Genomic DNA, 110,663 nt, shown 5'->3' with positions numbered 1-110,663 from the left:
GCGAAGACGGCGGACGTCGGGATGTTCCCGCTGACCGTCGGATCGGGGGCGCCCAGGGTGTCGAGCGTGGTGATCCAGTGGTACGTGTGCGCCTTGGACTCTCCCTGCTCCGGGGTGTAGCCCGCGTTGCCCGCGTCCCACTTGGCCTTGGCCGCGGCCGGATCGGCCAGCGACTCGAACTGCCACAGCAGGTCGCGCCACTCGACGGCCGGTCCGCCGTTCTCGCGCTCCATCTCGGCGATGTTGCGCTTGATGGCGGCCTTCTCGCGGGCCAGGTGCAGCGAACCTCCGGTGACGGGGAGGACGTTGATGCCGTGGATCTCCTCCGGGTTCGCGGTCCACCAGGTGGAGTACGCGCCGCCGCTGCCCCAGACCATCCCGACCGTGTCGTGGCCGAAGGAACCGGGGAAGACCTGCTGGTCGGCGTCGAACCAGTACTGCGTGATCGCTTCCGACTCGGTGGTCAGCAGGTAGCTGCCGAGGTCGCGCAGCCCGGTGTCACCCGTCGCCGCACCCCAGAGGACGAGGCCCGCGCTGAGGTTGATGGACTCCGACGAGGACTCCTGGTTGTTGCCCGCCGCGAAGCCCTGGTGGCCGGAGGCCCAGCTGTGGCCCGCGTACACGTCGAAGCCGCGCAGGAACGGGAACGCGGAGTCCGTGCGGCTGGGGTTGGCGGTGTCCCGGACCAGGGTCTTGACCATGGTGCCCCACGCGGAGTCGGCGGCCCATGCCTGGTCGTACTGGGCGACGATCGCCGCCGCGTACACGTAGTAGCTGTAGTGGAAGTGGTGGTCGTTGAGCTCGGTGTCGCTGCCGTACGAGGCCGGGTAGCCGGTGAGGGTCTTCCAGTCCTTGTCGTAGCTGAACTCACTGGCCCCGCCCGCCGTGAACCACTCCTGGAGGCGGCCCTTCATCAGGCCGAGCAGCTTGTCCCGGATGCCCGTCTGGCCGATCTGGTCGGCGACGGGCACCAGCTGGGCGAGACGGCCGAGCGCCTTGCCGGTCCAGTACGTGTCACTGGCCCCCGAGAACGGGTCGGACGCGTTCGCCACCTCGTTCAGGTATCCGGTGAGCCGGGCCTTGTCGACCCCGCTGGACGCGGGCAGGGCGGGCAGCACGCCCTGGTTCGTCTGGCTGGTGGTGAAGGAGGCGGACTCCCGCACCTTCATGGTGCCGCGCGGGGAGACGTACGTGTACGGCGTGAGCGCGTCGGTGGTGTGCAGCCACTGGTGGCGGTACAGCGCCTGGAGCGTGCCGCGTTCGGTGCCCTCCTTGGCCTCCGTGGTCAGGCTGTAGGTCGCCTTGACCGTGCCGCCGGTGGACTGCCAGGCCACCGTGGAGCCGGTGACGAAGCTGAAGGCGTACTTCCGGTAGGTCGCGAGCGCGTCCGTGGACGGCAGCACGGCGAGCGAGAAGTAGTCCTTGCCGCCGAGCCCGGCGGTGATCGCCGTGCCGGAGACGTTCCAGTCGCTGCCGGTCGGGGCGAACAGCGCGTAGTGGTGGCCGGCCACCGTGATGCCGAGGACGTTGCCGTTGTCCGCGAACACGGTGGGGGTGCCGGCCGTGGTGATCCGGGCGTCGCCGCCGGAGCCCTTGGCGTACACGAAGGGCATGCCGTGCCCGATGGTCGTGCGCAGGGTGCGGGTGCCGTCCGACCAGTAGGGGGTGACGGTCCAGTCGGACCAGTCGTCGGCCTTGGTGTCCGGGGAGTTGAGGCCGTTGAGCCCGACGGTGAGGTCGGCCTTGTGGGCGTACTCGTACTGGCGGCCTTCTCCGACGACGGCGGGGGCGGTCGGGTAGCCGACCTCCAGACCGCCGGAGGTGGCCTGGTAGGTGAGCGGGTGGCCGTACATCGGGGTGGAGTACGGATTGTCGCCGTAGCGCTGGTAGGCGAGAGAGGACCACCAGTCGTTCGTGGGGACCGGCTTGTTCTTCGCCGCCGCGGTGACCTTGGGCGTGGTGGGGGCGCCGGTGTTGGTGGTGGGTCCGGAGGTACCGGCAGGGCGGCTGTCGGTGTAGCTGCCGGAGCCGGCGGGGACGGTGGCGGCTACCGCCGGGGAAGCGGCAGGACCCAGAGCCACGGCGGCCAGGGCGAGGGACAGGACCGTCGCCGCGGCGGATCTGGAGAGGTTGGCTTGCATGGGCAGCACCTCGGAGTCATGGGGGGCGGGAGCGTTTTCGAGAGCGCTCTCAAGTGCCAAGGAACGTAAAACTTCTGAAACGTAAGTGTCAAGAGAACTGACACGGGCGGTAGTTGGGCGTATCCGCAGCCGTTATGCGTTCGAGTCTTGACGGCGGGGGAACCCTGCGGGACGCTCCAGACGCAGTTTTTGAGAGCGCTCTCAAGCGCTCGGTTCATCCCGAAGCCAAGGGAGACTTCCCATGCCCATCACCCGAGCCGCCAAGAGAGCCACCGTCCGCCTCGGCGCGGTCGTCCTCGCCGGAACGCTCCTCGCCGCCTGTGGATCCGGCACCTCGGACTCCTCCGACAGCGCGAACGGCAAGGTCACACTGACCGTCGACCTCTTCGGGTCGTTCGGCTACAAGGAGGCCGGGCTGTACGCGGAGTACGAGAAGCTCAACCCCGGCGTGACCATCAAGCAGACGGACACCGAGGACGAGGTCGACTACTGGAAGTCGCTGCAGACCCGGCTGGCCGGCGGCGGCGGGCTCGCCGACGTACAGGGCATCGAGGTGGGCAGGATCGCGTCGGTCACCCAGCAGCAGTCCGACAAGTTCCAGGACCTGAAGGAGTACGGCGCCGACAAGCTCGAGGACCAGTTCGCCGACGCGAAATGGTCGGCGGCGACCACCGAGGACGGCAAGATCCTCGGCCTCGGCACCGACGTCGGGCCCGAGGCGATGTGCTACCGGACCGACCTGTTCGAACAGGCCGGACTGCCCACCGACCGCGAGGAACTCGCCCAGAAGTGGTCGACCTGGGACGGCTACCTGGAGCTCGGCGAGCAGTACAGGAAGAAGGCCCCTGACAAGAGCGCCTGGCTGGACAGCATCGGCAGCCTCTACCAGGTCGTGATCGGCCAGGAGAAGGAGCGGTACTACGACGCCTCCGGCAAGCTGATCTACGAGGAGAACCCGGCGGTCAAGGCGGCCTGGGACACCGCGGTCAAGGCGTCCGACGCCGGACTGAGCGCCAAGCTCGACCAGTGGTCGCCGCAGTGGAACCAGGCGTTCGCCGCCGGATCCTTCGCCACCATCCCGTGCCCCGCCTGGATGCTCGGCTACATCAAGGGCCAGGCCGGTGACGCGGGCAAGGGCAAGTGGGACATCGCCAAGCTGCCCGGCGGCGCGGGCAACTGGGGCGGCTCCTACCTCTCGGTCCCGCGTGCGGCCGAGCACAAGAAGGAGGCGTACGAGCTGATCAAGTGGCTCACCGCCCCCGAGCAGCAGGCCAAGCTCTTCAACAAGCAGGGCAACTTCCCGTCCTCGACGGGTGCGATCGAGAAGGTCGCCACCGCCGAGGACGCGTACTTCTCGAACGCGCCGATCGGCCGGATCTTCGGCGACGCGGCCAAGGCGTCCCCCGTCCAGGTGCTGGGTGTGCACGACCAGAACGTGGTCCAGCAGCTGACCAACGCGCTGGGCGAGGTCGAGCGCAAGGGCACCTCGTCGGACAAGGCGTGGGAGACCGCGAAGAAGGGCGTGGCGAACGTGATCGGCTGACCCCCGTCACCGTCCGACCGCGCCACTGACGCCCCGTCACCACGCGCCGGGGCCGGTCCTCCTCCGCAGCACGGTGGACCGGCCCCCGCCCCCGACTCCCCCGCCCGCACCTCCCCGAAGGGCCGCACCGTGACCCTCACCGCCACCGCGAAGGCCACGCCCCGGGCGCCCGGACCCGGATCCGGCGACGGCCGGGCCGGAACCCTCCGGCGCACCTGGCACACGCTCTCTCCGTACGCCTACATCGCCCCCTTCCTCACCCTCTTCGCCGCCTTCGGGCTCTTCCCGCTGCTCTACACGGCGTTCGTCTCCCTCTACCGGGTCGAACTCCAGACGAGCGGCGACATGGAGTGGCGCGGCGTCGCCAACTACACGGCGCTGTTCACCGACGCGTACTTCTGGACCTCACTGCGCAACACGTTCACCATCGGCGTGCTGTCCACCGTCCCGCAGCTCGCGATGGCCCTGGGCCTCGCGCACCTGCTCAACTACAAGCTGCGCGGGCGCACCTTCATCAGGACCGCGATCCTGCTCCCGTACGCCACCTCGGTGGCGGCCGCGACGCTGGTGTTCGCCCAGCTCTTCGGCCGTGACTTCGGGCTGATCAACTACGCGCTGGGGCTGGCCGGCCTCGACCCCGTGGACTGGCAGACCGGCACGGTCGCCTCGCAGATCGCCGTCTCCACCATCGTCGTCTGGCGCTGGACCGGATACAACGCGCTCATCTACCTGGCCGGCATGCAGTCCATCCCGGGCGAGCTGTACGAGGCCGCGGAGATGGACGGGGCGTCGCGCTGGCGGCAGTTCATCCATGTCACGCTGCCCGGCCTGCGGCCCACGATCGTCTTCACGGTGATCGTGTCGACGATCGGCGCCACCCAGCTGTTCGGGGAGCCGCTGCTCTTCGAGGGGTCCATCTCCGGCGGCATCTCGCACCAGTACCAGACCCTCGGCCTGTACATGTACGAACAGGGCTGGGGCTTCTTCCACCTGGGCCGGGCCGCCGCCATCGCCTGGGTGATGTTCGTCCTGATCGTGGTGCTCGTCGGGGTCAACGCCCTCGTCGTGCGCCGCCGTGCCCGTAAGGAGGCCGGCCGATGACCACGCTCGCCGCACAGCCGACCACGCCCGGGACCGTACCGGCCACGACTGCGCCCGGCGGGCGCAGGAAGCCGCGCGGTCCGCGGGGCATGCAGGGCGGCTGGCTCTCCTACCTGATCCTCGGCGTCGCGCTGCTGATCTCGGCGTTCCCGTTCTACTGGACGATCGTCGCGGCCAGCCGGTCCAACGCGGACCTCGCGAAGGTCCCGCCCAGCCTGCTGCCCGGCCCGAACCTCATCAAGAACTTCGACGCGGTGCTGGAGGAGGCCGCGATCGGCAAGGCGCTGCTGAACTCCTTCATCGTGTCCGGCTCCATCACGGTCGGCACCGTGCTGTGCTGCACCCTGGCCGGATTCGCCTTCGCCAAGCTGCGCTTCAGGGGCCGCGGCGCCCTGCTCACCCTCACCATCGGCACGATGATGATCCCGCCGCAGCTCGGCGTCATACCGCTGTTCATGCTGATCGCGGAACTCCAGTGGGTGAACCAGCTCCAGGCCGTGATCCTGCCCGGACTGGTGTCGGCCTTCGGGGTCTTCTTCATGCGTCAGTACCTGGTGCAGTCGCTGCCCGACGAACTGATCGAGGCGGCCCGCGTCGACGGCGCGTCGACCGCGCGCATCTTCTGGTCGATCGTCGTCCCGGTCGCCCGGCCCGGCATGGCCGTGCTCGGCATGCTCACGTTCATGACCGCGTGGAACGACTTCTTCTGGCCGATCATCGCGCTGTCCTCGCAGGAGCCGACCGTGCAGGTCGCCCTGCGGCAGCTCGGCGGCGGCTACGTCCACGACCAGTCGGTGATCATGGCCGGCACCCTGCTCGGCACCCTCCCCGTGCTGCTGGTCTTCGGCCTGCTCGGCCGGCAGATCGTCGGCGGGATCATGCAGGGAGCCGTCAAGGGCTGAGCCGTCCCCCCACCACCCCACCTCACCTCCTGGAGTGCTTGTCTCATGACCGCTGTCGATGCCCGCCCCGACACCCTGGCGGGGCTGCGGTTCCCCACCGGATTCCGCTGGGGGACGGCCACCGCCGCCTATCAGATCGAGGGAGCGGCCACCGAGGACGGTCGCACCGAGTCCATCTGGGACACCTTCAGCAGAATCCCCGGCAAGGTCCGCAACGGCGACACCGGTGACATCGCCGCCGACCACTTCCACCGGATGCCGGACGACGTGGCACTCATGAAGGAACTCGGCGTCACCGACTACCGTTTCTCGGTGTCCTGGTCCCGGGTCCAGCCGACCGGCCGCGGCCCCGCCGTCGAGCGCGGACTCGACTTCTACCGGCGGCTCGTCGACGAATTGCTGGGCGCCGGCATCCGGCCCGTCGCGACGCTCTACCACTGGGACCTGCCGCAGGAGCTGGAGGACGCGGGCGGCTGGCCGGAGCGCGACACGGCGCACCGGTTCACGGAGTACGCCGAGCTCGTGGCGCAGGCGCTCGGCGACCGGGTGGCCACCTGGACGACGCTCAACGAGCCCTGGTGCGCGGCCTTCCTCGGCTACGGCAACGGGGTCCACGCCCCCGGCCGCACCAGCCACCTCGCGGCCCTGCGCGCGGCCCACCACCTCAACCTGGCCCACGGCAGCGCGACCCGCGTCCTGCGGAACCTGCTGCCGTCATCCGCCGAGGTGTCGCTGACCCTGAACCTGCACGCCCTGCGGCCGCTGACGGACACCCCGGCGGACGAGGAGGCCGTGCGGCGGATCGACGCCGTCGCCAACCGGATCTTCCTGGAACCGGTCTTCCACGGGCGGCTGCCGCAGGACCTGGTGCGGGACACGGCGTCGGTCACCGACTGGTCCTTCGTCCGGGCAGGGGACCTGGAGGTCGTCTCCGCGCCGCTGGACTCCCTCGGCATCAACTACTACTCCCCCAGCGTCGTTTCCGCCGGTACGTCGGAGTCCCCGTCCCCGTGGGCGGGCGCCGAGAAGCAGGTGGCGTTCACCCCCGCGGACGGACCCCGCACCGCGATGGACTGGCCCGTGGACGCGAACGGGCTGCACGAACTCCTCACCCGGCTCGGCGCGGAACTGCCCGGCCTGCCGCTGATGGTCACCGAGAACGGGGCCGCGTACGACGACTACGCCGACCCCTCGGGCCAGGTCCACGACCCGGAGCGGGTGGCGTACCTGGACGCCCATCTGTCGGCCGTGCACCGGGCGATCGAGGACGGCGTGGACGTGCGCGGGTACTTCCTGTGGTCGCTGCTGGACAACTTCGAGTGGGCGTACGGCTACAGCAAGCGGTTCGGCATCGTCCACGTCGACTTCGCGAGCCAGCGCCGCACGGTGAAGGACAGCGCCCGCTGGTACGCGGACGTCATCGCGCGCGGCGGTCTCCACCGCCCCTGACCGGCCGGCCCACGCGGTGCGCCGCCGTCGGACACGACGGCGGCGCGAGCCGGTGGCGTCAAGCGGTCACCAGGGAGCCGGCGCGGGCGGTGCCACGACCGGCGGGCGGTCGTCGCAGGTGAGCGTGTTCGGCAGCAGCCACGGCGCGAGCCAGTCGCCCGCGGTGCCGCCGCCGTCGTTGCCGCCGAGGTCCGTCAGGGTGAACTCGGAACCGGCCGGGGTGAAGTGGAAGGACCCGCAGTTGTTGACGCCGACCGCGCCCACGTTGCGTGCGTCCACGTTCTCGAAGGTCGCCGAGCCCGCCGCGCGGGCGCTGACCACCGACGTACCCGTGCCGTCGACCCTGACGTCCTTGAAGTGGACGCCCCGGATGCTGTACGTGTCCTTCACCGGCCAGTCCGTGACCAGCATGATCGCGTTGTAGGTGCTGTCGAGGAAGGTGTTCCCCGTGACCCGGATGTCGGCGTCGATGTCCCGGTCCAGGGCGTAGAACCAGATGGCCCCGAGCCCGATGTTCCAGTTCAGTTCGTACGTACCGGAGCGGACCGTCGTGTTGTCGGTGAGGTCCAGCCGGCCCCGGAATGCCTCCGCTCCGAAGCGGGCGCCGACGTGCAGGGCGCTGCCTTCGCGCACGGGGTCGGAGACGAGGTTGCCGGACACCGTGTTGTCCGTACCGCCGTAGATCGCGATGCCGTTGGCGAGGACCGGGCTCTGGACGGTGTTGCGGGTGAAGGTGTTGCCGGTGTTGGCGTTCTTCTCCGCCCACATCGCGAGGCCGTCGTCGCCGGAGTTGCGTACGAAGGTGTGGGCGACCGTCGAGTCCTTCACCCCGCCGTGGAAGTTGATGGCGTCCGCGATCTGGTCGACGATGACGTTGTTCGTGATCCTCAGGTTCGACATCGGGCCGTCGAACCACATGCCGACCTTGGTGTGGCGGATGTGCAGCCCGTCGATGGTGGAGTCGCTCATCGCGCCGCCGATGCCGTTCACCTGGTCGGTGTCGATGCGCTCACGCACATCGCCCTCGATGGCGAAGCCCGACAGATGGACGTCGCGGCTGCCGCCGTCGGCAGCGTCCTTGCCGTAGAAGCCGACGCCCGTGTGGACGGAGCCGTCGGCGGCCGGGGTGTCGAGGGCGATCTCGCGGCCCTTGATCTTCGTGTACCAGCTGCCGGCCCCCTTGATCGTGACGTCGTCGACGATGATGTGGCGGTTGACCTGGTAGGTGCCCGGCGGGATGTACACCGGGAGGTTCTTGCGCTTGGCATGGGCGATGGCCCGTTCGACGGCGGCCGCGGAGTCCCGCCGCCCGGACGGGTCGGCCCCGAAGGCCAGCACGTTCGCGGCCCGGAGCTCGACGTGCGGGAGGCCCACGAGTTCGGAGTCGAGCACGTCGATGACGGTCCACGCCGCACGGCTGCCGGCCGGGACCGTGAGCCGTACGGTGTCGCCCGCGCGGTACTTCTTGCCCAGCATCAGGCGCTGCTCGTCGTAGAAGTGGCTCGGGCGGAACGGCGTGGTGATCGTCGGGGCGGGTGTCGTCCCGCTGGGGACACACGCGCACTCGGTGATCCACCAGTCCGGATGGAGCGGCCCGGCATCGGGGTCGTTGGTGAACGGGTACTGGTTGTAGAGCCAGGCGTACTGCGAGGTCAGCGTCATCGTCGAGCGCTTCATGCCGTTCACGGAGACATCGAGCGGTGCGGTGATGCCGCCCCCGCCCGGCGCGTCCGGAATGCTGTAGCGCACGGTGATCGCGTCGGCGGCGCCGGGCAGCGTGAACTCGACGTGCTCGCCCGGAGTCAGCCTGACCGCCTTACGGCCCGAGGCCTCCGCGGGCAGCGTGTAGGCGGTGCGGTCGGGGCCGATGACCGTGCCGTTCGTCGTGGCGTTCTCCGCCTCCTGCTCGGCGAAGGGGACCTCGGCACCGCGGCCGGAGACCAGCGCCGGATCGAGAGCGGCACGCGTCACCGCGGGTGCGGGGGCCCTCTGTCCCTCCGCCCCCGTGGCCGCGGGGGCGCCGGTCAGGGCGCCCAGTCCGACAACGGCGGCGGTCAGCGCGGCGACCGTGATGTTCCGTGACATCGCATGCCCGTTTCTCTCGGAAGGTGGGGCGACAGTAAGGCGCGCCGAAGCACCACCACAAGAGCCCTGCGAGTGCTTTTCAGAGCGATGTCGAGCGTGTGCACATCCACATCATGTTTTTGCGTTCATACGCTGGACCCGTGCTCAGGCACCGACGGTGCCGTCGACGCCCTCGCGCAGGAAGTCCGCGTGCCCGTTGTGGCGGGCGTACTCCAGGAGCACGTGCACCATCACCATCCGCAGCGACACCTCCTTCTCCCAGCGCGGCTGGAAGCCCGTCAGATCCAGGGCCCCGGCGGCCCGTTCGATGCGGCGCGAGTTCTCCACCTCGGCCTCCCAGGCACCGAACGCCTCTTCCCTGGTCGAGGCGCTCGCGTCGTACGCCGCCTGGAAGTCGATCCGGTCGGACCAGACCATGGGCGCCTCGTTGTCCTCGAACACGCGGCGGAACCAGGCCCGTTCCACCTCGGCCATGTGCCGCACCAGTCCGAGCAGCGAGAGGGTGGACGGGGGCATCGACCGCGTCCGCAGCTCCTCGTCGTCCAGCCCCTCGCACTTCATGGCCAGGGTGGCCCGGTGGTAGTCGAGACAGGCGCGCAGAGTCTCGCGCTCGTCACCGGAAACCGGCGGTCCGGTCCGGGAGTCGGTGGTCATCCGGATGCTCTCCTCGTGGACGGGTGCGGGGCCCTCAGTATCCGGCACCGGCGGGAGGGCACGACGACGCCGGCCCCCGGGAGGAGTCCCGGGGGCCGGCGTCGTACAGGTACTGCGAGGAGCTGCTGATCCCGAGGGATCAGAAGTCCATGTCACCGCCCGGCATGCCGCCCGGAGCGGCCGCGGAGGCCTTCTCCGGCTTGTCGGCGATGACGGCCTCGGTGGTGAGGAAGAGCGCGGCGATGGACGCGGCGTTCTGCAGGGCGGAGCGCGTGACCTTCGCCGGGTCGAGAATGCCCTCGGCGATCATGTCGACGTACTCGCCGGTCGCGGCGTTGAGGCCGTGACCGATCGGCAGGTTGCGCACCTTCTCGACGACGACTCCACCCTCGAGACCACCGTTGACGGCGATCTGCTTGAGCGGGGCCTCCAGCGCGAGCTTGACGGCGTTGGCACCGGTGGCCTCGTCGCCCGTCAGGTCGAGCTTCTCGAAGACGGCCGAGGCCTGGAGCAGAGCCACGCCACCACCGGCGACGATGCCCTCCTCGACGGCGGCCTTGGCGTTGCGCACCGCGTCCTCGATGCGGTGCTTGCGCTCCTTGAGCTCCACCTCGGTGGCGGCGCCGGCCTTGATGACGGCCACGCCGCCGGCCAGCTTCGCGAGGCGCTCCTGGAGCTTCTCGCGGTCGTAGTCCGAGTCGGAGTTCTCGATCTCGGCACGGATCTGGTTGACGCGGCCCTGAACCTGCTCGCTGTCACCCGCCCCGTCCACGATCGTGGTCTCGTCCTTGGTGATGACGACCTTGCGGGCGCTGCCGAGCAGGTCCAGGCCGGCGTTCTCCAGCTTGAGACCGACCTCCTCGGAGATGACGGTGCCACCGGTGAGGATGGCGATGTCGCCGAGCATGGCCTTGCGGCGGTCACCGAAGCCCGGAGCCTTGACGGCGACGGACTTGAAGGTGCCACGGATCTTGTTGACGACCAGCGTCGACAGGGCCTCGCCCTCGACGTCCTCCGCGATGATCAGCAGCGGCTTGCCCGACTGCATGACCTTCTCCAGCAGCGGAAGGAGGTCCTTCACGTTGGAGATCTTGGAGTTGACGATCAGGATGTACGGGTCGTCGAAGGACGTCTCCATACGCTCCATGTCGGTCGCGAAGTACGCCGAGATGTAGCCCTTGTCGAAGCGCATACCCTCGGTGAGCTCCAGCTCCAGACCGAAGGTCTGGGACTCCTCGACGGTGATGACGCCTTCCTTGCCGACCTTGTCCATCGCCTCGGCGATCTTGGCGCCGATCTCGGTGTCGGCAGCGGAGATGGAGGCCGTCGAAGCGATCTGCTCCTTGGTCTCCACGTCCTTCGCCTGCTCCAGCAGGGCGGCGGAGACGGCCTCGACGGCCTTCTCGATGCCACGCTTCAGAGCCATCGGGTTGGCACCCGCGGCGACGTTGCGCAGGCCCTCGCGGACGAGCGCCTGGGCGAGAACGGTGGCGGTGGTCGTACCGTCGCCGGCGACGTCGTCCGTCTTCTTGGCGACCTCCTTGACCAGCTCCGCACCGATCTTCTCGTACGGGTCCTCGAGCTCGATCTCCTTGGCGATGGAAACACCATCGTTGGTGATCGTGGGCGCGCCCCACTTCTTCTCGAGGACGACGTTACGGCCCTTGGGGCCGAGGGTGACCTTGACGGCGTCGGCGAGCTGGTTCATCCCGCGCTCGAGACCGCGCCGTGCCTCCTCGTCGAACGCGATGATCTTGGCCATGTGAAGTGGTCCTCCCGGACAGGGGTGGATTTCTCCGGACCGGGAGGCGCCCGCGACGGACGGCCAGCGTGCTCGCCGGTTCCTTGCCCCGACAAGCGTGCGGGCCTCACCGGCCCGGTCCTAAGTTCTGTCACTCTCACCTGGAGAGTGCTAACGCCAATGATTAGCACTCGACCCCTTCGAGTGCAAGCGTCCTCCCCCGGATGTGGACAACCACGGGGCCCCGGCCGGGGACGCACGAGGGGCCCGTCCCCCCGGTGGGAGGTACGGGCCCCGCGTGTGTGAGTGGTGTCGTTGGCCGACCGCGCCGAGCTCAGCCGACGGCGAGCTTGACCATGTCCGCCTGCGGCCCCTTCTGGCCCTGCGAGATCTCGAATTCAACTCGCTGACCCTCTTCGAGGGTGCGGTACCCGTCCATCTGGATCGCGCTGTAGTGGACGAAAACATCCGCACCACCGTCGACCGCGATGAAGCCGTACCCCTTCTCCGCGTTGAACCACTTGACGGTGCCCTGAGCCATGCCTAACTCCCCTATTACTGGCCCTTGCACGAGCACCGCACTTCGCGGGCCCGGGTCAGAACTCACCCTCCGACAGGAGAGGGTGGCGTGCGCCGGAACGCGTCGACCGCGGCCGAATGTATCTGCCCAACTGCCCTCTGCAACAGGTCAATCGGACGAGAATTCTGGGCACACATGAACGCCCGGAAGGGATGAATTCGTGAGCATCCTGGGCAAGTCGGGCCTGACAAAGGCCACTTATGGCGCAAGGAGTTCACGTACTTTGGCTGCTTCTTGTCGTGGCCGGGCGCATTCTCATATGCGGGCGGCACGGGCAGCGGCGGGGACTTCCCCAACTGTACCGTGCTCAACCATGCAGAATGGCCCCCTCCGCTTCTCTCGCGGAGGGGGCCATTCTGCTCACGCTGTGCAGTCGGGCGGCCGGGCCGGCCCGTGAGGGACGATCAGCCTCCGGCGACGGCCGGGATGATCGAGACGCCGGCACCGTCCGGGGTGACCGCGTCCAGGCCGCCCTCGAAGCGCACGTCGTCGTCGTTGACGTACACGTTCACGAAGCGGCGCAGCTTGCCCTGGTCGTCCAGGACGCGGGCACCGATGCCCGGGTGGTTCTGCTCCAGGGACGCGATGACCTCGGAGAGGGTCGCACCCTCGGCCGCGACCTCGGCCTGACCGCCCGTGTAGGTGCGGAGGATGGTGGGGATTCGGACCTTGACGCTCATGTGGGTGCCTTCCTTCGGTCTCGGGTGGTCAGCCGGCGGCGGCGAGGCCGGCGTCGCGGAACGCGTCCAGGCTGGGCCGGATCGTCGCCGACAGGCCGGTCGTCGGGGCGACCGCGTCGAGCGTCTTCAGGCCGTCACCGGTGTTCAGGACGACGGTGGTCAGCGCCGGGTCGAGCACACCGGCGTCGATCAGCTTCTTCGTCACGCCGACCGTCACCCCGCCCGCGGTCTCGGCGAAGATGCCCTCGGTCCGGGCCAGCAGCTTGATCGCGTCGACGACCTGCTCGTCGTTGACGTCCTCCACGGCACCGCCGGTGCGCCGGGCGATGTCCAGGACGTACGGGCCGTCGGCCGGGTTGCCGATCGCCAGGGACTTGGCGATGGTGTTCGGCTTCTGGGGCCGCACCACGTCGTGACCGGCCTTGAAGGCGGTGGAGACAGGGGAGCAGCCCTCGGCCTGGGCACCGAAGATCTTGTACGGCTTGTCCTCGACGAGGCCGAGCTTGATCAGCTCCTGGAGACCCTTGTCGATCTTCGTGAGCTGCGAGCCGGACGCGATCGGGATGACGATCTGGTCGGGCAGCTGCCAGCCGAGCTGCTCGCAGATCTCGTACGCCAGGGTCTTGGAGCCCTCGCCGTAGTACGGCCGGAGGTTGACGTTGACGAAGCCCCAGCCCTCGCCGAGCGGGTCGCCGATGAGCTCCGAGCAGAAGCGGTTGACGTCGTCGTAATTGCCCTCGATGCCGACCAGTTCGCCGCCGTACACCGCGGCCATGACGACCTTGCCCTGCTCCAGGTCGTGCGGGATGAACACGCAGGAGCGGAAGCCGGCGCGGGCCGCGGCGGCACCCACCGCACCGGCGAGGTTGCCGGTGGAGGAGCAGGAGAGCGTGGTGAAACCGAAGGCGCGGGCGGCCTCGACGGCGATGGCGACGACACGGTCCTTGAAGGAGTGCGTCGGGTTGCCGGAGTCGTCCTTGACGTACAGACCGCCGGTCACGCCCAGCTCGCGGGCGAGGTTGTCGGCCTTGACCAGCTTCGTGAAGCCGGGGTTGATGTTGGGCTTGTCCGCGACATCGGAGGGGACGGGCAGCAGCGGCGCGTAGCGCCAGATGTTGTCCGGGCCTTCGGCGATGCGCTTCTTCAGCTCTTCGGGGGAGCCGCTCGGCAGGTCGTACGCCACTTCGAGCGGCCCGAAACAGGACACGCAGGCGAAAATGGGGCCGAGCTCGAAACGCTCACCGCATTCGCGGCAGGAAAGCGCGACGGCGGGACCGAGATCCACGGCGGACGTATTGGTGTCGGCGGCAACTGTCTGCACGGCCATGATGGCGGAGGCCCTTTCTCCTCATCTTCCTTGCGACGTATTTCGCCACAAGACGGAATTGGCACCTTCCCCACCGTGACCTCGCGGTCGGCAGGAGGGTTGCCGGGACTTCAACGGGCCGTTCCCTCAGTCCCTCTGGATGAGCGCTATGGCACCGGACCATGGATCCGGGCGTTTTTTCGCGGACCGACCCCGACATGCGAGGGTCATCCGCGTTGTTCAAGACTGTAACCGAAGCACCGGACGATTGAGATAGTCGTCCGTACCGCGAGATGGATCACATACAGGGAGTATCGACCGTGCTGGAAGAGGTGGAACGCTGGCTGACCAGGCGTTCCTGGTCGGCCGCCGACCGCCCGCTCGACCGTCTCACGGCCGCCCGGGAGAGCAGTCCCCACCGCTCCCGCGTCAGCGTCGTCCTGCCCGCGCTGAACGAGGAGGCGACCGTCGGCGCGATCGTCGCGGAGATCCGGCGCGAGCTGATGGAGAAGGTCCAGCTCGTCGACGAACTGGTGGTGATCGACTCCGGTTCCACCGACGGCACCGCCCATGCCGCGCGGCGGGCCGGAGCCCGGGTCGTGCACCGGGACGCGATCCTGCCCCGGATACCCGCGGTCCCCGGCAAGGGCGAGGTGCTGTGGCGGTCACTGCTGGTGACCAGCGGGGACATCGTCTGCTTCGTCGACGCCGACCTCAAGGACTTCTCGGCGGACTTCGTCTCCGGCATCGTCGGCCCGCTGCTGACCGACCCCACGGTGCAGTTCGTCAAGGCGATGTACGACCGCCCGCTCGGCGAAGCCGCAGGCCAGGGCGGTCGCGTCACCGAGCTCGTGGCACGCCCCCTGCTCAATCTGCACTGGCCGAGCCTCGCCGGCTTCGTCCAGCCCCTCGGCGGCGAGTACGCCGTACGGCGCTCCCTGCTCGAACGGCTGCCCTTCCCCGTCGGCTACGGAGTGGAGCTGGGCCTGCTCGTCGACGCCCTGCACACGGTCGGCCTGGACGCGCTGGCCCAGGTCGACGTCGGCGTTCGCAAACACCGCCACCAGGACGGCCAGGCTCTCGGCAGGATGGCCGCCACGATCTACCGCACCGCGCAGCTGCGGCTCTCCCGGGGCTCGCTCGTACGCCCCGAGATCACCCAGTTCGAGCGGGGGCCCGACGGCTTCGTCCCACGCACCCATGCGGTGGACACGGAGGAGAGGCCGCCGATGCGGGAGATCGCCGAGTACGCCGCGCGTCACGCGGCGTAACGGTTCTTCTCGCTCAGCCGCACACTCACTTCACGTTTGGCGGCTTCCCGAACGGGCTAGGTTCGGGTACATGGTCTCCGAGCACGCCGCCCAGGTCCTCGTCGCGTCCAACCGCGGCCCTGTGTCGTACGCACTGCGGGAGGACGGCACGCTCAACTCGAAACGCGGAGGGGGCGGGCTCGTCTCCGGCCTCAGCGCCGTCGACGACAAGCTGTGGGTCTGCGCCGCCCTCGGCGACGGCGACCGCGAGGCGGTCCGTCGCGGGGTGTCCGAACCGGGCGTCCGGATGCTCGACATCGACGCCGGGGTCCACGCCGACGCGTACAACGGCATCGCGAACTCCGTGCTCTGGTTCGTCCACCACATGATCTACGAGACGCCGGTGGAGCCCGTCTTCGACGCGGAGTTCCGCCGGCAGTGGGCCTCCTACGAGACGTACAACCGCGCCTTCGCCGAGGCGCTCGCCGAGGAGGCGGGCGAGGGCGCCGCCGTCCTGGTGCAGGACTACCACCTCTCGCTGGTCCCCGGCATACTGCGCGAGCTCCGCCCCGACCTGCGCATCGGGCACTTCTCGCACACCCCCTGGGCGCCCGTCGACTACTTCCGGCTGCTGCCCGACGACATCGGCGAGCAGCTGCTCAAGGGCATCCTGGGGGCCGACCGCGCCGCGTTCCTGACCCGCCGCTGGGCGGACGCCTTCATCGGCTGCTGCACGGAGATCCTCGGCGGCACCGGCCGCACCCGGATCGGGGTGCACGGGCTGGGCGCCGACGCCGACTTCCTGCGCCGCCGCTCCCACGAGGCGGACGTGGACGACCGCATGGAGATCCTGCGGGAGCAGGTGGGCGCGGACCGGCGCACGATCGTGCGCGTGGACCGCACCGAGCTCTCCAAGAACATCGTCCGCGGGCTGCACGCCTACCGCGCGCTCCTGGAGGAGCGCCCCGAATGGCGCGAACGCGTGGTCCACATCGCCTTCGCCTACCCCTCGCGACAGGACCTCGCGGTCTACCGCGACTACACCGCGGAGGTCCAGCGGGTCGCGGACGCGATCAACGCGGAGTACGGCACGGCGGACTGGACCCCGGTCCTGCTCCACGTCGACGACGACTTCGCCCGCTCCCTCGCGGCCTACCGACTGGCGGACGTGGCCCTGGTCAACCCGATCCGCGACGGCATGAACCTCGTCGCCAAGGAGGTCCCGGTCGTCTCCGACGACGGCTGCGCGCTGGTGCTGTCGCGCGAGGCGGGGGCCTACGAGGAGCTGGGCGAGGACGCGATCGTGGTCAACCCGTACGACGTCTCGGCCACGGCGACGGCGCTGCACGAGGCGCTGACGATGGACCGGGACGAGCGGGGCGCCCGTACGAAGCGCCTCGCCGCCGCGTCGACCGCGCTGCCCCCGCAGCAGTGGTTCCTGGACCAGCTGGAGGCGCTGCGGGGCTGAGGGCCGTCCCGCAGGGCGCTCGTCCTCAGGGGGCCAGCTGTCCGGCCAGATCCCCGAGCAGGTCCGCCACCGCCGCCGGGTCCGGGAGCAACAGGTCCGCGCGCTCGGCGAGTTCGGGCACCGCGGTGCCGCTGCAGACCAGCACGCCCGGGATGCCCCGGGCGCGGAGCTTCTCCACGGCGGCGTACGCGGCGAGGTCGCCCAGGTCGTCACCGGCGTACAGCACCGACTCCGCGCCCGTCGCCTTCACGTACTCCTCCAGCGCCACGCCCTTGTCCATGCCCGGCGGGCGCAACTCCAGGACCAGGCGGCCCGGTTCGACGATGAGACCGTGGCGGGCGGCGAGACCGGCCAGCGGGGTGCGCAGGGCCTCGAAGGCCGCCTGGGGGTCGTCGGCGCGGCGGGTGTGCACGGCGACCGCCCGGCCGCCCTTCTCCTCGATCCAGATGCCGCTGTCCGTGGGCCTGCCCGCCTCTTCCAGCACCGCCGGAAGCTCCGCCCGGACGGCTTCCACCCCGGGGTCGGGGTCGGGAGCGCTCACGGTGGCGGTGGCGGCGTCCCAGCGTTCGGCGCCGTAGTGGCCGAGGACGACGAGGTGGTCGAGGCCCGGCGCCCCGGCGAAGCCGCCGTACCGCACGGCGGTGTCGGCGGGGCGGCCCGTGATCACGGCGACGGCGGCGACCCGCGGGGCGAGCGCGGAGAGGGCCGGGACGACGCGGGGGTGGGCGCGGGACTGCTCCGGGTCCGGGACGATGTCGGCGAGCGTGCCGTCGAAGTCGAGCGCGACGAGCGCGCGGTCCGGGCGGGCGAGGAGTGCGGCGAGGCCTTCGCGGCCGGCCTGGGTGGACGGGGTCGGGAGGGGGTGTGCCGGATTACCCATGGCCCGAGCGTACCGGTGGCCGGGCCGGGGGGCGGGTCCGCGCCGCACCCGCGACGGGCCTGTTCCGCGAAGGTCACCCCGAGGCCAGCTGCTCCGCTATCTCCGCGATCCAACCGGCGCTCCTGGACGGGTCGTTGAGGGTCTCGGACCACGCTTCCGGCTCCAGCTTGTGCTGGGCGGGACCGGATTTGAGAGCGACGAGCAGGGCCCTGGCGGACTCCCGCATCTCGGCCGTCGTCCTGTCGCTCCCGGAGATGCCGGGCCCCGCCGCCAGGGCGTAGATCTCACGCGCCATGGCCTGGCGTTCGCCCTTGGACACCTTCTTCCAGAACGCCAGGGCGTGCTTCAGCGACTCCTTGCGGGACTCGGCCTCCGCCGGGGTCTCGCCCCGTGGTGCCCAGCGGTCGGGATGGCGGACCTCTTCGTAGCGCTTCGTGGCGGCGCGCAGCGCCTTGTACAGGGTGACGCCGAGGACGAGGCCGGCCCCGGCCCCGGCGAGGCCCCATCCGACCGGGTTGCTCGCCAGCCCGGCCGTTCCCGCCGCGACCGCCGTCACGACGCCGGCCGCGGCCTTGGTGGACTCGCCCACCGCGCCGCCGACCGCCTCCTTGCCGATCTTGGTGAGCTGCTTCTTCTTCGCGTACCCCTGCACCGTGCCCAGCTTCTCCACGTCCTTCTCGGCGTGCTGGAGACTCTCGGAGGCATCACGGGCTTCACCCATCACGTTCCAGATCACGTCGATGGCATCGGAAACGGCCTCCAGCCGTTCCGGGCCCTCATGGGCCCAGTACATCCCCAGCGCGACGTTGGCCTCCGCCGCGGCCCAGTGGGCCCGGTCCCGCGCCTCGCCCAGCCTGGCCAGTGACTCCGCGTGGACGGCGTGAGGGTCTCCCAGCGCCTTGACCTGCCTGTACTTGCGGGCCGCTCCCCCGATGCGGAGCACGGCCCGCGCACCCTTCGCCGCACCGGCGGAAGCACTGAGAGCGCCGCTCGCCTCGGACGCCAGCGCGGCCTCCGCCACCTTCTGGATCTTGGTCGCCTCCTTGGCGATGCCGGCGCTGTAGGCACCCGAGCTGATGGCGCTGACGACCGCGTCGGTCCCCTTGGTCCTGGCCTTCTTGTTCGCCGTGTGGTGCTTGGCCCCGCTCCCGTGCTTCCTGGCGTCCTTCATGTTCTTGTACGCGTCCATGCCGCTGACCACGGTGCCGGGGAGCTCCGTGAGGAGGTTTCCCGACGCGGCGGCGGTCCCCGAGGCGGCGGCGGAGTGTTTGAGGCCCTCGTCGGCCGCGACGGTGGCCTGCTGGGTGAAGGCCGCGTTGGTGGGGGTCTGGAAGCCCTTGATGAAGGTGTCGACGGGTTCGAGATTCTTCTTGAACCTGTCGAGGAGCGCGGAGATCCTGTCGCGATAGTTCTTCTTCTTCGCTCCGGCGGACACGGCGCCGCTCTCCGCCGCGCCCCCTCCCCCGGTGTCCCGGGCGCGCTGCACCGCCGCCGTCACGGCCCGGTTGCCGGCACGGGACTGCATCGTGAGGAGGGCCTGCTCCGCCGAGCGTGCCGAGGTGCTCCCTGCCCCTCGCCCCTCCCGGCGCCGGGCCGACGCCAGGACGGCTGAGGAGCGCCGTGTCGAGGTGCGGTGGGCCGGGGTGCTCATGGATGGACCTCTCCTGCGGCGGACCGGGCGAGGCGAAGCTAGCCGGGCCCGGCCAACGGAAGGAGTGCGGCAGGGAAAATCCGGGGATCGCTTCAGGGCGCCGCAGGGCCCGACCCGGCCTGCCCTCAGCGGCGGCCGCGCCTCGCGTCCCGTACGCGGCGGAGGCGGTTCACCGTCACCGGGTCCTCCTCCAGCGCGCGGCGGTCGTCCAGGAGTGCGTTGAGCAGCTGGTAGTAGCGCACCGGCGACATCCCCAGCTGTTCCCTGACCGCGCGCTCCTTCGCCCCGGGGCCCGCCCAGTCGCGCCGTTCCAGGGCGAGCACCGCGCGCTGCTGCTCCGAGAGCGGGGCGGCGGAGGCGTCGGGGCGGCCGGGGTCGTCGGCGGGGCGGCCGGGGTCGTCGGCGTCGGAGGGGTCGGCGGTCATATCAACCAACCTACCTACTTCGCGTTGTCGGCCTGCCGGGCCTGTGCGGCGATCTCCACGAGCACACCCTCCGGGTTGCTGCCGGGCTCGACCGCGGAGCCGATCTTCTCCTTGATCGTCTCGCTGGCCTGCGCCCAGGACGTCTTGCCGAACGGGTACAGCTGGGAGTTCGGCAGCGCCGACAGGAAGGCGCGCAGGGGCGCGTGCTCGGCGTCGGCCTCCATCGCGGCGGACGCGCTGCCCGTCACCGGCAGCAGGTCGTACCGGTCGGCGAAGGCCAGCACGTTGTCGTCCTCGTAGGCGAAGTCGAGGAACTTGCCTATCTCGGCCCGGTGGCCGTTCTGCTTGAAGCCCATCATCCAGTCGGCCACGCCCATCGAGCCCTCGGTCGGGCCGTCGACCCCGGGCAGCGGGACCATACCGACCTGGACGCCCTTCTTCTCGGCCTCCTGCATCAGCGTCGGGTGGCCGTTGAGCATGCCGACCTCGCCCTTGGTGAACGCCTCGAAGGCCTTCGCCCGGTCGAGCTTCCCGGGGGCGACGGGCCCGGTCAGGCCCTTGCCGACGAGGTGGTCCTTCAGCCACCGGAACGTCGCGATGTTGGCCGGGGAGTCGATGTCGTAGTTGCCGACCTCGTCCGTGTAGTTGCCGCCCCCGCTGAGCATCCACATCAGGGTCTCGGCCTGGGACTCCTCCTCGCCGAGCGGCAGGGCGAAGGGGTAGGTCACGCCCTGCCGGTCCAGCGCGGCGGCGTCGTTCTCGATGTCGTCCCAGGTCTTCGGGGCGTCGAGGCCCGCCTTGGCGAACAGGCCCTTGTTGTAGAAGAGCAGCCGGGTGCTGGCCACGAACGGCAGACCGTAGAGATTTCCGTCGACCTCGCCCGCGCCGGTCAGCGAGGGCAGGAAGTTGGAACCCGTACGGATGGCGATCGTCTCGTCGGCGGTGTAGAGCTTGCCCGCCTCGGCGTAGTCGGCGTACGCCCCGATCTGCGCGATGTCGGGGGCGTCGCCCGCCTTCACCATCTCGGCGACCTTCCGGTCGACGTCCTTCCAGGAGTAGACGCTCACGTCCACCGTGATGCCGGGGTTCTTCTTCTCGAACTTCCCGGCGACGTCGTCCCAGTACTTCTGGGAGCCGCTCTCCGCGTCGGTCCCGTAGTCCGCCGCGACCAGCTTCAGGGTGACGTCGCCGCCCCCGGTGTCCGACCCGCACCCTGACAACGTTGCCGTCATGCCGAGTGCGGCCACCACCGCGGTCAGACCCACAAAGCGCCGCTGCACAGCCCTGTCCATCCCTACATCGGTCGGTTCGTCGCCATCACGGCGGAACCGCGTCCCTACCCCGTGTTTCCCACGGAGGTCTACACCACCGGTGCATCGGTTCGGCAATCTAGCAGGACCGTTTTGTATGGGTGGTCAACAAACCGCGCTAGTGGACTAGACCTTTTAGGGGTCGGCGGGCGAAACTGTCTCCCGTGAGACACGTCATCGCCCTCGATGTGGGCGGCACAGGGATGAAGGCCGCGCTGGTCGGGGCGGACGGCACACTGCTCCACGAGGCGCGCCGGGCCACCGGCAGGGAGCGCGGTGCCGAGGCCGTCGTGGAGACGATCCTGGGCTTCGCCGCGGAGCTTCTCGCCTACGGGGCGGAGCACTTCGGCGAGGGCGCCGTCGCCGCCGGGGTCGCCGTCCCCGGCATCGTCGACGCGGAACGGGGCATCGCCGTCTACGCCGCCAACCTGGGCTGGCGCGACCTCCCGCTCCGCGCACTCCTCGGCGAACGGCTCGGCGGCATACCCGTCGCACTCGGCCACGACGTCCGGACGGGCGGCCTCGCCGAGGGGCGGATCGGCGCGGGCAACGGCGCGGACCGCTTCCTCTTCGTGCCGCTGGGCACCGGGATCGCCGGCGCCATCGGCATCGCGGGCACCATCGAGGCGGGCGCCCACGGCTACGCGGGCGAGATCGGCCACATCGTGGTCCGGCCGGACGGCCCCGACTGCAGTTGCGGCCAGCGCGGCTGTCTGGAGACCCTCGCGTCCGCCTCCGCCGTGTCCCGGGCCTGGGCCGCCGCCTGCGGCGACCCCGCGGCGGACGCGGCGGACTGCGCGAAGGCCGTGGCGTCGGGCGACCCCGCCGCCGTGCACGTATGGCAGAACGCCGTCGACGCACTCGCCGCGGGCCTGGTCACCGCGATCACTCTGCTGGACCCCCGCACGCTCATCATCGGTGGCGGTCTTGCCGAGGCAGGGGAAACCTTGTTCACACCACTGCGTGCGGCCGTCGAGGAACGCGTCACGTTCCAGAAGCTGCCTCACATCGTCCCGGCGGCCCTCGGGGACACCGCCGGATGCCTGGGCGCAGGGCTGCTCGCCTGGGATCTACTCTCCACGGAGGTATCCGCCTGATGGCCGGACGCGCAGACAGCACAGTTCTCGCAGGTGCCCGGGTGGTGCTTCCGACCGGCACGGTCGAGGACGGCCGGGTGATCGTCGAGGGCACCCGCATCGCCGGCAGCACGCCGGACGGCGCCCGGACACTCGACCTCCAGGGCCACTGGGTGGTCCCCGGATTCGTGGACATGCACAACCACGGCGGCGGCGGCGCGTCCTTCGCCACCGGCACCGCCGAAGACGTCCTGACCGGCGTGCGGGCGCACCGCGAGCACGGCACGACGACCGTCGTCGCCTCCACCGTCACCGGCGACATGGACTTCCTGGCCCGCCAGGCCGGACTGCTCTCCGAACTGGTCGAACAGGGCGAGCTCGCGGGAATCCACTTCGAGGGCCCGTTCATCTCCCCGTGCCGCAAGGGCGCGCACAGCGAGGGACTGCTCCGCGAACCCGACCCCGCCGAGGTCCGCAAGCTGCTCGACGCGGCACGCGGCACCGCGAAGATGGTCACCCTCGCCACCGAACTCCCCGGCGGCATCGACTCCGTGCGGCTCCTCGCCGAGCACGGGGTGATCGCCGCCGTCGGCCACACGGACGCGACGTACGAGCAGACCGTCGAGGCGATCGAGGCGGGCGCCACCGTCGCCACGCACCTCTACAACGCGATGCCGGCCCTGGGCCACCGCGCCCCCGGGCCGATCGCCGCCCTCCTGGAGGACGAACGCGTCACCGTCGAGCTGATCAACGACGGCACGCATCTGCACCCCGCCGCCCTGGAGCTCGCCTACCACCGAGCGGGTGCCGACCGGGTCGCGCTGATCACGGACGCCATGGACGCGGCCGGCGCGGACGACGGCTTCTACGAGCTGGGCCCGCTCGCCGTCGAGGTCAAGGACGGCGTGGCCCGCCTGGTCGAGGGAGGCTCCATCGCGGGCTCCACCCTCACCCTGGACACCGCGTTCCGCCGGGCCGTGACGATCGACCGCATTCCCGTCGAGGACGTCGTACGGTCCATCTCCGCCAACCCGGCCCGGCTCCTGGGGCTCTACGACCGGGTCGGCTCGCTGGACCCGGGCAAGGACGCCGATCTCGTCGTCCTGGACGCGGACTTCGCGCTCAAGGGCGTCATGCGCCGCGGCGAGTGGATCGTGGAACCCCGTATCGGCTGAGGCCGCACCCCGGCCGACGGCCGTGTGAACACGTAACGAAGAGACGGCGGTTGTCCCGGAGCCCTGGGACGGCCGCCGCCTCTTTGGCATGATCACCAGGACAGCGCCGCGGGGAGACGGCGCGCGGGAACGGACGACCAAGGAACCGGGGGCCGGTACAGGTGATACTGACCGTCACGCTGAACACGGCACTCGACCTGACCTACGCCGTCCCCGCCCTCGTCCCGCACAGCAGCCACCGCGTCACCGAGGTGACCGAACGGCCCGGCGGCAAGGGCGTCAACGTGGCCCGGGTGCTCTCCGCGCTCGGCCACGACACCGTGGTCACCGGCTTCGCCGGCGGCGCCACCGGAGCCGTCGTGCGCCGCCTGCTCGGCGAGCTCCCCCACGGCCCCGCCGACGCGCTCGTCACCGTCGGCGGCAACACCCGCCGCACCCTCGCCGTCGCCGACCGCTCCACCGGCGACACCACCCAGCTCAACGAACCCGGCCCGCACATAGGCGCCGACGAGTGGGCGGCCTTCCTGCGGACGTACGGCGAACTCCTCCCCGGAGCCGAGGCCGTCGCCCTCTGCGGAAGCCTGCCGCCGGGCATCCATGTCGGCGCGTACGCGGAACTCGTCCGGCTCGCCCGCTCCGCCGGGGTGCCCGTGCTCCTGGACACCGACGGCGAACCCCTGCGCCGCGGCATCGCCGCCCGCCCCGACCTCGTCAAGCCGAACGCCGACGAGCTCGCCCGGCTCACCGGCGCCCGCGAACCCCTGCGCGCCACCCGCGACGCCCGCCGCCGCGGCGCGCACAGCGTCGTCGCCTCGCTGGGCCCCGACGGACTCCTCGCCGTCACCCCGGACGGCATCTGGCGCGCCGCGCCGCCGTCCGCCGTGCGCGGCAACCCGACGGGCGCGGGCGACTCCGCCGTGGCCGGACTGCTCTCCGCGCTCGCCGAGGGACTCGGCTGGCAGGACCGGCTGGCCCGCGCGGTGGCCCTGTCGACGGCGACCGTACTGGCCCCGGCGGCCGGGGAGTTCGACCGCGCCGCCTACGAGGACCTGCTGCCGCGCGTCACCGTCGAGCAGCACGCGTCCGCGGCCTGATCCGCGCCCCGCACGCAGAAACACCGCGTCCCGGCTCGCGGTCGCGGGCCGGGACGCGGTGTTCGCGGGACTGCCTCAGCCCTTGACGTGGCCCGACTTCAGCGACAGCTGGTCGAGGTTGGCGTCGCACGAGTCGCCCTCGTTGCACGAGAGCATCAGCGTGTTCGAACCCTTGTCGAGCTGGACGTACGCGTACGTCGTCGTCCAGCCCTTCTCCAGGTCGCCCTCCGCGGCGTTCGCGAAGTTCTTCATGTTGATGGAGCGGGGGTCCTCGTCGTTGACCGTGAGGGACGTCTTGGCGTCCTTGCCCGGCACGCCGTACGTCACGAACAGCGTGTAGGCACCGCTGTCGGGCACATCGACCGTCCAGGTGGCCGACCGGCCGACCTCGTTGAGGCTGATGTACTGCCCGTTGGCGCTCTTGGCCCCCTTGACGGAGTTGTCCAGGGAGGCCGTGCCGCCGAGCGTCAGCGTCGCCGCGTCCTGCTTGGGAAGCTCCACGGGCTCCTTGGACGCCTCGGCGGACTTCTCCGGCTTCGGGGACTCCTCGACCTCGTCGGCGGGACCTGCCGACGAACCGGCCTCGTCCTTCTTGCCCTCGCTGTCGTCGCTCGTCATCAGCGCGGCACCGATGCCGATGACCACCACCGCGACCACGGCGACGGCCGCGATCAGCAGCGCCTTGGTGTTGGGTCCGCCACGGCCCGAGCCCGAGCCCCTGCCACCGCTGTACCCCACGGAGCCGGACTGCGCGGTCGGCGCTCCGCCGGGGTAGGTCTCCGGGGCCGCGTACTGCGGGTTCGGCTGGCCGTACTGCTGGGACTGCTGGCCGTAAGCCTGCTGCGGCGGAACCTGCCCGTACTGGCGCTCTCCGACCGTCCGCACCTGGTTGTACGACGTTCTGGGCACGCCGGGCTGCGCGGCCGGACCCGGGTAGCCGTAGCCACCCTGCCCGGGCGGCTGTGCGCCCGCCGCCTGCCCGTCCGCGTACAGATAGCCGAACGGATCGTCGTCCTCGGGCTTGCTCGCGCCGTTGTTTCCGGCCGTCATCCCTGGGTCACTCCTCACCATGTCGCCAGCCGTCGCCGACCGGCCGAGCCTACCCCGAACGGAGCACGCGTCGAATTGCCCTCGGTCCCCCGGAAAACCGGACGGTGCACGGGACCAGCCGGGGCGTTAACGTCAGCCGGCTCGGCGGTGAACCTTCGACCGGGACCGCTTTTCCACATACATCCGCTGGTCGGCGGAGTGCAGGACCTCTTCCTCGGTCATGCCGCACTCGGCCCAGCCGATACCGAAACTCGCCCCGACCCTGACCGCGCGGCCGTCCACCCGGATGGGCGGAATAATGGCGTTACGCAAGCGTACGGCCAGATCCGCGGCATCTGCCGCCCCGAGGCCGTCCGCGAGGACGACGAATTCGTCACCCCCGAGCCGCGCGACCGTGTCACCGTCCCGTACGCAGGTCGTCAGCCGCCGCGCGACCTCGATGAGAACCGCGTCACCCGCGTGGTGCCCGAAGCGGTCGTTGATCGACTTGAAGCCGTCGAGGTCGCAGAAGAGCACCGCGAGGCCCTTGGTCCCGTCGTCGCGCTCCGCGTCGGGCGCCACGATGTGCACATGGTGGTCGTACGGCCCGACGCCCGGCGCCACCTCTCCCTCGTAGCCGTCGGCGCGATAGCCGTGCGCCGAGGTCTCCACGTCGCCGTACGCCGCGTCGAGCGCCTCGATCGCGGACGAGGTCACCGCCGCGTGAGGCCTCTCACACAGCCGGGCGCCGAGCCGGGAGCGCAGCTCGGCGCTGTTGGGCAGGCCGGTGAGCGCGTCGTGCGAGGCGCGGTGCGCGAGGTTCAGCTCGTTGCGCTTGCGCTCCTCGATGTCCTCGACGTGGGTGAGCAGGAAGCGCGGGCCGTCGGTGGTGTCGGCCACGACGGAGTTGCGCAGCGAGACCCAGAGATACGTGCCGTCCCTGCGCCCGAGCCGCAGCTCCGCCCGGCCGCCCTCGGCCGACGTGCGGAGCAGGGTGCCTATGTCCTCCGGGTGCACGAGATCGGCGAAGGAGTAGCGCCGCAGCACGGACGCGGGGCGGCCCAGCAGGCGGCAGAGCGCGTCGTTGGTGCGCAGCAGCCTGCCGTGCTGGTCACCACCCATCTCGGCGATGGCCATGCCGCTGGGGGCGTACTCGAAAGCCTGGCGGAAGGATTCCTCGCTGGCGCGCAGTGCCTGCTGTTCGCGCTCCAGCCTGACGAGCGCGCGCTGCATATTTGCTCGAAGCCTGGCGTTACTGATCGCAATCGCCGCCTGCGAGGCGTACATCTGGAGGGCCTCACGGCCCCAGGCGCCGGGACGGCGGCCGTTGCGCGGCCTGTCGACCGAGATGACTCCCAGGAGGTCCAGACCTCCGCCGGAGGCGTACATCGGGGCGTAGAGGCGGTCCAGGGGGTGCCACTCGTCCTCGAAGCGGGGCTCGGGGCCCTCGGTGTGCCACTGCGGCACGTCGTCGTCGAGGAGCACCCAGCCCTCGGTGTGGGGTATGAACCGGAGATCGTCCCAGGCCTCGCCCATGGAGAGCCTGCGCTCCCAGGACTCACGCGAGCCGACACGGCCGGTGATCAGGGATTCCGCGGCGGTGTTGCCGGCGAACGCGGCGACGACGAGGTCACCGTCGGGACGCACGAGATTGACGCAGCCCAGCTCGTACCCGAGACCGCCGACGATGCCGTCGGCCACGGACTGCAGCGTGTCCGCCAGACTCCGCGCCGTGTTGAGATCAGCGACGGCCTGGTGCAACTGCCGCATGGTCGCAAGGCGGACGTACGGCTCCGACTCGGCCTCCATTGCTCGCACTCCCTGAGACCTCGACAGCAACTCCAGGTTTCATATCGACGTACTTGTTGCACTGTCACGGCCACTGAATCACAGTGAGCTGTGCACCCGGTACACAGGGTCAACAAATATTGCTCTCTGTGACTCAAGTCACAACAGATGGTGAAGACTTCCGCAGCCGTCTCCCGTGGCTGCTGTTATTTACCGAACGCAAATCCGCAGCCTGGTCCCGGAGTCCTAGGACCCGACTGGTCCCGCGGTCCGATGCGTCGGTACGGCCGGGGCCACTAGCGTGCCCACTGTGCTGCAGAAGACTCCCCCCTCCCCGCGTCCCGAAGCCGTCATCCATCCTGAAGGGGTGAGCAACGACGAATTCCGCGCCGCCCTGTCCCGCCTGGCCGCGGGTGTGGTGCTGGTCACCGCCCAGGAGCCACCGCTCGACGAGCACGGCCGCGGCGAGGACGTCGGAATGACGGCCACCGCCTTCATGTCGGTCTCCCTGGACCCGCCGCTGGTCATGGTGAGCCTGCGCAACGACTCACGGATGGACGACCTGCTGGCCGAGCAGCCCCTGTGGGCGGTGTCGGTCCTGGCGGAGAACCAGCGGCACATCGCCGGACGGTTCTCCATGAAGGGCCGGATCAGCGACCGGCTGCTGTTCGAGGAGCTCCCCTGTATACGGGGCGAGGTCACGGGCGCGCTCGTGATGGACGGGGCACTGGCGACCCTGGAGTGCCGCACGGAGCAGCGGGTCGTGGCGGGTGACCACACGCTGGTGATCGGCCGGGTGCTGGGGGCGTCCCTGCCGCGCACGGACGGCGACCCGCTGACGTACTTCAAGGGGCGCTACCGGCAGCTGGGGTAACCGGGCCGCCCAGGGGGGTCTCGGGGCGATCGAGGGGCACGGGGGCTGGTCGCTTGCGCGGTGCCCGGGGCAGTCGCGGGGCTCACGGTCCGGTCGCCCGCGCGGTGCTGGCGAGAGTCGTCCGCCGGGGGCGCCGGCTTACCAGTCCCGGCCGGAGCGTCCGCGCTTCGTGTCGCCGCGCTGCTTCTTCTCGCGCAGACGCCGCTCGTTGATGCCGCGCGGAATCTTCTTCTTCAGGCGCGGCTTGGGCGGCGGCGCGGTCGCCTCCGCGAGGAGCGCCGCCAGCCGCACGGCCGCCGTCTCCCGGTTGCGCCACTGCGAGCGGTGCTCCGAAGCACGGACGGACACGACCCCTCCGACCAGCCGGCCCGCCAGCCGCTCCAGGGCCCGCGCCTTCCACACCTCGGGGAGCGAGTCGGTCGCCGCGAGGTCGAACCGCAGCTCCACCTGGGAGTCGCTGGTGTTGACGTGCTGGCCGCCGGGTCCGGAGGACCGCGAGAAACGCCACATGAGCTCGGCCTCCGGCAGGGAGACCGAACCGCGGATGACATAGGGCCCGGACATGACACCCATGTTCCCCGGCCCACGACCTGTTCGTCACCTTCTTTTGCGAGCGTTCGGCCAGAAGTTCGGCAAAGAAAGTAAAGCGAGCAGGAACCTCGTGGTCTCTTGCCTGCGTTAAGAGGTGTGACGGTAGCTTTCGTGATGGCACGAAGCCCGCACACGACGATGAAAGGGACTTCCCATGGCAGTAAGCCTGTCCAAGGGCGGCAACGTCTCCCTCACCAAGGAGGCCCCGGGCCTGACCGCCGTCACGGTCGGCCTCGGCTGGGACGTCCGCACCACCACCGGCACCGACTTCGACCTCGACGCCTCGGCGATCGCGGTCAACGCCGCCGGCAAGGTCTTCTCCGACGGTCACTTCGTCTTCTTCAACAACAAGGCGACCCCGGACCAGACCATCGTCCACACCGGTGACAACGTCACGGGCCAGGGCGAGGGCGACGACGAGCAGATCAACGTCAACCTGGCGGGCCTCCCGGCGGACATCGACAAGATCGTCTTCCCGGTCTCCATCTACGACGCCGAGGCTCGCAGCCAGAACTTCGGCCAGGTGCGGAACGCCTTCATCCGCATCATCAACCAGGCCGGCGGCACCGAGATCGCCCGCTACGACCTCAGCGAGGACGCCGCCACCGAGACCGCCATGGTCTTCGGCGAGCTCTACCGCAACGGCGCCGAGTGGAAGTTCCGCGCGGTCGGCCAGGGCTACGCCTCGGGCCTGCGCGGCATCGCCCAGGACTTCGGCGTCAACCTCTGACGTAACGGCTCGTCCCCCGGGAGCCCCCGCCCGACCTCGGCCGGACGGGGGCTCCCGTGCGTCCCGACCGGGGCTTTCCATCCGTCACCCCGCGCGCCCTGTGCGGCTGCTTCGGTGCGCCATATAGCGGACACGAGCGCACCTCAGTCGGACAAGAACTGGTCAAAAACTTGTGAGGCAATTGTCGGCGTCCCGTCAAATTCGCTCATTCGGTGGCACGCTCTCCGCTCGTAACCCCCACAGGAACGAGCAACGGAGAAGGCATGACCCCCCACATGAACACCCGTCGCGCCGCCGCCCTGGCCGCAGTTGCCGCGATGGTCGTCGTCGGCGTACAGACCGGTACGGCCACGGCCGGTCCCCACACCGCCGACGGCAGCGCCTCTTCCTCCGGCGCCACCGCGCTCGGCGTGAACACGGCAGCCGCCCGCGGCACCGCGCTGCGGGCAGCCCAGGACGACGCCCCCGCCGCTGCCGAGGCCCTCGGCCTCGGCAGCCAGGAGGAACTGATCGCCCGTGATGTGATCAAGGATGCCGACGGCACCGTGCACACCCGCTACGAGCGCACCTACGCCGGGCTGCCGGTCCTCGGCGGAGACCTCGTCACCCACACCGCCGCCGACGGCTCGTCCAAGGGCGTGGACAGGGCCACCGAAGCCCGCATCGCCGTACCGTCCACCCAGCCGAAGCTGAAGTCCGCGGCGAGCGCGCGCACGGTCGTCTGGGCGCGCGGCGCGAAGCCGGTCCTCGCCTTCGAGACCGTCAGGACCGGTGTCCAGAAGGACGGCACGCCCAGCAAGCTGCACGTCATCACGGACGCCACCACCGGCAAGAAGCTGCACAGCTTCGAGGCGGTCGAGACCGGCACCGGCAACAGCCAGTACAGCGGGCAGGTCACCCTGTCGACCACCGAGGCCGGCTCGGGCTTCGAGCTGACCGACGGCGACCGGGGCGGCCACAAGACGTACGACCTGAACCAGGGCCAGACCGGCACCGGCACCCTCGTCACCGACACCGACGACACCTGGGGCGACGGCACCGGCGACGACCGCCAGACCGCCGCGGTCGACGCGCACTACGGCGCGGCCAAGACCTGGGACTTCTACAAGTCCGAGCTGGGCCGCGACGGCATAGCCGGCGACGGCAGGGCCGCCTACTCCCGCGTCCACTTCGGCACCGGTTACGTCAACGCCTTCTGGGACGACAGCTGCTTCTGCATGACCTATGGCGACGGGGCCGACGACAAGAGCGCGCTCACCGCGATAGACGTCGCCGGACACGAGATGAGCCACGGCCTCACCGCCGCCACCGCCAACCTCGACTACTCCGGCGAGTCGGGCGGCCTCAACGAGGCGACCAGCGACATATTCGGCACCGCCGTCGAGTTCTACGCCGGCAACACCACCGACCCCGGTGACTACCTCATCGGCGAGAAGATCGACCTCAACGGCGACGGCTCCCCGCTGCGCTACATGGACGAGCCCAGCAAGGACGGCGGCTCGGCGGACTACTGGGACGCCGGCGTCGGCGACCTCGACGTGCACTACTCCTCCGGCGTCGCCAACCACTTCTTCTACCTGCTGGCCGAGGGCAGCGGCGCCAAGACGATCGACGGCGTCGACTACGACTCCCCGACCGCCGACGGCTCCACGGTCACCGGCATCGGCCGCCAGAAGGCCTACCAGATCTGGTACAAGGCGCTGTCGGTCTACATGACGTCGAGCACCGACTACGCGGGCGCGCGCGTCGCGACCGAGAAGGCGGCCACCGACCTGTTCGGCGCGGACAGCGCCGAGTTCGCGGCCGTCGGCGCCGCCTGGGCCGGGGTCAACGTCAAGTAGCGGACGGACCCGCACCACAGGGAGCCGGTCAGCCCAGCGCGGGCCGGCTCCCGCCGTCCAGCCAGGTGTCCCACAGCTCCGTCAGGTCCAGGCCGGACTTCTCCTCGACGTACGCGGTGAAGTCCTCCGTCGACGCGTTGCCGTGCCTGTGGTCCTTCAGCCAGCCCCTGACCAGGCGGAAGAAGGCCGCGTCGTCGTCCATCTCCTGCCGGACGCGGTGCACGACCATCGCGCCCCGCCCGTAGACCGGCGGCCTGGACAGATCGGCGGGGCCGGGCGGACGGGAGGGCGGGAAGGCCCAGTTCGCGTCGTCGGCGTATGCCGTGGCGAAGCTCTCCCGCACGGACGGGCCGCCGTGGTCCTCGCTCCAGAGCCACTCCGCGTACGTCGCGAAGCCCTCGTTGAGCCACATGTCCCGCCAGCTCCGGGGCGTCACGGAATTGCCGAACCACTGGTGGGCCAGCTCATGGACCAGCAGCCCGATGTCCGGCGGGCCGGGGAAGAAGGGCCTGTTCTGCGTCTCCAGCGCGTATCCCGCGTCGCCCGGACGGCCCACGATCGCCCCGGCCGACGAGAAGGGGTACGGGCCGAAACGCTTCTCCCCCCAGGCGACCACCTCGGGAATCCGCGCCAGCACCGCGGCACTCGCCCGGGCCGATCCCGGGTCCACCGCCGTGACCACCGGCAGTCCGTCCCCGGTGGCGGTGCTCCTCACGGCGTACGGGCCGACCGCGACGGTCGCGAGAGCGCTCGCCATCGGCTCGCGGACACGCCAGTGGAACGTCGTGCGGCCGCCGGTCGTGCGACGGGACTCCAGCTCCCCGTTGGACACCGCGCTCCGGCCCTCGGGAACGGTGATCCGGATGTCGTAGGACGCCTTGTCGCTCGGGTGGTGGTTCCCGGGGAACCAGGCCATGGAACCGGCCGGTTCCCCGAGCGCGACCGTCCCCCGGGCGGTGCGCAGCCAGCCCTCCTCGGAGCCGTCCGCGTCGGTGACGGTCCGGGGTGACCCGGCGTAGCGCACGACCGTGCGGAACGTCCGGCCCTCGCGCAGACGGTCCGCGACCTCGCTGTCCGGACGCAGTGTCAGTTCCGTGCCGGCCCGGTTCACCGCGGCGGGCAGCCCCTCGACCGTCACCGAACGGACCTCCAGGCCGGCGAGGTCCAGGTTGAACGCGCTGAGGTCCTGGGTGGCGCGCGCCGTGATCACGGCGGTGCCGCTCAGCCGGGCGGACGGGCCGCCGGAGCCGAGCTCCAGGTCCAGGGCGTAGTGCGTGACGTCGTAACCGCCGTTGCCGAGCCGGGGGAAGTACGGATCGCGCAGCCCCGCGCCGCCGGGCGTGCCCACGACCCCGCCCCGGCCCGCCGCGCAGCCCGCGGCCAGGACGGCCAGGACCGGCAGCAGGGCGGCGCCGAGTGCGGTGCGGCGTGCCGCTGATCGTGGATGCACACGCCGAGCGTAGGCGCTGCGGTCCGCCGCGGTCGGCACCGGCCCGGACCGGGCAGCGGGGTCGGTGCGCTACTTGCCGAGGACCGCGACGCCCGCCGCGCGCTACTTGCCGAGGACCGCGACGCCCGCCGCGCGCTACTTGCCGAGGACCGCGACGCCCGCCGCGCGCTACTTGCCGAGGGCCGCGACGCCCGCCGCGGCGAACTTCTCGTCGAGGTCGCCGCTCGGAGCGCCGGCCACGCCGATGCCCGCCACCGGGGCGCCCTTGACCTGCACGGGAGCGCCGCCCGCCAGGAACAGGGTGCCGGGGATGTCCTTCAGGTTCGGGGCCTGCTCCAGGCGCTTGACCAGCTCGGAGGTGGGCGCGTTCCAGGAGACGGCGGTGTACGCCTTCTTCACGGCGGACTCGGGCGACTGCGGGCCCGCACCGTCGCCGCGCAGGGTGACGATGGTGTTGCCGTTGCGGTCGACGACGGCCACCGAGACGCGCTGGTTCTCCTTCTTCGCGGCGTCCAGGGTGGCCTGCGCGGCCTTCGTGGCGGCGGCCACGGTCAGGTGCGTGGACTGCTGGAGGTTGCGGTCGGAGGCGTCGGCCTTCACCGCGGCGGCGGGGGCGGCGGCCGGGGTGGACGCGCTCGCCGACATCGCGCCGAAGGTACCGGCGCCCAGAGCGGCGGCGGCGACGGCACCGGTCAGGACACGGGTGCGAAGCGACATCTTCTTCATGGGGACTCCTCGGGTGACTTCGGGCTCGGCCTCGAACGGCTCCGGGCTCGGCTTTCTGCTTCCGGTATCGATCCTCCGGCCGGATCCGGGCCCGTACCGTCGGCGTACCGGCTGGAAGCCGCCCCCACGACGGCCGACCGCCCCGTCGGCCGATCGGTTGATGCGGAGGTGGCCCCGAGGGGTGACCATGGGATGTCCGTGCAGGTCAGCGCCGACGCGGACACGGCACGGCAGGGCGCGCCGCAGGCAGGTCGCCGCGGAGCGCGGCAGGTCAGGGCGCGGCAGGTCACAGCAGGGCGCGATCGAGGGAACGCGGGGTTACGAGGTGCGGCGGAAGGGAACCGACCCGGGCGCGGACCGGCCGACTGCGGCGGACCGCGCCGCACAGGCGAACCGCGCCGCACAGGCGGACGCGGGTACGGCTGCGGGCCGCGCCGGCGCGGCGGGCCGGGAGCCGACGGCGCACGGATCGACGGCTGCGGGCCGCGAGGCGACCACGGACGGCTCCGCCGTGTACGGGGCGACCGGCGCGGACCGGCCGGCTGCGGGCCGTACGGCCACCGCGCCGGACGACGCCGACACCCGGTGGCTGGCGCTCCTCATGCACGCCGCGTTCTTCCTGCTGCTCAGCGCCTCGCTCGCTCGCTTCCTGATGCGCCATCCCGGCGAGACCCGCACCCCGTGGATCATCGCGCTGTCGGCCACGCTCGTCGTGCTCTATCTCCTCGGCCCGGTCCTCGGCTCCCGCCCCACACCCCGCCGGCTGGCCTGGCTCGGCATCCTCGTCGTCGTCTGGATGGTCCTGGTCGTCCTCGCGCCGAGCTTCGCGTGGTGTGCGGTGCCGCTCTTCTACACCGGCCTGCGCATCCTGCCGCCGCGTGCGGCCCTGGCGCTCGTCGCCCTGCTCACCGTGTTCGTCGTCGCGGCCCAACTGCGGCTCGCCACGGGCTTCGACCCCAATCTCGTCCTGGCCCCGCCCGCCGTCGCCGCCGTCGCCACCGCCGTCTTCGTCCACATGCAGCGCCAGGCCGGACGCCAGCGTGAACTCATCGACGACCTGTTGCGCACCCGTCGGGAACTGGCCGCCACCGAGCGCCGGGAGGGGACCCTCGCGGAGCGCCAGCGGCTCTCCATGGAGATCCACGACAGCCTGGCCCAGGGCCTCTCCAGCCAGCAGATGCTGCTCCAGGCCGCCGACCGCTCCTGGGACGCCGACCCCGCCACCGCCCGCCGCCACGTCCTGACCGCGACCGGCATCGCGGAACGCAACCTCGCCGAGGCGCGCCGCTTCGTGCACGACCTCGCACCGGCCGATCTGGCGGAAGGAGGCGGCCTCGAAGCGGCGCTGCACGCACTCGCCGCCCGCGAGACCGCCCAGGGCGCCGAGGGCCTCACCGTCCGCTGCCATGTCGAGGGCGTACCGGCCACCGCGCTCCCCGACCGGGTGCAGTCGGCGCTGCTGCGGATCGCACAGGGCGCCCTCGCGAATGTCGCCGAGCACGCGGAGGCGACCGTCGCCGCGCTGACCCTGACCCACCTGGACGACCGGGTCGTCCTCGACATCGCCGACGACGGCCGGGGCTTCAGCCCGGCCGGGCAGGCGGCCGGCCCCGCCGGAGGCGTACGCGGTCACGGCCTGCCCGCGATGCGGGCCCGGGTCCAGCAGCTCGGCGGCACCCTGACCATCGAGTCCGCGCCCGGCGAGGGCACGGTCCTGTCCGCCGCCGTGCCCCTGGCCCACCCGACGGCCCCCACGGTCCCGGCGGCCCCACCGGCCTCGCCGACCCCTTCCGATCCAGAGGAACGCGCATGAATCCGACCGTACGGATCCTGCTCTGCGACGACCACGCCGTCGTACGCGCCGGACTGCTCGCCCTCCTCGGCGGCGAACCGGACATCGAGGTCGTGGGCGAGGCGGGCAGCGGCGAGGAGGCCGTCGCGCTCGCCGCACGGCTCACCCCCGACGTCGTGCTGATGGACCTCCAGCTCGGCCCCGGCATCGACGGCGTCGAGGCCACTCGCCGCATCGCCGCCGCCGGGACCGTCCATGTCCTCGTCCTCACGACGTACGACACGGACGCGGACATCACCCGCGCCATCGAGGCCGGGGCCACCGGCTATCTACTGAAGGCCGAGCGGCCCGAGGAGCTCTTCGCCGCGATCCGCGCCGCAGCCCAGGGCCGCACCACGCTCTCCCCTCCCGTCGCCAGCCGCGTCATGGCCCGGATGCGCAGCCCCAGACCCACCCTGACCGACCGCGAACTCGACATCCTCGGCCAGCTGTCGCAGGGACTCGGCAACCGCGACATCGCGCGGGCCCTCTTCATCAGCGAGGCCACCGTCAAGACCCACCTGGGCAGGATCTACGAGAAGCTCGGCGTCGACACCCGTGCGGGAGCGGTCTCCGTCGCCAAGGAACAACGGCTGCTCCCGTAGCGGACCCCCGCGCGGTGCCCGGCCTCGCACCACCCTCGCGCGGCGCCCGGCCCTCGCGCGGCATGACACCATCGAACCGTGCTCGACATCGGCTACTCCCTCTCCCGGCGCTTCCCGGACCCCCCGCAGACCGACTACCGCCGCGCGGACGTCCGCGCCCTGCGGCACGACCTGTTCTCCGGGGACGTCTACCTCGCCGACACCAAGGCCGACCGGGAGGTGTCCACAGCCTGGGGATGGGTCCCCGTGCTCGACTTCGCCTGGGCGCTGTGCGACATCGTCGAGCAGATCGACCGCGACCCCCGAGGGAACCGCTCGCACCGCCGGCAGTTCGCCGAGCTCGACTTCACCGAATCGTCCGACCGCATGCTCTTCGAGCGCCGCTTCGGCTGGGTGGACGTCGAGGCCGACTGGATGCCCGGCGACGAGCCCCCGCTCACCTTCAGCCACTCCCTGCTGCGCCGCGAGGCCCGCGACTTCCTGCACGACCTGATCGCCGACCTGGCCGACATGCACGAAGGCCTCGCCGACAACCCGATCATCTGGGACCTCCAGGCCCGCTTCCCCCGCCTCTGACGGCGCCCCGGCCGGGATCACGCCTCCACGCGCACCCCGATCTGCGCGGCGAACGCCGGAGCGAGCTCCATCAGCTGGGGCGGGCTGATGACCGCCCCCGCCAGCCGCTCCACGCCCCGCGCGATGTCGAGCTCCGCGACCGTCCGCAGATCCACGGACTCCATCCGTACGGAGCTGAAGTCGGCCCGCTTCAGCACACAGTCCCGGAACTCCACCCGGACCAGATGCGCCTCCGCGAAATCCGGCTCCGAGAGCACACAGCCCTCGAACACGACGTCCTTCAGCCGTGCCTTGCGCAGATTCAGATAGTCGATCTTCCCGCCCTTCACGAGCACCCGCTCCAGCACCGCGCCGTGCAGCTGGACACCGCCCAGCCGCGCGTCCACGACCTCCACGTCCCGCAGCGACGCCCCCGCCAGATCGGTGCCCACCCCGCGCACCCCCGTCAGCACCGAGTCGATGAACCTGGCCCGCACCAGCTCCGCACGGTCCAGGGCGCAGCCACGCAGCTCGCAGTCCATGAAGCGCGCGCCGGGCCCCGACGCGTCGGCGAGGTCCGTCCCCTCGAACCGCAGACCGTCGTAGTCCCCGTCGGGCTCCAGCCCCTCCCCGTCGTACTCCACGAGCGGGGGCAGCCGGACCTCCGGCCGGCGCACCGGCGCCACCCCGCCCTTCGCGCCCGCGCCCCTGCCGCTCCTGTTGCCTGTACGTGCCATGCCCCCCATCGTGACGCACACCACTGACATCGCCCCCGGACCGGTGTCACGGAACCGCCGGGCCTATCCGTCCCCCGTGCAGAAGCGCCCATCGCGAGGAGACGTTCCATGCAGCGCATCCACATCGTCGGCGGCGGCCTGGCCGGGCTCACCGCGGCCATCACCGCCGCCGAGTCCCACGTCCCCGTCACCCTCCACGAGGCCCACCGGACCCTCGGCGGACGGGCCAGGACATCGGACGGCCCCTACCTCACCAACGAGGGCCCGCACGCCCTGTACAGGCGCGGCCCGCACTGGACCTGGCTCAGCAAGCGGGGGCTCCTGGGCCCGCTCGCCTCCGTACCGCCCCTCGAAGCCGCCCGCTTCCTCTTCCACCGGGGCGGCACCCTGCGCAGGACCCCGCCCCTCGGCATGCTGCGCCTCGCGCGCCGCAGCGCCCGGACGGCCCCCGTCGGCACCGACTTCCTGAGCTGGGCCACCGCCGAGACCGGAGAGGCGGGAGCCCGCGCGGCGGCGCACTACATGGGCGTGGCTCTCTTCCACCACGACCCCGGTTCGCTCTCCGCCGCCTTCGTCCAGGAACGCTTCCGCCGCGCCACCGCACTGCCGCCCGAGGCCCATTACCCGATCGGCGGCTGGGCCACGCTCGTCGAGCGGATGGCGTCACGTGCGTGGGACCTCGGCGTACGCATCGAGACCGGCGCGCGCATCGGCCCCCGCGAACTGGCCGGCCTGCGGCGGGGCGGACCGGTGATCGTCGCCACCCATCTCGACTCCGCGCGCGCCCTGCTGGAGGACCCCGCCCTGAGCTGGGAGAGCGGCCGGACGGTCCTGCTCGACCTGGCCCTGCGCACCCGGCGCGGCGACCCGTTCATCGTCTCCGACCTCGACGCCCCGGGCTGGATCGAACGCTTCACCGCCCAGGACCCCACCCTCGCCCCCGCCGGCGAGCAGCTGATCCAGGCCCAGATCCCCCTGGCCCCCGGCACCCCGCGCGACGACGCCGTCCGCCGCGCCGAGGACCTGCTCGACCTGGGCTTCCCCGGCTGGCGGGACCGCACCACCTGGCGCCGCGAGGCCCTCGCGTCCGGCCGTACGGGCGCCGTCGACAAACCCGGCACCACCTGGCGCGACCGGCCCGCCGTCGACCGCGGCGACGGAATCCTGCTGGCGGGCGACCAGGTGGCCGCGCCCGGACTGCTGAGTGAGGTCGCGTTCAACAGCGGCATCGAGGCGGCGGTCCTGGCGGTCAAGCTCCTGGACACGGCGGCACGCGCCGACGCCCGCACGGCCACCTGAACACCTCGCGCGACCGCCTCAACCCTTACGACCGCCCGAGCACCTCACGCCCGTACGGGCACCGAGCACCCCGAGGCGCTCAGACAGCGGCGGCCCCGAGCTCCGCGAGCGCCCCGTCCGTCAGCCGGTAGACCGTCCACTCGTCCTGCGGACGCGCACCGAGCGACTCGTAGAACGCGATGGACGGGGCGTTCCAGTTCAGCACCGACCACTCCAGGCGCCCGTACCCGCGCTCCACACAGATCCGCGCCAGCTCCCTCAGCAGCGCCTTCCCATGACCGCCGCCGCGCCGCTCCGGACGCACGTACAGGTCCTCCAGGTACACACCGTGCACCCCGCGCCACGTCGAGAAGTTGAGGAACCACAGCGCGAACCCGACCACCCCGCCGTCCTCGTCCGACACCGCGATGTGGGCGTACGCGGCGGGCCGCTCCCCGAACAGCGCCTCGCGCAGCTGCTCCTCGGTGGCGTTCGCCTCGTCGAGGGCCTTCTCGTAGTCCGCGAGCTCACGGACCATGGCGTGGATGGCGGGGACGTCTTCGGGAGTGGCGACACGAATCATGGGAGCAGCGTAAACAGTCGGAACCGTCCCGCGCCCCTCAGTTCCGCCCCAGCAGCCGACGGGCGATCTCCGCGTGGTCCGCCGGCAGCCGCCGCGCCCCGTCCTCGACCTCCCACAGGCCGTTCTGCAGCACCCGCCCCAGCGTCCACGCCCGGGCACGCTCCCGGTCCAGACCCAGAGTCCCCGACAGCAGATCGAACCTCCACAGCACCTCCGAGGCGTCGAACCGGTTGTGCAGCGCGGGGAACAGCTCGAACCCGGGGTCCCCGGAGAGCGGCTTCGGATCCAGCGCGACCCACTCCCCCGCCCTGCCCTCCTCCGCGCGCCCGGCCAGGACGTTGTCGTAGTGCAGGTCCCAGTGCAGCAACCGGTCCCCCGGCTCCCCCGCCACCTCCCGCACCGCCGCCGCGCAGTCCAGCAGCAACCGCCGCTCCCCCTCGTCCGCCAGCCCCGCGACCGCCCCGGGCGCGGCCAGGAGCATCCGCTCCGCCGCCTCCCCCAGCCCCCGCATGCCCGGCGGAGCCGGTACGCGGACCAGCCGCGCCAGCGACCGGGCGAGCACCCGCACCGCCACCCGGGCATCCGCCACCCCGGCCAACGGACGCCGCTCGTCCAGCCGTTCCAGCAACATCGCCCCGGTCGCCGCGTCGTGCTCCAGCAGCGCCACCGCGCCCGCGCCGGCGGCGCCCCAGGCCCGCAGCGCGACCGGTTCCCCCGCCGTCTCCTCGTCCACCATCTGGAGCTTCAGCGCCGCCCGCCGGCCGTCCGCCCCGCGCACCACCGGAAGCACCAGCGCGCACATCCCGTACATCGCCGCCCCGTCCGGCCGCAGCCCCCACTCCTGGAGGAACCTCCCCGCCAGGCCGGGCAGCGCGTCGGCGAACGCCGCCCCTTCGGCACCGCTGTGGGTGCGCAGACTCACGACCAGCTCGTCCGGAACCTCGATCACATCCCGAGCGTAGAGGTACCGTCCCTCCAGCGACTGGGCCGAACACGGACAAGCAGGGGACACATGAGCACCGTCAGTACCGTCAACGGCGGCATTTCGTTCTGGTACGCGGGCGAGGGCACCCCCACCCCGCGCGAACCCCTGCCCGGCGACGGCACCGCCGACGTCTGCATCGTCGGCGGCGGCTACACGGGACTCTGGACGGCGTACTACCTCAAGAAGGCCGTCCCCTTCCTCAACATCACCGTCCTGGAAGCCAAGTTCTGCGGCTACGGCGCCTCCGGCCGCAACGGCGGCTGGCTCTACAACGGCATCGCGGGGCGCGACCGCTACGCCAAGCTGCACGGCCACGACGCCGCCGTCCGCCTCCAGCAGGCCATGAACGACACCGTCGGCGAGGTCATCCGCATCGCGGACGAGGAGAACATCGACGCCGACATCCACCACGGCGGCGTACTCGAAGTGGCCCACACCCCGGCCCAGTTGGCCCGTCTGAAGGACTTCCACTCCGTCGAGATCGCCTTCGGCGAGACCGACCGCGTGCTGCGCGGCGCCCGCGAGACCGCCGAACGCGTCCGCGTCAGCGGAGCCGTCGGCTCCAGCTGGACCCCGCACGGCGCGCGCCTGCACCCCGCCAAGCTGGTCAAGGGCCTCGCCGACGCCGTGGAGGCGCTCGGCGTCACGATCCACGAGTCGACCCCCGTCACCGAGATCAGGCCCAAGCACGCCGTCACCCCGTACGGCACGGTCCGCGCCCCCTATGTCCTGCGCTGCACCGAAGGCTTCACCGCGGGGCTCAAGGGCCACAGACGCACCTGGCTCCCCATGAACTCGTCCATGATCGTCACCGAGCCGCTCCCCGGGTCCCTCTGGGAGACCATCGGCTGGGACGGCCGCGAGACCCTCGGCGACATGGCCCACGCCTACATGTACGCCCAGCGCACTGCTGACGACCGCATCGCCCTCGGCGGCCGGGGAGTCCCCTACCGCTACGGCTCGGCCACCGACAACGACGGCCGCACCCAGCCCGCCACCATCGAGGCCCTGCGCGACCTGCTCGTCCGCTTCTTCCCCACCACCGCGGGCACCCGCATCGACCACGCCTGGTCCGGCGTCCTCGGCGTCCCCCGCGACTGGTGCGCCACCGTCACCCTGGACCGCAGCACCGGCCTCGGCTGGGCGGGCGGCTACGTCGGCTCGGGCGTCGCCACCGCCAACCTCGCCGCCCGCACCCTGCGCGACCTGATCCAGCAGGACTCCGGACAGGCGGGCCCCACCGACCTGACGGCTCTCCCCTGGGTCAACCACAAGGTCCGCCGCTGGGAACCGGAACCCTTCCGCTGGCTCGGCGTCCACACCCTGTACGCCGCCTACCGCACGGCGGACCGCCGCGAGTCCGCCTCGTCCCGCCCCACCACGGACCGCATCGCCCGGACGGCGGACCGCATCGCGGGGCGGCACTGACCGGACCGAGCGCCCTCGACCGAACCGGGCGCCGTCACCGATCCCCCCGGCACCGAAGCCCCCGGGCCCCCCGCGCACACCGCCGGGCCCCCGGAGCCGGGGCGTACGGCCGATGGCGCGGGGATGGCCGCCTTCACCGGCGGGCGTCGGCCTCCGCCACAGCAGCGGACGCGGTCGCCTCGCCCTCGGTCCGCTCCGCCGGGGCGGTCGCCTCCTCCTCGGGGACGAACGCGATCTCTCCGTCGAGAACCTGCCGGGCTCGGTCGTGGTCGAGGGCTCGCTCCCACTTGGACACCGCGAACACGGCGACACAGTTGCCGAGCAGGTTGGTGGCCACCCGCATGGTGTCCATGATCCGGTCGACCCCGAGCAGCAGCGCCACGGCGCCTGCCGGGATGACGCCGAGCGCCGATACCGTCGCCGACAGCGCGAGGAAGGCCGATCCGGGGACGCCCGCCATCCCCTTGCTGCTCAGCATCAGGACCAGCACCACCGTCACCTGCTGACCGAGCGTCAGGTCGACGCCGACGGCCTGGGCGATGAACAGTGTCGCGATGGAGAGATAGATGGAAGCGCCGTCCAGGTTGAACGAGTACCCGGTGGGCAGCACGAGGCCCACGGAATCATCGCGACAGCCGGCCTGCCGGAGCTTCTGCATCATCCGCGGCATCACCGTCTCGCTCGAACCCGTGCCCAGTGCCAGCACGAGTTCCTCCCGGGTGTAGCGGACGAACTTCCACAGACTCACGCCGGTGAACATCTTCAGGGCGGCGCCGAGCAGCAGCAGGAAGACCAGCGCCACCGCGTAGCAGACGCCGATCAGCTTTCCGTACGTCGTCAGCGCGCCGAGCCCGTACTCGCCGACCAGGTGGGCCGTGGCCCCGAACACGGCCAGCGGAGCGAGCTTCATGAGGAAACCGACGACGGCGAAGATCACCTCTTGTGCCTGTTCCACGGCAGGGAGAATCGCCGGCACCTTGGTGTGACCCAGATGAAGCAGGGCGGCACCCACGAGGCAGGCCAGGACAAGGACCTGGAGCAGGGAGTTCTCGGCGAAGGCGCCCACCGCGCTGTCGGGCAGCGAGTGCAGCAGGAACTCGCTCGTGGAGGGCAGTTCGCCGCCACCGGTCTTCGCGTCGACGGCCGAGGTGTCCAGGGAGGCCGGATCCACGTTCATCCCGTCCCCCGGGCGGACGAGGTTGCCGGCCACCAGCCCGATCACGAGAGCCACGGTCGTGGCCACCTCGAACCAGATCAGGGCCTTGAGCCCGATCCTCCCGAAGGACTTCAGGTCACCGGCCTTGGCGATCCCGGTGACCACCACGCAGAAGACCAGAGGGGCGATGACGGCCTTGATCAGCCGGATGAACCCGTCACCGAGGGGCTGTACCGAGGAACCCACCTCGGGCCAGATCCCTCCGACGGCGATGCCGACGAGAAGCGCGCAGAGGACCTGCATGAACATCGAGGTCCGAAGACTTCGAGCGAGACGACGAGTCAGGGACGGACCGACCTTCGTCATGGATTGCTCCTCCTGCCCTTGTTCCATAATGCGGAACACGAATTCCGCTTGCCGGTCAACTATCGGGCGGGTGCACGCATGAAGGAAGGGCCGAGTCCCAGGCCGCCGGAACTTTGGCACAAGGTCCAACCATCAAGCCGGACCAGTGACGCAGAGCGTGCGCAAGGGAGCGAAAGGGAAGGGAGGCATCACCCCGTGAGGAAAGACCCTCCGCGGAACCGGTTCTCAGCCGGTCGGTGACGTTTTCCCCATGATCGGCACGGAAGAGCGGGGTTCACCCCGTGATGACCGCGAAGTGCCGCGGGAGCCTCGCACCACTGCGGCCGGGCGCCTGACCTGCGCGACCTCCCCCACCACAGAGCCCGGCCAGGAGAGTTCACCTGGCCGGGCATTCCGTCGACAGCGGTCAGTGCGTCACGCCGCCCTTTCCGACGGCGGCCCGGATGTCAGCGGGCGGCCGGCAGTTCCGACGCCCGGTCGTCGGCCGGCGGTTCACTCGCGACGATCACCTGAGCGCCGGCGGGCCGGCGGGAGCGCAGTCCGAGACCGCTGATGAGCGTCGCGAGCAGCGCCGCGACGAGCGGCACCCAGAGCGCCGCCCGGTATCCGTCGAGCAGCGCACCGGGTGAGTCCGACGCGGTGGCCGCGACGTTGACGGTCGCGGCGGCCGAGAGGCCCAGTGCCGCACCGAACTGGAACGAGGTGTAGAGCAGCCCGCCGGCCAGCCCCTGTTCCTCCTCCTTCACCCCTTCGGTGGCCACGATGGTGAGCGGGCCGTAGGCCAGCGAGAAGGCGATACCGAGCAGCAGCAGGCTCGGGACCATGGCCGCATAGGTCCAGTCGGCGCCGACGGGCAGGAAGAGGGCGTACGACAGGGAGGCGAGGAGCAGTCCGCCGACGATCAGCCTGGCGTTGCCGAAGCGGGCGACCAGTCCGGGCACGAGGACCGGCGAGAGGATCGCGTCGATCCCGATCACGATCATCGCGAAGCTGGTCTCCAGCGTGGACCAGCCCCGCAGCTCCTGGAGATAGAGGACGACCAGGAACTGGAAGCCGAAGAACCCTGCGGCGAAGAGCAGTCCGACCACGTTGGCGCGCACGAGAGAACCACTGCGGAAGATGCCGAGGCGGACCAGCGGAGCCGGTGAGCGGCGTTCGATCGCGACGAACGCGCCGAGGGCGGCGAGACCCGCCCCGAGCGTGCCGGCGGTCCAGGCGAGCGACGTGTGACCGGCACGTTCGACGCCGACGACCAGCAGCAGGATCGCCGCGGTGATGGCGAGGCCGCCGGCAAGGTCGAGACGCCCGCCCGCCCGGTCGGGCCGCGGCGACCTCGGTACGAACACGAGCGCGGCGAGCAGGATCAGGGCCGAGAGCACGACCGGGGCGAAGAACACCCAGCGCCAGTCGACCGAGGCGAGCAGACCGCCCACGACAAGCCCGATCGAGAAACCGCCCGCCGCCGTGCCGGAGTAGATGAGCAGGGCCTTGTTGCGGCGCGGGCCCTCCTCGAAGCCGGTGGTGATGATGGACAGACCGGCCGGGGTCATGAAGGCGGCCGCGACTCCGGTGACGAACCGCGCCGTGACGAGCATCCAGCCCTCGGTGGCGAGTCCGCCGAGCCCCGAGAAGACCAGGAAGACGGCGAGCCAGAGGACGAACATCCGGCGCCGCCCGAAGAGGTCGGCGGCACGTCCGCCGACCAGCATGAAGCCGCCGTATCCGAGGACGTACGCGCTCATGACCCACTGCAACGAGCCGGTGGACAGGCCGAGGTCGGAACGGATCGAGGGCAGGGCCACATTGAGCATGGCCACATCGATGCCCTCCAGGAAGATCGCGCCGCACAGGACGAGCAGCACGCCCCAGTCACGGGCACCGAGCGGGGCGGCAACCGCCGTCTTCTGCTCACTCATGTCGGTTCAGCTCCAAAGGAGAACGGGATGGCGGAAGGGGTACCGCCGCCGGTGCCGAGGGCCTTCGTCGGCGGCTCCTTCACCATCGGCCAGGACGGCCGAGCGGAACAACGGCGAAGATCTGCACGTTCGTTCAGTCAGGCTTACCGATCCGGTTCATCTGGGGGATCTGATGGAACGCGATGAGATCGAGTGCTTCCTGCTGCTCGCCGACGAGCTGCACTTCGGCCGCACGGCCGACCGGATGCGGCTCTCCCGCGCGCGGGTGAGCCAGCTGGTGCAGCGCCTGGAGAGGCGCGTCGGCGCGCCGTTGTTCGTACGCACCAGCCGCCGCGTCTCCCTCACCTCGCTGGGCACACAACTGCGCGCGGACCTCGAACCGCACCACCGCGCGATGGAGGCCGCCCTCGCGCGTGCCACCGCCACCGCGCGTGGCATCGACACCGTGCTGCACGTGGGATTCTCCAACCCGCTGACCGGCGAGATCGCGCTCAAGGCGGCGGAGGCCCTGCGGGTCAGCCACCCCGGCCTCGCCGTGGAGATCTGCGAGGTCCCGCTGACCGATCCGTTCGGGCAGCTGCGCAGCGGAGCGTTCGACATCCAGCTCCAGGAGCACCCGGTGCGCGAGGACGACCTCAGCGGCGGCCCGGCGCTCATCGCCGAGGAGCGCGTCCTCGCCGTCCCCTCGGCACACCCGCTCGCCGCGCGGGGCTCGGTGTCGATGGAGGACCTCGCCGGCGTACCTCTGCTCACGATCGAGGGCGAGCTGCCGGTCTACCGGCTGGAGCAGTACGTCCCCACGCACACGCCCGGAGGGCGGCCGATCGCGCGGGGCCCGGCCGTGACCCGGATGCAGGAGGCGTTGACGCTGGTCGCGGGAGGCAGGGGCGCCCTGCTCACGGCCGCGCACATGACGACGTACTACACGCACCCGGGCATCGTGTACCTCCCCTTCGTCGACGCGGAACCCGTCGGTTACGGCCTGGTGTGGCAGGCCGGGAACACCAGTCGCGCACTGGAGGCCTTCGCCGGTGCGACCCGCGAGGCGGCGGGCGAGGTGACGCGGAGCGCCCCCAGGACGGCACTGCCGGCCTGACGCCTCCATCGGGCACGGAGTCTCGGGCCGGGGCCCCGGCGCAACAGAAAACCCCAGATCACGGACGCCGTGGCCTGGGGTTTCTCGGAGCCCCCTGTCGGATTCGAACCGACGACCTACGCATTACAAGTGCGTTGCTCTGGCCGGACTGAGCTAAGGAGGCGTGCGGGAGCAGTGTAACGAACACAGCGGCAGGAATCCGCGCCATATTCGGGACCTCAGGCCTACTGACATATTCGAAAACGCCAGGTAGCGTCACCTCAGGTTCACTCCAGTGGACCACACCACTCCCTTACTCGGATCGTCCGGCACGTTCCTGCCGGTGGAGGAGAAGAATCGTCATGGCCAGTGTCACGTTCGACAAGGCGTCCCGCGTCTACCCCGGCTCCACGAAGCCGGCCGTGGACCAGCTCGAGATCGACATCGAGGACGGCGAGTTCCTCGTCCTCGTCGGTCCTTCCGGTTGTGGCAAGTCGACCTCCCTGCGCATGCTCGCGGGTCTCGAGGACGTCAACGGCGGCGCGATCCGCATCGGTGACCGCGACGTCACGCACCTGCCCCCGAAGGACCGGGACATCGCCATGGTGTTCCAGAACTACGCGCTCTACCCGCACATGTCCGTCGCGGACAACATGGGCTTCGCGCTCAAGATCGCCGGTGTGAACAAGACCGAGATCCGGGCGAAGGTCGAAGAGGCCGCCAAGATGCTGGACCTCACCGACTACCTGGACCGCAAGCCGAAGGCGCTCTCCGGTGGTCAGCGCCAGCGTGTGGCGATGGGCCGCGCGATCGTGCGTGAGCCGCAGGTCTTCCTCATGGACGAGCCGCTGTCGAACCTCGACGCCAAGCTCCGTGTGTCGACGCGTACGCAGATCGCCTCGCTCCAGCGCCGTCTCGGCATCACCACCGTGTACGTCACCCACGACCAGGTCGAGGCCCTCACCATGGGTGACCGCGTCGCGGTCCTCAAGGACGGTCTGCTCCAGCAGGTCGACTCGCCGCGCAACATGTACGACCGCCCGGCGAACCTCTTCGTCGCCGGCTTCATCGGCTCCCCCGCGATGAACCTCGTCGAGGTCCCGATCACCGACGGTGGCGTGAAGTTCGGCAACAGCGTCGTCCCGGTCTCCCGCGAGGCGCTCACCGCCGCCGCGAACCGTGGTGACACCACCGTCACGGTCGGTATCCGCCCGGAGCACTTCGACATCGTCGAGCACGGTGGCGCCGCCGCGACCGGCCTCTCCAAGGCCTCCTCCGACGCCCCGGCCGGTCTGGCCGTCTCCGTCAACGTCGTCGAGGAGCTCGGCGCCGACGGTTTCGTCTACGGTGCCGCGCAGGTCGGTGGCGAGCACAAGGACCTGGTCGTCCGCGTCGGCGGCCGTGCCGTCCCGGAGAAGGGCACGGAGCTGCACGTCGTGCCGCGCCCGGACGAGCTGCACGTCTTCGCGACGTCGACCGGTGAGCGCCTGACCGCCTGATCCGCCCGGCCCAGCCTGTCGCTCCGGCCCCGCCCCCTTCGAGGGTGCGGGGCCGTTTGCGTGGTGCGCGCCGGATCGGGTTTTGGCGCGAAGGGGCGCCAAATACCCTGGCACACCGGTCAATTCACCCCCGAGCGTCAACACCCTATTCGAAAAGACCCCTCGAACCATCCCCCGGAGGGGTGACGAAATGTCGCCGAGTCATCACTGGCCGCTACGCTCGCCTGCGTGACCCACACCGCGCGCCGAATCGGCCGAACCCTCGCCCTCGTACTGCCCGTCGTCATGGTGCTGTCCGGGACCCTCGCGGTCACCCGCGTGCAGTGGTCGGGGCAGGACACCGAGACCCAGTTGCTGACCGCCGCCTCGGAGACCGTGTCCAAGCAGGCGAAGGCCCGTGCCCCGCAGGACATCCTGCGCGACAAGCTCCTGCTGGAGCTCCGCGAGAAGGACCCGGGTGTCGCTCTCACGAGCCTCCAGCGCACCGTCGAGGGGCGTCCGTCCCTCGCCAAGCACTGCATGTCGATCGCCAAGGCGCTGGGCAAGGCCGCCGTCGACCAGTACGGTCCGACGCGCGCCCACCGCTTCTCCCGTCCGGTCTGCGACACCTCCTTCGCCTCGGGCGTCGCGCAGTTCAGCTGAGCCGGGCGTGTCCCGGCACGGCATATCGTGCCTGGCATGCATACGTATCCGACGCAGGCCGTGATCCTGGCGGGTGGGCAGGGTTCACGGCTGCGCCCGTACACCGATGACCGCCCCAAGCCGATGGTCGAGATCCCCGGGACGGGGACCCCGATCATCGGCCATCAGCTGTCCTGGCTGGCCGCCGAGGGCGTCACCGACGCCGTGGTCTCGTGCGGCCATCTCGCCGATGTGCTGCAGGACTGGCTGGCCTCCGCCGATCTTCCGTTGCGCGTCACGACCGTCGTCGAGACCGAGCCCCTGGGCCGGGGCGGCGGTCTGAAGCATGCCGCGGCGCGGCTCCCCGAGCCCTCCGAGCCCTGGTACGCGACCAACGGCGACATCTGGACCCGCTTCTCGCTGCGGGAGATGGCCGCCTTCCACGCCGAGCGGGACGCCACCGCGACGCTCGCGCTCGCCCGCCCCCGGATTCCGTGGGGCGCCGTGGAGACCGACGCCTTCGGGCACATCACCGACTTCATCGAGTCGCCGCCCTCGCCGTATCTGATCAACGCGGGCGTGTACGTCTTCGCGCCCGCCTTCACGTCGCTGCTACCGGACCGCGGTGACCACGAGCGGACGACGTTCCCCCGGCTGGCCCGCGAACGCCGGCTGGCCGGCTATCCGCTGCCGCACGGGGCCTACTGGCGGGCGATCGACACCGCGAAGGACCTCACCGAGGCAGCGAAGGAACTGGGCGCCCACCCGGGCACGTAAGGGCTGCCCCGACAGCTCCCGGCCGCGCGTGGACGTACGTGAGCGAGGGCGGCCACCGGATGTCCGGTGGCCGCCCTCGCGGTGTGTGGGGTGCCCGGGTCAGCCGAGCAGGCCGCCGATGGGGTTCTGCCCGGCGCCGCCGGAGGAGCCGTCCTCGGGCTCGCCGCCGTCCGAGCCGCCCGTCGTACCGCCCGAACCGGTGGACCCGGAGGAGCTGGGGCCCGCGTCGCCCGCCGGGGGCTCCTGCGGGGCCGGCTCCTGCGGGGCCTCCTGGCCCGTGCCCTGGGTCTGGCTGGGCGCGCCCGTGCTCGCACCGGCCGTCGGGGCCGATTCGCCCGTGGCGTCGGAACCCTGGGTGGACTCCTCGGCCGACGGGGTGCCCGGAGCGCTGGAGGGGGCCGTCTCGGGAGTGCGGCCGTCCGGGGTCCGGGAGGGCCCCCGCTTCTCGCTCTTGGTCTTGTCGGGGAGCGGGGAGCCGGGCAGCTGGTTGGTCGGGTAGCTGTCCGGGCCCGGCACGGTGACGACCTCGGTGGAGCGGACCGCCCCGCCGAGCATCGAGCCGACCAGCAGGGTCAGGCCCACGACCACGGTGGCGACCGCCGCGCCGCGGCGCAGCACCCGCCGGCGGAGGTCCCAGATCTCGGAGCGCGGGCCGAGCGTGCGCCAGGCCTCGCCCGCGAGGCGTCCGTCCAGGGAGTAGACGGGAGCGCCGGCGATGACGAGAGGGCTCCACGCGGCCAGCAGGATGATGTCGGGGGTGTCGTACGCGGCGGCGGTGCGCCAGCTGACCGTCACCAGGAGGGCGGCGGAGAGCAGGGCCCCGAAGGCCGCGGCGACGCGCTGCCAGAGGCCCAGGACGGTGAGGACGCCGACGATGACCTGGAGGAAGGCGACGGAGAGTCCGGCACCGACGGGGTGGGAGAGCGCGAAGTCGCGCAGGGGTTCGGCGAGGGCCCAGGGGTGCAGCGAGGTCAGCCACTTGACCATGGAGCCGCGGTCGCCGCCGTCGAAGTAGGCGGGGTCGCAGAGCTTGCCCATGCCGGCGTAGATGGAGAGGAAGCCCAGGATGACGCGCAGGGGGAGGAGCACGACGCCGAGGTTCATCCGGCGGCCCGGGTAGTACGCGTGCCGGACGGTGTCGGCGTGGCGCCGCTCACCGGTGGTGCCCTGGGCCTCGGTGTCGGGGCCCTCGTCGTACGGGGTGTCGTCGCGGGGCGTGTCGACCGCGTCGTAGGCCCCGACCGCCTGGCGCATGGGCGGCAGCAGCGGGCCGCCGCGGCCGCCGCCGGGCTGGACCACGGGGTTGGGCTGGGTCTCGTCGAGGCGGGGGATGACCTGGGTGCCGCCGCCCGCGCCGAAGTCGCCGCCGGGGCGGGTGTCGAAGTGGCCGGCGGTGGAGTTCCGTACGGCCTGCAGGAGTCCGGTCGCTCCGGGGTCGCCCGGTTCGGACCTGCCGCTCCAGACGACGGGAGCCCGCCTGCGGCCGCCCGCGCCGCTCATGGCGGGAATCCTGACCGGTCCGGCGGGGCCGCCCACGGGGCGCAGACGGGTGCGCTGGCCCGGGGCGAGCTGCACCCGGAAGCTGGCGTGGCTGACGATGACCTGCGCGGGGTCGCTGTCCACCTTCGTCATGCTCAGGGCGGGTTGGTCGTCGAACCGAGGCGTTCTGGTGTCCACACTCATCTAACCGAGTGATGTGTGATTAGGACACTGCCTTGACGCGTCCGAAGTGTCCGAGACCCGTCAACACTCCGCCGCGCGCGACGAGTCCGTGTACGCGCGGCACGCGGAGCGGGAGGGCGCCGCGCCCGCTGCGGCCGTCTCGCGGAGGGTGCGCGGGCCGGTGGTGTCGTCCTCCGGCGCCGGGAACACGCGGCCCGGAACCCCGGCCGGGGGGAGTGGAACGCCGTTCCGCGCGTCCCGTCGCACCACTTCCCGGCGTCCGTACGGGGCCGGCCGGTACGGAGATCGATTGCCGCATCGGGGGTGGCGCCGCGCAGACAGGTGACGTACTCCGCCTGGCCGGGCGGCACTTCGGCGTACTGGATCGCGCGTAGCACCGCGCGCCGGGAGACGGACCGGCGACAGGCGCTCGACGTGTACCGCGTGCACGGCGGTGAGGAGGCACAGGACATCCCGGTGGGCGGCTTCGGCCCGGACATCCCGGCCCCGTCGTTCCCGCGCCGCCCGCCCGGGGGACCGGCCTCCGGGTCCCCTCGGCGGGCGGGGCGTACGGGGTCACGCCCTGCGGCGCGCCACCTCGTAGAGCACGATGCCCGCGGCGACACCGGCGTTCAGGGACTCAGCGCCACCCGGCATGGAGATGCGGACGCGGTAGTCGCAGGTCTCGCCGACGAGGCGCCCCAGGCCCTTGCCCTCGCTGCCGATCACGATGACGACGGGGCCGTCCAGTGCCTCCAGGTCCTCGACGGTGTGCTCACCGTCGGCGGCGAGGCCGACGACCGTGAGGCCGGCCTTCTGGTAGCCCTCCAGGGCGCGCGTCAGGTTGGTGACCCGCGAGACGGGGGTCCGCGCCGCGGTGCCCGCCGAGGACTTCCAGGCCCCGGCGGTCATCCCTGCCGCACGGCGCTCGGGCACGACGACGCCGTGGCCGCCGAACGCGGAGACCGAGCGGACGATCGCGCCGAGGTTGCGGGGGTCCGTGACGCCGTCGAGTGCGACGATCAGCGGGTCCTCGTTGTTGTCGTACGCGGCGGCGGTGAGGTCCTCCGGGTGCGCGTACTCGTACGGCGGGACCTGGAGGACGAGGCCCTGGTGGTTCAGGCCGTTCGTCATCCGGTCGAGCTCGGGGCGCGGGGCCTCCATCAGGTGGATGTTGCCGCGCTCACCGGCGAGCTGGAGCGCCTCGCGGACCCGCTCGTCGTTGTCGATGTACTGCTGGACGTAGAGCGTCGTCGCGGGCACGCCGTCACGCAGTGCCTCGAAGACCGGGTTACGGCCGACGACCATCTCCGACGTGCCCTTGGCGCCACCACGGCGCGGGGCGGGACGGCGTGCCGCGGCCTGCTTGGCCTGGGCGTTCGCCACCCTGTTCTTCTTGTGTCCCTTGCGGGCGGAGGCGGGCGGCGTCGGTCCCTTGCCTTCGAGACCACGGCGTCGCTGGCCACCGCTGCCGACCTGCATGCCCTTCTTGTTGGACGTGCGGCGGTTCCTGCGCTGGCTGTTCCCGGCCATGACCTACCTGTTTCGTTGCTTCAGAAAAACGTCGTCAAGTGAAAGTGTGCCGCCCGGACGGCCGGGCGGCACATTTGCGCTGCTCACGCATGGTGCGAATCCGCTCAGCGCGGTCCGAGCGTCCACCGGGGTCCGCTGGGGCTGTCCTCGATGACGAGGCCGGACTGGTTGAGCTGGTCGCGGATGGCGTCGGCCGCGGGCCAGTCCTTGCGCTCACGGGCCGACTGGCGCTGGTCGAGGACGAGCCGTACGAGGGTGTCGACGACGCCGTGCAGATCCTCGCCGCGGTCGCTCTCGCCCGCCCAGTGCGGGTCGAGCGGGTCCAGCCCCAGGACGCCGAGCATCGCGCGCACCTCGGCGAGGCGGGCGACGGCGGCTTCCTTGTCGTCGGCGGCGAGGGCGGAATTGCCCTGCCTGACCGTGGTGTGCAGGACCGCGAGCGCCTGCGGGACCCCGAGGTCGTCGTCCATGGCCTCGGCGAACGCGGGCGGCACCTCGGCGGCGGCCTCGACCGGCCCGCCGGCCTTCTCCACCACGCGCTGGATGAAGCCCTCGATCCGCGCGAACGCGGACTCGGCCTCACGCAGGGCCTCTTCGCTGTACTCGATCATGGAGCGGTAGTGCGGGGTGCCGAGGTAGTAGCGCAGGACGATCGGGCGCCAGGCCTTGACCATCTCGCTGACCAGCACGGAGTTGCCGAGGGACTTCGACATCTTCTCGCCGGACATGGTGACCCAGCCGTTGTGCACCCAGTACTTCGCGAAGTCGTCGCCGAAGGCCTTGGCCTGGGCGATCTCGTTCTCGTGGTGCGGGAAGATCAGGTCGATGCCGCCGCCGTGGATGTCGAAGGCGGTGCCGAGGTACTTGTGCGCCATCGCGGAGCACTCCAGGTGCCAGCCGGGACGGCCGCGGCCCCACGGGGTCTCCCAGCTGGGCTCACCGGGCTTCGCCGACTTCCACATGGCGAAGTCGCGCTGGTCGCGCTTGCCGGTCTCGCCGTCCCCGGAGGGCTGGCGCAGGTCGTCGAGGTCCTGGTTGGACAGCTCGAGGTATCCCTCGTACGAGCGGACGTCGAAGTAGACGTTGCCGTCGGCCTCGTAGGCGTGACCGCGCTCGATGAGGCCGCGCATCATCTCGATCATCTCGGGGACGTGCCCGGTGGCGCGCGGTTCGTACGTGGGCGGGAGGCAGCCCAGGGCGTCGTAGCCGTCGTTGAACGCGCGCTCGTTCTCGTAGCCGATGGACCACCAGGGGCGGTTCTGCTCGGCGGCCTTCTTGATGATCTTGTCGTCGATGTCGGTGACATTCCGGATGAACGTCACGTCGTAACCGCGGTACTCGAACCAGCGGCGCATGATGTCGAAGTTCAGCCCGGACCTGATGTGCCCGATGTGCGGGGCGGCCTGGACAGTCGCGCCACAGAGGTAGATCGAGACACAGCCCGCTGTGAGCGGGACGAAGTCACGGATCTGCCGGGCGTTGGTGTCATGCAGGCGAATAGTCACCCCTCAAGGGTAGTGGGCGCGCGCCAGTGCCCAGCGCCCCCTGTGGAAAACGTGTCACAACTAATCGGTGACGGCGGTGTCCGGGCCCGCAGCGCGCCGCCCGGAGGGCAGGGTCAGGGCCACTCCGGCACCGGCCAGGGGGACGGCCGCGAGCACGGTCCACAGGACCGGCCCGGGTGTGTCGAGGAGCGTCCCGGTGGCGGCGCTGCCGACGAGCACGGCGAGGCCGGAGACCGAGGACAGCGCCCCGGTCGCGAGCCCCAGCCTGCGGTCGTCGACCAGGTCGGGGACGAGCCCCCGCGTGGCCGGGACCAGCAGCATCTGGCCGAGGGTGAGCAGGACGACGAGCACGGCTCCGGGCAGCAGCCCGGCGGGGCCGCCGGGTGCGAGGGGCACGGCGGCGAAACCGGCGGCGACGACCGCGAGCCCCGCGACCAGGGCGGTCCTGGGCGCGATGCGCCGCGCGGACCAGCGGGTCAGCGGCAGCTGTGCCACGACGACGAGCAGCGAGGAGAGCGCGAACAGCGCCCCGAGCGCGCCCTGGGAGCCGGTGGCGCGCTCCACCTCCACGGGCAGGGCGAGATAGAGCTGGTTGTAGGAGACGAGATAGCAGCTGTACGCGAGGCACAGGAGCAGGAAGGGCCGGTTGGCCAGGAGCCGGCGGGGAACACGCGCGCCCGGCCCGGCGGCGGGTGCCCGGCGGGTCCCGCGCGGCATGAGCCGGGCGTGTCCCGCCAGTACGCCGACGAAGACCAGCGCCCCGGCCAGGCAGGCCGACCGGAACCCGCCGCCCAGGAGCAGCAGCAGGCTGCCCAGCAGCGGTCCGATGAAGGCACCGGCCTGTCCGGCGGCGGAGAACACGGCCAGCACCTGGGCGCGCGGGGTGCCGGTGGCGCTCTCGCCGGCGACGGCGGCGCGGGCGGTCTCGGACTCGACGGCGGGCGAGAAGAGCGCGGCGGCGAAGCCGATCAGGAGGACGGCTCCGATCACGGTGGCGGTGGAGCCGGCGACCGCGAGCCAGCAGAAGCCCGCGACGCGCAGGACGCAGCCGGCCAGGACGACCGGCCGGGGGCCGTAGCGGTCGGTGAGGGCGCCGCCGACGACGAACAGGCCCTGCTGGCTGAAGGTGCGCAGGCCCAGCACGAGTCCGACGAGCCAGCCCGCCATGCCGAGCCCGTCGCCGAGATGGGCGGCGAGGTAGGGCAGGACCGCGTAGAAGCCGATGTTGAACGCGAACTGGGTGGTGGTCAGGAGCCGGATGTACGCCTTCAGCCCGGGGGCGTCCGTGCCCGTCGCGCTCTCCGGGTACGCCGTCATCCGCGCCCCCTGCCGCGTACGGCCGCCGAGGTCAGGACCGCGAGCGCGCCGAGGGCGGCGAGGGCCGCGGCGGGGGCGAGGACGGCCCAGGGGGCGCGTTCGGCGTAGGGCATGTTCTCCGAGAGCATGCGGCCCCACTCCGGCGCGGGAGCCTGGGTGCCGAGCCCGAGGAAACCCAGGGAGGCGAGCGCCAGGGCGACGGCCGGGACGCGCAGCACGGCGTGGCGCACGACCGGCGGGAGGACCCCCGGCAGGATGTGGCGGCGCAGCCGGTGCCAGGGCCCCGCGCCGAGCGCACGGGCCACGGCGACGTGCGGGGCCGCCCGCTCCTGTGCGTACAGCGCGGAGGTGTGGGCGGCGAGTGGGGCCCACGCGACGGCGGCGACCGCGACCGCCGCGGCCCACGGGCCGGGTCCCACGACGCCCGCGACGACGAGCCCGGCCAGCACCGCGGGCAGCGCGTTCGCCGTCTCGGTGAGCGCTCCGGTGCGGAGGGCCCCGGCGAGCAGGCCGAGGAGCAGGGTGACGGCGCTGACGGCGACGGCGGTGAGCACGGTCCTGGCCGCGCCGTGCGCGAGGCGGGCGAGGACGTCACGGCCCAGGGAGTCGGCGCCCAGCGGGTGGGCCGCCGAGGGGGACGCGAGCCGGGCCGCGGCGTCGGCGTGCAGCGGGTCGCGCGTCAGGCCGGCGACGACGACGGCGGCCAGCAGCGCCGCGAGGACCGCCGCGGCAACGGCCACCGCGCGCCGGGCGGGGAGGCCCGGCGCGACCAGCGGGGGCAGCGCGCCGTCCTCGCGGGCGGGCCCGAGCAGCGCCCGGGAGCCGAGCCGGGCCGCGAGACCGGCGGCGACACCCAGCAGCAGGAGGAGGAGCACGCAGGCCTGGAGCACGGGCAGGTCCTGGGCCAGCGCGGCGGCCAGCGCCGTCCCGCCGAGCCCCGGCACGGCGTACAGCGTCTCGACGGCGACCGCGCCACCGGTGAGCCCCACGACGGCCAGGCCGAACTGGGGCAGCAGGGCGGGCAGGGCGCGGCGCAGGGCGTGGGCGGCGATCCGGCGGGCGGGCATCCCGTTGGCCGTGGCGGCGCGCGCCCAGGGTTCGGCGAACGCGCCGGGCAGCGCGTCGTCCAGCAGCCGGCCCAGCAGCGCGCCGGCGGGGACGCCCATGGCGAGGGCGGGCAGGACGAGCTGCTCGGGCCCTCCCCAGCCGAGGGCGGGGAACCAGCCCAGCTGCACGGCGAGGACGGTGGCCAGGACCGCGGCGAGGAGGAACTCCGGCAGCGCGGCCAGCACGGCGGCGCCGACGCCCGAGCGGGTGGTGACGAGCCTGCGGCGGGCCCCGCGCCTGAGCGTCCCCGCGACGAGGGCGAGCGCGAGGAGGACGGCCACGGCGAGCGAGACACCCATGAGGGTGAGGGAGACGCCGAGCGCTGACGTCACATCGGGGCCGACCGGCTGCCCGGAGACCCAGGACTCCCCCAGGTCTCCGCGGAGCACTCCGGCGGCCCAGCCGCCGAGGACGTGCGCCATGCCCCCGTCGAGCCCGGTCTCGGCACGGATCGCGTCCAGGACGGCGGGCGTGGACGGCCGGTCGGCGTACCGGGCGTGCAGGATCGTCAGCGCCGGATCGGTGCGGGTCAGCCAGGGCAGCAGGCCGATGACGGCGACGACGGCCAGCAGCGCGCCGAGCCGTCCCGCCAGGTACTTCACGCGGTCACCCGACGCGGGTGTCGGCGGTGATCAGGGTGCGTTCCATCGGGTCGAGGGCGACGCCTTCGACGCGTGCCTCGTCGTAGCCCTGCACGAAGCGCTCGTGGACGAGCGGCACGAGCACGTCGGCGCCCAGGACGGCGGCCTCGGCGGTCATCTCGGCGCGGTGACGGGCGTCGGTGCCGGTGGTGGACGCGGCCTTGTCCACCGCGGCGTCGACGCGCTCGTCGCACAGCTGCGAGATGTTGGCGCTGCCGTCGCAGGTGAAGTCGGAGGCGAGATAGGAGACGGGATCGGCCGTGTCCAGCAGGGTGTTGCGTGCCTGGATGAACGCGTCGTACTTCCCGGCGAGCGCGTCGGCCTCCATCTGCGCGTAGTCGCGTACGACCTGCTTGACGGTGAAGCCGCGCTTCTCCAGCTGCTGCTGGACCAGCGTCGCGACCTCGGGGAGCTCCGGCCGGTTGGTGTAGGTGGCGAGGACGATCTCCTCGGTCCTCGCCACATCGGCCCGGCTCGCGGCCGGGGTCCTTCCGGTGGGGGCGACCCGGTTCTCCGCGGCCCAGGGCACACCGGGACCGAGGAGTCCTTGCGCGGTGTTGGCCCGGCCCTCGTACACACCGTCGACCAGGGCCTTGGAGTCGATGGCCTCACGGGCGGCGGCGCGCATGGCCGGGTCGGCGAAGACACCCTTCGTGGTGTTCAGCGAGAGGCCGTTGGTCCGCGCGGAGGGGAACTCGTGGACGTACGCGTCGCCGAGCAGCGACGCCTGCGAGATCGGCACGTACTCGGCCACGTCGACGGCCTTCGTCCGCAGCGCGTTGGCACGGGCGGTGCCGTCGGCGACGAAGGTGACGTCGACGCCCGGGGCCTTCGCCTTGTCGCCCCAGTAGTCGGCGTTGCGCTCGAGGGTCGCGGCGACCGCGCCCTTGACGTCGGTCAGGGTGAAGGGCCCGGTGGCGTGGCCGGCCGGGTCCACCTTGCCCTTCCCGTAGGCGCCGGCGGACAGGATCGTGAGGGACGGGTTGGCGAGCCGCTGCGGGAGGAGCGGGTCGGCTTCCCCGGTGACGATCCGTACGGTGTCCGCGCTCGTGGCCGTCGCGACCAGGCGGGTGTCGGAGAGGACCCGGGGCAGTGGTGACGCCTTGCCCGCCGTGGTGAGCGACCGTACGACGGCGTCGGCGTCGACCTTCGCGCCGTCCTGGAAGACGGCGTCGCGGAGGGTGAACGTCCAGGTGGTGGGGTTGTCCTGCTTCCACGACGCGGCGAGCGAGGGCTTCGCAGCACCGTTCGCGTCCAGCGTGGTGAGCCCCTCGATGACGGCGAGCCGGCTGAGGGTGACCGCGTCGTCGCCGTACGGGGACATGGCCTGCGCGGGCGGGAAGGCCATGACGACCCGGAGCCGCTGCGCGTCGTCGGACGACCCGGAGCCGCTCGACGAGGAACAGGCGGCGAGCGGGAGCAACAGGGCGGCGGCGATGACCGGCAGTGTGGACCGGCGGCTTCGGAGCGTAGGCATGACGGAGACCCTATATGAAAACGATTATCATCTGACAATCTAGGCGGAAAGGCCCTCGGGATCGGGCATCGGCAGCTCGAAGTGGACGATGCCCTGACCGCCGCCCGGCAGGGTGCGCTCGTCGCAGACCTCCTGGGCCATCGACCGCCAGAACGGCTCGGCGCCAGGCACCGCGGGATCGGTGTGCAGGTAGAGCGAGGTGTAGCCGCCCGCCCGCGCGGCGAACGCGCCGAGCTCCCGCACCAGCACCCGGGCCAGGCCGTGCCTGCGGTGCTCGGGGCGTACGTAGATCCGGCACAGCTGGGCGGTCGTGCCGGAGGGGAAGCGGTCCGCGACCCACTGCGGGTTGGGCGGCGCCTGCGGCCCCCGGTCCCGCACCGCACCCGTCGCCACGACCTCGTCGTCGCGCAGGACGACCAGGAGGGTGCAGCGTCCGGGCAGGAGGTAGTGGCCCTCCAGGTCGATGATGTCGGCGTGCCAGCGCGGCACGTAGCCCGAGCGCAGGTCGTGGTAGACGGTGTCCAGCATCACGGCCCGCGCGCCACCGACGTCCTGGGCGGTGGCGGTCCGGAGCGTGTAGCCGTCCGGAACGCGCCAGGCCGGAGCCTCTCGCGTCGTCGTCGCCCCGGCGATCACGCTCACCATTGACGCCCACCTTCGCTCTCAGCCCATTACGGCACATCACTTGCCAGACCAGCGTACGTGCGAGTGATGTGCAATAAGGCGCCGGGGCTGCCGGCGGACCGCACGTGCCCGACGGGAGGTCCGGCCGTGCGGTCCGGGGGCGTCAGCCGGTGGTGCGGTAGACCAGGGCCGTCGCGATGCCCGCGATCCCCTCGCCCCGGCCGGTGAAGCCGAGCCCGTCCGACGTCGCGGCGGAGAGCGAGACGGGGGCCCCGACCGCGGCGGACAGCACCTTCTGGGCCTCGTCGCGCCGCTTGCCGATCTTGGGGCGCAGGCCGACGACCTGCACCGCCACATTGCCGACCTCGAAGCCCTCGGCGCGCACGATCCGGGCGGCCTCGGTGAGCAGGGTGACCCCGGAGGCCCCCGACCACTCGGGCCGGCCGGTGCCGAAGTGCTGCCCCAGGTCACCGAGCCCGGCGGCGGAGAACAGCGCGTTGCAGGCGGCGTGCGCCACCACGTCGGCGTCGGAGTGCCCGGCCAGACCGGGCCCCTCGCCCTCCCAGAGCAGTCCCGCGCACCAGAGTTCGCGGCCCTCCTCGAAGGCGTGGATGTCGGTCCCGATGCCGACGAGCGGAATCACGGGAGCGGTGTGCCGCAGGGGCGCCTCAGAATCCATCGTTCGCCCTCCGGCGTGCGAGAACGGCCTCGGCCAGCACGAGGTCGAGCGGCCTGGTCACCTTGAACGCCTCTTCGTGCCCGGGTACGACGACGACGGGCGGGCCCAGCCGTTCGACCATGCCCGCGTCGTCGGTCGCGCCCTCCCCGTCGACGGCGGCACTCTCGTGCGCCCTGACCAGCGTGTCCCGGTCGAAGCCCTGGGGCGTCTGCACGGCCCGGAGCCTCGCGCGCACGGGCGTCGAGAGCACCGGCTCGGGCCGGCCGCCCTCGGCCGGCTCGACCTCCTTGACGGTGTCGGCGAGCGGAAGCGCGGGAACGACGGCGGGGGCCCCGTCCCGCACGGCCTCGATGACGGCGTCCACGGTCTCGACCGGTACGAGCGGCCGGGCCGCGTCATGGACGAGTACGACGGAGATGTCGTCGGGCAGGGCGTCGAGGCCGAGCCTCACGGACTCCTGGCGTGTCGCACCGCCGGGGACGATGACGTAGTCCGTGCGCTCGGGCAGCGCGTGCCCGTCGATGAGGTTCTTGACCTCGGGCGCGCCGTCGGGCGGCGCGACCACGACGACGAGGCTGACGGCGCGGGACGCCGCCATGGCCCGTACGGCGTGGATCAGCATGGGGGTACCGCCGAGCGCGCGCAGCGCCTTGGGGGTACCGGGGCCGAGCCGGACGCCGCGGCCCGCGGCCGGGATCACCGCGGCGGTGCGGGAGGGGCTCGGTTCAGCGGGCGTCGGTGACATCGGTGACATCGATTGCACTCCGAAGCTTCGGCAGGTTTGTTTCCACGGCCCACATGGGTATGGCCTGGGCGTACCCCCGGCCGTAGGTTGGGGGGAGAGCCGGGCGCGACGCCTCGACTCGACCGGGAACCCTTCCGTGACCCCCGGTCGGCCGAGCCGCGGCGGGTTCGGCGCAGGACCGCTCGGCGAAGACCCCGGAGACAGGCTCCGGGCAGGACGGCTCAGGCTTCCGGACAGGCACCCTTTCCGGACAGAACAGCCGGATCAGGCCGGATCTTTCGGATCCGAACATGCCGCAGCGCCCGACGACTTACCGTAAAAACGGCTGGTCAGCGGGCACCGCGGCACATTTGCTTACGACCGGATTCGATTACCTGGTGGCACCGGTCGCCGGTGTCGTCCGGTTCAGGACGCGAGGACCTCGTCGAGCAGGGCCTCGGCCTTGTCCTCGTTCGTGTTCTCCGCGAGAGCAAGCTCGCTCACCAGGATCTGGCGGGCCTTGGCGAGCATGCGCTTCTCACCTGCGGAGAGTCCTCGCTCGCGCTCACGACGCCACAGGTCACGCACCACTTCGGCGACCTTGATGACATCGCCGGAGGCGAGCTTCTCGAGATTTGCCTTGTAGCGTCGGGACCAGTTCGTCGGCTCTTCGGCGTACGGCGCGCGCAGCACCTCGAAGACCCGGTCCAGCCCTTCCTGCCCGACGACGTCGCGCACTCCGACGAACTCCGCATTGTCCGCCGGCACACGAACCGTCAGGTCGCCCTGGGCGACCTTGAGCACCAAGTAGGTCTTGTCCACGCCTTTGATCTGGCGAGTTTCGATAGCCTCGATCAGCGCGGCCCCGTGATGGGGATAGACCACGGTGTCGCCAACCTTGAACGTCATGTGACAGGTACCCCTTCCGTGGCTATCCAGAGTAACACGAGAACGGCTTCTCCTGAATGGCGTTTTCGCAGGTCAGGGCATATCTCGGGGCTTGACAACTGAGACACGAACGTGCTGCGAGAGGCTTCCGGAAGGCGATATTCGCAGGTCGGAGCGGGCGTACGACCGACCGGAAACACTCGCGTCACACGGGCCGGAAGCCCTCCAGAAGGGGCCGAACGTCCCGTTTTGCCGGATTCCAGATGGTGAACTTTCCGTACTCCGTTCGGACATCGATCACTCGTACGGGCCTTAGCGTCCGTGGCCATTGAAATTGATCACGGGCCGGTGGCCGCGTGGATTATGCACGGGAAATGCGCCACGGCCCGGAAAATCGATCACCCTCCGATCAACATGCTGATCAGCGCGGTTATGTGAACAGCTCGCGAAACGTCATCGAGCGCGAGGAGGCCCCCGGGCGGACGGGAGACGGACGGACGGTCCCCCGGGCGCGGCGAGGCTCGTCCGTCCACAGGTAGGTCGGCCACAGGGGCGGGTCGGGTGCGGGCCCGGGAGGACGGCTCGGTAACCTGAGCCCGCTGACACACACTTAGGGCGGCTTTACGGCCGCTCGGGCCTTCCTGTCCGCAGAGTCCGAAGTCCGCAGTCCGAACGTTCAAGGAGTTGCCGCCGCCGTGAGCCGCAGCCTTCGACACGGCGCCCTCGCCGCCACTGCCCTCGTGTTCTCGATCGCCTCGCTGTCCGCGTGTGCTGCCGGCAACAACGCGCAGACGCTCCAGGTCAGGCCGGACAACGCAGCCACCGCTGTCGGATCCCTCAAGATCCAGAACCTGAACGTCATCACGCAGCCCGATCACGAGGCCGAGGGCCCGGCCGTCATCGCGGCCACCCTCTTCAACGACGGCACGAAGCGTGAGGTCCTGGAGAAGATCACGCTGCCGGGCAGCAACGCCGCGGTGGAGCTGAAGCCCGCCAAGGGCAAGGGCCCGGTGGTGGTCCCGGCCGGCGGGCGGCTCATCATCGGCGGCAAGGACAACGCCTCGGCCGTTGTCGAGAACGGCCGTCAGGTCGGCGCCGACGGCAGCGTGCAGTCGGTCGTCTTCAGCTTCAGCGAGACCGGCGACATCCAGCTCGGTGCCGCAGTCGTCCCGGCGACCAGCTTCTTCGAGTCCTTCGGCCCGGGCACGCTGCCCGCGACGAAGCAGCCCACGCCCGAGGCGTCCCCGTCCGAGTCGGCGGGCGAGCCGACGGACGAGGGCTCCGAGAGCCCCTCGGCGGACGGCTCCGCCTCTCCGACCGACTCCGCCTCGCCCGCGGACGAGGACGCGGCCGCCACCCACTGATCACCGGCGGGCGGGGGTGCCTCCGGCCGGAGGCACCCCCGCTCAGCCCGATGTCACCGGGTCAACGCCGTGCACGGCTGACCGCCGCGGTCTACGGCTCGAACTTGTAGCCCAGGCCGCGCACCGTCACCAGATAGCGCGGCGCACCGGGGTCGGGCTCGATCTTGGCGCGGAGCCGCTTGACGTGGACGTCGAGGGTCTTGGTGTCGCCGACGTAGTCCGCGCCCCAGACCCGGTCGATCAGCTGCATGCGCGTCAGCACACGCCCCGCGTTGCGCAGGAGCATCTCCAGCAGGTCGAACTCCTTCAGCGGGAGGTCGACCTTCCCGCCGGAGACGGTGACGACGTGGCGGTCCACGTCCATCCGGACCGGGCCCGCCTCCAGAGCGGCCGGGGTGACCTCCTCCGGCTCGCCGCGGCGGCGCAGCACCGCGCGGATGCGGGCCACGAGCTCCCGCGAGGAGAAGGGCTTGGTCACATAGTCGTCGGCTCCTATTTCCAGGCCGACGACCTTGTCGATCTCGCTGTCCTTGGCGGTGACCATGATCACCGGAACGTTGGACCGCACGCGCAGCTGCCGGCAGACCTCCGTGCCCGGCAGACCGGGGAGCATCAGGTCGAGCAGCACGAGGTCGGCGCCGTTGCGCTCGAACTCGTCGAGGCCGTCGGGGCCGGTGGCCGCGATGGCCACCTCGAAGCCTTCCTTGCGAAGCATGTAGGACAGGGCGTCGCTGAAGGATTCCTCATCCTCGACGACAAGCACTCGGGTCACGGAAGGGCCTCCGGGGCAGGAAATGGATCAAAAGAATCGGTCTCGTACGGTCGCTCCACGTCAACAGCACCGTTGACGGAGAAGGGCCCGCCGGTGGGACGACCCCGTACGACGCCCGATTCGGGCAGTCGCAGGGTGAAGGTGGAGCCCTGGCCTTCCGAGCTCCATACGGTGACCTCCCCGCCGTGCGAGGCGGCCACATGCTTGACGATGGCGAGGCCGAGACCGGTGCCACCGGTGGCCCGTGAGCGGGCCGGGTCGACTCGGTAGAACCGCTCGAAGACGCGCTCGCGGTCCTTCTCGGAGATGCCGATGCCCTGGTCGGTCACGGCTATCTCGATCAGATCCCCGCCGGGCGCGGCCAGCTTCCGGGCCGCGATACCGACGCGCGTACGGGCGGGGCTGTAGTTGACGGCATTCTCCACGAGATTGCCGAGGGCGGCCGCGAGCTGGCTGCGGTTCCCCCAGACGGTGAGGTCCGCCGTACCGCCCGAGGCCATGGTGATCTGCTTGGATCCGGCCTGCTGGCGGCACCGGTCGATGGCCTCCGCGACCAGCTGTTCCACCCGAACGGGTTCGGCGTCCTCCAGCGGGTCGTCGTTCTGCACCCGGGAGAGGTCGATGAGCTCCTGGACGAGGTTGGTCAGCCGGGTCGCCTCGATCTCCATGCGCCCGGCGAACCGCTCCACCGCCTCCGGGTCGTCGGACGCTCCCATGACGGCCTCGGAGAGCAGTGAGAGCGCGCCGACCGGGGTCTTGAGCTCATGGCTGACGTTGGCGACGAAGTCGCGCCGTACCGCTTCTATGCGGCGGGCCTCCGTGAGGTCCTCGACCAGCAGCAGGACCAGGCGTGAGCCCAGCGGGGCCACCCGGGCCGAGACCGCGAGGGCCTCGCCCCGGCCGGTGCCCCGGCGAGGGAGGTCCAGCTCCACCTGTCGTATCTCACCGTCACGCCGGGTGTCCCTGGCCATGTGGAGCATCGGCTCGACCGCCAGGCGGCCACCCCTGACCAGGCCCAGCGCATAGGCGGCGGAGCTGGCCTTGACGACACTGTCGCTCTCGTCGAGCACGACGGCCGAGGAACTGAGCACGGACAGGACCGTGTCCACACCCGGGGGCAGCGCCGCGTTGCCGTCCGGTCGGAGGGACGTACGCGTGGGGCGCTTCTGCTCGCGTTCACTCCAGCGGAACGCCAGCACGGCGATCACACCGGTACACAGCCCGGCGATCGCGGCAGCTGCGGCGACCGCCGCGTTCACGTCCATGCTTCAAGGTTATGCGGGCGCGCCGACACTCTCCCAGCCATCCGGGTGCCATCTCGAACACTCGTCGCCCAGAGTTCACCGAGGGGATAGTGCCGGTTCACTTGGGCGGTCGGATCCCGACGCGTTGCACCCGCACCGTGGCAACGTGGGGGTCGGCCCTAGACCCCGGCCTCAACAAAGGATCTGGAGAGGGACTTCCATGCGCGACGCTTATCACGAGGAACTCGATTCGATCGGCGAGGACCTGGTCGAGATGGCCAGGCTCGTCGGCTCGGCGATCGGGCGGGCGACGACGTCCATGCTCGACGCCGATCTCAAGCTCGCCGAGAGCGTGATCGCCGCGGACCAGAAGGTCGACGACCTCCAGCACGACCTGGAGGCCCGCGCCATCGCACTGCTGGCCCGCCAGCAGCCGGTCGCGACGGATCTGCGGATAGTGGTCACCTCCCTGCGGATGAGCGCCGACCTGGAGCGCTCGGGCGACCTCGCCCAGCACGTCGCCAAGCTGGCGCGGCTGCGCTTTCCCGAGTCGGCCGTACCGCACGACCTGCACGCCACCATCCTGGAGATGGGTCAGCTGGCGCAGCGGCTGATGGCGAAGGCCGCCGAGGTCATCATCACGAAGGACGTCGACCTGGCGCTCCAGCTGGAGCAGGACGACGACGAGATGGACCTGCTGCACCGCACGCTGTTCCAGCACCTGATGGACGACCGCTGGAAGCACGGCATCGAGACCGCCGTCGACGTGACCCTGCTCGGCCGCTACTACGAGCGCTTCGCCGACCACGCCGTGTCGGTCGCCAAGCGCGTCGTCTACCTGGTCACGGGCGAGCACGCGGACGAGATCCAGGCGGCGGGACCGGTGGAGGGGGCGTAGAGGGGCGCGGGCCTCACCTCATTCGTACGTCCGTTCCAGCACTCGTGCGCCGTTGATGCGCCCTCCGGACTGGGCATGCAATGGGTGCGGGGGCGACGCGGCATGCCCGCGGTCCCCGTCGTCGGCATGTGTGCCCACGCATGTGCCGTACGCCGTCGAGTCGTACGCCCTGAGGAGGGACCATGGCCGATTCCCCCGTGACCGAACCCCAGCAGGAGACCCCGACCGAAGTGGTGCACCTGCCCGTGCTGGGAGCCTGCGGTTGCGGCTCGGGCTGCGGGTGCGGCTGCCAGTCCGGCGCGCCGTGCCAGTGCGGCGGCTGAGAGCCGGGCCGAACCTCGCGGCGGGGCCCCGGGACGGACATGTGTCCGCTCCCGGGGCCCCGCCGTGGCGCGCTCCTCAGGCCGTCGGCTCCGCGACCGCCCGGTCCTCGCCGTGGCGCGCTTCCCGCACCGCGGGCTCGGCGACCACCTGGCCCGCGCCCCCACGCGCCTCCGGGGCCGCGGGCTCCGCGACCGCCAGGTCCTCGGGGGCCGGCGAGCCCGCGACCACCGGCTCCGGCAGGTCGAGGTTCCGCATGAGCAGCCAGTAGCCGAACGCGGTGACCGTGCCCAGCACCGCGCAGGTCCCCCACAGCCAGGCCGCGCCGTAGTGGTCGATCACGAAGCCGGACATCAGCGGCGCGACGAGCGCCGCCACCGACCAGGACATCGAGTACACGCCCTGGTAGCGGCCCCTGCCGTGTGCCGGGGACAGCTGCACCACGATGCCGGTCTGCGTCGGCGCGTTGACGATCTCGGCGAGGGTCCAGACGCACACCGTCAGCGCGTACACCCCGACCGACCCCGCGAAGGCGGTCAGCCCGAACCCGTACCCCGCGACCAGGGACGAGATGATCAGCAGCCGCCTGGGGTCCCGGTGCTGGATGAAGCGGGTGACGGGGATCTGCAGGGCCACGATCATCACGCCGTTGACGGCGATGGCCGTACCGAAGTCCGAGCTGGACAGCCCGTCCGTGCCCATGGCGACCGGCAGGCCCACGTATCCCTGCTGGAAGATCAGCGCGACCAGGAAGGACAGCCCGACGACACCCATGTAGCGCCCGTCGCGCAGCACGGTGCTCAGCCGCACGTCGTCGGGCGCACGGACCCCGGCAGCCTGCGGCTTCGCCTCGGGGCGGGACTCCGGCACCTTGAGGAAGACGACGACGGCGCAGAGCAGCGTGAGCGCGGCCTCTCCCATGAAGCCGGCCAGATAGCTGTACTCGGCGATGAAGCCGGCCCCCGCCGAGGAGACCGCGAACCCCAGGTTGATCGCCCAGTAGTTGAGCGAGAACGCCCGCACCCGGTCCTCGGGCCTGACGATGTCGGCCATCATCGCCTGCACGGCGGGCCGGGACGCGTTGCTCGCCATCCCCACGACGAAGGCGACGCCCGCGATGGCAACCGGATGCACCATGAAGCCGAGCACGGCCACCGAGACGGCGGTCGAGAGCTGCGCGATCAGCATGGTCGGGCGACGGCCCAGCCGGTCCGTCATCACCCCGGCCCCGAGCGACGAGACGACCCCGCCGAGCCCGTGGAGCGCGGCGACGAGACCCGCGTACGAGGCCGAGTAGCCCCGGTCCAGGGTCAGATAGAGGGCCATGAAGGTGGCGACGAACGCCCCGAGGCGGTTGACCAGCGTGCTGGTCCACAGCCACCAGAACTCCCTGGGGAGGCCGGCGACCGTCTCGTGTGCCGCCTTTCTGAGACCGGCGACAGACATAGGGCTTCCCCCCGGGGGCGTACGTACGGAATGGATGCGAGCGGGTCCTCATGTAAGCGGCCCTACTCCTGACCGAACATTACGAAGGCGGATTCCCCGGCCGCCACTCAATTGACGCCGCCCGTCAATCGGAGGTTCTCCACCCCGCCTCCGTCCGCCCTGTGACCGAGCGCGCGGAGCTCGCACGGGTTCGATTACGCTCGGACCCATGGCCGACGCACCGTACAAGCTGATCCTCCTCCGCCACGGCGAGAGCGAATGGAACGCGAAGAACCTGTTCACCGGATGGGTGGACGTAGACCTCACCGACAAGGGCGAGAAGGAGGCGGTCCGCGGCGGTGAGCTGCTCAAGGACGCCGGCCTGCTCCCCGACGTCGTGCACACCTCCCTCCAGAAGCGCGCGATCCGCACCGCCCAGCTCGGGCTGGAGGCCGCGGACCGCCACTGGATCCCCGTCCACCGCTCCTGGCGCCTGAACGAGCGCCACTACGGCGCACTCCAGGGCAAGGACAAGGCCCAGACGCTCGCCGAGTTCGGCGAGGAGCAGTTCATGCTCTGGCGCCGTTCCTACGACACCCCGCCGCCCGCCCTCGAGGACGGCACCGAGTTCTCGCAGAGCGCCGACCCGCGCTACGCGACGATCCCGCCGGAGCTGCGCCCGCGCACGGAGTGCCTCAAGGACGTCGTCATCCGCATGCTGCCGTACTGGTACGACGGCATCGTCCCGGACCTCCTCGACGGCAAGACCGTCCTGGTCGCCGCCCACGGCAACAGCCTGCGCGGCCTGGTGAAGCACCTGGACGGCATCTCCGACGACGCCATCTCGGGCCTCAACATCCCCACCGGCATCCCGCTCGCCTACGAACTGGACGCCGACTTCCGCCCCCTGAAGCCGGGCGGCACGTACCTCGACCCGGACGCGGCGAAGGCCGCGATCGAGGCCGTGAAGAACCAGGGCAAGAAGAAGTAGCCTTCGCAACCATGCCCCCGACCTGCGCATACGGCGCGGGGCGGGGGCATTTTCGCTGCCTGGGCCCGCTGTGGGACCTCAGCGGAGCGGCTTGCAGAGGACTGAGCCTGATCGATGAGCCCTCGCGACCGGCCTGACAAAGGTGGCGCCGATCCGCAAAGCTGGTGTGCTGCGCGGACGCCGGCCTGCTACCGCTGTCTGTACTGTGCGCCGTGGGGGGCAACGTGATTGATCAGGACTGGAACGATGACACCGAGTACCACCGAGCCGAGGGCCGGGCTTGGGTCATGGTGGCGGTTGCCTCATTCTGCGTGTTGGTGGTTGTCGGCCTCGTCGTCCTGGCCGTCTCCGGTGTGGGCATCTTCGTGGCTCTTGTGAACACTCTCAGCGGATAGCGGACTGCGGCACAGCAGCGAAGCGCAGCAACCTGCGCGACCGCAGTCGACCTTCCCGATGGGGCCTTTTGGTGCCCGGCCCAGGGGACGGGCTTCCTCGGGCCCGCCCCATAGGGAAGCAGCAAGGAAGGGTGCCCGCGAGCGCGGGTACGGTGCGCGGTCGGCTCTGGCAGGTCATGTGTGCTGGCCATCGACGAAGCCCGGTCGTCGGTTGGGTCCCGGACGCGTTCTCCGGGCCGCCCCCGTACAGGCCGGGGATGCAACCATTCTCTTCAGAGCTGGAGCCCCCGGAAGCCGACCGCGCGCTTGCGAGTCTAGGAGCCGACACTGACAACGAGCTCCAACCCCGCACCTTTGCCCGAGTATTGGGCGAATCATGGATGCTCGTCGCACCGGCCCACGGTCATGTGGCAGTCGACGCACGCAGGTTCGGGGGGCGGGGCCCGCGACACCGCTCCGACCGCCCGGCCGCCCGGCCTGCCCGAACCATCCGCCCGCCGGGCCTGCGCGGACCGCCCGCACCGCCCGTACCGCCCGGCAGGGCGATGCAGGCATGGTCCCCTCCCACCGTGGCACCCGCTAACGTGACCTCCACACCCGCCCGTTACCCAGGTACACACCCCGGCGGTACGGGGTCGGCAGGGCGTGGAGAGCAAGGAGATCGGGGAGAACGATCATGGGCGAGTCTCTGAGGACCTTCGTCGGCGGTACCGAGGTCGAGGTGCCCAACAGCATTCCGGCGATCCGCGCCGCGCTCCCCGAGGAGAGACGCGAGGAGTTCGACCAGGCGATCAACGAGGCCGGGGTGCACGAGATCCAGGCCGTGATGCGCCACTGGATGCTCGAGTCCGTACCCGACCCCGAGGCCGAGCAGATCCTGGACCGGCTGGCGCAGGACGAGGCCGAGAGGCGGAACGTCGCTTGAGTTTCCGCATCTCCTACGCACCGCCCGCCGACGACACCCTGGCCAAGATGCGCGACGGCGACTCGTTCCGGGACGAGATGGCGCGCACCCTGGGCCTGGACCCCTACGGACACGCCTCGACCGCCGTCAAGCTCGAACGCGACCGGCGCGAGGCGACCGTGGCCGGGGCCATCGTCCTCTACTACGTCTCCGGGACCGTGCTGACGGTCACCGTCGTGAGGCTCGTACCGCTGCCCTGAGCCGGGGCCTCACCCCAGCCTGACCTGGCGGTCCGTGTCACCCAGGGACTCCAGCAGGCCGCGCAGGTCGCCCGCGACCTGGTCGCGCTGCTCCTCGGTGAGGCCGGACAGCAGGCGGTTCTGGTTCTCCACATGGTCCACCAGCGCCCGGTCGATCAGCTCCCTGCCCGCCGCCGTGAGCGAGACGTGCACGCTGCGGCCGTCCTCCTGGCGACGGGTGCGTACGACCAGTTCACGCTCCTCCAGCCGGTCCAGCCTCTGGGTGATCGCGCCCGACGTGACCATGGCGGACCGCATCAGCTCCACCGGGGTCAGCCGGTGGGGAGCCGGGCTGCGCCGCAGCGTGGCCAGGACGTCGAACGCCGCGGGGTCCAGGTCGTGCGCGCCGAACACCGCGCGCTGTTCGGCCTCGACGATCCGGGCCAGCCGCTTGATGCGCCCGAACACACCCATCGACGAGGAGTCCAGGTCAGGGCACTGCTCCGCCCACTGCGCCAGCACGCGGTCCACATGGTCGCTCATGGACCCCAGCATATCTTTAGCTTAGCGTTGAGCTATCTACTTGCTTAGCGCTAAGCAAAAACGCTACGGTCCAGCCATGACCCAGGACTCAGGCTCTCCGGCCGACCGGACCGCGGCCGACTCCGCGCTCACCGCCCTGGCCCCGCTCGTCTGGGGCTCCACCTATCTCGTCACCACCGAATTCCTGCCGCCCGACCGGCCGTTACTGGCCGCCACGGTCCGGGCCCTGCCGGCGGGTCTGATCCTGCTCGCCATCGGCCGGACGCTGCCGCGCGGAAGCTGGTGGTGGCGCGCCGCCGTCCTCGGCACCCTGAACATCGGGGCCTTCCTCTATCTGCTGTTCGTCGCCGCCTATCACCTGCCCGGCGGAGTGGCCGCCCTGGTGATGGCCGTACAGCCGACGGTCGTCCTCGCCCTGTCGGCGCTGCTGCTGAAGGAGCGGATCACGCCGGCGCACGCGGCCGCCTGCGCGCTGGGCATCGTGGGTGTCGGTCTGCTTGCCCTGACGCCCCGCGCGGGTCTGGACGCGGTGGGCGTGGGCGCCGGGCTCCTGGGCGCGGTCAGCATGGCGACCGGCGTCGTACTGACGAAGCGCTGGGGGCGCCCGCCCGGCGTGGGGCTGCTGACGTCCACGGGCTGGCAGTTGAGCTTCGGCGGGATCCTCCTGCTGCCCGTCACCCTGATCGGCGAAGGGCTGCCCGGCTCGGTCGACGGCCGCAACGTCGCCGGCTTCGCCTATCTCGGGCTGATCGGCGCCCTGCTCGCCTACGCGGTGTGGTTCCGGGGCGTGGAACGGCTGCCGGCGCTGACCGTGTCCGTGCTCGGCTTCGCGTCACCGCTCACCGCGATGGCGCTCGGCTATCTCGTCCTGGACGAGACCCTGTCCCCCGTACAGCTCGCCGGCGCGCTGATCGTCGTCGCCGCCGTGGTCCTCGCCCGCCCCCGGACGACGAAGGGGCGGGAGCCGTCCCTCCGGCCCCCGCCCCCTCACCGCGTCCGGGTCAGCCGAGCTTCCCGACCTGCGCGTCGATGACCGCGGTCGGCAGGTCGAAGTCGGCGTCCGCGCCCGTCTTGCCGAGGTTGAAGGAGAAGAACGTGGCAACCGTTCCGCCCTGGCGCAGGCTCACGAGCTTGAAGGGAGCCGCGGCGTCGCCCTCACCCATCTGCACCCGCCACGCGAGGGCCTCCTCGCCGCCGGTCACCTTCTCCTCGGTCAGCTTGGTGACCTTCTGCTTCGAACCCTTCATCGCCAGGGTGAACCCGCCCTCGGCGCACGCGGCGGCGGACTCGCGGAGCTCGGCGAGGCTCTGGGCCGCGCCCTCACCGTCGTACGAGGCGAGGGTGACCAGCGACGAGGTGATGTCGAGCATCCCGGCGAGCGCGTCCTCGGGGTCGGCGGCCTCGTCCTTCTTGGGCTCCTCGACGACCTTGCGTCCGGCGTTGCCGACCGGCTCGCCGCGCTTCACGCCGTAGAAGGCGTAACCGATGGGCTCGCACTCCTTCTTGTCCACCGTGACGTCCTCGGCCTTGCCGATGTCCTCCGGGCCGGTCTTCGTGATCTTGTGGCCCGCGACATCGCCCTGCTCCAGCGAGACCTTCTCGAGCTCGGCCGTCGTCAGGGCCTTGACCGCCGCGGGCTTGGCGGAGGAGGAATCCTTGGCTCCCGAGGCGTCGCCGTCGCCCTTGGCGTCGGAGTCCGAGCCGCTGCACGCGGTGGCGAGAAGGGTCAGGGACGCCACGGCGGCGGCGAGGGCGGTACGGCGTACGGCGGTGGCGCGCATGGTTCGTTCATCTCTCGGTCCGAAGGAGCAACAGCCCTCCCCCGGCGGGCAATTCAGTCCCGACACGGAAGGAGTGTCACAGTGCGACACACTCTACGATCGGACACCTGTCCGATGATCGGCCCGAACGGTCACGGAATGTGATCGTGACTTGACTGTGATCACCTTGTGAAGCGGCTGTGGGACCGGGTCGCCCGCCGGGTGACGAGCCGGAGAGGAGTCGTGGCCGTGCCCATCGACTCGACAGCAGCTGTCCTCGGAGCCGTCGGGGTCGAGGCCGGCGAGATCGCCTCTCTCGAAGCGCTCAGCGGCGGCACGTACAACACCGTGACCCGGGTGACCTTCGAGGACGGCAGGGACTGGGTGGTGAAGGTCCCGCCCGGACACGGCACCGGGATGGGTTACGAACAGCGGCTGCTGACCAACGAGGTGACGTTCTACGAGGCCGCCGCGGGCCTGGCCGGGGGCACGATCCCGGTGGTCGTCCACAGCGAACTCGACCCCTCGGCCCCTGCCGGGGCGTACGTCGTCATGACCACGCTCCCCGGGCACCCCTGGCGCGACGTGAACGCTTCGCTGACGGACCGTGAGACACAGCGCCTGCGCACCGATTTCGGGCGGATCGTCGGGCAACTGCACGGTGTGACGAGCACCGCCGGTTTCGGCTATCCCGCCGAGCCCTTCGGGCCGCTCGCCACGACCTGGCGGGAGGCGTTCACCGCGATGACGGATGCCGTACTGGCCGACGCGGAGACGTACGGGGCGAGGCTGCCGGTGCCCGTGGCCCGCGTGCGCGAGGTGCTCGCCGGGGCGGCGGACGTGCTGGACGAGGTGGTCCGGCCCGCGCTCGTGCACTTCGACCTGTGGCAGGGGAATCTGCTGGTGACCGGCGAGCCGGGTGACACGCGCTTCGGCGGGATCATCGACGGCGAGCGGATGTTCTGGGGCGATCCCGTCGCCGACCTCGTCTCCACCACCCTGCTCGGCGACCCGGAGGCGGACACGGACTTCCTCGCCGGTTACGCGTCCACGGCGCCCGAACCCCTGGTGTTCACCCCGTCCGTACGACGGCGGCTCAACCTCTACCGCAGCTACTTGTACCTGATCATGCTCACCGAGACGGTGCCCCGGGGGACCGACGCCGAGGGCCTGGCCTGGACATGGCGGGAGGTGGCTCCGCGTCTCGTCGCGGCGCTCGACGAGGTGGCGTCAGGCAAGGCCTGAGCGCGTCCGGCGGCCGTCAGGACGGGCGCCGGGTCAGGTGTGTGAAGGCGTCCAGGTTGCGGGTGGACTCGCCGCGCTCCACCCGCCAGGCGTACTCCTTGCGGATCGCGGTCGCGAAGCCCAGTTCCAGCAGCGGGTTGAACGCGCCGTCCGCCGCCTCCAGGACCACGCCCAGCAGCCGGTCGAGCTCGTCGGGTGTGACGACGGAGAGGGGGAGCCTGCCGACGAGGTAGATGTCGCCGAGCTGGTCGATCGCGTAACTCACCCCGAAGAGGCGGAGGTTGTGCTCCAGAAGCCAGCGGTGCACCGCCGCGTCGTTCTCGTCGGGGTGGCGGATGACGAACGCGTTGAGGGAGAGGGAGTGCTGTCCGACGAGCAGCGAGCACGTCGTGGACAGCTTCCGGGTGCCGGGCAGCTTCACGACGTAGTTTCCGGGCTCGGGGCTCTCCCATTCGAGCTCCGCGCCGTCGAGCGTCGCCTCGATGACCTGCGCCGCTGCTGCTTCCTCGGATACGTCAGCCATGGTGCGAGCGTACGACAACGCGCCCTCGGCCCGGCCGGGACAGGAACGGGCGCGTCCTTCGCCTCAGCCGTGGCGCGAGCGGGCGCGTCCCTCGCCTCAGCCGTGGTGCGAGCGGGCGCGGCGCCGGTGGTCGAGCATCGCCGCCGTGTACACATCGGCGGTGGCCGACGCCGCCGTGTCCCAGCCGAACGACTGCGCGTGCGCGGCCGCGGCCTCCCCCATCCGGCCCGCCAGCTCCGCGCTGTCCGCGAACCGGCCGAGCGCCGCCGCGTACGCCTCGGGGTCGTGGCCCGGGATCAGGAAACCGCTGACCCCGTCCCGCACCGCGACCGGCAGACCGCCCACCGCCGCCGCGACCACGGGCGTCCCCGCCGCCTGGGCCTCTATGGCGACGAGCCCGAAGGACTCGCTGTACGAGGGCATGACCAGCACGGACGCCGCGCGGAACCAGTCGGCCAGCTGATCCTGCCCGACCGGCGGGTGGAACCGTACGACGTCGGCGATGCCCAGCCGTGCCGCCAGCTTCTGCAGCCCCTCCGGCTTGGCGAGCCCGCTTCCGCTCGGACCGCCGACCACCGGCACGACGATGCGCGAGCGCAGCGAGGGGTCACGGTCCAGGAGGACGCCGACGGCCCGCAGCAGCACGTCCGGGGCCTTCAGCGGCTGGATGCGTCCGGCGAAGAGCGGGATCAGGGCGTCCTGCGGCAGCCCCAGACGCGCGCGGGCCGCGGCCCGGCCGTCGGCGGGACGGAAGCGGTCCAGGTTGACCCCGGGGTGCACGACGGCGACGGACGCCGGGTCGGCGTCGTAGAAGCGGATGAGCTCGTCGGCCTCGCCCGCGGTGTTGGCGATGAGCCGGTCGGCGGCGTGGACGATCTGCGTCTCGCCGATGACACGGGCGGCGGGCTCGGGGGTGTCGCCCTCGGCGAGCGCCGCGTTCTTGACCTTCGCCATGGTGTGCATGGCGTGGACGAGGGGAACGCCCCACCGCTGGGCGGCGAGCCAGCCGACCTGGCCGGAGAGCCAGTAGTGGGAGTGGACCAGGTCGTAGTAGCCGGGGCGCTGACCGGCCCAGGCCTGCATCACGCCGTGCGTGAAGGCGCAGAGCTGCGCGGGCAGCTCCTCCTTGGCGAGGCCCTCGTACGGCCCCGCGTCGATGTGGCGGACCAGGACCCCGGGCGCCAGCTCGACCGTCGGGCGCAGGCCGCCGGTGGTGGCCCGGGTGAAGATCTCGACCTCGATGCCGATCGCGGCGAGGCGCTTGGCCAGCTCCACGATGTAGACGTTCATGCCGCCCGCGTCACCGGTGCCCGGCTGGTGCAGGGGTGAGGTGTGCACGGAGAGCATGGCGACCCGGCGCGGCTTGCGGTGTCCGGAGAAACCGCCGGGGAAGCGGAGACGGGGTGCCGCACGGCTGCTGCCGAGCCGGGAGACGTACTGGCTCACGGGTCCGCTCCTCCTCGCTCAGGGCATGACACGTACAGGGCACACGCGCCCTTCGAAGGGCCAGAACAGCGGAACGCTGCCTTTCATTTCCGCTTTGCCAAATCATTACGTTCCGCCCGGGCGTGCCTGCGGCCCTCCCGCACGCCCGGCTGATCCGCTTCCGCGCTCCTCGCGAGTACCCCCCGGGGCTTCGCATACGCTCCTGTGCATGCACCAGCGCCCCATCGGCACCGCGACCCGCGGGACCACCAACCCCAACCGGCTGCGCCGCATGGACCGCTGGATCGCCGCCACCCACGGGCCCGCACTGCGCCGCAGCGACTCCCCCGTCGCGGTCGACCTCGGCTACGGCGCCGCGCCCTGGACCGCCGTGGAACTGCTGGAACGGCTCCGTACGGTCGAGCCACGCACGGCGGTGGTGGGCATCGAGATCGACCCCGAGCGGGTCGCGGCGGCGCGGCCGTACGAGCGCGAGGGGCTCACCTTCACGCACGGCGGCTTCGAGATCCCGCTGCCCGGCCGCCCGGCGCTGATCCGGGCCGCGAACGTGCTGCGCCAGTACGACGAGGCCGAGGTCGCCGCGGTCTGGCAGCGACTGTGCGCACGGCTGGCGCCCGACGGGCTCCTGGTCGAGGGCACCTGCGACGAGATCGGCCGCCGGCACGTGTGGGTCGCGCTCGGCCCCGAGGGCCCGCGCACGGTCACGTTCGCGACCCGGCTCGGCTCGCTGGAACGCCCCTCGGACCTCGCCGAGCGCCTCCCCAAGGCACTGATCCACCGCAATGTGCCCGGCGAACCGGTCCACGCCTTCCTGCGGGACCTCGACCGGGCCTGGGCCACGGCGTCCCCGTACGCCTCGCTCGGTGCGCGGCAGCGCTGGATCGCGGCGGTGAGGGCGGTCTCCGCCGACTGGCCGCTGACGGACGACGTACGGCGGTGGCGGCAGGGCGAGCTCACGGTGCGGTGGTCCGCGCTGCGCCCGGGGGCGCACTGAGACCCACGGGCCCGCGCCGGGGCGACCGGACGGACCTCACACCCGCCCGGCGCACACCGGCGCCGGCCGCCCGCCCCGAATCGGATGCCCGCCCCGGGAACACCTGCGGATCACCGTTCGTCCCCCTGTGTGACGAGACGGGTGACGCTGACCTCTGTTGCTTTACGGGGCAACATGGCACGATCGCGTCGTTGCTCAAACGTTACTGACGGTAAGTCACATGTCCGCGATCTGGCCTTTGGTGGCCTTTCGCCCGAGGGGGAGCTTGTGAACCGACGCCACTGTGCCGCTGCCGCGATCACCCTGGTCTGCGCACTGGCCGTGCTCACCGCGCCGGTCCAGGCCATGGCCGCCCCCGTCCCCGAGCCCACCCCGACGGCCACCGCGCCCGCCGCGCCCGCCACCGGGAAGAAGAGCCTCGAAGAGGTGCGCGAGGAGATCGACACCCTCTACCGCAAGGCCGGTGCCGCCACCGACGCGTACAACCTCGCCCAGGAGCAGGCCGACAAGCAGTCCGGCGAGATCGTGCGGCTGACCAAGGACATCGCCGACGGCCAGGCGAAGATCGCCGAGCTCAAGGACAGGGCGGGCGCACAGGCCCGCGAGCAGTACCGCAACGGCGGACTGCCCCCGGGCGCCCAGCTGATGCTGAGCGGCAGTCCGGACCTCTTCCTGGACGGCATCGGCCAGACCAGGCAGAGCCAGCAGGCGACCAAGGGGATGCTGACCGAACTCACCCAGGCGCAGAGCGACTTGGAGACGTACACCCAGGACGCCAGCCTCAACTGGGAGAAGCTGGAGGCCAACCGCGTCAAGCAGGCCAAGGCGAAGAAGAGCATCAACGCGCAGATAGCGGCGGCGAAGAAGCTCGAATCGGAGCTGGCCGAGGAGGAGCGGGCCCGGCTCCTCAAGCTGGAGAAGGACGCGGCGTCCACGGCGCAGGCAGCCTGGCTCTCCTCGGGCGCGCTCAAGGACATCAACCGCGACGCGAGCGCGAGCGGCAAGCAGGCACTGGCCTTCGCGACGGCCCAGATAGGCAAGCCGTACGTCTGGGGAGCCGAGGGCCCCGGTTCGTACGACTGCTCGGGGCTGACGTCACAGGCCTGGGCCGCCGCGAAGCGGCCGATCCCCCGGACGTCCCAGGAGCAGTGGCGGCAGCTGCCGCGCATCCCGATCCAGGACATGCGCCCCGGCGACCTGATCATCTACCACAGCGACGCCAGCCACGTCGGGATGTACGTCGGCGACGGGCAGATCGTCCACGCCCCCCGGCCGGGACGCAATGTCACGCTGGCGGGTGCGGGTTCGATGCAGATCCTCGGAGTGGTCCGGCCGGACAAGTAGGCGTCCGGGCGCGCGCGCCGGCCTCCGTGACGCAGGACGCACCCCGCACGCGGAAGCCGGCTCGGCAGATGTGTGCGGGCCGTGTCCGGCGCGTGATGTTTGTCATGACCCCTTGTCCGTTTCGTGCGGACGCATCACGCCGGATCCGTGGTGGGACGCGGCTTATGGCCGCGCATATGACACAGGATGATCGCCGGGCGCCATTCCGTTCCCCCGCCGTGGACCGCTATCGTCCCGGACGGCGGGTCGTCGATCGTCGTCCCGCCGCACCCTCGGGGGGAGGGAAGGAAACCCGAACCGATGCCCGTACCCGTACCGCAGCAACGTGCCGTTCCCGCTGCGGAGACCACTCATGGCGCCGGCCTCACGCTCCTGGTGATCGAGGACGACCCTGCGGGCACCTTCACCGTTCCCGAGCTGTCGTCCGCCACCGGAGCGCGTATCCGCGTCCGCACCGCCCGCAACCTCACCGAGGCCGGCCGGCTGCTCACCGACGACGTCGACTGCATCCTGCTCGACCTCGACCTCGAACTGACCGCCCCGTCCAACGGCGCGCGGACCGAGGGCCGCGAGGAGGGGACCGCGCAGCCGGACGAACTGGCCACGCTGAAGCACGTCCTGCGCATCGCGCCGCAGCACGCCGTCCTCGCGCTCACCGCCGAGGACGACGCCGAGCGGGCCGCCGAGGCCGTGCGGGTCGGAGCGCAGGACTACCTCTTCCGGGACGAGCTCGACGGGCGCCTCCTCAGCCGTGCCATCCGGTACGCCGTGGAGCGGAAACGCGCGGACATCGCCCAGCACCAGCTGACCGAGTCCCGGCTGCGCGCCCAGGAGAACGCCCGGCTGGAACGCGGGCTGCTGCCCACCCCGCTCCTGGACGGCTCAGACCTCGCCTTCGCGGCGCACTACCGGCCCGGACGCAGCCGCGCGCTGCTCGGCGGGGACTTCTACGACACGGTCCGCACGCCCGACGGCACGGTCCACGCGATGATCGGCGACGTCTGCGGGCACGGCCCGGACGAGGCGGCACTCGGCGTCGAGCTGCGTATCGCCTGGCGGGCGCTGACCCTGGCCGGACTCTGCGGCGACGACCTGCTCGCCACGCTTCAGCAGGTCCTGGAGCACGAGCGGCAGAGCGAGGAGATCTTCGCGACCCTCTGCACCGTCGACATCGCTCCCGACGGCCGCCGCGCCGGACTGTGCATCGCGGGCCACCCCGCACCGCTGATCGCCCGCCAGGGCCGGGCGGCGCATCTGCTGCCGTACGAGGACGGCGGCCCGGCCCTCGGTCTGCTGCCGCACGCCCGGTGGCCCCGCCGGCAGGTCGATCTCGGCGGCTCCTGGAGCCTGATGATGTACACCGACGGGCTGATCGAAGGCCGCGTCGGGCAGGAGGGCACCCAGCGGCTCGGCCAGGACGGCATGGTCGCCATGGTCAACGGCCGGCTGGACCAGGGACTCGGCGGCGAGGCGCTGCTGGAGGCCGCGGTCACCCAGGTGCAGGAGCTGAACGGCGGCGAGCTGACCGACGACGTGGCGGTCCTCCTGCTGGAACGCGACGAGGCCCGGATACGCCGGAGGGGCAGGAACGCCTCGCGTTCCCGCCCCGGTGCCGCCTCGGCCGTGGGCGCTCAGCGCCCGCCGTTGTAGGGGCCGTACGGTCCGTCGCTGCTGGAGCCTCCGCGACGGCCGCCGCCGCCCGACACCGCCTTGAGCGCCGGCTTCACGTCCACCATGAAGACGATGGACGCGATCACGCCCGCGATCTGCAGGAACAGGATCGGGATGACGAGGTTCACGAAGACGGTGATCCCGAGGATGATCAGCCAGAAGGACTTCTTCTGCTTGTCAGCGGCCCGGTAGGCGTCCTCGCGCGCTGTCACGGCGAAGACCAGCGCGACCACGGCCAGCACGAGCATGGCCAGGTACAGCAGCTGGAGGAATGAGCCGAAAGCTTCGAGCAACACGGTGAGCACCGCCTAGTCAGTGGATGAGCGCCTCGCGGCCAAGGTACCGGGACAACGACCCGGGCACCCCGAAAGGTGCCCGGCTCCCCGTCCCGGCAATCCCCGGAGCCGCCAACCGCCTCCCGCGCCTACTTCGCGGAGGGCGGGGTGGTCTTCTTCGCCGCGGGCTTCCGCGCGGGCGCCGTCTTCTTCGCCGGAGCGGCGGGCGTGGCCTTGGACTCGGCGGCCTTGGGCGCGGCCTTCTTGGCCGCGGGGGCCACCGGCTTCGCGGCGGGCGCCGGCTTCACGGCGGTCGCGGGCTTGGCGGCCTCGGACTTCTGCTTCGGCACGGACTTCGGCTCGGCCTCGACGACGGCGGCGATCTCCACGATCTCCTCGGCCGTCTCGCCACGCCAGGTCCGCACGGTGTGCTCGCCGCGCTCGGCGACCTTCTCGTACGTCTCCCGGGCGCGCACCGCGTACTCGGCGGCGACGCCGACGCTCCGCAGCGCGAGGTCCTGAGCGCTCTCGCCCCACTTCTTCAGGTCGGTGTCCAGCGCGCCGAAGACCTCGCTGACCTTCGCCTGCACGGTGGCCTGAGCCTCCTTGGCCTGCGTGGCCACGCGCTCCTGAACCGCCTTGGGGTCGGTGTTGCGCACGGCCTCGATCCGCTCGGGCGCCTCGGCCCGCAGCTGCTCGATCAGAGCCGGGACCTTGCGCGCCTGCTCCACGGCGAGGTCGGCCGTGCCGGCGGCGAAGTAGAGAGGGGTCGGGTCGGTGAGGGTCTTGCGCAGGTCATCGGTGATGGCCATGACTGTGGTCCTCCCGGATCATCAGAAGTCAGTTCAGGGGTGGGTCTGCATCACTGCCGTCGGCCGTGCGGGGGCCGCGGGCATCCGGACCGGCACCGTTCGCTTCACCGGCACCGCTTTCCGCGTCGGCATCGATTCTGCTCTCCGCGTCCACGGCACCGTGGGACTCGGGGCCGGTGTCGGGCACGACATCGAAACCGTTCTCCCGGCGGAAGGAGTCGTAGATCTGCAGCAGAACGTTCTTCTGCCGCTCGTTGATCGACGGATCGGCCAATATGACCGCCCGCGTCTCCAGCTCGTCCCGCTCCCGCTCGTCGAGGATCCCGGCCCGCACATAGAGCGTCTCGGCCGAGATCCGCAGGGCCTTCGCGACCTGCTGGAGCACCTCGGCACTCGGCTTGCGCAGACCGCGCTCGATCTGGCTGAGATACGGATTGGACACTCCGGCGGCGTCGGCGAGCTGCCGCAGGGAGAGCTGCGCGGTACGCCGCTGCTCACGCAGGTACTCGCCGAGATTGCCGACGTTGAGTGATGCCATGCCTCGATACTGCCCCACCCTTGCTAACTTTTGCAAGCGCCTGCTTGCAAAAGTGTTCCATGCCATGGAGTACGGGTGGGCACCGGCGGCTGCCGGTCCGAAGAACGCCCGGTACCTCTGTCCTCGCGGCTCCGGAGTGTCAGTTCAGCAGGGCGGCCGTGAACGTCTCGCGGCGCTCCGCCAGCCAGGTCCGCATGCGGTCCCAGCGTTCCCATCCACCACGCTCGGCCAGTGCCCGGAGATAGACGGGGTCGCCGTCGGCCACGCGGCGGGCGACGAAGGCCCGGCAGACGTCGGTGGCCTGCTCGATGACGCCGAACAGCTCGGCGCGGTCCTGCGGCGAAAGGCCGTAGCTGTCGGCAAGGATCCGCAGCCGCGCGGGCGCATCCAGCCCGGAGGGGTAGAGGGCGGCCGCGGACGCGGGATCGACCAGGGGCACCCAGTAGCGGGCGGTCATGGCGACGTCCCAGAGGGGACGGCCCGGAGCCGCCAGGTCGAAGTCGATCAGGGCGGCGGCACGGCCGTCGCGGAAGACGACGTTGTCCGGGCACACGTCGTTGTGGCACAGCATCGTTCCTCCCTCCGGATCGGCCAGGTCCTCCGGCCACCCGGCACGGGTGTCGACCTTGATGGCCGCGCTGGTTTCATGCAGGCGCCGCAGCAGGCGCCCCACCGATTCCAGGGCGGTCTTCGTCATCGCCCAGTCCGCGAACGGTGGCAGGGCAACGTCTCCGGGAATGAAGGTGAGCTGTTCACGGCCGTCCCCGGTGAGGGCGACGGGGGCCGGCGCCGCGTCGAAGCCGTGCTCCTTCAGGGCAAGGAGGTACGCGTGCAGGGCGTGCGCGTTGCGCGGCGCCGGGCGCTCCACCAGCGCACCACGGCGGAAGACCGCCCCTGCGTTCGCCATACCGCCGACCAGCTCCTCGCCCTCAGCCGTCATGACGATCACGCTACCGCCGCATCGATCCCAGGCGGGCCAGGCCCCGGAACTCCGGCACGAACCACTCAGCCGGTACAGGACGCCTACCCCGCCTCGTACGGCAGCACCCGATGGGCCGGGTCCTGCTCGGGGCCGATCTCCCGGGAACCCCGTGCGTACGTCCCGCAGAACTCCACCGGCTCCTCGAAGGTGACCGCCGGCAGAGGCACGGCGCCCGGCACGGGGACGGCCGGGCCGATCGCATAGCGGTGGAGCGTCACCTCGGAAGCGGCCTCGGGCGTCCGCGTCGAGGAGAAGGACAGGACGTCGCCCGGCGGACCCGGCTCGCCTTCGACCGTCCACTCCGCCCGCAGTTCCAGCAGCCCCGGCTCCGGACACCGCCACCGCAGGCGGGTGACGCACAGCGCGTCGGCGTTGAACCATGCGCTCCAGCCCCGGCCGTCGCCGAGGAGTCCCAGCTCGGAGGCCTCCATCGCCCCGTAGGAGAACGGGACGCTGCTCCAGTGGCCGACCAGCGCGTCGTCGAGGTCCATCCAGGAATTCTCGGGCATCCGCCGAGACCCCGCCTCCAGCGCGACCGGCCCCGCGGACCCTCGCGGCACTATCGTCGGGCCCATGATCGTATGGCTCAACGGCACCCACGGCGCGGGCAAGACGACGACCAGTGCGCTCGTGCGGGAACTGATACCGGATTCACGGGTGTTCGACGCCGAGAAGGTCGGCGAGACGCTCATGGACATCACACCGGGGCTGCCCTGGACCGGCAACTTCCAGCACTGGCCGCCCTGGCGGCCGCTCGTGGTCGAGACGGCCCGCCATGTGCTCGACTACACCGGCGGCACCCTGGTGATGCCCATGACCGTCCTGGTCGAGCAGTACTGGCGCGAGATCAGCGCCGGCCTGGCCGCACACGGCATCCCGGTACGGCACTTCGTCCTCCACGCCGACCAGGACACCCTCCGCGGGCGCATCGAGGGCGACGCCCATCTCGGCCCCTCGACCTTCCGCCTCGACCATCTCGAACCGTACGCCGAGGCCGCCCGCACCTGGCTGCACGCCGAGGCCGAGGTCGTCGACACCACTCGCCTCACGCCCGCCCAGGCCGCCCGGCGGATCGCGGAGGCCGTCAAGGGCTGAGTCCGGCGTACGCAAAAGCCGGTGGACAGGCGCCGCTCCGTCGGCAGACTTGCCGCATGACCTCACCGGACGCCAAAGCCGACCTCCTCTTCTATCTGCAGTCCGCCCGCGACGCCCTGCTGTGGAAGCTCGAAGGGCTCTCGGAGTACGACAGCCGTCGCCCCCTGACCCCGACCGGGACCAACCTCCTCGGCCTGGTGAAGCACGTGGCCAGTGTGGAGCTGGGATACCTCGGCGACACCTTCGGGCGGCCGTCCGGTGAGCACCTGCCCTGGGTCGAGGAGGGGGCCGAGGACAACGCGGACATGTGGGCCACCGCCGACGAGTCGCGGGAGCAGATCGTGGGGCTCTACCACCGGGCCTGGGCGCACTCCGACGCGACGATCGGCGCACTGGCGCTGGACACGGCCGGCAGGGTGCCGTGGTGGCCGAGCCACCGGGACCAGGTGACGCTGCATCACGCCGTCGTACGCGTGATCGCCGACACGCACCGGCACGCCGGGCACGCCGACATCCTCCGGGAGCTCATCGACGGCGCCGTGGGGATGAACGAGAACAACGACAGCATGCCGCCGGGCGACACCGCGTCCTGGGAGAAGCACCGGAACAGGGTGGAGCAGGCGGCCCGCGAGGCCGACGGGGGCAGGTGACACCGGGCGCGGGCCGACTATGGTCGGAGCATGGCCATGGACGACATCCGCACGGCGCCGCGGTTCCACGGCGTCACCACCGAACGGGCGGACGTCACGCTGGACGTCGTCGACCCGGATCATCCCGACGCCCGGCACTGCCTGCACTCCTTCTTCGCCGAACTCCAGGAGCGCTTCGACACGGGCTTCGACCCCGCCCGCAGCCTGCTGCCCGACGCGGGTGAACTCCGCCCCCCGCACGGTGTGTTCCTGGTGGCCAGGCTGCAGGGCGAGCCGGTCGGCTGCGCCGGGCTGAAGCTGCCGGCGGGCGCTCCGGCCGAGGTCAAGCGCATGTGGGTCGCCCCGCACGCCAGGAACCTCGGCCTCGCCCGCCGCTTCCTGCACGAGCTGGAGGCGCGGGCCGTCGGGCTCGGGCGGGACGTGCTGCGGCTGGACACCAACAGGGCGCTCGACGCGGCGATCCGGCTGTACCACTCCGCGGGCTACCAGGAGGTGCCCGCCTTCAACGACGAGCCGTACGCCCACCTCTGGTTCGAGAAGCGGATCGGGCCGCTCCCTCTCCAGGGCACCGAGGGCCCCGGGGCGTCGGGGCCGTGACACGGGCCGACGGCCCAGCAGGACCACCGGGCAGCACCGGACGCCCGAGCGGGACCAGCCCGCCTCAGCCCCCGTAAACCGGTCGAACAGCGGACCGTCGCGGCTCTACCCTGACCGCATGCCCCACGCCAAGACCTCGTTCGTCTGCCTGCCCTGCCGGGCCTCGTACAAGCAGCCGTACGACAGGGAGCGGCCCGACCGTGTCTGCCCCCGGTGCGCCGGGGCGCTGATCCATGCCGGGTCCGCCTTCGCGGCTCCCCGGCGGCGGGACACCGCGGCGTGGCGCACCCTCTCGGTACTGCTGAACGCGGGCGTCCGCTTCCACAAGAGCTGCTGCGGAGGACCGGGTTACCGCCCGCGCACGCTGCGCGAGGTGAAGGAGCGGATGGCGTACGCGGAGTCCTCGGGCGAGCCGTTCGCCCGCGTCCTGGTCCAGTGGCAGCCGCACCGATAACGTCCTCTTCGGGACGATCTACCACGGTACGAATTGCTACGCTGGCGGGCATGACCGCCCTGACCCCCGCACGCACCGCGCCCGACCTGTCCTTCCTCCTCGACCACACCAGCCATGTCCTGCGGACCCGGATAGCGGCGGCGCTCGCCGAGATCGGACTGACCGCGCGCATGCACTGCGTCCTGGTCCACGCCCTGGAGGAGGAGCGGACGCAGATCCAGCTCGCGGAGATCGGCGACATGGACAAGACCACGATGGTGGTGACCGTGGACGCCCTGGAGCAGGCAGGGCTCGCCGAGCGGAGGCCCTCCACCCGTGACCGGCGGGCTCGGATCATCGCCGTCACCGAGGAGGGGGCCGCGATCGCCGCGCGGAGCCAGAAGATCGTCGACCAGGTGCACCAGGACGCCCTGGGCTCACTGCCCGACGCCGACCGCGAGGTCCTGCTGCGCGCCCTCGGCCTGCTGGCCGACGGCCATCTGGCCACCCCCGTGGAGAACCCGCGTCCGGTACGGCGGGCACGGCAGGGCCAGAGGTAGGCCGGGCGGCCGGGACAGTCACCCCTGGAAGGTCCGTAAAATATAGTCTGCAACAAAACCATCTGCTACGGTCTCTCCTGTTGAGCCATTCGACAGGAGAGACCGATGTCCGTTGACGCACCGCGCACTGCCTCAGGCACGTCCGAGCAGACCGGCACCACCGAACCGAATGCCCGCACCCGCGCCCTCGCCCTCGGGGTGATCGCCGCCGGCATGCTGACGCTCACGCTCGACGGCTCCATCGTGACCGTGGCGATGCCCACCATCCAGCGCGACCTCGGGTTCACCTCCGCCGGCCTCAGCTGGGTGGTCAACGCCTATCTGATCGCCTTCGGCAGCCTGCTCCTGCTCGCCGGACGGCTGGGCGATCTGCTCGGCCGGACCCGGATGTTCCTCGCCGGAACCGCGGTGTTCACGGTCGCCTCCGTGCTGGCGGGCGCGGCGACGACCCCCGCGATACTCATCGGCGCCCGCTTCCTCCAGGGCGTCGGCAGCGCGATGGCCTCCGCCGTCGGCCTGGGCATCCTGATCACCCTGTTCAGCGAGCCCCGCGAACGAGCCAGGGCCATCGGCGTGTTCGCCTTCACCGGAGCGGCTGGCGCGTCCATCGGCCAGGTGCTGGGCGGGATCCTGACGGATGCGCTCAGCTGGCACTGGATCTTCTTCATCAACCTGCCGATCGGCGTGGTGGCCCTCCTGGTCGCCCGCCGGGTCCTGCCCGCCGACCGGGGCATCGGGCTCTCCGCCGGGGCCGACGTGATCGGGGCCGCGCTCGTGACGGCGGGGCTGATGCTGGGGATCTACACCGTGGTCAAGGTCGAGGAGCACGGCTGGGTCTCCACGCACACGCTCGGCCTCGGGGCCGTCTCCCTCGTGCTCCTCGCCGGCTTCGTCGTCCGCCAGGCCACCGCACGGACCCCCCTGATGCCCTTGCGCGTCCTGCGCTCCCGGAGCGTCGCCGGGGCCAATCTGGTCCAGGCCCTCATGGTCGCCGCCCTGTTCTCGTTCCAGATCATCGTCGCGCTGCACCTGCAGAACGTCCTCGGATACGGCGCGTCCGCGACCGGCCTCGCCCTGCTCCCCGCGGCCGTCGTCATCGGCGGCGTCTCCCTGGGTGTCTCGGCCCGGCTGAACACCCGCTTCGGCGAGCGCACCGTCCTGCTGTCCGGGATCGCCCTGCTGATCGGCGCCCTCGGCTTCCTCACCCGCATCCCCGTGGACGCCCGTTACGCCACCGATGTGCTCCCCGTGATGCTCCTCGCGGCCGGATTCGGGCTGGCGCTCCCCGCGCTGACCTCGCTCGGCATGTCCGGCGCGGGCAAGGACGACGCCGGACTCGCGTCCGGGCTCTTCAACACCACCCAGCAGATCGGCATGGCCATCGGCGTCGCGGTCCTCACCACCCTGGCCGCGGCCCGCACCGACCGGATGCTCGGCGAGGGCCACAGCCGGGCCGAGGCCCTGACCGGCGGCTACCAGCTCGCCTTCACCATCGGCACCGGACTGCTCGTCGCCGCCTTCGCCGTGGCGTTCCTGGTCCTGCGTCCCGCCCGCCGGGCCGAGCCGGCCGGGCTCTAGGCCGGGCTCTAGGCCGGGCTGCCGGGACCCTCGGTGAACAGTCCCCGCTCCAGCTGCCCGAAGGCGAGCCCGGCCGCCGTCACCGCGTCTCCGTGGACCTCGTCCGCGCTCTCCCCCTCGTCGATCCGCCGCCAGTTCTCCTCCGCGAGAATCCGCAGTACGACGACGATCTGACCCGCCGCGAGACGCGCCGGGAGCGGAGCGGCGGGGTCCAGAGCGCGGGCGAGCGCCGCTTCGGAGCGCCGCTGGTAGGCGAACATGCGGGCGACGAGCGACGGAGTCCCGTACAGCAGGCGGAGGTAGGCCAGCACCTGCGGGACGTCGCAGAGCCCGGTCACCGGGTCCCGGCGGTCCAGGCCGTCCAGGAAGTGCGCGCGCAACGCCTCCAGGGGCGTGGTGCCCTCGGCCCGCCCCGCGACGACGCGGGCCGACTCGTCCTCGTGGTCGGCGAACCGGTGCAGGACCAGGTCCTCCTTGGCCGGGAAGTACCGGAACAGCGTCGGCTTCGAGATGTCGGCCGCGGCGGCCACCTCGGCCACCGAGACGTTGTCGAAGCCCCGTTCGAGGAACATCGCGATGGCGGTCTCCGACACCGCCTCGTAGGTCAGCTGCTTCTTGCGTTCGCGCAGGCCCGGCTTCGGGGTGTTCATGACGGCCCGCTCTTTCCGATGAGGGCCTCGACCCCGTCGAGCACCCGGTCCAGCCCGAAGACGAAGTCGTAGTCGGCGTCGTCGGGTTCGCTCATGGCGTCGGTGGCCAGCAGCCTCGACAGCGCGGGATGGCGCACGGGGTCGACCAGCCGCTTCACGGTCCGCTCCCACTGCGCCATCACCTCCTGGACCGGTACGCCCTTCGTCTCGACGGCGGCGGCGAGATCGCTCATCAGCAGGGCCTCGTTCCGCACGAAGCCGTTGACCAGCAGGATGACGGAGATCTTGTCCCCCTCGCTCAGCCCGCTGCCCTCCAGCGCCTGGAGGCCCTGCTCCCACCAGGCGACCGAGTGGGGGCTGGCCGGGGGACCCGAGATCGGGATGCGCAGGGACCACAGATTGCGGTGGAACATCCGGCGCTGGGCCCACGCCCACTGGCGCAGCCCCTCCCGCCAGCCCGCGCCCTCCTCCAGGGCGGGCAGGGGCGAGGGCGCGCCCATCGCCACCTCCTGCATGAGGACGTACAGCTCCTCCTTGGCGGAGACATAGCGGTAGAGCGACATCGTCGAGGCGCCGAGCTCCTTGGCGACCCGCCCCATCGAGACGGCCGAGATGCCCTCCGCCGCCGCGACCTCCACGGCCGCGGCGACGATGCGGTCCAGCGACAGCCCGGGCTTCGGACCCTTGACCGGGCGCTCCCGCAGCCCCCACGCGGCCTCGATGCTCGCCGGCAGGCCCGTGCCACCCGCCACGTCGTCGTTCTCCGTCACCCGAAGCCGCCTTCCCCTGTCGTGGCTTGCCACCATCCTAGTTATGCGTAATGCTTACGCAGTAACGCGTATGTCATACGCAAAGGGGGATCACCATGAACGACGACGTCATGATCGAGGCCCACGGCCTGACCAAGTCCTACGGAAAACCGGGGGCCCGGGTCCGCGTCCTGGACGGTGTCGGCCTTCGGGTCGCACGCGCCGGCATCCACGCACTGCTCGGCCCCAACGGCGCCGGCAAGACCACGACCGTGCGCATCCTCGCCACGCTCACCACACCCGACTCCGGCACGGCACGCGTCGCCGGGTACGACGTCGTCGCCGACCGGCGCCGGGTGCGCCGGGCCATCAGCCTGACCGGGCAGTTCGCCGCCGTCGACGAGACGCTGACCGGCGAGGAGAACCTGCGGATGATGGCCCGGCTGACCGGCCTGAGCCGCGCCCGGGCCGGCCAGCGGGCCGAGGAACTCCTCGTACGCTTCGACCTCACCGACGCGGCACGCCGCCAGGCCCGTACGTACTCCGGGGGCATGCGGCGGCGCCTGGACCTCGCGGCCGGGCTGGTCGGATCGCCCGAGCCCGGCGTCTTCTTCCTCGACGAGCCCACCACCGGGCTCGACCCGCGCAGCCGCCGCGAGCTCTGGGAGGTGGTCCGCGGCCTCGCGGACCGGGGCGCCGCCGTGCTGCTCACCACCCAGTACCTGGAGGAGGCCGATCAGCTCGCCGACCGCATCGCCGTCCTGGACGGCGGCCGGATCGTCGCCGAGGGCACCCCGGACGCCCTGAAGTCACGCGTCGCGGGGCACCGCCTGGACCTCGTGCTCACCGGCCGCGAGGCCTATCTGCGGCTCGCCACCCGCGCCGTCCACCACTCCCCCGAGACCCTCACGCTCGGCATCCCCACCGACGGCACCGCCGCCCAGGTGCGGGCCCTGCTCGACGAGATCGACCCGCACCGCACCGACGTCGAGCGCTTCTCCCTGCACAGCGCGACCCTCGACGACGTGTTCCTCGCACTCACCGCCGCCACGAAGGAGGTACCGGCCCATGTCTGACGCACCCGGAGCACTCACCCGTGCCACGGTCCTCACCGGCCGCGGCCTGCTCATCAGCCGCCGCAACATCGACGCCGTCATCACCTCGATGATGCTGCCGATCATGCTGATGCTGATCTTCGTCTACTTCTTCGGCGGCGCGATCGACACGGGGGCCGCCCACGACTCGTACGTCATGTACGTCGTCCCGGGCGTCCTGCTGCTCTGCGCCGGATTCGGCTCGGCCACCACCGCGGTCGCGGTGAGCGAGGACATGAAGGGCGGCATCATCGACCGCTTCCGCTCCCTGGACATCGGCGGAACGCCGGTGCTGGCAGGCCATGTCGTGGCCAGCACCGTGCGCAATCTCGTCTCCACCACACTGGTCTTCGCCGTCGCCCTGCTCATCGGCTTCCGGCCCGCCGCCACCCCGGCCGGCTGGCTCGCCGTCGGCGCCGTGCTGCTCGCGTACATCGTGGCCCTGTCCTGGCTCTCGGCCGCCATCGGCCTGCTCGCCCGTACCCCGGAGGCGGCCGGAGGGTTCACCTTCTTCATGTCGTTCCTGCCCTACCCGAGCAGCGCGTTCGTCCCGGTCGACAGCATGCCCGGCTGGCTCCACGGCTTCGCCGACCACCAGCCGGTCACCCCCGCCATCGAGTCACTGCGCGGCCTCCTGCTGGACCAGCCGGTGGGCAACGCCCCCTGGATCGCGCTCGCCTGGGCGGCCGGGACCCTGCTGGTCGCGGTGGTCCTGTCGGGCGCGCTGTTCAGGATGCGGACGCGGTGACACCCGCGGACTGCCCGTGGAGCCGGCGGGCGTAGGCGGCCATCACCCGGCGGAGCGAGGGGACCGAGTCGAGACCGAGCGGAACCCGAGCCCTCGACAGCACCTCGCGGACACGGTGCGCGGTCACCGGGAGCCGGGCCAGGGCGGGCCCGGCTCCCGGCTGCTCCAGCGCGATGGCGCCACGGATCACATCGGTGTACACGGACTGGACACGCTTGTACGCCAGCAGAGTCGCCAGATCCTCACGCCACCCCTTCGCGCACTCGGGCCGCACCGCCCCCACCGCGTCGGCCCAGAGCCCGGCGATCCGCCCGGCCTCCCGGGGGGAGTACCGCATCAGGTGCAGATGCGTGGCGAGGTCGTACAGCGGGTCCCCGACCATGGACAGCTCCCAGTCGATGGTCCAGAGGTCGTCCGCCGCGTCCACGATGAGGTTCAGCCGGTGCAGGTCCCCGTGGATCAGCGTGAACGGACGGTCCGTGAGCAGCCGGGCCCTGCGCCGGATGCCGTCCAGGGCCCCTTCCGGCACCCCGAGTTCATGGAACAGCGAGCCGAACCGGTCGATGTGGCGCCGGTGGACCTGATCCCGCGTGAAGGTGGCCAGGCCGTCCAGGAACGCCCCCGTGTCCCCGTCGGCCGGATGGTCCGCGGGTGCGCAGACGCGCTGCCCGCCGACCGAACCCGCGTCGAGGGCCACCAGCTCACCGAAGAGCTGCCCCAGCTGCCCGGCATGGTGCGCGGAGAGCGCTCCGGCCGGGCCCCGGCCGAGCGTCCGCCCCTCGATGAACCCCTGCAGCAGGACGTGCTCGTCGAGCACGACGATCTCGGGGATCCGGCTGACCCTGCCGCGCAGGTCCAGCAGCAGCCGGTCCTCGGAGAGGAAGCACCTGCGGTCGAAACGGAAGAGCTCCGAGCGCGGCTCGTGGACCTTGCAGCGCAGGGATCCGTCCGGCAGCGGGAACACGTACGTCTCGCGGTAGTGGCCTCTGAACGGGCCCTCGATCAATGTCCCACCGTACGACTGGCCGGGACGGACGCCGAGGTACTCGCGCACGTCCGTCGTGGTGTCGACTGTCACCGCCTGCTCCCTCGACCGTGAAAGGCCGTGAGCGGTCACCGGCCGGTGACCCGCAGGGGCAGACCCTGCCGCTACCCTCGGGCACCGACCGGCAGCGTTCCCGCTCCCGGCTCCCTCAACTGCACGCGCCCGCGTGCCGTTTCCACAAGACCCCGCAGCGACGGCACCGTCCACCCGGCCCCGACGTCCACCAGGGCACGGCGCTTGTCCTCGTTCACCGCATAGCCAATGAACGGTACACCGACCGCCTTCGCGGCCAGGCAGTCCGCGGGCGAATCCCCGATCATCACGGCCGCAGCCGCGGTCGAACCGGTCGACTCCAGGGCCCGGACCAGGCAGTGGGGGTCCGGCTTGAGCAGCGCCGGATCGGACGTACGCCCGTGGATGTGCTCGTGCGCGAGTACGGAGGGCTCGTGACGGCCGAGGAAGCGGACGACGGCGGCCGGGGAGTTGTTGGTCGTGACCGCCTGCCGCCAGCCACCGGCGTCGAGCGCACCGATCAGGTCCAGCGCGTGCTCCGTCGGTGTCGCGCTGGCCGCCGCCTCGACCTCCTCGGCGGTGAGGCAGCGCTCGGCGTGGACCGTCACCGGATCGTCCCCGTAATGCTTGGCGACCGCCTGGAGCAGGGCCAGGGGGTCGTCGGTCCCGTCGGCTGCCACCCCGGGGTCGCAGCCGAAGGCGCGCAGTTCGCGGGCCAGCCGCGCCGCCACGCCCTCGGCCGGGCGGCCGGCGAAGAGCCGGCACAGCGGGCCGTCGAAGTCGAGGAGGACGCATTCCGCGGCCGCGAGGACCGAGGACGGGCCGGACATCCGGGCAGCGGAGGGGGCGGCATCGCGCCGGACACTCACGTCAGCGGTTCCTTCGGGAGGGCCGTCACAGGGATGGTCGTGCGGGGCACGGTCAGAACGTCGCCTTCGTCGCGAGGTTGTCCCAGGTGGCGTCGAAGAACTGCCGCGCCGCCCGGACCACTCCCGCCTGCTCGGGGGTGGAGTCGGCCGAGGCCCGGAAGGGATACAGAGTGGCCCCGGTGCCGTAGGCGTCGTACGTCGCGACGTCCTCCCCGTCCGGCAGGGTCGCGGTGCCCTCCTCCGGGATGTAGAAGCCCTGGAGCACCACCCTGTTGTTCAGGATGTACAGCTTCATCTGGGGCGCGAAGGGGACCAGCCGGACCTGCACGTCGACCTCCTCCACGATCTTGAGCCGGCGGAGTTCGTACAGGGCGTTCCGCAGCATGGTCACGTGGCTGTGCAGGATTCCGCCGAGCCGCGCCCGCACCCGGGGGTCGTCCTCACCCGACACCTGCCGGGGGATCGCCAGCGCCGCCGACTCGGTGTTGGGGAGCAGCAGCCGCGCGGTGATGCTCCGGGGCGGGCTGATCTCCTTGGCGACGATGCGATCCTTCTGGTCGACGACCCTCGCGGCGAGCGACTCCGTCGTCATCGAGAAGACGTCGAGCCTGACCACGTTGGCCTCGAACGCCTCCACGAGATAGGGCCGCAGGAGCACGGGCGGTACGCGCTCGGAGACCACGGCCCACACATCGCCCTCCGGGCGCGCGGTGGGAGCCGGAACGCGAGGGGAGTCCCCCGCCTCGGACGCCACGAAGGACCCGCTGCCCTGCCTGGTGACGATCAGCTCCTCCTTGCGCAGGAGGGACAGCGCCTGATTCACCGTCGCCCGCGAGACGTTGAAGCGCGCGGCGAGCTCCTCCTGCGTCGGGAGGCGTTCACCGGGGCGCCGGGCCTCGCTGTTGATCTCCTTGCGCAGCTCATCGGCGACCCATCGGTACTGGAACGTGGCATCACGCGGGGCAGAACCATGACTTGTCACGCTGCAACCATACAACTACGCGGCGAACAAGGTGAGATGACGCACTGACGCTCTTCACCGAACCTACAACTACCAAACAACCAGACAAGTTTGCGAGGTAGTTACCCGAGGGTATAAGTACGACAAGTCAAACGGGGGACTTGTAAGGGCACTTGTTGTCCGGTCTCTGCGCAGCGTCGCGCACACTCCACCGGTCTCCCCTCACCCAGCGGCGCACCGCGCCGATCCCTCCATCTGGGAAGGAGTGACCGCCATGCCTCTGATCACCCTGGGCCTCGAGCAGATCATTCAGTGGAAGTACGGCGTCATGGGCAGCCTCGGCGTCGCCCTGCTGGGCCTCGGCCTCAAGGTGGGCAACTCCAACTGCGCCTGCGCCGGCGCCCTCATCCTGGCCCTGCTCTTCACGCCGACCGACTGACATCGTTTCGCCGGCGATCCAGGTCGGCGAAACGGTGACGGGCGGCAGGATCGCCTCAGTCGGCCAGATCCGTCGCGATGGTGGACCACAGGCTGTCGAACCACTGCTGCGACTGCTCCACGAACGCCTCGTCACGCACCCCGCCTCCGGAACGCGCGAACGCGAAGAGCTTCGAGTGGCTGCCCAGCGCGTCGAACATCTCCACCTGGCTGTCGCCGATGCTCTCGCTCCGCTGCGTCACGGTGTAGTACGCGAACAGCGCCTCGTCCCCGTTGAGCAGATAGAGCTTCATGGGCGGAGTGAACGGGATCTCCCGCAGCGACACCTCCACGTCGAGGCCATGGGTGCTGCGCAGCACGCTGAGGTAGTGCCGCAGCGACCCGCTCTGCCCATCGCGGAGCCTGAGCCAGCGCGCGTGCACCAGGTCCGGCTCGCCCTCCCCGTCGACGGACCGGGGGAAGGCCAGATCCAGATGCCGCCCGGGCAGCAGGATGCGCACCCGCACCGACCCCGGACGGAGCCGCCCGGACCGTATCTGCTGCACCGGTTCCGCGATGGCCAGGGCAAGGGACTCCGCCGTCAGACAGAGCGCGTCGATGCGGACGTCCGGCGCTGCGAACGCCTCCAGGACGCGCGGCCCCAGCGCCGCCGAGGTCTGGAGCGGCCCCGAAGCCGCCCCCGGACCCGCCGCGACCCGCGCGGGAGCACCCCGGGTGACCGCGGTGAGCAGCCCGTCCTCCTGGAGATGCCTGAGCGCCTGCCGGATCGCGGCCCGCTCGACCTGGAACTCCTCGGCGAGGGCCGCCTGGGTCGGCATGGGCTCCCCGGGCCTCAGCACTCCCGTACGGATGCGCCCGCGCAGGACCTGCGCCACCTCCTCCGGAGAAGGCTTTCCGCCACCGCTCGTTGCCGTGCGTTCTTGGGTCACGACAGAACGCTACAACTACTCACCATCTCATGGAAGTTACGGGCCCGTTGGTTAGTGAATCTTTCCAACCGGGGACAACTCAAGAGAAGTTGGCGACCAAGTTCGACCAACATCGCTTCGCGCGAACCATCTTCTCAGCACCCGTCCCCCGAGGAGGCCCAGCCATGCCCTTATTCACGCTGTTCGCGGAGCAGTACCTCGAATACCGGCTCGGCTTCATGGGGGTGCTGAGCGCCACCCTCCTCTACACCGGGCTGAAGCTCGGTGACGAGCACTGCGCCACGCTCGGTGCGGTGCTCCTCGTCGTGCTCGTGGTGGGCACCGCCCTGTAGCTCCCACCAGGGCGTTCCTCGCCGAGATGCGGGCCGTGTAAGCGCGTGGAAGATGGGACAGGTGGCAAAAGTCATCCCGACCCAGGAGGTAGGCCATGCCGGTCTGCACGACGCGTGACGGTGTCGACATCTTCTACAAGGACTGGGGGAACGGCCGCCCCGTGGTCTTCATCCACGGCTGGCCGCTCAACGGCGATGCCTGGCAGGACCAGCTGAAGGCGGTCGCGGACGCCGGATACCGCGGCATCGCGCACGACCGCCGGGGCCACGGCCGCTCCACCCCGGTGTACGACGGCTACGACTTCGACACCTTCGCCGACGACCTGCACGACCTGATCACGCAGCTCGACCTGCGCGACGTGACGCTGGTCGCCCACTCGATGGGCGGTGGCGAGCTGGCGCGCTACATCGGCCGGCACGGCACCGACCGCATCAAGTCCGCCGTCCTGCTCTCGGCCGTCCCGCCGCTGATGCTCCAGGGCCCGGACAACCCGGAAGGCGTGCCCCAGTCGGTCTTCGACGACATCAAGAAGGGCATCCTGGCCGAGCGCTCGCAGTTCTGGAAGGACACCGCCGTCGGATTCTTCGGCGCGAACCGGGACGGCAACAAGGTGACCCAGGGCAACAAGGACGCCTTCTGGTACATGGCCATGGCCCAGACCATCGAGGGCGGCGTGGACTGCGTGGACGCCTTCGCGTCGACGGACTTCCACGAGGACCTGAAGAAGTTCGACATCCCCACGCTCGTCGTGCACGGCGACGACGACCAGGTGGTGCCGATCGACGCCACCGGCCGCAAGTCCGCGAAGATCATCCCGAACGCGACCCTCAAGGTGTACGAGGGCGGCTCGCACGGGATCGCGCTCGTCCCGGGCGACAAGGAGAAGTTCAACAAGGATCTGCTGGACTTCCTGAAGAAGTGACACGGCGGTAAGTCGCCCGCGGTCCGTCGGCCGGTCCGGCTCCGACGCGGCGTCGAACTGAGAGGGACAGATCATGGGCGACTTCTCTCCGGGCTTCCAGGGCCGCACGCACCGGTTCGAGGGCAGGCTGCCCCCCGGTCAGTACCCGACCGAGTCGTTCCCCGTCCTCTCGGCCGGTCCCACTCCGCACGTGCCCACGGACACGTGGGAGTTCACCGTCACCACGGAGACCGGGCGGAAGCACATCTGGGACTGGGAGCAGATGAAGGACCTGCCCCAGGAGGAGTTCACGGTCGACATCCACTGCGTCACGCGGTGGTCGAAGTTCGACACCTCCTGGCGCGGGGTCTCCATGGACACGTTGCTCGCGGACGTCGAGACGACCGCGGACTTCGCCCTCGTCAGGAGCGAAGGCGGCTACACCACCAACCTGCCGCTGGAGGACCTCCAGGACGGCAAGGCCTGGCTCGTCCACACCTTCGACGGCTACGACCTGTCGCCCGAACACGGTGGTCCCGTCCGGCTGCTGGTGCCGCACCTGTACTTCTGGAAGTCCGCCAAGTGGGTGAAGGGTCTCACCCTGACACCCGGGAACGAACCGGGATTCTGGGAGTCGGTGGGCTACCACGAGTACGGCGACCCCTGGCGCGAGCAGCGCACCTGGAGCGACTGACCATGAGCACGTGGTTGCCCGCCCGGCTCGTGGGGCGCGAGGACCAGTCCGCGACCGGCCGCACCCTGTACCTCGACGTGCCCCGCTGGCCCGGGCACCTGGCCGGCCAGCACGTGGATGTGCGCCTCACCGCGGACGACGGCTACCACGCCGTACGCAGCTACTCCCTGGCCGCCCCGGCCGAGGGATCCCGGATCGAGCTCGGCGTGCAGTCCGTACCGGGCGGCGAAGTCTCCCCGTACCTCGCCGACGACCTCCCCCTGAGCGCCGAGGTGGAGGTCAGGGGCCCCTTGGGGGGCTGGTTCGTGTGGCGGCCGGACACGGACGGCCCGGTGCTCCTGGTGGCTGGCGGCTGCGGCATCGTGCCGCTGATGGCGATGATCCGAGCCCACCGGAACCACTCGACGGCACCCATGCACCTGGTCTACTCGGTTCGCGATCCCGGCCAGATCTGGTACCACGAGGAACTCACCGGCACCGGTCTCGGCACGACCGTGCACCTCGTCCACACCCGGCAGGCCCCGCCCGGTTCGTCCCGTCCCCCGGGCCGGGTCACCGCCTCCGACCTGGCACTGCCCACCGCAGCCGACGGCACCGGGCCCGAGTGCTTCGTGTGCGGGCCGACCGGCTTCGTGGAAAACGCCGCCGGACTGCTGACCGACGCGGGCCACCCGCCCGGGCGCATCCGCACAGAACGCTTCGGCTGACCGACCCGACCCGTCGCTACCGACCCGACCCGTCAAGGAGGCACCCGTGCCGGACACCCCGTTCACCTCGCACCGGGACGGCAACGCCCTGGCAGGCCCGCTGTCGCAGATCTTCGCCGTCGACCCGACCACGGCCTGGCGGCGCTGCCCCGACTGCGGGCTGACCGGCTCCCTCGCGCAGCTGCACGTCTTCGGTCCCGAACCCGGCCTGACCGGACGCTGCCCCGGCTGCGCGGCAGTCGCCCTGCGCCTGGTCGAGCAGCCCGGCCATCTGTGGCTGCAGATGGGCGGTGGCGCGGGCGCGTTCAGGTTCCCGCGCCTCTGAGCCGCCGCCGGGGGTTCGTGCGCCGCGGTTCGGGTCCAGGGCGTCAGAACACGTCCGGGCACCACGGCCGCAGGGGCGTCCTGAACACCGCCTCCGCCGTCGCGGCGGCCCCCGCCCTGTGCTCGTCCAGCCGGCCCAGCGCGGCCAGCCGCAGCGGCGACTCGTCGCCGAGATACAGCGTGCCCAGCTCCGCCACGTCCAGCGTGAGGTCCGCTTCGCGGGTCGTCGGGGCGCACGAGGCGCCGGACGGCGAGACCTCCAGCAGATAGCGGCCGCCGGCCAGGCCCGCCGCGTCCCTGACGTCCAGGACCAGGGCCGCCTCGGTCGCGTACGTCCGTGCCTCCAGAGCCCGGGGGACGTCCAGCAGCCGCAGCCACAGCCAGTCCGCCTGGGTCACCACACGGGCGGCGCGCGGGTCCGGCAGGAGGAGCGGCAGCACGTCGTCGGGGGCGCGGTAGCCCGTACGGACCGTGGTGATCCAGTCGATGGAGCAGACGAACCGCCACAGGGAGCGTTCCGCGGCCGGGGTCGCGGCGATCATGCCGCTCACCGTCGCCTTGTTGAGCGGCTGCTTCCGGTCGCCCCAGTTGGCGTCGGCGCGATAGGTGACCAGTCCGTCCGTCTCCCCGTCCGCGGAGCGGTACACCGCGTGGAACGGCTCCGTCCACGTCTCGGACGCCGGGACGTCCACACCGGTGTTCCGCTGCCACCAGCGCTCGTCGCGGGAGACCACGCCGTGCTGCCGTGCGGCGAGACGGGCGTGCAGTCCGGGGCCCAGCTTGCGCACGTCCGCGCCGTCCACCAGCTCGATCCGGCCGCCGTCCGCCTCGGAGGGGACCCTGCCGCGCGGGTCCAGGCCCGCCCGGGGGACGTCGATCTCCCACTCGGTGGTCCAGGCGGCCGGACCGAATCCGTACCGCCCGTAGATCGGGTACTCGGCGGCGATCAGCGACGCCACCACGTCACCACGGTCCTTCGCCGCCGCCAGGTCCTTCGCCATCATCCGGCTGAGCAGCCCGCGCCGCCGGTGCGTGGCGGTCACCGTCACGGCCGTGATCGCGTCCGCCCGCACGGTCGCACCGCCGACGACGGTCAGCTCCTGGGCGAAGGACCGGAAGGTGGCCACACAGCGCCCGGCGTCGAACACGCCCTGCACGCGGTCGAGATCGGCATGGGCCAGACGCAGCGCGATCTCCTCCTCCGGAACCGGTCCCGCCGACGACCGGAGGAATCCGACGCCGACGGCGCGCATCCAGTCGGGGAACTCGGCTGCGGAGACGGTGCGATGATCAAGGCTCATCCGCCCACGCTAGGCACACGGCCCCCGGGATGTCGCGCGCTTTTACGGCCGCCTCGCGGCCACCGGTCAGAACGCCGCCCTGATCTCGCCGACCCGCGCGGCACCGCCCAGCAGCGGCGCGCTCCCGATGCGGGACACCACCGGGGCGTCGACGCCCAGCAGTTCGAGCGAGCGGGCCAGCACGGGCCCCAGGGCGCGCGTCGCGCCGTCGTCGATCTTGAAGGCCAGCGCCCTGCCGTCCGGGAGGGCCAGCGCCTGGACCGCCTCCGCGCCCATCTTGGAGAGCGCGCCCGGCACCTCCCGCATCAGCCAGGTGTCCGGCCGCCGCGTGCCCGCGACGTACTCCGGGTGCGCCCGCATCGCGTCCGCGACCCGGCGCTCCGCCGTGCCGGGCTCCGCCAGCACGAACGACCGGAACGCGCGGGCCAGGCCCACCAGCCCGATCGCCATCAGCGGCGCCCCGCAGCCGTCCGTGCCCAGCGCCGCCACCGGCTCGCCCGCCGCCTCGGCCACGACCTCGCCGACCAGCCGCTGGAGCGGGTGCGCCGGGTCGAGATAGCTCGCGGTGTCCCAGCCGTTGCGTACGCAGACGGCGAGCATCGCCGCGTGCTTGCCCGAGCAGTTCATGGTGAGCGGCTCCCGCACTCCCCCGGCCGCGAGATACGCCTCGGCCTCGACCGGGTCCAGCGGCAGATCGGGCGGGGTCTGGAGATCGTCCGGCTTCAGCCCGTGCTCGGCGAGCATCGTGCGCACCAGCTCCAGGTGGAAGCCCTCCCCCGAGTGGCTCGCGGCGGCCAGCGCCAGCCGCTCCCCCGAGAGATCCAGCCCGGCCCGCAGGATCGCCGCGGCCTGCATCGGCTTGTTGGACGAGCGCGGGAAGACCGGGGCCGCCGGGTCGCCCAGCGCGAGCTCCACGCTCCCGTCGGCGGCCAGGACCACGAGTGACCCCCGGTGACGGCCCTCGGTGAAGCCGGACCGCACGACCTCGGCCAGGACCGGGAGCACGGGCGACGAGGACGGGGCTATGGAGGAGGTCATGGGGTGAGGCCTTCCGGGGGACGGGCGTGACCCGCCCCCCGTCGGGGTCGCCTCAGGCGAGCAGGTCCTCTACTTGTGCTTCCCCGTCACGGTACCTGCGGGCGATCTCCGCGCTGCAATCGTCGACGGTCCGCTGGAGCCGGTGACGGCGCCTGGACACCCGCTGCTCGTAGCGCACGAGCCGCGCCATGGCGGCGAGCAGCTCTTCGTCCGTCCGGGCGTCGAGGTCGGAGAGCTCGACCTCCGCGAGCGTGTCCGCCGCCAGCTGCCGGTACTCGTCGCTGCGCGGCGTGGTGAGGGTGACGTGCCGCACCGACGACCGGTGGACGGACGGGGTGTCGGCGAGGATCTCCGAGAGCCGGTCCACCACGGGCGACTGGGGCCCGCCGCGGCCGGCGAGCTCGGCCCGCAGGATGTCGATGCGGCCCTGGACCAGCCGGCGGACGTAACTGAGGTCCGCCTCGTCGCGCTGCGCCTCCCGGCGCCGGGTCCGCAGCTCCGGCAGCCGCAGCCCGCCGAATTCGGGCTGCGGGCGTACGGAGGCGAGCCCCTCTCCCGCACCGCCCCCGGTCTGCCCCGGCACGGAGACCGCGCCGGGCAGCTGCACGGGCGGCGTGGACAGCTGGCCGGGAGCGTCGTCACCGGTCCGCTGCACCGGTGGCCGCAGGCTGCCGGGTGTACGTGTCACTGGTACGGCGCCGGGCGATGGCCCGGTTCCACGTGTCGTCATGATGTTCCGTCCCCTCGACCGGTGCGTCGGCACACCGACATCGTGCATCGTGCCACTACGCAGGGTGTTCACGCAGGTGCTCTGTACCCGTTCAGCCCAAGATAGGTTGGTCTGTATGCGTGCAGTGATACAGAGAGTGGACGGTGCGAGCGTCACCGTCAGGGACGCCGCGGACGAGTCGCAGGCGCACGGAACGGTCGGCGAAATCGTCGGCGAGGGGCTGTGTGTGCTGGTGGGGGTCACTCACGGCGACACCTCGGAGAAGGCGGCGCAGCTCGCCCGCAAGCTGTGGACCTTGCGGATCCTCGAGGGCGAGAAGTCCTGCTCGGACGTGAATGCACCGCTTTTGGTCATTTCTCAGTTCACCCTCTACGGGGACGCCAGGAAGGGCCGCAGGCCCACCTGGAACGCCGCCGCGCCCGGCGACGTCGCGGAGCCGCTGGTCGACGAGGTCGTGGCACAGCTGCGCGCGCTCGGCGCCCAGGTGGAGACGGGCAGGTTCGGAGCGGACATGCGGGTCTCGCTCACGAACCACGGCCCGTTCACCGTACTGATCGAGGTCTAGAGCCTCCCGGACGGATGCGCGCGCGCCGCCTACGGCTCGACGACGGTCTCCTGGGCGGCGGCCGTGTCACCGGCGATCAGCTCGGCGTCCACCGCCACGTTCCGCTTCACCAGCGCCAGGGCGATCGGCCCCAGCTCGTGGTGGCGGGCCGAGGTGGTGATGAAGCCGAGCTGGCGGCCCTCCTCCCCGTCCGCGGCGAGCCTGACCGGGGTGCCGTGGCCGGGCAGGTGGACCTCGCTGCCGTCCAGGTGCAGGAAGACGAGGCGGCGCGGCGGCTTCCCCAGGTTGTGGACACGGGCGACCGTCTCCTGGCCCCGGTAGCAGCCCTTCTGGAGGTGCACGGCGGTGCCGATCCAGCCCAGCTCGTGCGGGATCGTGCGGTGGTCGGTCTCGAAGCCCACGCGCGGGCGGTGCGCCTCGATGCGCAGCGCCTCGTAGGCCAGGATGCCGGCCACGGGGCCGTGCGCCGCCGCGTACGCCTCCAGGCCGTCCCGGGGCAGGAAGAGGTCACGGCCGTGCGGCGTCTCGCGTACGGCCACGCCGTCGGGGACCTCGGCGATGGAGCCGGCGGGCAGGTGCACGACGGCGAAGTCCTCGGTGCGGTCGGCGACCTCGACCCGGTAGAAGAACTTCATCGACTCCAGGTACGCGATCAGCTCGCCCTCGGTCCCGGGCTCGGCGTGCATCCACACCGTCGTGCCGTCGTCGACGAGGTAGAGGGCGTGCTCGATGTGCCCGTTGGCGGAGAGGATCAGCGCCTCCGTCGCCTGGTTCGGCGCGAGGTCGCTGACGTGCTGGGTGAGCAGCAGGTGCAGCCAGGCCAGCCGGTCGTCGCCGGTGACCGTGACGACACCGCGGTGCGAGAGGTCGACGAGGCCGCTGCCGTCGGCGAGGGAGCGTTGCTCACGGAACAGGTCGCCGTAGTGCGCGGCGACACCTTCGTCGCGCCCCTCGGCGGGGACGGCGCCGGGCAGGGACAGCAGGGGGCTCTTCATGCGACCAGCGTACGACTCGTACGGCGCGGACTACCGCCCGCCGTCGGGGCCCTCGGCCGGTCCGGACCGCTCCGCCTTCGCCTTCTCCTTCGCCTCCACCGTGCAGCCGGCGCAGCGCCCGAAGATCGCGAAGTGCTTCATGTCGGTCTCGAAGCCGAACGTGCCCCGCAGCTTCTCCGTGAAGTCGGCAACCACGTCCACATCCGCCTCGATGACGTCCGCGCAGTCACGGCAGACCAGGTGGATGTGGTGGTGGCGGTCCGCCAGGTGGTACGTCGGGGCGCCGTGCCCGAGATGGGCGTGACTGACCAGCCCGAGCTCCTCCAGGAGCTCCAGGGTCCGGTAGACGGTGGAGATGTTCACCCCCGACGCGGTCCTGCGCACCTCGCAGAGGATGTCGTCGGGCGTCGCGTGCTCCAGGGTGTCGACGGCCTCAAGGACGAGCTGGCGCTGAGGCGTCAGCCGGTAGCCACGCTGCCGAAGATCGGTCTTCCAGTCGGTGCTCACCACAGCCCCAGTGTAGGGCTGGGTGAGCACGGGCCCGCCTGAACGGACTACTTGAAGAACGCGATGCCGTCGTCCGGCAGGTCCCCGAGGCCCCGCGCCATCTCGGCGACCTCCTCAGGGGTGACGACCTTCTTGAGGTGCGCCGACATGTACGGCCGCAGCTCCACGTCGGGGGTGGCCTTCTCGCCGACCCACATCAGGTCGCTGTTCACATAGCCGTAGAGCCGCTTGCCGCCGCTGTACGGGCCGGAGGCCGCCGTGCGGGCCACCGCGTCGGTGACGAGGTCGATCTGCGGCTTCTGCTTCGCCAGCTCGCCGTACCAGACCTCGACGATGCCCTGGTCGCGGACCATGACGATCTCGACCTTGCGGTCCTTGTCGACGCGCCAGTAGCCGGACTCGGACTCCAGCGGCTTGACCTGCTTGCCCTCGGCGTCGAGCACCCAGGAGTGCGAGACGTACTCGAGGAAGTCCCGGCCGTCGTGGCTGAAGGTGACTTCCTGGCCGAAGTTGCACTTCTCGGCACCGGGGAAGTCGGCGACACCCGCACCCGCCCAGTTGCCCAGGAGGAAGGCCAGCGGCACGAGGTCCGGGTGGAGGTCGGACGGAATCTCGATCATGAGCGGCTCAGACGATCTGTGAGGTGTACGGAAGGTGTTCGGCGAGGGTCAGCGCTGGCCCTGGTACAGCTTCTTCACGGCCACCACGGCGAAGGCGAGCACGCCGACGCACACCAGGACCAGCAGGGCGGAGAAGAAGGCCTCAAGCACGGGAGCTCCTCGGAACGAACGACATGACGGCAGCGGACGGCCGGGCCCCCAGCCTAATGGGTGGGGGCCCGGCACGGCGGTCCGGGGTTTCCCCCGGGCGCGGTCCGCTCAGCCCAGGAGCTGGTTCTGCAGGATGACGGTCTGGTGGAAGGGAACGGCTTCCGTTCCGGCCTCGCCCTTGCGGCTGTGGACGATCAGGGCGACGGTGTCCCCGGCCAGCACGTACGCGTGCCGGACCTGCTCCGCGCCGTACGGCTCGGCCTCGGCGTACACGTGCGCGGTGGTGAACTGCGGCCCGGCCGTCGAGGTCCAGTCCTCGTCGAAGGAGGGCTCGTCCGTCCCGTCGAGCGGGATCGGCAGGGAGCCGTTCTCGAAGAGGTCGTCGTGGAAGGACGTCGCGTACGCCACCGAGTTGAACCGGAGCAGATAGACCCGGGACGAGGTGCCGTCCGGCATGGTCCAGGCGCGGGCCGCGATGTGGCGCAGCGCGGTGTCCTCCAGCTGCTGGGTGAGGTCGGCGCGCTCGGCCTCGGGGTACTCGGACGCGTACTGCGCGATGTCCGTCCAGCCGCCGTCGAGCTTCTTGTCGACCGTGGCGCCCGCCGGCGCGGGCAGCAGCAGACGCCGCAGGTCCGCGTGGTGGACCTCCGCCGTGTTGGAGTCGCTGTACGGGCGCGGGGAGCCGGCGGGCAGCGCGGGCAGGCTCAGCCGGGGGTAGCCCCAGCGCCCGTCGTCCCGCGTGGCGAGCCCCGGCACGTCGGTGCGCTCCATCGACGTGATCCCGGCGGCCGTCCCCGCGCCGAGCCCTCCGAGCACCAGCACGGCGGCCGTCCACCGGGCGACGGCACGCAGGACACGGCGCTGGGAACGGGCAGCGGCGGCCTGTACCGGCGCCGGCTCCGGGAGGTCCGCCGTAAGGACCTGCGGCGGGTCCTGCGGAACCGGGGGGACGAGGGGCGGGGCCGCCGGAGGAGCGACCGTGTCGGTCGGTCCGGCCGTCTGCTCGGTCATACGTACTCCCCCGGGGACGTGATGTGGTCCAGCTGGTCCTTCAGCATCTCGGCGACGGCGGCCTTGTCGACGGGCTTGAGGCCGGAGGCCCAGTAGCTGATGCTCAGCTCACCGTCGTACGCCGTGCACACCATGTCCTCGATCTCGCTGTCGCCGTCCTTGGGCTGGAGGTAGCAGGCCGCCTGCCTGGTGTGACCCTTGATCTTCGGGCCGTCGCGGAACACGCGGAGGGCGTCGAACAGCCCCGTCTGGAAGGTGTGGAATTCCCGCACCGCCTTCTTGTCCTTCATCCGCATGATCTCGGCCTGCACCTCCAGGTCGTTCTCCTGCGAGACGTACGAACGGACGGCGAGGCCCTGCACCCGGAGCCGGTCGATCCGCTTGTCGAACTCCCGGCGCTCCTTGCCCGCCAGCCCGCGGTTGCCCTCCTTCATCACGGCGGTGGCCTGCCTGCCGTCCACCTCACCGTCGTTGCCGAGCTCCCGGATGTCGGGGCCGAGCCGGAAGCCCTTGGGTACGGGGAGCAGCAGCTTGCTCAGCGCGGTGTCGGACCTGCCCCGGCTCCTGTCACCCGCCGGGTCCTTGCCGGGCTCGCGCCCCGGCTCCCAGAGGGTCGTCTCCACGGTGCGGTCCGCAGTGTCGACGGTGGCCTTCGTGTACGCGCCCGCGCCGCCGACGGCGCCGAGCACCAGCACGAAGGGGAGCGCGGTGAGCAGAATCCGCCGGGCCCGCCCGGTGCGCGCGGGGGTGGCCGGGACCTCGGCCGCCGTGACGCCCGGGGTCGTCTCCGGGACTGCTGCCTCGGTGTCCGGGGCCGCCGCCGTGACGTCCGGCGCTGCCTCCGGAGCTGTTGCCTCGACGTCCGGGGCCGTCTCCGGGGGGTCGGGCAGGGTCATGTCGTTCACAGGCGCTCCAGCTGTCGCTCGGCCAGCGTCCGGATGTCCTTCTTGCTGATCGTCCGGGTGTCGAACAGATTGATCTCGACCATGACGTCACCGCGGTGTATGACGGCCCTCGCCCGGTAGAAGGGCAGATAGCCGGGCTTCCGGTCGACTCCGTAGACGTAGTAGCGGCCGTCTCCGCTGCCCTTGACCGGGTCGCCCTCGTTGCCGGCGCCTTCCTCGGTCCCGGACATGTACGAGCGCTGCCCGTCGGCGAACTCCTCGGCGGAGGTGTTCACCCCGGAGGCGAACTGGACGAGCCGGACCGTGGCTTCGCGGTGCTCGCCCTTCTTCCAGGCGGCCCCCGCGACGCGGCGGATGTCGGCCTCCAGGAGGTACTCGAACATGGTGTCCTCGCTGTAGAAGTCGCGGGCGAGGCTGCCCACGGTCATCCAGCCGTCGTCCAGCCAGTCCACGTCCTTGTTCTCGCTCCACCCCGACGGACGGTCGATGATCAGCTTGCGCAGATCGCCGTCCGTCTTGACCTGCCGGTCCTGCGAGGCGGGCAGCGGGGCCGGCACCTTGTCCGCGGGCAGCGCCTTCGCCGGGTACTCCAGACGGGGCTGGGAGAGCGCGGGCAGCGGCGTCGGTGGCCGTTCGGCCTGGATTCCGTATCCGACGGCCGTGCCGCCGGAGATGCCGAGGAGCGCCGCGGCGGCGATCAGCAGGGTCGTACGGCCGCGCGGCCGAGGGCGCGCGGGGACGGCCGGCGGAGCGGCGGGCACGTCAGGAATGGTGTCGTTCGGTTCCAAAAGGGTCCCCCCCAAGAGACCTGAAGCGCGGGTTCCGTCACCCGCGCACACAACTGACTCACAGGTCACAGGGGAGGTTGCTCACCCGCGGATTACAGTTCGGTACATGTCGAAGAAGCTCGTGATCAAGGTGACCGCCGGAGCCGATGCCCCCGAGCGCTGCTCGCAGGCCTTCACCGTCGCGGCCGTGGCCGTCGCCAGCGGGGTCGAGGTCTCGCTGTGGCTGACCGGCGAGTCCGCCTGGTTCGCCCTGCCCGGCCGCGCGGCCGAGTTCGAACTGCCGCACTCCGCGCCGCTGCCCGATCTGCTCGACTCGATCCTGGCGGGCGGCCGGCTCACGCTCTGCACCCAGTGCGCGGCACGGCGCGACATCACGGAGAAGGACGTCCTGGAGGGCGTACGCATCGCGGGCGCCCAGGTCTTCGTGCAGGAGGCCATGACGGACGGCACCCAGGCGCTCGTCTACTGAGCCCGCTCCGGGGACTGCCCCGGCCGCCCTCAGCGGCGTTTCCTGCCGTCGAGCTCGTCCCACCACTCGTCCGACTCCGGGTCGCCGGAGGGATCGTCCCACCAGCGGTCCTCCGGCCCCCGCCGGTTCGCGATCACCGCCGCGACGGGCGGCACGACCATGGCGACCACGCACATCGCGACCGCCGCGGGGACGGACCACAGGCGCACGAAGGCCCAGGCGGAGACGAACAGGAAGAGGCATCCGCCCATCATCAGGAAGTAGACGCGCCTACGCCGGGCGTACATACCTCCAGCGTAGAACTCCCGGGCCCGGAACTCTCCTTGGGCGCGGCACGGACCCGGACGGCACGAAGGGCCGCACCCCGGTACAGGTGGCGTCCAAACCCCCTGGGGTGCGGCCCTCCGGCCGTTCGTGCGCGTGAAACTACACGGCGATGGCGACCTCGGCGAGGCCCCCGGTCTGCGCCACGACCGTACGGTCGGCGGTGCCGCCCGGAACGAGGGCGCGCAGCGTCCAGGTGCCCTCGGCCGCGTAGAAGCGGAACTGTCCGGTCGCCGAGGTGGGAACCTCGGCGGTGAACTCACCGGTCGAGTCCAGCAGACGGACGTAGCCGGTGACGGGCTCGCCGTCGCGGGTCACGCTGCCCTGGATGGTGGTCTCGCCCGGCTTGATCGTCGAAGCGTCGGGGCCGCCGGCCTGTGCTCCACACATGGTGTTCTGTCCTTCTGGTCGGGGTCCTGCTGATCGGATCCTGCGGAATTACTTGTTGGCGCCGAGCTCGATCGGCACGCCCACGAGGGAGCCGTACTCGGTCCACGAACCGTCGTAGTTCTTGACGTTCTCCTGGCCGAGCAGCTCGTGCAGGACGAACCACGTGAGCGCGGAGCGCTCACCGATGCGGCAGTACGCGATGGTGTCCTTCGACAGGTCGACCTGCTCGTCCTCGTAGAGGGCCTTGAGCTCGTCGTCCGACTTGAAGGTGCCGTCGTCGTTGGCGTTCTTCGACCACGGGATGTTGCGGGCGCTCGGCACGTGGCCGGGGCGCTGCGACTGCTCCTGCGGGAGGTGCGCCGGGGCGAGCAGCTTGCCGCTGAACTCGTCGGGCGACCGCACGTCGACGAGGTTCTGGCTGCCGATGGCCTTCACGACGTCGTCGCGGTAGGCGCGGATCGACTCGTCCTGGGCCTTGGCCTTGTACTCGGTGGCCGGGCGCGTCGGGACGGCGTCGGTCAGGTCGCGGGAGTCGAGCTCCCACTTCTTGCGGCCGCCGTCGAGCAGCTTGACGTTCTCGTGGCCGTACAGCTTGAAGTACCAGTACGCGTACGAGGCGAACCAGTTGTTGTTGCCGCCGTAGAGGACGACGAGCGTGTCGTTGCCGATGCCCTTCTCGGAGAGCAGCTTCTCGAAGCCGGCCTGGTCGACGAAGTCACGGCGGACCGGGTCCTGGAGGTCCTTCGTCCAGTCGATCCGGATCGCGTTCTTGATGTGGTTCTTCTCGTACGCCGAGGTGTCCTCGTCGACCTCGACGATGGCGACCTGCGGGTCGTCGATGTGGGCCTCGACCCAGTCGGCGTCGACCAGGACGTCTGCGCGGCTCATGTGTTTCTCCTCCGGGGCAGTCTGCGGCGGGGTGGTGCGGAGTGCGGGTGCGGGGTGTACGCGCAGGTGCGTGCGGAACGCGTACGGGAGGCACGGTCCGGCCCTGACGAAGTCGAAGGGCCGGGGGAAAACGGGAGAGATCCCGCTCAGAAGGTGCGACAGAGCATGGCGGCGACGCGGCACAGGTCTACTGCCCGCCGCTTCGTGAGGTCCGCCTGTCGCTTCATGTGTCCGATCGTAGGGAGGTACGGGCGGAGATGTCACCGTCGTGTCGCATGATGAGACACGATCGTCCGCGATGCGAGACGAGTGAGCCCTCGGTCCGTGCGGCGGCAGGAATTCCGGGCCTCCTCGCCCGGCCGCCATCTGCGCCTCGGACCGGTCCGTCTCATTATCCGGATCGGCTGTCCGGACCGGCTTCCGCGATCCCCCTACCCCGCCCGGCGGCAGGCTATCCGCGAGGCGCCCGACTCGACGCCTCAGCCCGCGAGTTCGATGTCGGCGCCCGTCATCGATATCTCCAGGCCTCCGGGCGCGACCTCGATCTTCTCCAGCTCCAGCCCGTCCGGCAGTCCGCTGATCCCGCGCTCGAAGTCCGTCTTCTGCCTGACCAGGTCCTCCAGGCCGGGGATGCCCTCGCCCGGGACCTCGTCGGCGTGCACCTTGACCGTGTCGCCGTCGACCAGGGTGACGGTCGACAGCACGCTGCGCTTCAGCTCGCGGTCCAGCAGCGGGATGCGGACCGAGCCGGTGACCTTGACCTTGCCGTTGCCGCCGTAGGCCACGGTGACCCCGTCGTCGGCAGCCTCGGTGAGGGCGGCGTAGGAGACGACGGCCGTCCCGGTCGCCCTGGCGGCCTTAGCGCTGGTGTAGCCGGCGCCGAGGGTGACCTCGTGCAGCTGGGCCCTGATCTCGCCGATCCGCAGCTCCCGGCCGGCCGCCTTGGCCCGCATGTCCTTGACCGTCACGTCGACCCGGTCGAGCTCCGACCCCGCCAGCTGCGTCAGAAAGGGGAAACCCTTGATCGATATCTCGGTCGAACCGGCCTCCGCGCTGCCGAACGCGACCCGGTCCTCGGCCTCGGACTCCGCGAGGTGGACGGCGGCACGGTCGACGGCGACGAAGACGCCGCCCAGAACCACGGCGATGATCAGCAGTATTCGCAGTGCGCGCATGCCTGGTGTTCCCCCACTCGGACCGGCCGGACCTCTGGCGCCGCGAGCCTACTGCCGCCGTGCGGCGCACCCGGAGTGATCGACGATCGGAAGGCCCGCCCGGTTCCGGAAGAGCGGGGAACGGCGGGAGCGCGAGGACGTCAGGCGATCGCCCGGCCGATCAGATAGACGGCGGGAGCCGCGGCCGTGAGCGGCAGCGCCACCCCTGCCGTCATGTGCACGAAGCGCGACGGGTAGTCGTAGCTGGCCACCCGCAGGCCGATCAGCGCGCAGCCGCCGGCCGCGAACCCGAGAAGGGCGGCGCCCGCGCCGAGGCCGAGGAACGTCCCGGCCGCGAGGCCGACGGCCGTCGAGGCGAGCAGCGCCGCGACGACCGAGACCGGGCCGGGCAGCGGCAGCGCCCTGACGAGCACGCCCGCGGCGACCGCGATCCCGCCGGCCGTCACGGCGTCGGGGACGGCCGCCAGATGCCCGGCGGCCAGCACCGCGAGCGAGGCCGAGGCGACGGTGGCCGTCAGCCCGTACATCCGCTCGTCGGCCCCGGCACGGCTGCGCAGCTGGAGGACGATGGTCAGCAGCACCCAGACGCCGAGCGTGCCGAGGATGGCCGCGGGGGCGTTGCTCCGGCCCGCGATCAGCAGGACGACGTCGGCCACGAAGCCGCCCGCGAAGGCGAGCGCGATGCCCTGCCTGGCCGGCCACATGCCGTTGAGCCGGAACCAGCCGGCGGCGGTCACGGCCTGCAGCAGGACCAGGGGCACCAGCAGCGCGTACGCCCCGATGGCGGCACCGAGCGCGAGGAGCAGACCGAGGCCCGCGGTGATCGCGGCGGGCTGCATGCCCGGCGCGATGATCGGCGAGCGGCCCTCGGCGCGGGCCCGCTGGGCGTCGGTGATCCGGCTGTTGCCCAGGGTCGTGGGCGCCCCGTAGCCGGACCCGTCGGGCCGGACGGCCGGTGCCTCGGGCGCCACCGGAGCGGCGGGCGCGGCCGGGGCCTCGGGCGGCAGCGGACAGGCGGCCTGCGCGGGGGCGGGCGCCTGTGCGGGGGGCGCGGGCTCGGGCTGCCGCGGCTGGACCGTCGGCTGGTACGTGGTGTCCCAGGTCTGGCCCTGCCACGTCTGGGCGACGCCCTCGTCCGCCCGGCCGCCCTGCGGCAGGCCCTGCTCCGGATAGACGGGGGCGGCCTGCGGCTGCTGTCCCGGGGCCGGGGCCTGCTGGCCGTAGCCCTGGGCGGGCTGCGGCTGCCCGTACGCCGGCTGCTCGCCGTACGACTGCTGCGGGTGCGGCTGGTGCTGCTGCTCGCCGTACGGCTGCTGCGGGTACTGCTGCTGCGGCCGGTTGTACGCCGGGTCGTGGGGCTGCTGCTGCGACTGCCCGTACGCCGGGTCCTGGGGCTGCGGCTGTCCGTACGCCGGGTCCTGGGGCTGCGGCTGTCCGTACGCCGGGTCCTGGGGCTGCGGCTGTCCGTACGCCGGGTCGTAGGGCTGCTGCTGCGGCTGCCCGTACGGCTGCCCGTACCCCGGGTCGTACGGATACTGCTGATCGTTGTCGCTCATGGTCTGCGGTTCACCCTCCTGCGAACGGCGGGAGCACCTCGACCGTGCCGCCCTCGGCAAGCCGTACGGTCTCATGTCCCCGGGTCCCC

General features: G+C 71.4%; 113 protein-coding genes, 1 tRNA gene, 1 pseudogene and 1 riboswitch (2 of these 116 only partly in view). Of the genes and pseudogenes, 48 read left to right on the top strand and 67 right to left on the bottom strand.

The window, feature by feature from the left end:
* Positions 1-2,141, bottom strand: partial view of a glycosyl hydrolase gene (locus AMK10_RS00840; RefSeq protein WP_073743719.1) — the 5' portion only. The gene continues 640 nt to the left of window position 1, outside the view; 2,141 of the gene's 2,781 nt are visible here — the first part of the coding sequence; the start codon lies at positions 2,139-2,141; its stop codon lies beyond the left edge, outside the window.
* 241 nt (positions 2,142-2,382) lie between these two features.
* On the opposite strand from AMK10_RS00840, the gene AMK10_RS00835 reads away from it, so the two are divergent.
* From AMK10_RS00835 to AMK10_RS00820, 4 genes are all read left to right on the top strand, one after another.
* A complete protein-coding gene (locus tag AMK10_RS00835; protein ID WP_073743717.1) occupies positions 2,383-3,684 on the top strand; it encodes an ABC transporter substrate-binding protein in 1,302 nt (433 codons plus the stop codon).
* Positions 3,685-3,813: 129 nt separating this feature from the next.
* Entirely contained in the window at positions 3,814-4,785 is a 972-nt protein-coding gene (locus AMK10_RS00830; protein WP_073743715.1) for a carbohydrate ABC transporter permease, read from the top strand.
* A complete protein-coding gene (locus tag AMK10_RS00825) occupies positions 4,782-5,687 on the top strand; it encodes a carbohydrate ABC transporter permease (protein ID WP_073743713.1) in 906 nt (301 codons plus the stop codon). Before AMK10_RS00830 ends, AMK10_RS00825 begins: the two co-directional genes overlap by 4 nt.
* A gap of 45 nt (positions 5,688-5,732) precedes the next feature.
* A complete protein-coding gene (locus AMK10_RS00820; RefSeq protein ID WP_073743711.1) occupies positions 5,733-7,136 on the top strand; it encodes a GH1 family beta-glucosidase in 1,404 nt (467 codons plus the stop codon).
* A gap of 66 nt (positions 7,137-7,202) precedes the next feature.
* Here AMK10_RS00820 and AMK10_RS00815 read toward each other — a convergent pair whose 3' ends face one another.
* The 6 genes from AMK10_RS00815 to thrC all read right to left on the bottom strand — a co-directional run bounded on the left by AMK10_RS00815 (position 7,203) and on the right by thrC (position 14,203).
* Positions 7,203-9,221 carry a glycosyl hydrolase family 28-related protein gene (locus AMK10_RS00815; RefSeq protein WP_073743709.1) on the bottom strand — a complete coding sequence of 673 codons (2,019 nt, stop codon included), beginning with the start codon at positions 9,219-9,221 and terminating at the stop codon, positions 7,203-7,205.
* 144 nt (positions 9,222-9,365) lie between these two features.
* Positions 9,366-9,875, bottom strand: coding sequence for a DinB family protein (locus AMK10_RS00810; protein ID WP_073743707.1), 510 nt, complete (start codon positions 9,873-9,875; stop codon positions 9,366-9,368).
* A 139-nt stretch (positions 9,876-10,014) separates the two neighbouring features.
* Positions 10,015-11,637, bottom strand: a complete 1,623-nt coding sequence (gene groL / locus AMK10_RS00805) for a chaperonin GroEL (RefSeq protein ID WP_073743705.1) — start codon at positions 11,635-11,637, stop codon at positions 10,015-10,017.
* 313 nt (positions 11,638-11,950) lie between these two features.
* A complete protein-coding gene (locus AMK10_RS00800) occupies positions 11,951-12,157 on the bottom strand; it encodes a cold-shock protein (protein ID WP_003967346.1) in 207 nt (68 codons plus the stop codon).
* 443 nt (positions 12,158-12,600) lie between these two features.
* Complete coding sequence (locus tag AMK10_RS00795) at positions 12,601-12,876, bottom strand: MoaD/ThiS family protein (RefSeq protein WP_073743704.1); 276 nt, start codon at positions 12,874-12,876, stop codon at positions 12,601-12,603.
* Positions 12,877-12,904: 28 nt separating this feature from the next.
* The gene (gene thrC, locus AMK10_RS00790; RefSeq protein WP_073743702.1) at positions 12,905-14,203 is read right to left on the bottom strand and encodes a threonine synthase; all 1,299 of its coding nucleotides are present in this window, start codon (positions 14,201-14,203) and stop codon (positions 12,905-12,907) included.
* Positions 14,204-14,221: 18 nt separating this feature from the next.
* Positions 14,222-14,349: riboswitch (SAM riboswitch) on the bottom strand.
* Positions 14,350-14,502: 153 nt separating this feature from the next.
* On the opposite strand from thrC, the gene AMK10_RS00785 reads away from it, so the two are divergent.
* A complete protein-coding gene (locus AMK10_RS00785; RefSeq protein ID WP_073743700.1) occupies positions 14,503-15,453 on the top strand; it encodes a glucosyl-3-phosphoglycerate synthase in 951 nt (316 codons plus the stop codon).
* 70 nt (positions 15,454-15,523) lie between these two features.
* The gene (locus AMK10_RS00780) at positions 15,524-16,900 is read left to right on the top strand and encodes an alpha,alpha-trehalose-phosphate synthase (UDP-forming) (RefSeq protein ID WP_073743698.1); all 1,377 of its coding nucleotides are present in this window, start codon (positions 15,524-15,526) and stop codon (positions 16,898-16,900) included.
* Between the two features lie 25 nt (positions 16,901-16,925).
* On the opposite strand, the gene otsB is transcribed toward AMK10_RS00780, so the two are convergent.
* From otsB to AMK10_RS00760, 4 genes are all read right to left on the bottom strand, one after another.
* A complete protein-coding gene (gene otsB / locus AMK10_RS00775) occupies positions 16,926-17,780 on the bottom strand; it encodes a trehalose-phosphatase (RefSeq protein WP_073743696.1) in 855 nt (284 codons plus the stop codon).
* Positions 17,781-17,853: 73 nt separating this feature from the next.
* Positions 17,854-19,431 carry a hypothetical protein gene (locus AMK10_RS00770; protein ID WP_073743694.1) on the bottom strand — a complete coding sequence of 526 codons (1,578 nt, stop codon included), beginning with the start codon at positions 19,429-19,431 and terminating at the stop codon, positions 17,854-17,856.
* Positions 19,432-19,556: 125 nt separating this feature from the next.
* Positions 19,557-19,856 carry a DUF3263 domain-containing protein gene (locus tag AMK10_RS00765; RefSeq protein ID WP_073743692.1) on the bottom strand — a complete coding sequence of 100 codons (300 nt, stop codon included), beginning with the start codon at positions 19,854-19,856 and terminating at the stop codon, positions 19,557-19,559.
* A 14-nt stretch (positions 19,857-19,870) separates the two neighbouring features.
* Positions 19,871-21,148 (bottom strand): ABC transporter substrate-binding protein, encoded by a 1,278-nt coding sequence (locus AMK10_RS00760; protein ID WP_073743690.1) that lies wholly within the window; start codon positions 21,146-21,148, stop codon positions 19,871-19,873.
* Between the two features lie 221 nt (positions 21,149-21,369).
* Between AMK10_RS00760 and AMK10_RS00755 the strand changes: the two genes are divergently transcribed.
* The 3 genes from AMK10_RS00755 (at position 21,370) to AMK10_RS00745 (ending at position 24,511) form a co-directional block, all read left to right on the top strand.
* The gene (locus AMK10_RS00755; RefSeq protein ID WP_241839485.1) at positions 21,370-22,263 is read left to right on the top strand and encodes an ROK family protein; all 894 of its coding nucleotides are present in this window, start codon (positions 21,370-21,372) and stop codon (positions 22,261-22,263) included.
* The gene (gene nagA, locus AMK10_RS00750) at positions 22,263-23,417 is read left to right on the top strand and encodes an N-acetylglucosamine-6-phosphate deacetylase (RefSeq protein ID WP_073743685.1); all 1,155 of its coding nucleotides are present in this window, start codon (positions 22,263-22,265) and stop codon (positions 23,415-23,417) included. Before AMK10_RS00755 ends, nagA begins: the two co-directional genes overlap by 1 nt.
* A gap of 161 nt (positions 23,418-23,578) precedes the next feature.
* Positions 23,579-24,511, top strand: a complete 933-nt coding sequence (locus AMK10_RS00745) for a 1-phosphofructokinase family hexose kinase (protein ID WP_073743683.1) — start codon at positions 23,579-23,581, stop codon at positions 24,509-24,511.
* 75 nt (positions 24,512-24,586) lie between these two features.
* Here the strand turns inward: AMK10_RS00745 and AMK10_RS00740 are convergent, their stop codons facing one another.
* Positions 24,587-25,561, bottom strand: coding sequence for a carbohydrate-binding protein (locus tag AMK10_RS00740; RefSeq protein WP_073743681.1), 975 nt, complete (start codon positions 25,559-25,561; stop codon positions 24,587-24,589).
* A 132-nt stretch (positions 25,562-25,693) separates the two neighbouring features.
* A complete protein-coding gene (gene cdgB / locus AMK10_RS00735; RefSeq protein WP_073743679.1) occupies positions 25,694-27,349 on the bottom strand; it encodes a diguanylate cyclase CdgB in 1,656 nt (551 codons plus the stop codon).
* Between the two features lie 346 nt (positions 27,350-27,695).
* On the opposite strand from cdgB, the gene AMK10_RS00730 reads away from it, so the two are divergent.
* Entirely contained in the window at positions 27,696-28,202 is a 507-nt protein-coding gene (locus AMK10_RS00730) for a flavin reductase family protein (protein ID WP_073743677.1), read from the top strand.
* A 138-nt stretch (positions 28,203-28,340) separates the two neighbouring features.
* Here AMK10_RS00730 and arfB read toward each other — a convergent pair whose 3' ends face one another.
* A complete protein-coding gene (gene arfB, locus AMK10_RS00725) occupies positions 28,341-28,775 on the bottom strand; it encodes an alternative ribosome rescue aminoacyl-tRNA hydrolase ArfB (protein ID WP_073743675.1) in 435 nt (144 codons plus the stop codon).
* A gap of 172 nt (positions 28,776-28,947) precedes the next feature.
* Here arfB and AMK10_RS00720 point away from each other — a divergent pair, with 172 nt between their 5' ends.
* Positions 28,948-29,523: a TerD family protein gene (locus tag AMK10_RS00720; RefSeq protein WP_073743673.1), complete on the top strand. Its 576-nt coding sequence runs from the start codon at positions 28,948-28,950 to the stop codon at positions 29,521-29,523.
* Between the two features lie 263 nt (positions 29,524-29,786).
* Positions 29,787-31,364 carry a M4 family metallopeptidase gene (locus AMK10_RS00715; RefSeq protein ID WP_073743671.1) on the top strand — a complete coding sequence of 526 codons (1,578 nt, stop codon included), beginning with the start codon at positions 29,787-29,789 and terminating at the stop codon, positions 31,362-31,364.
* A 28-nt stretch (positions 31,365-31,392) separates the two neighbouring features.
* On the opposite strand, the gene AMK10_RS00710 is transcribed toward AMK10_RS00715, so the two are convergent.
* A complete protein-coding gene (locus tag AMK10_RS00710) occupies positions 31,393-32,814 on the bottom strand; it encodes a M1 family metallopeptidase (RefSeq protein ID WP_073745924.1) in 1,422 nt (473 codons plus the stop codon).
* Between the two features lie 168 nt (positions 32,815-32,982).
* Positions 32,983-33,540: a GlcG/HbpS family heme-binding protein gene (locus tag AMK10_RS00705; RefSeq protein WP_073743668.1), complete on the bottom strand. Its 558-nt coding sequence runs from the start codon at positions 33,538-33,540 to the stop codon at positions 32,983-32,985.
* Between the two features lie 511 nt (positions 33,541-34,051).
* On the opposite strand from AMK10_RS00705, the gene AMK10_RS00700 reads away from it, so the two are divergent.
* From AMK10_RS00700 to AMK10_RS00690, 3 genes are all read left to right on the top strand, one after another.
* Positions 34,052-35,353 carry a sensor histidine kinase gene (locus AMK10_RS00700; RefSeq protein ID WP_073745922.1) on the top strand — a complete coding sequence of 434 codons (1,302 nt, stop codon included), beginning with the start codon at positions 34,052-34,054 and terminating at the stop codon, positions 35,351-35,353.
* On the top strand, positions 35,350-35,976 hold the full coding sequence (locus tag AMK10_RS00695; protein WP_073743666.1) for a response regulator: 627 nt from the start codon (positions 35,350-35,352) through the stop codon (positions 35,974-35,976). The genes AMK10_RS00700 and AMK10_RS00695 overlap by 4 nt, the downstream gene beginning before the upstream one ends.
* A 78-nt stretch (positions 35,977-36,054) precedes the next feature.
* Positions 36,055-36,552 (top strand): hypothetical protein, encoded by a 498-nt coding sequence (locus AMK10_RS00690; RefSeq protein ID WP_073743664.1) that lies wholly within the window; start codon positions 36,055-36,057, stop codon positions 36,550-36,552.
* A gap of 17 nt (positions 36,553-36,569) precedes the next feature.
* Here AMK10_RS00690 and AMK10_RS00685 read toward each other — a convergent pair whose 3' ends face one another.
* The gene (locus AMK10_RS00685) at positions 36,570-37,277 is read right to left on the bottom strand and encodes a pentapeptide repeat-containing protein (protein WP_241839451.1); all 708 of its coding nucleotides are present in this window, start codon (positions 37,275-37,277) and stop codon (positions 36,570-36,572) included.
* A 99-nt stretch (positions 37,278-37,376) separates the two neighbouring features.
* On the opposite strand from AMK10_RS00685, the gene AMK10_RS00680 reads away from it, so the two are divergent.
* A complete protein-coding gene (locus AMK10_RS00680; protein WP_073743659.1) occupies positions 37,377-38,567 on the top strand; it encodes an NAD(P)-binding protein in 1,191 nt (396 codons plus the stop codon).
* A gap of 79 nt (positions 38,568-38,646) precedes the next feature.
* Here the strand turns inward: AMK10_RS00680 and AMK10_RS00675 are convergent, their stop codons facing one another.
* Both AMK10_RS00675 and AMK10_RS00670 read right to left on the bottom strand, forming a co-directional pair.
* Positions 38,647-39,129 carry a GNAT family N-acetyltransferase gene (locus tag AMK10_RS00675; protein WP_073743657.1) on the bottom strand — a complete coding sequence of 161 codons (483 nt, stop codon included), beginning with the start codon at positions 39,127-39,129 and terminating at the stop codon, positions 38,647-38,649.
* Positions 39,130-39,166: 37 nt separating this feature from the next.
* Positions 39,167-40,078 carry an aminoglycoside phosphotransferase family protein gene (locus AMK10_RS00670; RefSeq protein WP_073743655.1) on the bottom strand — a complete coding sequence of 304 codons (912 nt, stop codon included), beginning with the start codon at positions 40,076-40,078 and terminating at the stop codon, positions 39,167-39,169.
* A 63-nt stretch (positions 40,079-40,141) separates the two neighbouring features.
* Between AMK10_RS00670 and AMK10_RS00665 the strand changes: the two genes are divergently transcribed.
* The gene (locus AMK10_RS00665) at positions 40,142-41,542 is read left to right on the top strand and encodes an NAD(P)/FAD-dependent oxidoreductase (RefSeq protein WP_073743653.1); all 1,401 of its coding nucleotides are present in this window, start codon (positions 40,142-40,144) and stop codon (positions 41,540-41,542) included.
* A 133-nt stretch (positions 41,543-41,675) separates the two neighbouring features.
* On the opposite strand, the gene AMK10_RS00660 is transcribed toward AMK10_RS00665, so the two are convergent.
* Together AMK10_RS00660 and AMK10_RS00655 are read right to left on the bottom strand one after the other, a co-directional pair.
* Positions 41,676-43,064: a cation:dicarboxylate symporter family transporter gene (locus tag AMK10_RS00660; protein ID WP_073743651.1), complete on the bottom strand. Its 1,389-nt coding sequence runs from the start codon at positions 43,062-43,064 to the stop codon at positions 41,676-41,678.
* 446 nt (positions 43,065-43,510) lie between these two features.
* Positions 43,511-44,980: an MFS transporter gene (locus AMK10_RS00655; protein WP_073743649.1), complete on the bottom strand. Its 1,470-nt coding sequence runs from the start codon at positions 44,978-44,980 to the stop codon at positions 43,511-43,513.
* Between the two features lie 172 nt (positions 44,981-45,152).
* Between AMK10_RS00655 and AMK10_RS00650 the strand changes: the two genes are divergently transcribed.
* A complete protein-coding gene (locus AMK10_RS00650; protein WP_073743647.1) occupies positions 45,153-46,076 on the top strand; it encodes a LysR family transcriptional regulator in 924 nt (307 codons plus the stop codon).
* A gap of 88 nt (positions 46,077-46,164) precedes the next feature.
* On the opposite strand, the gene AMK10_RS00645 is transcribed toward AMK10_RS00650, so the two are convergent.
* A tRNA-Thr gene (locus AMK10_RS00645) sits at positions 46,165-46,239 on the bottom strand.
* Positions 46,240-46,417: 178 nt separating this feature from the next.
* Here AMK10_RS00645 and AMK10_RS00640 point away from each other — a divergent pair.
* The 3 genes from AMK10_RS00640 (at position 46,418) to AMK10_RS00630 (ending at position 48,952) form a co-directional block, all read left to right on the top strand.
* Complete coding sequence (locus AMK10_RS00640; protein WP_073743645.1) at positions 46,418-47,554, top strand: ABC transporter ATP-binding protein; 1,137 nt, start codon at positions 46,418-46,420, stop codon at positions 47,552-47,554.
* A gap of 228 nt (positions 47,555-47,782) precedes the next feature.
* Positions 47,783-48,196: a hypothetical protein gene (locus tag AMK10_RS00635; RefSeq protein ID WP_073743643.1), complete on the top strand. Its 414-nt coding sequence runs from the start codon at positions 47,783-47,785 to the stop codon at positions 48,194-48,196.
* 36 nt (positions 48,197-48,232) lie between these two features.
* Entirely contained in the window at positions 48,233-48,952 is a 720-nt protein-coding gene (locus AMK10_RS00630) for a nucleotidyltransferase family protein (protein WP_073743641.1), read from the top strand.
* 99 nt (positions 48,953-49,051) lie between these two features.
* On the opposite strand, the gene AMK10_RS00625 is transcribed toward AMK10_RS00630, so the two are convergent.
* The 11 genes from AMK10_RS00625 to AMK10_RS00575 form a co-directional block, all read right to left on the bottom strand.
* Positions 49,052-50,584, bottom strand: coding sequence for a DoxX family protein (locus tag AMK10_RS00625; RefSeq protein WP_073745919.1), 1,533 nt, complete (start codon positions 50,582-50,584; stop codon positions 49,052-49,054).
* A 47-nt stretch (positions 50,585-50,631) separates the two neighbouring features.
* Positions 50,632-51,087, bottom strand: a complete 456-nt coding sequence (locus AMK10_RS38660) for a dTDP-4-dehydrorhamnose 3,5-epimerase family protein (RefSeq protein WP_443333119.1) — start codon at positions 51,085-51,087, stop codon at positions 50,632-50,634.
* Positions 51,088-51,190: 103 nt separating this feature from the next.
* On the bottom strand, positions 51,191-52,147 hold the full coding sequence (rlmB, locus tag AMK10_RS00615; protein WP_073743637.1) for a 23S rRNA (guanosine(2251)-2'-O)-methyltransferase RlmB: 957 nt from the start codon (positions 52,145-52,147) through the stop codon (positions 51,191-51,193).
* Positions 52,148-52,251: 104 nt separating this feature from the next.
* Positions 52,252-53,652: a cysteine--tRNA ligase gene (gene cysS / locus AMK10_RS00610; RefSeq protein ID WP_073743634.1), complete on the bottom strand. Its 1,401-nt coding sequence runs from the start codon at positions 53,650-53,652 to the stop codon at positions 52,252-52,254.
* A 60-nt stretch (positions 53,653-53,712) separates the two neighbouring features.
* Entirely contained in the window at positions 53,713-54,969 is a 1,257-nt protein-coding gene (locus AMK10_RS00605; protein ID WP_073743632.1) for an MFS transporter, read from the bottom strand.
* A complete protein-coding gene (locus tag AMK10_RS00600; protein WP_073743630.1) occupies positions 54,966-56,678 on the bottom strand; it encodes an ABC transporter permease subunit in 1,713 nt (570 codons plus the stop codon). Before AMK10_RS00600 ends, AMK10_RS00605 begins: the two co-directional genes overlap by 4 nt.
* A gap of 4 nt (positions 56,679-56,682) precedes the next feature.
* Positions 56,683-58,194, bottom strand: coding sequence for an ABC transporter substrate-binding protein (locus AMK10_RS00595; protein ID WP_073743627.1), 1,512 nt, complete (start codon positions 58,192-58,194; stop codon positions 56,683-56,685).
* Between the two features lie 39 nt (positions 58,195-58,233).
* Positions 58,234-58,839, bottom strand: a complete 606-nt coding sequence (locus AMK10_RS00590) for a GNAT family N-acetyltransferase (RefSeq protein WP_073743625.1) — start codon at positions 58,837-58,839, stop codon at positions 58,234-58,236.
* Between the two features lie 142 nt (positions 58,840-58,981).
* A complete protein-coding gene (gene ispF, locus AMK10_RS00585) occupies positions 58,982-59,497 on the bottom strand; it encodes a 2-C-methyl-D-erythritol 2,4-cyclodiphosphate synthase (RefSeq protein ID WP_073743623.1) in 516 nt (171 codons plus the stop codon).
* On the bottom strand, positions 59,487-60,251 hold the full coding sequence (gene ispD, locus AMK10_RS00580; RefSeq protein WP_073743621.1) for a 2-C-methyl-D-erythritol 4-phosphate cytidylyltransferase: 765 nt from the start codon (positions 60,249-60,251) through the stop codon (positions 59,487-59,489). The genes ispF and ispD overlap by 11 nt, the downstream gene beginning before the upstream one ends.
* A 396-nt stretch (positions 60,252-60,647) precedes the next feature.
* On the bottom strand, positions 60,648-61,130 hold the full coding sequence (locus tag AMK10_RS00575; protein ID WP_006380568.1) for a CarD family transcriptional regulator: 483 nt from the start codon (positions 61,128-61,130) through the stop codon (positions 60,648-60,650).
* Positions 61,131-61,804: 674 nt separating this feature from the next.
* Between AMK10_RS00575 and AMK10_RS00565 the strand changes: the two genes are divergently transcribed.
* Positions 61,805-62,473 carry a DUF461 domain-containing protein gene (locus AMK10_RS00565; RefSeq protein ID WP_073743619.1) on the top strand — a complete coding sequence of 223 codons (669 nt, stop codon included), beginning with the start codon at positions 61,805-61,807 and terminating at the stop codon, positions 62,471-62,473.
* Positions 62,474-62,564: 91 nt separating this feature from the next.
* Here AMK10_RS00565 and AMK10_RS00560 read toward each other — a convergent pair whose 3' ends face one another.
* Positions 62,565-63,245, bottom strand: a complete 681-nt coding sequence (locus AMK10_RS00560) for a response regulator transcription factor (protein WP_014047499.1) — start codon at positions 63,243-63,245, stop codon at positions 62,565-62,567.
* Positions 63,242-64,510 carry a sensor histidine kinase gene (locus AMK10_RS00555; RefSeq protein WP_073743617.1) on the bottom strand — a complete coding sequence of 423 codons (1,269 nt, stop codon included), beginning with the start codon at positions 64,508-64,510 and terminating at the stop codon, positions 63,242-63,244. Before AMK10_RS00555 ends, AMK10_RS00560 begins: the two co-directional genes overlap by 4 nt.
* A 199-nt stretch (positions 64,511-64,709) precedes the next feature.
* Between AMK10_RS00555 and phoU the strand changes: the two genes are divergently transcribed.
* Both phoU and AMK10_RS37580 read left to right on the top strand, forming a co-directional pair.
* Positions 64,710-65,387, top strand: a complete 678-nt coding sequence (phoU, locus tag AMK10_RS00550) for a phosphate signaling complex protein PhoU (protein ID WP_073743615.1) — start codon at positions 64,710-64,712, stop codon at positions 65,385-65,387.
* A 182-nt stretch (positions 65,388-65,569) separates the two neighbouring features.
* Complete coding sequence (locus AMK10_RS37580) at positions 65,570-65,710, top strand: hypothetical protein (RefSeq protein WP_167748631.1); 141 nt, start codon at positions 65,570-65,572, stop codon at positions 65,708-65,710.
* Positions 65,711-65,786: 76 nt separating this feature from the next.
* Here AMK10_RS37580 and AMK10_RS00545 read toward each other — a convergent pair whose 3' ends face one another.
* Positions 65,787-67,154 (bottom strand): MDR family MFS transporter, encoded by a 1,368-nt coding sequence (locus tag AMK10_RS00545; RefSeq protein ID WP_079180583.1) that lies wholly within the window; start codon positions 67,152-67,154, stop codon positions 65,787-65,789.
* 208 nt (positions 67,155-67,362) lie between these two features.
* On the opposite strand from AMK10_RS00545, the gene AMK10_RS00540 reads away from it, so the two are divergent.
* The 3 genes from AMK10_RS00540 (at position 67,363) to AMK10_RS00525 (ending at position 69,683) form a co-directional block, all read left to right on the top strand.
* A complete protein-coding gene (locus tag AMK10_RS00540) occupies positions 67,363-68,124 on the top strand; it encodes a phosphoglyceromutase (protein WP_014154899.1) in 762 nt (253 codons plus the stop codon).
* Positions 68,125-69,195: 1,071 nt separating this feature from the next.
* Positions 69,196-69,444: a hypothetical protein gene (locus tag AMK10_RS00530; protein WP_073743611.1), complete on the top strand. Its 249-nt coding sequence runs from the start codon at positions 69,196-69,198 to the stop codon at positions 69,442-69,444.
* Entirely contained in the window at positions 69,441-69,683 is a 243-nt protein-coding gene (locus AMK10_RS00525; protein ID WP_073743609.1) for a hypothetical protein, read from the top strand. The genes AMK10_RS00530 and AMK10_RS00525 overlap by 4 nt, the downstream gene beginning before the upstream one ends.
* Positions 69,684-69,692: 9 nt before the next feature.
* Here the strand turns inward: AMK10_RS00525 and AMK10_RS00520 are convergent, their stop codons facing one another.
* On the bottom strand, positions 69,693-70,205 hold the full coding sequence (locus tag AMK10_RS00520) for a MarR family winged helix-turn-helix transcriptional regulator (protein WP_073745917.1): 513 nt from the start codon (positions 70,203-70,205) through the stop codon (positions 69,693-69,695).
* Between the two features lie 76 nt (positions 70,206-70,281).
* Between AMK10_RS00520 and AMK10_RS00515 the strand changes: the two genes are divergently transcribed.
* Positions 70,282-71,238, top strand: a complete 957-nt coding sequence (locus tag AMK10_RS00515) for an EamA family transporter (RefSeq protein WP_073743607.1) — start codon at positions 70,282-70,284, stop codon at positions 71,236-71,238.
* Here AMK10_RS00515 and AMK10_RS00510 read toward each other — a convergent pair.
* Entirely contained in the window at positions 71,207-71,986 is a 780-nt protein-coding gene (locus AMK10_RS00510) for a hypothetical protein (RefSeq protein WP_073743605.1), read from the bottom strand. The genes AMK10_RS00515 and AMK10_RS00510 overlap by 32 nt on opposite strands.
* Before the next feature lie 228 nt (positions 71,987-72,214).
* Here AMK10_RS00510 and AMK10_RS00505 point away from each other — a divergent pair, with 228 nt between their 5' ends.
* The gene (locus AMK10_RS00505; RefSeq protein WP_073745915.1) at positions 72,215-73,210 is read left to right on the top strand and encodes a phosphotransferase family protein; all 996 of its coding nucleotides are present in this window, start codon (positions 72,215-72,217) and stop codon (positions 73,208-73,210) included.
* 16 nt (positions 73,211-73,226) lie between these two features.
* Here the strand turns inward: AMK10_RS00505 and AMK10_RS00500 are convergent, their stop codons facing one another.
* Entirely contained in the window at positions 73,227-73,733 is a 507-nt protein-coding gene (locus tag AMK10_RS00500; protein WP_073743603.1) for a YbjN domain-containing protein, read from the bottom strand.
* A gap of 96 nt (positions 73,734-73,829) precedes the next feature.
* The gene (gene mshA, locus AMK10_RS00495; RefSeq protein WP_073743601.1) at positions 73,830-75,179 is read right to left on the bottom strand and encodes a D-inositol-3-phosphate glycosyltransferase; all 1,350 of its coding nucleotides are present in this window, start codon (positions 75,177-75,179) and stop codon (positions 73,830-73,832) included.
* A 208-nt stretch (positions 75,180-75,387) separates the two neighbouring features.
* Here mshA and AMK10_RS00490 point away from each other — a divergent pair, with 208 nt between their 5' ends.
* The 3 genes from AMK10_RS00490 to AMK10_RS00480 all read left to right on the top strand — a co-directional run bounded on the left by AMK10_RS00490 (position 75,388) and on the right by AMK10_RS00480 (position 79,167).
* Positions 75,388-76,173, top strand: coding sequence for a class I SAM-dependent methyltransferase (locus AMK10_RS00490; RefSeq protein WP_073743599.1), 786 nt, complete (start codon positions 75,388-75,390; stop codon positions 76,171-76,173).
* A 267-nt stretch (positions 76,174-76,440) separates the two neighbouring features.
* Complete coding sequence (locus tag AMK10_RS00485; protein ID WP_073743597.1) at positions 76,441-77,517, top strand: C40 family peptidase; 1,077 nt, start codon at positions 76,441-76,443, stop codon at positions 77,515-77,517.
* Between the two features lie 300 nt (positions 77,518-77,817).
* Positions 77,818-79,167, top strand: a complete 1,350-nt coding sequence (locus tag AMK10_RS00480; protein ID WP_073743595.1) for a PP2C family protein-serine/threonine phosphatase — start codon at positions 77,818-77,820, stop codon at positions 79,165-79,167.
* Here AMK10_RS00480 and AMK10_RS00475 read toward each other — a convergent pair.
* From AMK10_RS00475 to AMK10_RS00455, 5 genes are all read right to left on the bottom strand, one after another.
* Positions 79,149-79,484 carry a DUF2516 family protein gene (locus tag AMK10_RS00475; protein ID WP_073745913.1) on the bottom strand — a complete coding sequence of 112 codons (336 nt, stop codon included), beginning with the start codon at positions 79,482-79,484 and terminating at the stop codon, positions 79,149-79,151. The two genes, AMK10_RS00480 and AMK10_RS00475, sit on opposite strands and share 19 nt — an antisense overlap.
* A 128-nt stretch (positions 79,485-79,612) precedes the next feature.
* Complete coding sequence (locus AMK10_RS00470) at positions 79,613-80,275, bottom strand: hypothetical protein (RefSeq protein ID WP_073743593.1); 663 nt, start codon at positions 80,273-80,275, stop codon at positions 79,613-79,615.
* Between the two features lie 28 nt (positions 80,276-80,303).
* Positions 80,304-80,813, bottom strand: a complete 510-nt coding sequence (locus tag AMK10_RS00465; protein WP_073743591.1) for a helix-turn-helix domain-containing protein — start codon at positions 80,811-80,813, stop codon at positions 80,304-80,306.
* Between the two features lie 139 nt (positions 80,814-80,952).
* Positions 80,953-81,753, bottom strand: a complete 801-nt coding sequence (locus tag AMK10_RS00460) for a phosphotransferase (protein ID WP_073745911.1) — start codon at positions 81,751-81,753, stop codon at positions 80,953-80,955.
* An 83-nt stretch (positions 81,754-81,836) separates the two neighbouring features.
* Entirely contained in the window at positions 81,837-82,286 is a 450-nt protein-coding gene (locus AMK10_RS00455; protein WP_143194934.1) for a hypothetical protein, read from the bottom strand.
* An 82-nt stretch (positions 82,287-82,368) separates the two neighbouring features.
* Here AMK10_RS00455 and AMK10_RS00450 point away from each other — a divergent pair, with 82 nt between their 5' ends.
* The 6 genes and pseudogenes from AMK10_RS00450 (at position 82,369) to AMK10_RS00425 (ending at position 86,708) form a co-directional block, all read left to right on the top strand.
* Entirely contained in the window at positions 82,369-82,890 is a 522-nt protein-coding gene (locus AMK10_RS00450; RefSeq protein ID WP_073743587.1) for an ATP-binding protein, read from the top strand.
* Between the two features lie 56 nt (positions 82,891-82,946).
* Positions 82,947-83,540 carry a DinB family protein gene (locus tag AMK10_RS00445; protein ID WP_073743585.1) on the top strand — a complete coding sequence of 198 codons (594 nt, stop codon included), beginning with the start codon at positions 82,947-82,949 and terminating at the stop codon, positions 83,538-83,540.
* Positions 83,541-83,627: 87 nt separating this feature from the next.
* Positions 83,628-84,137: pseudogene (locus AMK10_RS00440) on the top strand (GNAT family N-acetyltransferase); the annotation flags it as partial.
* Positions 84,138-84,255: 118 nt separating this feature from the next.
* Positions 84,256-84,591 carry a deoxyxylulose-5-phosphate synthase gene (locus AMK10_RS00435; protein ID WP_073743583.1) on the top strand — a complete coding sequence of 112 codons (336 nt, stop codon included), beginning with the start codon at positions 84,256-84,258 and terminating at the stop codon, positions 84,589-84,591.
* A 50-nt stretch (positions 84,592-84,641) separates the two neighbouring features.
* Positions 84,642-85,130, top strand: a complete 489-nt coding sequence (locus tag AMK10_RS00430; RefSeq protein ID WP_073743581.1) for a MarR family winged helix-turn-helix transcriptional regulator — start codon at positions 84,642-84,644, stop codon at positions 85,128-85,130.
* A 105-nt stretch (positions 85,131-85,235) separates the two neighbouring features.
* A complete protein-coding gene (locus AMK10_RS00425; RefSeq protein WP_073743578.1) occupies positions 85,236-86,708 on the top strand; it encodes an MFS transporter in 1,473 nt (490 codons plus the stop codon).
* A gap of 8 nt (positions 86,709-86,716) precedes the next feature.
* Here AMK10_RS00425 and AMK10_RS00420 read toward each other — a convergent pair whose 3' ends face one another.
* Both AMK10_RS00420 and AMK10_RS00415 read right to left on the bottom strand, forming a co-directional pair.
* Complete coding sequence (locus tag AMK10_RS00420) at positions 86,717-87,358, bottom strand: TetR/AcrR family transcriptional regulator (RefSeq protein ID WP_073743576.1); 642 nt, start codon at positions 87,356-87,358, stop codon at positions 86,717-86,719.
* A complete protein-coding gene (locus tag AMK10_RS00415) occupies positions 87,355-88,128 on the bottom strand; it encodes a TetR/AcrR family transcriptional regulator (RefSeq protein WP_073743574.1) in 774 nt (257 codons plus the stop codon). Before AMK10_RS00415 ends, AMK10_RS00420 begins: the two co-directional genes overlap by 4 nt.
* A 95-nt stretch (positions 88,129-88,223) precedes the next feature.
* Between AMK10_RS00415 and AMK10_RS00410 the strand changes: the two genes are divergently transcribed.
* Together AMK10_RS00410 and AMK10_RS00405 are read left to right on the top strand one after the other, a co-directional pair.
* A complete protein-coding gene (locus tag AMK10_RS00410) occupies positions 88,224-89,183 on the top strand; it encodes an ATP-binding cassette domain-containing protein (RefSeq protein ID WP_073743572.1) in 960 nt (319 codons plus the stop codon).
* Positions 89,176-89,949 (top strand): ABC transporter permease, encoded by a 774-nt coding sequence (locus tag AMK10_RS00405; RefSeq protein WP_073743570.1) that lies wholly within the window; start codon positions 89,176-89,178, stop codon positions 89,947-89,949. Before AMK10_RS00410 ends, AMK10_RS00405 begins: the two co-directional genes overlap by 8 nt.
* Here AMK10_RS00405 and AMK10_RS00400 read toward each other — a convergent pair.
* The 3 genes from AMK10_RS00400 to AMK10_RS00390 all read right to left on the bottom strand — a co-directional run bounded on the left by AMK10_RS00400 (position 89,930) and on the right by AMK10_RS00390 (position 92,857).
* Positions 89,930-91,027 carry an aminoglycoside phosphotransferase family protein gene (locus AMK10_RS00400; protein ID WP_241839450.1) on the bottom strand — a complete coding sequence of 366 codons (1,098 nt, stop codon included), beginning with the start codon at positions 91,025-91,027 and terminating at the stop codon, positions 89,930-89,932. The two genes, AMK10_RS00405 and AMK10_RS00400, sit on opposite strands and share 20 nt — an antisense overlap.
* Before the next feature lie 71 nt (positions 91,028-91,098).
* Positions 91,099-91,875 carry an HAD family hydrolase gene (locus tag AMK10_RS00395; protein ID WP_073743568.1) on the bottom strand — a complete coding sequence of 259 codons (777 nt, stop codon included), beginning with the start codon at positions 91,873-91,875 and terminating at the stop codon, positions 91,099-91,101.
* 52 nt (positions 91,876-91,927) lie between these two features.
* Positions 91,928-92,857, bottom strand: coding sequence for a GntR family transcriptional regulator (locus AMK10_RS00390; RefSeq protein WP_073743566.1), 930 nt, complete (start codon positions 92,855-92,857; stop codon positions 91,928-91,930).
* A gap of 253 nt (positions 92,858-93,110) precedes the next feature.
* On the opposite strand from AMK10_RS00390, the gene AMK10_RS37575 reads away from it, so the two are divergent.
* Entirely contained in the window at positions 93,111-93,275 is a 165-nt protein-coding gene (locus AMK10_RS37575) for a hypothetical protein (RefSeq protein WP_198959597.1), read from the top strand.
* A 55-nt stretch (positions 93,276-93,330) separates the two neighbouring features.
* Here the strand turns inward: AMK10_RS37575 and AMK10_RS00385 are convergent, their stop codons facing one another.
* Positions 93,331-94,203 carry a winged helix-turn-helix domain-containing protein gene (locus tag AMK10_RS00385; protein ID WP_073743564.1) on the bottom strand — a complete coding sequence of 291 codons (873 nt, stop codon included), beginning with the start codon at positions 94,201-94,203 and terminating at the stop codon, positions 93,331-93,333.
* Positions 94,204-94,367: 164 nt separating this feature from the next.
* On the opposite strand from AMK10_RS00385, the gene AMK10_RS37400 reads away from it, so the two are divergent.
* The 5 genes from AMK10_RS37400 (at position 94,368) to AMK10_RS00365 (ending at position 97,163) form a co-directional block, all read left to right on the top strand.
* Positions 94,368-94,535 carry a hypothetical protein gene (locus AMK10_RS37400; protein ID WP_158070861.1) on the top strand — a complete coding sequence of 56 codons (168 nt, stop codon included), beginning with the start codon at positions 94,368-94,370 and terminating at the stop codon, positions 94,533-94,535.
* Between the two features lie 95 nt (positions 94,536-94,630).
* Positions 94,631-95,458 carry an alpha/beta fold hydrolase gene (locus AMK10_RS00380; RefSeq protein ID WP_073743562.1) on the top strand — a complete coding sequence of 276 codons (828 nt, stop codon included), beginning with the start codon at positions 94,631-94,633 and terminating at the stop codon, positions 95,456-95,458.
* A 73-nt stretch (positions 95,459-95,531) separates the two neighbouring features.
* Positions 95,532-96,131, top strand: coding sequence for a molybdopterin-dependent oxidoreductase (locus AMK10_RS00375; RefSeq protein ID WP_073743560.1), 600 nt, complete (start codon positions 95,532-95,534; stop codon positions 96,129-96,131).
* A 2-nt stretch (positions 96,132-96,133) separates the two neighbouring features.
* Positions 96,134-96,838, top strand: coding sequence for an FAD-binding oxidoreductase (locus AMK10_RS00370; RefSeq protein WP_073743558.1), 705 nt, complete (start codon positions 96,134-96,136; stop codon positions 96,836-96,838).
* Positions 96,839-96,884: 46 nt separating this feature from the next.
* On the top strand, positions 96,885-97,163 hold the full coding sequence (locus AMK10_RS00365) for a DUF6510 family protein (RefSeq protein ID WP_073743556.1): 279 nt from the start codon (positions 96,885-96,887) through the stop codon (positions 97,161-97,163).
* 43 nt (positions 97,164-97,206) lie between these two features.
* Here AMK10_RS00365 and AMK10_RS00360 read toward each other — a convergent pair whose 3' ends face one another.
* The 3 genes from AMK10_RS00360 to AMK10_RS00350 form a co-directional block, all read right to left on the bottom strand.
* Positions 97,207-98,463: a GNAT family N-acetyltransferase gene (locus tag AMK10_RS00360; protein WP_073743554.1), complete on the bottom strand. Its 1,257-nt coding sequence runs from the start codon at positions 98,461-98,463 to the stop codon at positions 97,207-97,209.
* Between the two features lie 66 nt (positions 98,464-98,529).
* Positions 98,530-99,501, bottom strand: a complete 972-nt coding sequence (locus tag AMK10_RS00355) for an asparaginase (protein ID WP_073743552.1) — start codon at positions 99,499-99,501, stop codon at positions 98,530-98,532.
* Between the two features lie 52 nt (positions 99,502-99,553).
* On the bottom strand, positions 99,554-100,231 hold the full coding sequence (locus AMK10_RS00350; RefSeq protein WP_073743550.1) for an RsiG family protein: 678 nt from the start codon (positions 100,229-100,231) through the stop codon (positions 99,554-99,556).
* A 115-nt stretch (positions 100,232-100,346) separates the two neighbouring features.
* Between AMK10_RS00350 and dtd the strand changes: the two genes are divergently transcribed.
* Positions 100,347-100,796, top strand: a complete 450-nt coding sequence (gene dtd, locus AMK10_RS00345; protein ID WP_073743548.1) for a D-aminoacyl-tRNA deacylase — start codon at positions 100,347-100,349, stop codon at positions 100,794-100,796.
* Positions 100,797-100,825: 29 nt separating this feature from the next.
* Here the strand turns inward: dtd and ygfZ are convergent, their stop codons facing one another.
* From ygfZ to AMK10_RS00315, 6 genes are all read right to left on the bottom strand, one after another.
* Complete coding sequence (ygfZ, locus tag AMK10_RS00340) at positions 100,826-101,791, bottom strand: CAF17-like 4Fe-4S cluster assembly/insertion protein YgfZ (RefSeq protein ID WP_073743546.1); 966 nt, start codon at positions 101,789-101,791, stop codon at positions 100,826-100,828.
* A gap of 30 nt (positions 101,792-101,821) precedes the next feature.
* A complete protein-coding gene (locus AMK10_RS00335; RefSeq protein ID WP_073743544.1) occupies positions 101,822-102,301 on the bottom strand; it encodes a Fur family transcriptional regulator in 480 nt (159 codons plus the stop codon).
* A gap of 44 nt (positions 102,302-102,345) precedes the next feature.
* Positions 102,346-102,918, bottom strand: coding sequence for an FABP family protein (locus AMK10_RS00330; protein ID WP_073743542.1), 573 nt, complete (start codon positions 102,916-102,918; stop codon positions 102,346-102,348).
* 258 nt (positions 102,919-103,176) lie between these two features.
* Positions 103,177-104,079 carry a hypothetical protein gene (locus AMK10_RS00325; protein ID WP_073743540.1) on the bottom strand — a complete coding sequence of 301 codons (903 nt, stop codon included), beginning with the start codon at positions 104,077-104,079 and terminating at the stop codon, positions 103,177-103,179.
* Positions 104,076-104,975, bottom strand: a complete 900-nt coding sequence (locus AMK10_RS00320; RefSeq protein WP_382565004.1) for a hypothetical protein — start codon at positions 104,973-104,975, stop codon at positions 104,076-104,078. Before AMK10_RS00320 ends, AMK10_RS00325 begins: the two co-directional genes overlap by 4 nt.
* A gap of 5 nt (positions 104,976-104,980) precedes the next feature.
* Complete coding sequence (locus tag AMK10_RS00315) at positions 104,981-105,745, bottom strand: hypothetical protein (RefSeq protein WP_198959596.1); 765 nt, start codon at positions 105,743-105,745, stop codon at positions 104,981-104,983.
* 133 nt (positions 105,746-105,878) lie between these two features.
* Here AMK10_RS00315 and AMK10_RS00310 point away from each other — a divergent pair, with 133 nt between their 5' ends.
* On the top strand, positions 105,879-106,241 hold the full coding sequence (locus tag AMK10_RS00310) for a DsrE family protein (RefSeq protein ID WP_073743536.1): 363 nt from the start codon (positions 105,879-105,881) through the stop codon (positions 106,239-106,241).
* A gap of 29 nt (positions 106,242-106,270) precedes the next feature.
* Here AMK10_RS00310 and AMK10_RS00305 read toward each other — a convergent pair whose 3' ends face one another.
* The 7 genes from AMK10_RS00305 to AMK10_RS00280 form a co-directional block, all read right to left on the bottom strand.
* The gene (locus AMK10_RS00305; protein WP_073743534.1) at positions 106,271-106,528 is read right to left on the bottom strand and encodes a DUF3099 domain-containing protein; all 258 of its coding nucleotides are present in this window, start codon (positions 106,526-106,528) and stop codon (positions 106,271-106,273) included.
* A 139-nt stretch (positions 106,529-106,667) separates the two neighbouring features.
* A complete protein-coding gene (locus AMK10_RS00300) occupies positions 106,668-106,955 on the bottom strand; it encodes a DUF1416 domain-containing protein (protein ID WP_014154938.1) in 288 nt (95 codons plus the stop codon).
* 48 nt (positions 106,956-107,003) lie between these two features.
* Positions 107,004-107,843 (bottom strand): sulfurtransferase, encoded by an 840-nt coding sequence (locus AMK10_RS00295; protein ID WP_073743532.1) that lies wholly within the window; start codon positions 107,841-107,843, stop codon positions 107,004-107,006.
* A 146-nt stretch (positions 107,844-107,989) separates the two neighbouring features.
* Positions 107,990-108,070, bottom strand: coding sequence for a putative leader peptide (locus AMK10_RS38655; protein ID WP_350310325.1), 81 nt, complete (start codon positions 108,068-108,070; stop codon positions 107,990-107,992).
* A 252-nt stretch (positions 108,071-108,322) separates the two neighbouring features.
* Positions 108,323-109,018, bottom strand: a complete 696-nt coding sequence (locus AMK10_RS00290; protein WP_073743530.1) for an LmeA family phospholipid-binding protein — start codon at positions 109,016-109,018, stop codon at positions 108,323-108,325.
* 140 nt (positions 109,019-109,158) lie between these two features.
* On the bottom strand, positions 109,159-110,574 hold the full coding sequence (locus AMK10_RS37280; RefSeq protein ID WP_073743528.1) for a hypothetical protein: 1,416 nt from the start codon (positions 110,572-110,574) through the stop codon (positions 109,159-109,161).
* Positions 110,575-110,584: 10 nt separating this feature from the next.
* Positions 110,585-110,663, bottom strand: the 3' end of a protein-coding gene (locus tag AMK10_RS00280; protein WP_073745905.1) for a MoaD/ThiS family protein. The gene runs 176 nt beyond the window's last position; 79 of the gene's 255 nt are visible here — the last part of the coding sequence; the start codon falls outside the window, past its right edge — the gene reads right to left on this strand; it ends in the stop codon at positions 110,585-110,587.

This window comes from Streptomyces sp. CB02058 (assembly GCF_001905505.1).
GTDB lineage: Bacteria > Actinomycetota > Actinomycetes > Streptomycetales > Streptomycetaceae > Streptomyces.
Note: the sequence above shows the minus strand (reverse complement) of the source record. Positions and strands in the feature narration are given on the sequence as shown.

Bases quoted from the DNA above. Each gene is read 5' to 3' on its own strand.
- AMK10_RS00720 (WP_073743673.1), top strand. From the start codon at position 28,948: ATGGCAGTAAGCCTGTCCAAGGGCGGCAACGTCTCCCTCACCAAGGAG.
- AMK10_RS00330 (WP_073743542.1), bottom strand. From the start codon at position 102,918: ATGATCGAGATTCCGTCCGACCTCCACCCGGACCTCGTGCCGCTGGCC.
- AMK10_RS00490 (WP_073743599.1), top strand. From the start codon at position 75,388: ATGCACCAGCGCCCCATCGGCACCGCGACCCGCGGGACCACCAACCCC.
- AMK10_RS00675 (WP_073743657.1), bottom strand. From the start codon at position 39,129: ATGATTCGTGTCGCCACTCCCGAAGACGTCCCCGCCATCCACGCCATG.
- AMK10_RS00445 (WP_073743585.1), top strand. From the start codon at position 82,947: ATGACCTCACCGGACGCCAAAGCCGACCTCCTCTTCTATCTGCAGTCC.
- AMK10_RS00430 (WP_073743581.1), top strand. From the start codon at position 84,642: ATGACCGCCCTGACCCCCGCACGCACCGCGCCCGACCTGTCCTTCCTC.
- AMK10_RS00740 (WP_073743681.1), bottom strand. From the start codon at position 25,561: ATGACGGCCGGAAACAACGGCGCGAGCAAGCCCGAGGACGACGATCCG.
- AMK10_RS00755 (WP_241839485.1), top strand. From the start codon at position 21,370: ATGAAGGCCGCGCTGGTCGGGGCGGACGGCACACTGCTCCACGAGGCG.
- AMK10_RS00470 (WP_073743593.1), bottom strand. From the start codon at position 80,275: ATGGCCATCACCGATGACCTGCGCAAGACCCTCACCGACCCGACCCCT.
- AMK10_RS00350 (WP_073743550.1), bottom strand. From the start codon at position 100,231: ATGACGACACGTGGAACCGGGCCATCGCCCGGCGCCGTACCAGTGACA.
- AMK10_RS00640 (WP_073743645.1), top strand. From the start codon at position 46,418: ATGGCCAGTGTCACGTTCGACAAGGCGTCCCGCGTCTACCCCGGCTCC.
- AMK10_RS00455 (WP_143194934.1), bottom strand. From the start codon at position 82,286: ATGGACCTCGACGACGCGCTGGTCGGCCACTGGAGCAGCGTCCCGTTC.
- AMK10_RS00680 (WP_073743659.1), top strand. From the start codon at position 37,377: ATGCAGCGCATCCACATCGTCGGCGGCGGCCTGGCCGGGCTCACCGCG.
- AMK10_RS37400 (WP_158070861.1), top strand. From the start codon at position 94,368: ATGCCCTTATTCACGCTGTTCGCGGAGCAGTACCTCGAATACCGGCTC.
- AMK10_RS00625 (WP_073745919.1), bottom strand. From the start codon at position 50,584: ATGACGAAGGTGGACAGCGACCCCGCGCAGGTCATCGTCAGCCACGCC.
- AMK10_RS00685 (WP_241839451.1), bottom strand. From the start codon at position 37,277: ATGGGGGGCATGGCACGTACAGGCAACAGGAGCGGCAGGGGCGCGGGC.
- arfB (WP_073743675.1), bottom strand. From the start codon at position 28,775: ATGGGTGTCATGTCCGGGCCCTATGTCATCCGCGGTTCGGTCTCCCTG.
- AMK10_RS00800 (WP_003967346.1), bottom strand. From the start codon at position 12,157: ATGGCTCAGGGCACCGTCAAGTGGTTCAACGCGGAGAAGGGGTACGGC.
- AMK10_RS00425 (WP_073743578.1), top strand. From the start codon at position 85,236: ATGTCCGTTGACGCACCGCGCACTGCCTCAGGCACGTCCGAGCAGACC.
- AMK10_RS00650 (WP_073743647.1), top strand. From the start codon at position 45,153: ATGGAACGCGATGAGATCGAGTGCTTCCTGCTGCTCGCCGACGAGCTG.
- AMK10_RS38660 (WP_443333119.1), bottom strand. From the start codon at position 51,087: ATGTCCTGTGCCTCCTCACCGCCGTGCACGCGGTACACGTCGAGCGCC.
- AMK10_RS00540 (WP_014154899.1), top strand. From the start codon at position 67,363: ATGGCCGACGCACCGTACAAGCTGATCCTCCTCCGCCACGGCGAGAGC.
- phoU (WP_073743615.1), top strand. From the start codon at position 64,710: ATGCGCGACGCTTATCACGAGGAACTCGATTCGATCGGCGAGGACCTG.
- thrC (WP_073743702.1), bottom strand. From the start codon at position 14,203: ATGGCCGTGCAGACAGTTGCCGCCGACACCAATACGTCCGCCGTGGAT.
- AMK10_RS37280 (WP_073743528.1), bottom strand. From the start codon at position 110,574: ATGAGCGACAACGATCAGCAGTATCCGTACGACCCGGGGTACGGGCAG.
- nagA (WP_073743685.1), top strand. From the start codon at position 22,263: ATGGCCGGACGCGCAGACAGCACAGTTCTCGCAGGTGCCCGGGTGGTG.
- AMK10_RS37580 (WP_167748631.1), top strand. From the start codon at position 65,570: ATGGCCGATTCCCCCGTGACCGAACCCCAGCAGGAGACCCCGACCGAA.
- AMK10_RS00660 (WP_073743651.1), bottom strand. From the start codon at position 43,064: ATGACGAAGGTCGGTCCGTCCCTGACTCGTCGTCTCGCTCGAAGTCTT.
- AMK10_RS00605 (WP_073743632.1), bottom strand. From the start codon at position 54,969: ATGACGGCGTACCCGGAGAGCGCGACGGGCACGGACGCCCCCGGGCTG.
- AMK10_RS00360 (WP_073743554.1), bottom strand. From the start codon at position 98,463: ATGAGCCTTGATCATCGCACCGTCTCCGCAGCCGAGTTCCCCGACTGG.
- AMK10_RS00530 (WP_073743611.1), top strand. From the start codon at position 69,196: ATGGGCGAGTCTCTGAGGACCTTCGTCGGCGGTACCGAGGTCGAGGTG.
- AMK10_RS00715 (WP_073743671.1), top strand. From the start codon at position 29,787: ATGACCCCCCACATGAACACCCGTCGCGCCGCCGCCCTGGCCGCAGTT.
- groL (WP_073743705.1), bottom strand. From the start codon at position 11,637: ATGGCCAAGATCATCGCGTTCGACGAGGAGGCACGGCGCGGTCTCGAG.
- AMK10_RS00295 (WP_073743532.1), bottom strand. From the start codon at position 107,843: ATGAGCCGCGCAGACGTCCTGGTCGACGCCGACTGGGTCGAGGCCCAC.
- otsB (WP_073743696.1), bottom strand. From the start codon at position 17,780: ATGGGTAATCCGGCACACCCCCTCCCGACCCCGTCCACCCAGGCCGGC.
- AMK10_RS00760 (WP_073743690.1), bottom strand. From the start codon at position 21,148: ATGGACAGGGCTGTGCAGCGGCGCTTTGTGGGTCTGACCGCGGTGGTG.
- AMK10_RS00515 (WP_073743607.1), top strand. From the start codon at position 70,282: ATGACCCAGGACTCAGGCTCTCCGGCCGACCGGACCGCGGCCGACTCC.
- AMK10_RS00370 (WP_073743558.1), top strand. From the start codon at position 96,134: ATGAGCACGTGGTTGCCCGCCCGGCTCGTGGGGCGCGAGGACCAGTCC.
- AMK10_RS00510 (WP_073743605.1), bottom strand. From the start codon at position 71,986: ATGCGCGCCACCGCCGTACGCCGTACCGCCCTCGCCGCCGCCGTGGCG.
- AMK10_RS00815 (WP_073743709.1), bottom strand. From the start codon at position 9,221: ATGTCACGGAACATCACGGTCGCCGCGCTGACCGCCGCCGTTGTCGGA.
- AMK10_RS00450 (WP_073743587.1), top strand. From the start codon at position 82,369: ATGATCGTATGGCTCAACGGCACCCACGGCGCGGGCAAGACGACGACC.
- cdgB (WP_073743679.1), bottom strand. From the start codon at position 27,349: ATGGAGGCCGAGTCGGAGCCGTACGTCCGCCTTGCGACCATGCGGCAG.
- AMK10_RS00480 (WP_073743595.1), top strand. From the start codon at position 77,818: ATGCCCGTACCCGTACCGCAGCAACGTGCCGTTCCCGCTGCGGAGACC.
- ispD (WP_073743621.1), bottom strand. From the start codon at position 60,251: ATGTCACCGATGTCACCGACGCCCGCTGAACCGAGCCCCTCCCGCACC.
- AMK10_RS00705 (WP_073743668.1), bottom strand. From the start codon at position 33,540: ATGAAGAAGATGTCGCTTCGCACCCGTGTCCTGACCGGTGCCGTCGCC.
- ispF (WP_073743623.1), bottom strand. From the start codon at position 59,497: ATGGATTCTGAGGCGCCCCTGCGGCACACCGCTCCCGTGATTCCGCTC.
- AMK10_RS00310 (WP_073743536.1), top strand. From the start codon at position 105,879: ATGTCGAAGAAGCTCGTGATCAAGGTGACCGCCGGAGCCGATGCCCCC.
- ygfZ (WP_073743546.1), bottom strand. From the start codon at position 101,791: ATGAAGAGCCCCCTGCTGTCCCTGCCCGGCGCCGTCCCCGCCGAGGGG.
- AMK10_RS00555 (WP_073743617.1), bottom strand. From the start codon at position 64,510: ATGGACGTGAACGCGGCGGTCGCCGCAGCTGCCGCGATCGCCGGGCTG.
- AMK10_RS00695 (WP_073743666.1), top strand. From the start codon at position 35,350: ATGAATCCGACCGTACGGATCCTGCTCTGCGACGACCACGCCGTCGTA.
- AMK10_RS00355 (WP_073743552.1), bottom strand. From the start codon at position 99,501: ATGACCTCCTCCATAGCCCCGTCCTCGTCGCCCGTGCTCCCGGTCCTG.
- AMK10_RS00765 (WP_073743692.1), bottom strand. From the start codon at position 19,856: ATGACCGCCGACCCCTCCGACGCCGACGACCCCGGCCGCCCCGCCGAC.
- AMK10_RS00405 (WP_073743570.1), top strand. From the start codon at position 89,176: ATGTCTGACGCACCCGGAGCACTCACCCGTGCCACGGTCCTCACCGGC.
- AMK10_RS00780 (WP_073743698.1), top strand. From the start codon at position 15,524: ATGGTCTCCGAGCACGCCGCCCAGGTCCTCGTCGCGTCCAACCGCGGC.
- AMK10_RS00655 (WP_073743649.1), bottom strand. From the start codon at position 44,980: ATGAGTGAGCAGAAGACGGCGGTTGCCGCCCCGCTCGGTGCCCGTGAC.
- AMK10_RS00435 (WP_073743583.1), top strand. From the start codon at position 84,256: ATGCCCCACGCCAAGACCTCGTTCGTCTGCCTGCCCTGCCGGGCCTCG.
- AMK10_RS00305 (WP_073743534.1), bottom strand. From the start codon at position 106,528: ATGTACGCCCGGCGTAGGCGCGTCTACTTCCTGATGATGGGCGGATGC.
- AMK10_RS00575 (WP_006380568.1), bottom strand. From the start codon at position 61,130: ATGACGTTCAAGGTTGGCGACACCGTGGTCTATCCCCATCACGGGGCC.
- AMK10_RS00825 (WP_073743713.1), top strand. From the start codon at position 4,782: ATGACCACGCTCGCCGCACAGCCGACCACGCCCGGGACCGTACCGGCC.
- AMK10_RS00500 (WP_073743603.1), bottom strand. From the start codon at position 73,733: ATGGCTGACGTATCCGAGGAAGCAGCAGCGGCGCAGGTCATCGAGGCG.
- AMK10_RS00290 (WP_073743530.1), bottom strand. From the start codon at position 109,018: ATGCGCGCACTGCGAATACTGCTGATCATCGCCGTGGTTCTGGGCGGC.
- rlmB (WP_073743637.1), bottom strand. From the start codon at position 52,147: ATGGCCGGGAACAGCCAGCGCAGGAACCGCCGCACGTCCAACAAGAAG.
- AMK10_RS00810 (WP_073743707.1), bottom strand. From the start codon at position 9,875: ATGACCACCGACTCCCGGACCGGACCGCCGGTTTCCGGTGACGAGCGC.
- AMK10_RS00420 (WP_073743576.1), bottom strand. From the start codon at position 87,358: ATGAACACCCCGAAGCCGGGCCTGCGCGAACGCAAGAAGCAGCTGACC.
- AMK10_RS00770 (WP_073743694.1), bottom strand. From the start codon at position 19,431: ATGAGCACCCCGGCCCACCGCACCTCGACACGGCGCTCCTCAGCCGTC.
- dtd (WP_073743548.1), top strand. From the start codon at position 100,347: ATGCGTGCAGTGATACAGAGAGTGGACGGTGCGAGCGTCACCGTCAGG.
- AMK10_RS00545 (WP_079180583.1), bottom strand. From the start codon at position 67,154: ATGTCTGTCGCCGGTCTCAGAAAGGCGGCACACGAGACGGTCGCCGGC.
- AMK10_RS00300 (WP_014154938.1), bottom strand. From the start codon at position 106,955: ATGTGTGGAGCACAGGCCGGCGGCCCCGACGCTTCGACGATCAAGCCG.
- AMK10_RS37575 (WP_198959597.1), top strand. From the start codon at position 93,111: ATGCCTCTGATCACCCTGGGCCTCGAGCAGATCATTCAGTGGAAGTAC.
- AMK10_RS00410 (WP_073743572.1), top strand. From the start codon at position 88,224: ATGAACGACGACGTCATGATCGAGGCCCACGGCCTGACCAAGTCCTAC.
- AMK10_RS00460 (WP_073745911.1), bottom strand. From the start codon at position 81,753: ATGACGGCTGAGGGCGAGGAGCTGGTCGGCGGTATGGCGAACGCAGGG.
- AMK10_RS00595 (WP_073743627.1), bottom strand. From the start codon at position 58,194: ATGCCTACGCTCCGAAGCCGCCGGTCCACACTGCCGGTCATCGCCGCC.
- AMK10_RS00465 (WP_073743591.1), bottom strand. From the start codon at position 80,813: ATGGCATCACTCAACGTCGGCAATCTCGGCGAGTACCTGCGTGAGCAG.
- AMK10_RS00380 (WP_073743562.1), top strand. From the start codon at position 94,631: ATGCCGGTCTGCACGACGCGTGACGGTGTCGACATCTTCTACAAGGAC.
- AMK10_RS00590 (WP_073743625.1), bottom strand. From the start codon at position 58,839: ATGGTGAGCGTGATCGCCGGGGCGACGACGACGCGAGAGGCTCCGGCC.
- AMK10_RS00795 (WP_073743704.1), bottom strand. From the start codon at position 12,876: ATGAGCGTCAAGGTCCGAATCCCCACCATCCTCCGCACCTACACGGGC.
- AMK10_RS00375 (WP_073743560.1), top strand. From the start codon at position 95,532: ATGGGCGACTTCTCTCCGGGCTTCCAGGGCCGCACGCACCGGTTCGAG.
- AMK10_RS00835 (WP_073743717.1), top strand. From the start codon at position 2,383: ATGCCCATCACCCGAGCCGCCAAGAGAGCCACCGTCCGCCTCGGCGCG.
- AMK10_RS00320 (WP_382565004.1), bottom strand. From the start codon at position 104,975: ATGACCCTGCCCGACCCCCCGGAGACGGCCCCGGACGTCGAGGCAACA.
- AMK10_RS00520 (WP_073745917.1), bottom strand. From the start codon at position 70,205: ATGAGCGACCATGTGGACCGCGTGCTGGCGCAGTGGGCGGAGCAGTGC.
- AMK10_RS00325 (WP_073743540.1), bottom strand. From the start codon at position 104,079: ATGACCGAGCAGACGGCCGGACCGACCGACACGGTCGCTCCTCCGGCG.
- AMK10_RS00820 (WP_073743711.1), top strand. From the start codon at position 5,733: ATGACCGCTGTCGATGCCCGCCCCGACACCCTGGCGGGGCTGCGGTTC.
- AMK10_RS00665 (WP_073743653.1), top strand. From the start codon at position 40,142: ATGAGCACCGTCAGTACCGTCAACGGCGGCATTTCGTTCTGGTACGCG.
- AMK10_RS00630 (WP_073743641.1), top strand. From the start codon at position 48,233: ATGCATACGTATCCGACGCAGGCCGTGATCCTGGCGGGTGGGCAGGGT.
- AMK10_RS38655 (WP_350310325.1), bottom strand. From the start codon at position 108,070: ATGAAGCGACAGGCGGACCTCACGAAGCGGCGGGCAGTAGACCTGTGC.